This window comes from Gimesia alba (genome assembly GCF_007744675.1).
GTDB lineage: Bacteria > Planctomycetota > Planctomycetia > Planctomycetales > Planctomycetaceae > Gimesia > Gimesia alba.
This window is the reverse complement of the sequence record NZ_CP036269.1, coordinates 6065046-6180388: the sequence shown is the minus strand read 5'-3', so window position 1 is coordinate 6180388 and position 115343 is coordinate 6065046. Positions and strand designations below refer to the sequence as shown.

Annotated in this window: 83 protein-coding genes and 2 tRNA genes (2 of these 85 cut by a window edge); 41 read left to right on the top strand and 44 right to left on the bottom strand. The window is 49.2% G+C overall.

Annotated elements, in window-relative coordinates:
• The 4 genes from mfd to Pan241w_RS22865 form a co-directional block, all read left to right on the top strand.
• On the top strand, positions 1-709 hold the end of the coding sequence (gene mfd, locus Pan241w_RS22880; RefSeq protein ID WP_145220308.1) for a transcription-repair coupling factor. It extends 2633 nt beyond the left edge of the window; the window shows 709 of its 3342 coding nt (coding positions 2634-3342); its start codon lies beyond the left edge, outside the window; its stop codon occupies positions 707-709.
• A gap of 184 nt (positions 710-893) precedes the next feature.
• Entirely contained in the window at positions 894-2147 is a 1254-nt protein-coding gene (locus Pan241w_RS22875; RefSeq protein ID WP_145220306.1) for a peptidylprolyl isomerase, read from the top strand.
• A gap of 398 nt (positions 2148-2545) precedes the next feature.
• The gene (locus tag Pan241w_RS22870) at positions 2546-7537 is read left to right on the top strand and encodes a hypothetical protein (protein WP_145220304.1); all 4992 of its coding nucleotides are present in this window, start codon (positions 2546-2548) and stop codon (positions 7535-7537) included.
• A 282-nt stretch (positions 7538-7819) separates the two neighbouring features.
• On the top strand, positions 7820-8440 hold the full coding sequence (locus Pan241w_RS22865) for a peptidylprolyl isomerase (RefSeq protein WP_145223480.1): 621 nt from the start codon (positions 7820-7822) through the stop codon (positions 8438-8440).
• Between the two features lie 23 nt (positions 8441-8463).
• Here the strand turns inward: Pan241w_RS22865 and Pan241w_RS22860 are convergent, their stop codons facing one another.
• Positions 8464-8886: a GNAT family N-acetyltransferase gene (locus tag Pan241w_RS22860; RefSeq protein WP_145220302.1), complete on the bottom strand. Its 423-nt coding sequence runs from the start codon at positions 8884-8886 to the stop codon at positions 8464-8466.
• 423 nt (positions 8887-9309) lie between these two features.
• On the opposite strand from Pan241w_RS22860, the gene Pan241w_RS22855 reads away from it, so the two are divergent.
• Both Pan241w_RS22855 and Pan241w_RS22850 read left to right on the top strand, forming a co-directional pair.
• Complete coding sequence (locus Pan241w_RS22855; RefSeq protein ID WP_232107244.1) at positions 9310-9666, top strand: FKBP-type peptidyl-prolyl cis-trans isomerase; 357 nt, start codon at positions 9310-9312, stop codon at positions 9664-9666.
• A 61-nt stretch (positions 9667-9727) separates the two neighbouring features.
• Positions 9728-10270 carry an inorganic diphosphatase gene (locus tag Pan241w_RS22850; RefSeq protein ID WP_145220298.1) on the top strand — a complete coding sequence of 181 codons (543 nt, stop codon included), beginning with the start codon at positions 9728-9730 and terminating at the stop codon, positions 10268-10270.
• A 97-nt stretch (positions 10271-10367) separates the two neighbouring features.
• Here the strand turns inward: Pan241w_RS22850 and Pan241w_RS22845 are convergent, their stop codons facing one another.
• The 5 genes from Pan241w_RS22845 to Pan241w_RS22825 form a co-directional block, all read right to left on the bottom strand.
• A complete protein-coding gene (locus Pan241w_RS22845; RefSeq protein WP_145220296.1) occupies positions 10368-11567 on the bottom strand; it encodes a PDZ domain-containing protein in 1200 nt (399 codons plus the stop codon).
• Between the two features lie 152 nt (positions 11568-11719).
• On the bottom strand, positions 11720-12385 hold the full coding sequence (locus tag Pan241w_RS22840) for a hypothetical protein (RefSeq protein WP_145220294.1): 666 nt from the start codon (positions 12383-12385) through the stop codon (positions 11720-11722).
• Entirely contained in the window at positions 12372-12902 is a 531-nt protein-coding gene (locus Pan241w_RS22835) for an RNA polymerase sigma factor (RefSeq protein WP_145220292.1), read from the bottom strand. Before Pan241w_RS22835 ends, Pan241w_RS22840 begins: the two co-directional genes overlap by 14 nt.
• 395 nt (positions 12903-13297) lie before the next feature.
• Positions 13298-14113 (bottom strand): NIPSNAP family protein, encoded by an 816-nt coding sequence (locus Pan241w_RS22830; protein ID WP_198000090.1) that lies wholly within the window; start codon positions 14111-14113, stop codon positions 13298-13300.
• Between the two features lie 229 nt (positions 14114-14342).
• The gene (locus Pan241w_RS22825; protein ID WP_232107243.1) at positions 14343-16013 is read right to left on the bottom strand and encodes a CocE/NonD family hydrolase; all 1671 of its coding nucleotides are present in this window, start codon (positions 16011-16013) and stop codon (positions 14343-14345) included.
• 379 nt (positions 16014-16392) lie between these two features.
• On the opposite strand from Pan241w_RS22825, the gene Pan241w_RS22820 reads away from it, so the two are divergent.
• Positions 16393-16465, top strand: a tRNA-Thr gene (locus tag Pan241w_RS22820).
• Between the two features lie 33 nt (positions 16466-16498).
• Here Pan241w_RS22820 and Pan241w_RS22815 read toward each other — a convergent pair.
• The 5 genes from Pan241w_RS22815 to Pan241w_RS22795 all read right to left on the bottom strand — a co-directional run bounded on the left by Pan241w_RS22815 (position 16499) and on the right by Pan241w_RS22795 (position 23402).
• Positions 16499-19078: a tetratricopeptide repeat protein gene (locus Pan241w_RS22815; RefSeq protein ID WP_198000089.1), complete on the bottom strand. Its 2580-nt coding sequence runs from the start codon at positions 19076-19078 to the stop codon at positions 16499-16501.
• Positions 19079-20419: 1341 nt separating this feature from the next.
• Positions 20420-20854 carry a hypothetical protein gene (locus tag Pan241w_RS22810; RefSeq protein WP_145220286.1) on the bottom strand — a complete coding sequence of 145 codons (435 nt, stop codon included), beginning with the start codon at positions 20852-20854 and terminating at the stop codon, positions 20420-20422.
• A gap of 176 nt (positions 20855-21030) precedes the next feature.
• Positions 21031-22008: a WD40 repeat domain-containing protein gene (locus Pan241w_RS22805; RefSeq protein ID WP_145220284.1), complete on the bottom strand. Its 978-nt coding sequence runs from the start codon at positions 22006-22008 to the stop codon at positions 21031-21033.
• Positions 22009-22153: 145 nt separating this feature from the next.
• The gene (locus Pan241w_RS22800; RefSeq protein ID WP_145220282.1) at positions 22154-22948 is read right to left on the bottom strand and encodes a ZIP family metal transporter; all 795 of its coding nucleotides are present in this window, start codon (positions 22946-22948) and stop codon (positions 22154-22156) included.
• Between the two features lie 127 nt (positions 22949-23075).
• Positions 23076-23402 carry an ankyrin repeat domain-containing protein gene (locus Pan241w_RS22795; RefSeq protein WP_145220280.1) on the bottom strand — a complete coding sequence of 109 codons (327 nt, stop codon included), beginning with the start codon at positions 23400-23402 and terminating at the stop codon, positions 23076-23078.
• Positions 23403-23482: 80 nt separating this feature from the next.
• Here Pan241w_RS22795 and Pan241w_RS22790 point away from each other — a divergent pair, with 80 nt between their 5' ends.
• Positions 23483-23785, top strand: coding sequence for a hypothetical protein (locus Pan241w_RS22790; protein ID WP_145220278.1), 303 nt, complete (start codon positions 23483-23485; stop codon positions 23783-23785).
• Positions 23786-24031: 246 nt separating this feature from the next.
• Here the strand turns inward: Pan241w_RS22790 and Pan241w_RS22785 are convergent, their stop codons facing one another.
• Genes Pan241w_RS22785 through Pan241w_RS22770 form a run of 4 tightly spaced genes read right to left on the bottom strand, consistent with a single transcriptional unit; the run spans position 24032 to position 28594 of the window.
• Positions 24032-24757: a glycosyltransferase gene (locus tag Pan241w_RS22785; protein ID WP_145220276.1), complete on the bottom strand. Its 726-nt coding sequence runs from the start codon at positions 24755-24757 to the stop codon at positions 24032-24034.
• Positions 24757-25779 (bottom strand): NAD-dependent epimerase/dehydratase family protein, encoded by a 1023-nt coding sequence (locus Pan241w_RS22780; RefSeq protein WP_145220274.1) that lies wholly within the window; start codon positions 25777-25779, stop codon positions 24757-24759. Before Pan241w_RS22780 ends, Pan241w_RS22785 begins: the two co-directional genes overlap by 1 nt.
• Complete coding sequence (locus Pan241w_RS22775; RefSeq protein WP_198000088.1) at positions 25776-27005, bottom strand: nucleotide sugar dehydrogenase; 1230 nt, start codon at positions 27003-27005, stop codon at positions 25776-25778. The genes Pan241w_RS22780 and Pan241w_RS22775 overlap by 4 nt, the downstream gene beginning before the upstream one ends.
• Positions 27002-28594 (bottom strand): ArnT family glycosyltransferase, encoded by a 1593-nt coding sequence (locus Pan241w_RS22770; protein WP_198000087.1) that lies wholly within the window; start codon positions 28592-28594, stop codon positions 27002-27004. The genes Pan241w_RS22775 and Pan241w_RS22770 overlap by 4 nt, the downstream gene beginning before the upstream one ends.
• A gap of 391 nt (positions 28595-28985) precedes the next feature.
• Between Pan241w_RS22770 and Pan241w_RS22765 the strand changes: the two genes are divergently transcribed.
• Positions 28986-31562 (top strand): DUF1592 domain-containing protein, encoded by a 2577-nt coding sequence (locus tag Pan241w_RS22765; protein ID WP_145220270.1) that lies wholly within the window; start codon positions 28986-28988, stop codon positions 31560-31562.
• 36 nt (positions 31563-31598) lie between these two features.
• Entirely contained in the window at positions 31599-32942 is a 1344-nt protein-coding gene (locus Pan241w_RS22760; protein ID WP_145220268.1) for a DUF1552 domain-containing protein, read from the top strand.
• Positions 32943-32970: 28 nt separating this feature from the next.
• Here the strand turns inward: Pan241w_RS22760 and mgtE are convergent, their stop codons facing one another.
• From mgtE to Pan241w_RS29815, 4 genes are all read right to left on the bottom strand, one after another.
• On the bottom strand, positions 32971-34362 hold the full coding sequence (gene mgtE / locus Pan241w_RS22755; protein WP_145220266.1) for a magnesium transporter: 1392 nt from the start codon (positions 34360-34362) through the stop codon (positions 32971-32973).
• Positions 34363-34731: 369 nt separating this feature from the next.
• The gene (locus Pan241w_RS22750) at positions 34732-37821 is read right to left on the bottom strand and encodes a redoxin family protein (RefSeq protein WP_145220264.1); all 3090 of its coding nucleotides are present in this window, start codon (positions 37819-37821) and stop codon (positions 34732-34734) included.
• Between the two features lie 203 nt (positions 37822-38024).
• Entirely contained in the window at positions 38025-38252 is a 228-nt protein-coding gene (locus Pan241w_RS29485; RefSeq protein WP_232107242.1) for a DUF1588 domain-containing protein, read from the bottom strand.
• Positions 38186-38494 carry a sigma factor gene (locus tag Pan241w_RS29815; RefSeq protein WP_145220262.1) on the bottom strand — a complete coding sequence of 103 codons (309 nt, stop codon included), beginning with the start codon at positions 38492-38494 and terminating at the stop codon, positions 38186-38188. Before Pan241w_RS29815 ends, Pan241w_RS29485 begins: the two co-directional genes overlap by 67 nt.
• Before the next feature lie 299 nt (positions 38495-38793).
• Here Pan241w_RS29815 and Pan241w_RS22735 point away from each other — a divergent pair, with 299 nt between their 5' ends.
• Positions 38794-40305: a pentapeptide repeat-containing protein gene (locus Pan241w_RS22735; RefSeq protein ID WP_145220260.1), complete on the top strand. Its 1512-nt coding sequence runs from the start codon at positions 38794-38796 to the stop codon at positions 40303-40305.
• Between the two features lie 352 nt (positions 40306-40657).
• Here Pan241w_RS22735 and Pan241w_RS22730 read toward each other — a convergent pair.
• Positions 40658-40731: transfer RNA gene (locus tag Pan241w_RS22730), tRNA-Val, on the bottom strand.
• Between the two features lie 184 nt (positions 40732-40915).
• Here Pan241w_RS22730 and Pan241w_RS22725 point away from each other — a divergent pair.
• The 6 genes from Pan241w_RS22725 to Pan241w_RS22700 all read left to right on the top strand — a co-directional run bounded on the left by Pan241w_RS22725 (position 40916) and on the right by Pan241w_RS22700 (position 50977).
• The gene (locus Pan241w_RS22725; protein ID WP_145220258.1) at positions 40916-41893 is read left to right on the top strand and encodes an NAD-dependent epimerase/dehydratase family protein; all 978 of its coding nucleotides are present in this window, start codon (positions 40916-40918) and stop codon (positions 41891-41893) included.
• Between the two features lie 172 nt (positions 41894-42065).
• Positions 42066-42389, top strand: a complete 324-nt coding sequence (locus Pan241w_RS22720; RefSeq protein WP_145220256.1) for a hypothetical protein — start codon at positions 42066-42068, stop codon at positions 42387-42389.
• A 118-nt stretch (positions 42390-42507) separates the two neighbouring features.
• Complete coding sequence (locus tag Pan241w_RS22715) at positions 42508-44118, top strand: CehA/McbA family metallohydrolase (protein WP_145220254.1); 1611 nt, start codon at positions 42508-42510, stop codon at positions 44116-44118.
• Between the two features lie 118 nt (positions 44119-44236).
• Positions 44237-45985: an amidohydrolase gene (locus Pan241w_RS22710; RefSeq protein ID WP_145220252.1), complete on the top strand. Its 1749-nt coding sequence runs from the start codon at positions 44237-44239 to the stop codon at positions 45983-45985.
• A 264-nt stretch (positions 45986-46249) separates the two neighbouring features.
• Positions 46250-47530 carry a serine--tRNA ligase gene (gene serS / locus Pan241w_RS22705; protein ID WP_145220250.1) on the top strand — a complete coding sequence of 427 codons (1281 nt, stop codon included), beginning with the start codon at positions 46250-46252 and terminating at the stop codon, positions 47528-47530.
• 309 nt (positions 47531-47839) lie between these two features.
• The gene (locus Pan241w_RS22700) at positions 47840-50977 is read left to right on the top strand and encodes a tetratricopeptide repeat protein (RefSeq protein ID WP_145220248.1); all 3138 of its coding nucleotides are present in this window, start codon (positions 47840-47842) and stop codon (positions 50975-50977) included.
• A 22-nt stretch (positions 50978-50999) separates the two neighbouring features.
• Here Pan241w_RS22700 and Pan241w_RS22695 read toward each other — a convergent pair whose 3' ends face one another.
• The 3 genes from Pan241w_RS22695 to Pan241w_RS22685 form a co-directional block, all read right to left on the bottom strand.
• Positions 51000-51308 carry a putative quinol monooxygenase gene (locus tag Pan241w_RS22695; protein WP_145220246.1) on the bottom strand — a complete coding sequence of 103 codons (309 nt, stop codon included), beginning with the start codon at positions 51306-51308 and terminating at the stop codon, positions 51000-51002.
• 115 nt (positions 51309-51423) lie between these two features.
• Positions 51424-51816: a thioesterase family protein gene (locus Pan241w_RS22690; protein ID WP_145220244.1), complete on the bottom strand. Its 393-nt coding sequence runs from the start codon at positions 51814-51816 to the stop codon at positions 51424-51426.
• A gap of 243 nt (positions 51817-52059) precedes the next feature.
• Positions 52060-55791: a S8 family serine peptidase gene (locus tag Pan241w_RS22685; RefSeq protein WP_145220242.1), complete on the bottom strand. Its 3732-nt coding sequence runs from the start codon at positions 55789-55791 to the stop codon at positions 52060-52062.
• Positions 55792-56158: 367 nt separating this feature from the next.
• On the opposite strand from Pan241w_RS22685, the gene Pan241w_RS22680 reads away from it, so the two are divergent.
• From Pan241w_RS22680 to Pan241w_RS22665, 4 genes are all read left to right on the top strand, one after another.
• Complete coding sequence (locus Pan241w_RS22680; RefSeq protein WP_232107241.1) at positions 56159-56464, top strand: hypothetical protein; 306 nt, start codon at positions 56159-56161, stop codon at positions 56462-56464.
• Between the two features lie 213 nt (positions 56465-56677).
• Entirely contained in the window at positions 56678-58417 is a 1740-nt protein-coding gene (locus Pan241w_RS22675) for a SulP family inorganic anion transporter (protein ID WP_145220238.1), read from the top strand.
• A complete protein-coding gene (locus Pan241w_RS22670) occupies positions 58417-59535 on the top strand; it encodes a tRNA-queuosine alpha-mannosyltransferase domain-containing protein (protein ID WP_145220236.1) in 1119 nt (372 codons plus the stop codon). Before Pan241w_RS22675 ends, Pan241w_RS22670 begins: the two co-directional genes overlap by 1 nt.
• 406 nt (positions 59536-59941) lie before the next feature.
• Positions 59942-60586 (top strand): hypothetical protein, encoded by a 645-nt coding sequence (locus Pan241w_RS22665; protein WP_145220234.1) that lies wholly within the window; start codon positions 59942-59944, stop codon positions 60584-60586.
• A 35-nt stretch (positions 60587-60621) separates the two neighbouring features.
• Here Pan241w_RS22665 and Pan241w_RS22660 read toward each other — a convergent pair whose 3' ends face one another.
• Positions 60622-61959: a replication-associated recombination protein A gene (locus tag Pan241w_RS22660; RefSeq protein ID WP_145220232.1), complete on the bottom strand. Its 1338-nt coding sequence runs from the start codon at positions 61957-61959 to the stop codon at positions 60622-60624.
• Positions 61960-62241: 282 nt separating this feature from the next.
• Positions 62242-65586 carry a PVC-type heme-binding CxxCH protein gene (locus Pan241w_RS22655; protein WP_232107240.1) on the bottom strand — a complete coding sequence of 1115 codons (3345 nt, stop codon included), beginning with the start codon at positions 65584-65586 and terminating at the stop codon, positions 62242-62244.
• Positions 65587-65906: 320 nt separating this feature from the next.
• Here Pan241w_RS22655 and Pan241w_RS22650 point away from each other — a divergent pair, with 320 nt between their 5' ends.
• The 4 genes from Pan241w_RS22650 (at position 65907) to Pan241w_RS22635 (ending at position 71311) form a co-directional block, all read left to right on the top strand.
• Positions 65907-67187, top strand: coding sequence for a glucose-1-phosphate adenylyltransferase (locus Pan241w_RS22650; RefSeq protein ID WP_145220230.1), 1281 nt, complete (start codon positions 65907-65909; stop codon positions 67185-67187).
• Positions 67188-67522: 335 nt separating this feature from the next.
• Positions 67523-67972 (top strand): hypothetical protein, encoded by a 450-nt coding sequence (locus tag Pan241w_RS22645; protein WP_145220228.1) that lies wholly within the window; start codon positions 67523-67525, stop codon positions 67970-67972.
• 118 nt (positions 67973-68090) lie between these two features.
• Entirely contained in the window at positions 68091-71033 is a 2943-nt protein-coding gene (locus tag Pan241w_RS22640) for a hypothetical protein (RefSeq protein WP_145220226.1), read from the top strand.
• On the top strand, positions 71027-71311 hold the full coding sequence (locus Pan241w_RS22635) for a response regulator (RefSeq protein ID WP_145220224.1): 285 nt from the start codon (positions 71027-71029) through the stop codon (positions 71309-71311). Before Pan241w_RS22640 ends, Pan241w_RS22635 begins: the two co-directional genes overlap by 7 nt.
• Here Pan241w_RS22635 and Pan241w_RS22630 read toward each other — a convergent pair.
• Together Pan241w_RS22630 and Pan241w_RS22625 are read right to left on the bottom strand one after the other, a co-directional pair.
• Entirely contained in the window at positions 71297-71698 is a 402-nt protein-coding gene (locus tag Pan241w_RS22630; RefSeq protein WP_145209663.1) for a transposase, read from the bottom strand. The genes Pan241w_RS22635 and Pan241w_RS22630 overlap by 15 nt on opposite strands.
• Positions 71695-72141, bottom strand: a complete 447-nt coding sequence (locus Pan241w_RS22625; protein WP_145209666.1) for a transposase — start codon at positions 72139-72141, stop codon at positions 71695-71697. Before Pan241w_RS22625 ends, Pan241w_RS22630 begins: the two co-directional genes overlap by 4 nt.
• Positions 72142-72427: 286 nt before the next feature.
• Here Pan241w_RS22625 and Pan241w_RS22620 point away from each other — a divergent pair, with 286 nt between their 5' ends.
• Together Pan241w_RS22620 and Pan241w_RS22615 are read left to right on the top strand one after the other, a co-directional pair.
• Complete coding sequence (locus tag Pan241w_RS22620) at positions 72428-73648, top strand: phosphorylase family protein (protein WP_145220222.1); 1221 nt, start codon at positions 72428-72430, stop codon at positions 73646-73648.
• 138 nt (positions 73649-73786) lie between these two features.
• Positions 73787-74017 carry a hypothetical protein gene (locus Pan241w_RS22615; RefSeq protein ID WP_145220220.1) on the top strand — a complete coding sequence of 77 codons (231 nt, stop codon included), beginning with the start codon at positions 73787-73789 and terminating at the stop codon, positions 74015-74017.
• 47 nt (positions 74018-74064) lie between these two features.
• Here the strand turns inward: Pan241w_RS22615 and Pan241w_RS22610 are convergent, their stop codons facing one another.
• Both Pan241w_RS22610 and Pan241w_RS22605 read right to left on the bottom strand, forming a co-directional pair.
• The gene (locus tag Pan241w_RS22610) at positions 74065-74868 is read right to left on the bottom strand and encodes a GNAT family N-acetyltransferase (RefSeq protein WP_145220218.1); all 804 of its coding nucleotides are present in this window, start codon (positions 74866-74868) and stop codon (positions 74065-74067) included.
• A 138-nt stretch (positions 74869-75006) separates the two neighbouring features.
• The gene (locus tag Pan241w_RS22605; RefSeq protein ID WP_145220216.1) at positions 75007-76392 is read right to left on the bottom strand and encodes a PDZ domain-containing protein; all 1386 of its coding nucleotides are present in this window, start codon (positions 76390-76392) and stop codon (positions 75007-75009) included.
• Between the two features lie 551 nt (positions 76393-76943).
• Here Pan241w_RS22605 and Pan241w_RS22600 point away from each other — a divergent pair.
• The 4 genes from Pan241w_RS22600 to Pan241w_RS29930 all read left to right on the top strand — a co-directional run bounded on the left by Pan241w_RS22600 (position 76944) and on the right by Pan241w_RS29930 (position 80038).
• On the top strand, positions 76944-77948 hold the full coding sequence (locus tag Pan241w_RS22600) for a 6-bladed beta-propeller (protein WP_145220214.1): 1005 nt from the start codon (positions 76944-76946) through the stop codon (positions 77946-77948).
• Between the two features lie 109 nt (positions 77949-78057).
• Positions 78058-78477 (top strand): hypothetical protein, encoded by a 420-nt coding sequence (locus Pan241w_RS22595; RefSeq protein WP_145220212.1) that lies wholly within the window; start codon positions 78058-78060, stop codon positions 78475-78477.
• A 59-nt stretch (positions 78478-78536) separates the two neighbouring features.
• Positions 78537-79568, top strand: coding sequence for a transglutaminase-like domain-containing protein (locus Pan241w_RS22590; protein WP_145220210.1), 1032 nt, complete (start codon positions 78537-78539; stop codon positions 79566-79568).
• Positions 79569-79765: 197 nt separating this feature from the next.
• Positions 79766-80038, top strand: coding sequence for an acyl carrier protein (locus Pan241w_RS29930; protein WP_390621026.1), 273 nt, complete (start codon positions 79766-79768; stop codon positions 80036-80038).
• Positions 80039-80633: 595 nt separating this feature from the next.
• Here Pan241w_RS29930 and Pan241w_RS22580 read toward each other — a convergent pair.
• Both Pan241w_RS22580 and Pan241w_RS22575 read right to left on the bottom strand, forming a co-directional pair.
• Positions 80634-81410: a BPL-N domain-containing protein gene (locus Pan241w_RS22580; RefSeq protein WP_145220206.1), complete on the bottom strand. Its 777-nt coding sequence runs from the start codon at positions 81408-81410 to the stop codon at positions 80634-80636.
• Between the two features lie 31 nt (positions 81411-81441).
• Positions 81442-82740, bottom strand: a complete 1299-nt coding sequence (locus Pan241w_RS22575) for a C45 family peptidase (protein ID WP_145220204.1) — start codon at positions 82738-82740, stop codon at positions 81442-81444.
• Between the two features lie 304 nt (positions 82741-83044).
• Here Pan241w_RS22575 and Pan241w_RS22570 point away from each other — a divergent pair, with 304 nt between their 5' ends.
• The 3 genes from Pan241w_RS22570 (at position 83045) to Pan241w_RS22560 (ending at position 85476) form a co-directional block, all read left to right on the top strand.
• Positions 83045-83857: a hypothetical protein gene (locus Pan241w_RS22570; RefSeq protein WP_145220202.1), complete on the top strand. Its 813-nt coding sequence runs from the start codon at positions 83045-83047 to the stop codon at positions 83855-83857.
• A 63-nt stretch (positions 83858-83920) separates the two neighbouring features.
• On the top strand, positions 83921-84694 hold the full coding sequence (locus tag Pan241w_RS22565) for a hypothetical protein (RefSeq protein WP_145220200.1): 774 nt from the start codon (positions 83921-83923) through the stop codon (positions 84692-84694).
• Positions 84695-84753: 59 nt separating this feature from the next.
• On the top strand, positions 84754-85476 hold the full coding sequence (locus Pan241w_RS22560; protein ID WP_145220198.1) for an SDR family oxidoreductase: 723 nt from the start codon (positions 84754-84756) through the stop codon (positions 85474-85476).
• A 24-nt stretch (positions 85477-85500) separates the two neighbouring features.
• Here Pan241w_RS22560 and Pan241w_RS22555 read toward each other — a convergent pair whose 3' ends face one another.
• The 8 genes from Pan241w_RS22555 to asnB all read right to left on the bottom strand — a co-directional run bounded on the left by Pan241w_RS22555 (position 85501) and on the right by asnB (position 95034).
• On the bottom strand, positions 85501-86976 hold the full coding sequence (locus Pan241w_RS22555) for a sulfatase family protein (RefSeq protein ID WP_145220196.1): 1476 nt from the start codon (positions 86974-86976) through the stop codon (positions 85501-85503).
• Positions 86977-87042: 66 nt separating this feature from the next.
• Complete coding sequence (locus Pan241w_RS22550; RefSeq protein ID WP_145220194.1) at positions 87043-87657, bottom strand: adenylate kinase family protein; 615 nt, start codon at positions 87655-87657, stop codon at positions 87043-87045.
• Positions 87658-87875: 218 nt separating this feature from the next.
• The gene (gene rpsD / locus Pan241w_RS22545; RefSeq protein WP_145220193.1) at positions 87876-88481 is read right to left on the bottom strand and encodes a 30S ribosomal protein S4; all 606 of its coding nucleotides are present in this window, start codon (positions 88479-88481) and stop codon (positions 87876-87878) included.
• A gap of 350 nt (positions 88482-88831) precedes the next feature.
• Positions 88832-89830, bottom strand: coding sequence for a polysaccharide deacetylase family protein (locus Pan241w_RS22540; RefSeq protein ID WP_145220191.1), 999 nt, complete (start codon positions 89828-89830; stop codon positions 88832-88834).
• Between the two features lie 240 nt (positions 89831-90070).
• Positions 90071-91072: an NAD(+) synthase gene (gene nadE, locus Pan241w_RS22535; RefSeq protein WP_145220189.1), complete on the bottom strand. Its 1002-nt coding sequence runs from the start codon at positions 91070-91072 to the stop codon at positions 90071-90073.
• A gap of 89 nt (positions 91073-91161) precedes the next feature.
• Positions 91162-92718 (bottom strand): class I adenylate-forming enzyme family protein, encoded by a 1557-nt coding sequence (locus Pan241w_RS22530; protein WP_232107239.1) that lies wholly within the window; start codon positions 92716-92718, stop codon positions 91162-91164.
• A 19-nt stretch (positions 92719-92737) separates the two neighbouring features.
• Complete coding sequence (locus tag Pan241w_RS22525; RefSeq protein ID WP_145220187.1) at positions 92738-93004, bottom strand: acyl carrier protein; 267 nt, start codon at positions 93002-93004, stop codon at positions 92738-92740.
• Positions 93005-93060: 56 nt separating this feature from the next.
• A complete protein-coding gene (gene asnB, locus Pan241w_RS22520; protein ID WP_145220185.1) occupies positions 93061-95034 on the bottom strand; it encodes an asparagine synthase (glutamine-hydrolyzing) in 1974 nt (657 codons plus the stop codon).
• Between the two features lie 452 nt (positions 95035-95486).
• Between asnB and Pan241w_RS22515 the strand changes: the two genes are divergently transcribed.
• A complete protein-coding gene (locus Pan241w_RS22515; RefSeq protein WP_145220183.1) occupies positions 95487-97079 on the top strand; it encodes a P-loop NTPase family protein in 1593 nt (530 codons plus the stop codon).
• Between the two features lie 20 nt (positions 97080-97099).
• Here Pan241w_RS22515 and Pan241w_RS22510 read toward each other — a convergent pair whose 3' ends face one another.
• Positions 97100-97417 carry a hypothetical protein gene (locus tag Pan241w_RS22510; RefSeq protein ID WP_145220181.1) on the bottom strand — a complete coding sequence of 106 codons (318 nt, stop codon included), beginning with the start codon at positions 97415-97417 and terminating at the stop codon, positions 97100-97102.
• A 389-nt stretch (positions 97418-97806) separates the two neighbouring features.
• Here Pan241w_RS22510 and Pan241w_RS22505 point away from each other — a divergent pair, with 389 nt between their 5' ends.
• Positions 97807-98850: a lysylphosphatidylglycerol synthase transmembrane domain-containing protein gene (locus tag Pan241w_RS22505; RefSeq protein WP_145220179.1), complete on the top strand. Its 1044-nt coding sequence runs from the start codon at positions 97807-97809 to the stop codon at positions 98848-98850.
• A 4-nt stretch (positions 98851-98854) separates the two neighbouring features.
• On the opposite strand, the gene Pan241w_RS22500 is transcribed toward Pan241w_RS22505, so the two are convergent.
• Together Pan241w_RS22500 and Pan241w_RS22495 are read right to left on the bottom strand one after the other, a co-directional pair.
• Entirely contained in the window at positions 98855-99739 is an 885-nt protein-coding gene (locus tag Pan241w_RS22500) for a right-handed parallel beta-helix repeat-containing protein (protein WP_145220177.1), read from the bottom strand.
• Positions 99740-99865: 126 nt separating this feature from the next.
• Positions 99866-101014, bottom strand: coding sequence for a citrate synthase (locus Pan241w_RS22495; RefSeq protein WP_145220175.1), 1149 nt, complete (start codon positions 101012-101014; stop codon positions 99866-99868).
• A gap of 1062 nt (positions 101015-102076) precedes the next feature.
• Here Pan241w_RS22495 and Pan241w_RS22490 point away from each other — a divergent pair.
• From Pan241w_RS22490 to Pan241w_RS22470, 5 genes are all read left to right on the top strand, one after another.
• Positions 102077-103843 carry a sigma-70 family RNA polymerase sigma factor gene (locus tag Pan241w_RS22490; protein ID WP_145220173.1) on the top strand — a complete coding sequence of 589 codons (1767 nt, stop codon included), beginning with the start codon at positions 102077-102079 and terminating at the stop codon, positions 103841-103843.
• A 199-nt stretch (positions 103844-104042) separates the two neighbouring features.
• On the top strand, positions 104043-104864 hold the full coding sequence (locus tag Pan241w_RS22485; protein ID WP_145220171.1) for an enoyl-ACP reductase FabI: 822 nt from the start codon (positions 104043-104045) through the stop codon (positions 104862-104864).
• A 496-nt stretch (positions 104865-105360) separates the two neighbouring features.
• On the top strand, positions 105361-105879 hold the full coding sequence (locus tag Pan241w_RS22480; RefSeq protein WP_145220169.1) for a hypothetical protein: 519 nt from the start codon (positions 105361-105363) through the stop codon (positions 105877-105879).
• 78 nt (positions 105880-105957) lie between these two features.
• Positions 105958-108036: a flotillin family protein gene (locus Pan241w_RS22475; protein ID WP_390621025.1), complete on the top strand. Its 2079-nt coding sequence runs from the start codon at positions 105958-105960 to the stop codon at positions 108034-108036.
• 151 nt (positions 108037-108187) lie between these two features.
• Positions 108188-113518 carry a DNA repair ATPase gene (locus Pan241w_RS22470; RefSeq protein WP_145220165.1) on the top strand — a complete coding sequence of 1777 codons (5331 nt, stop codon included), beginning with the start codon at positions 108188-108190 and terminating at the stop codon, positions 113516-113518.
• 22 nt (positions 113519-113540) lie between these two features.
• Here the strand turns inward: Pan241w_RS22470 and Pan241w_RS22465 are convergent, their stop codons facing one another.
• Both Pan241w_RS22465 and Pan241w_RS22460 read right to left on the bottom strand, forming a co-directional pair.
• Complete coding sequence (locus Pan241w_RS22465; protein ID WP_145220163.1) at positions 113541-114917, bottom strand: DUF1501 domain-containing protein; 1377 nt, start codon at positions 114915-114917, stop codon at positions 113541-113543.
• Between the two features lie 131 nt (positions 114918-115048).
• Positions 115049-115343 carry the 3' portion of a DSD1 family PLP-dependent enzyme gene (locus tag Pan241w_RS22460; RefSeq protein WP_145220160.1) on the bottom strand. Its footprint extends 806 nt past the window's final position, so only the last 295 of its 1101 coding nucleotides appear in the window; the start codon falls outside the window, past its right edge — the gene reads right to left on this strand; it ends in the stop codon at positions 115049-115051.

The following is a 115343-nucleotide window of genomic DNA, read 5'->3' as shown; positions in this document are numbered from 1 at the left end:
TTATCTACTGTTACGCGACGGACAGATTCTGACACCGGTGGCTGCGAAACGGCTCAAGGCGATTGAGGAATACAGCGAGCTGGGGGCCGGGTTTAAAATCGCGATGCGCGACCTGGAAATTCGAGGAGCCGGAAATATTCTGGGGACCGAGCAGAGTGGTCATATTTCCGCGGTCGGGTATGAACTGTATTGCCAGCTGCTGGAAAATGCCTGCAAAAAACTGAAAAACGAGCCATTGCGGGAACACCATCATGTCGCCATTGATCTCCCTTGTACCGCCTATCTGCCTTCGGATTATATTCCGCCCGGCCGCATCAAAATTGAAATGTATCGGCGGTTATCCGCCATTCATTCTCTCGACGAATTGACGGATCTGGAGGCAGAGTTCGAGGATCGCTTCGGGAATATTCCGCATCCTGCGAGACAATTATTGATTTTGAAAGAATTACAAATCCTGGCGCAGCAGTGGCAGGTGGATAGTATTCGCCTGGAAGAAAACTTCGCTGTTTTAGGCTATCGGGACAAAAATCACATCCTGGCTCTGGCGAAAAGTAATCAGAATCGGATTCCGGTTCGCATTGTCGATCATAAATCGGCGTATATTCCTTTGCCGGTTTCTGCCGTAAATACAGATGCGATCATGTTAGAGCTCAAATCGGTATTGCAACAAAGTTTTGATCCGGCCTATAATCTCGCACCATCATCCTGAAGGGGTGAAAATGAGTTGGTTTTTAATTCGTTTTCTGTCTTGATGGATGGTATTGATAGTGTGTCGGTCAACTTTCCCTTCCTTACAATTCCCTTGTAATACTGACTGATTACAGTATCGCCCCTAGATTGTCTCTCAAATTCCCAAATCGTAAATTCGTTCATCAACTGCAGGATGCATCTTGATGCGCTACGCGCAAGTATATTTTTTGTCCCTTGTTTCGCTTGGCATGATGGGTTGTGAAACTACTCCCAAAGTAGATAACCCTGTGCTGGGACCGCCCCCGCCGCGCCTGGAATCTGCTCTGAAGCAACAAAAGCTGAAACATGCTGAAATTGCCAGTCGGGCGAATGACAGGAAGAGTGTTCTGGAAGGGGATTTCGAGGATTCAGAGAATCCGTTCGAGACACCGGTCATTACGGCTTCGACCACCTCTAGCAACAGCACTGATGAGGAAGCAGACGACTTTCTCTCCGACAGTACTGTAGTTGCCATGGTGAATGGGGCACCTCTGTTTGTCTCAGATGTGATTGGTATCTATGATTTTCAACTCAAACAGGCAGAGCAGCGAATGCCGCCTGAAGAGTATAAGAAATTACGACGTGCTCTGGTGAAACGTGACCTTAAGGGACACATTGAACGCCAACTGTTGATTCATGAGATGAAGAGCACACTGAAGAAAGAACAACTGGACCAGTTGCAGGAAGTTTTGGAAACCGCGTTTGAAGAAGAACGCATTCCTGAACTGCAAAAAGGGCTGGGCGTCAATTCTCCGCAGGAACTGGAAGAAAAGCTCAATCAACAGGGGCGCTCGCTTTATAGTGAACGAGAACTGTTTATCAAACAGCAGTCTGCCATTCAGTTTATGGCTGTGAAAGCGAAAGCAACCAACGACTATAGCCGTGAAGAAGTCTTAGCACGTTATAAAGCGAATATCAAAGACTACGAAGTACCATCCAAAGTTCGCTGGCAGCGAATCCGTATCACCTATGCGAAGCAGGGAGGTAAGGAGAAGGCGGTGGGAGTGTTGGACGAAGTCATTCATAAACTTCAGGCTGGAGAAGATTTCGGCGAACTGGCCAAGAAATATTCCGATGGCACCCGGGCTGAAAGAAATGGTCAATGGGGCTGGACACGGCGAGGTAGCCTGGCAGAACCCGAAATCGAAAAAGCCCTGTTTGAGCTTCCCATCGGACAAACCAGCCAGGTCTATGAAACAGCAAACTCATTTCAAATCATAAAAGTGAACGATCGTAAAGAGGCCGGACATATTCCGTTTGCCGACGTACAGGGCAAACTCGAGCAATCCATGATTAGTGAAGCTCGTATGAAAGCCACCAAAGAAATTTTAGAAGAACTACACGCGAAAGCTGTGATTGAAACGATATTCGATCTGGATGAAGAAGAAGTAAAATCTACAAATTCTGCAGTCCAATAACGTATCCAGATGAAGGTCAGATTAAGATTTCATTCGGAAATTACAGCCTGAAATATTATTTTGAAAACCGTACAAACTTTTTTGAAAATATTGTCAAAGTCATATTGACCTGAAAAGCAGAAATCGATTATTAACCCCACACACTTCTCTCAACTCTCAAAAAATCAAATCAACAATTCATATCACTGACAATCGTCTGTTACTTTTGCCTTACGGCAAACATTCAATTGCATATCGTTTTCTAGAATCCTGATTTCTCATACGAAACTCGTATGGCACTAAATCCGGATTTCGGACTAAAATCCTACCCACTTTTAGATAGCGAGTTGGAAGTCATGATGACTCCTCAAAATAAACATAATCAAAGTTGGTGTTCTGGCTTGAAGGAGGGACCTACATTGGGCAAGGCATTTGGAGTACTAGCCTGTACGACGCTGATCGCAGCGTCAATGTGGCTGGCCAATCTTGGCAACACGACCAGGAAGGTCGCTGCTGATGTCGAGAAGGATGGCCAGTCGATTGCGGGGCGTCAACAACGCTCGGCTCGTTACTATCTGAGTCTGGGGACTCAATATTACGAGAGAGGACAATTCGCTGAAGCGGTAGAAGTGCTTGAAAAAGCTTCTGTCTCTCCAGGTCGTTTGTCATCTGCAGAGTTTCGCAAAATGAACGACTATCTTGGTCGTGCTCGAACGCGAGCTGCAGCACCTCGGGACAAACGGATTGTCAGAGCACAGTCACCCGCGGCTGACTCTAATCCAGTCAACTTATCAAGTGGTGCAGGAAAGTCTCTCGAAGAGCAGAAGCAACTGGCTCGTCAGTTACTTCAATCTGCCCGTGAGGATATTAAGCTCAATGAACTGGCAAAGGCTCGCCAGAAAGCAGGGCAGGTAGCATCGATGAGACTGGAATATGGTCCGTTCGATGTACGACCAGAACAGGTCCTGGCTGCTATCGCTCGCGCAGAGCAACGAAATAATCAGTCTTCTCCGATTCAGCAAGCCGGTGGTTTTTCTAATCGTCAATCGAATGTGATGCAGGTTGCCCACGTAGAAGGATCTCCTGAAAATAATCCATTTTCAAATCCAGGTGCCAATCCATTTGATGGAAGTCAGACGAAAAGACTGACGGAAAAAGAACAGGCTTCTGTTTTATTGAAGCAGGCACGTCAAGCATTGAGTGCCGGCAACTATGATGATGCCCGAACCCTGGCCATTCAGGCACAGGATTATGATGTTGCTTACAAACTGTTCGAAGAACGTCCGCAGCATATTCTGGCTGAAATCGAACGAAAAACCGGCGCTAAGATCTTTGCTGGTAAATCAACTTCTTCTATGCCCATCGCACAATCAGGTGCTCCCTCTTCAGATAATGATCTGTCTGCTAAACTGTTGAAGCAGGCACGTGCCGAATTACAGTCAGGAAATTATGATTCTGCTCGTGAACTGGCACTGCAAGCAAGTCAAATGGATGTGGCTTACCGATTGTTTGATGATCGTCCGGAATTGATTCTTGACGAAATTAAGCGTGCTCAGTCGGGTGGTTCTCTGGCAGCGACTGGCTCCAGCCGTGCTCAGACCGCGCCTGTCGCTGTTCCCCAGGGGTCATCAAAAGCACAGGCATCCGAGTTACTGCGTCTGGCTCGTCTGGATATCAAAAAACGTGATTTCAGCAATGCCCGTCAGAAAGTCAATCAGGTTCAGCAAATGCAGGTTTCTTATGACCTGTTCGATGACCGGCCTGAACTGGTCCTGGCAGCCATCGATCGGATTTCCGACGAAGCAGCCATCATTTCGGGGATCAAAGGGCTGCAGCAAAATCAAGACGCTGTTCGTCCACGGATCAATCGTTTAATGGAACAGGCTCAGCTGGCTTTACAGCAGGGAAATAAAGACGAAGCGTTAATGCTCGCTTCCTCTGCTCAGAAACTGGCTCAAACACTTGATCTTCGCTTTTCCAACCCGAATGAATCGCCAACGGCCTTCATTCAACGTGTGGGAACCAGCTCTGAAACCAGACTGAACCCGGGTACTTCAAAAGCGACTGACGGAAAATCAAATGCAGAATATGCACGGCAATTGCTGGCTTCTGCCCGAAAAGATCTTTCCAACAATCGAATCGAAGAAGCACGACAAAAAGCGGAAGCCGCTCAAAAAGTTGATACCGCTTATACTTTGTTTGAAGATCGTCCTGAACAGGTTCTGGCAGACATTCGTAAAATGGCAGGCCAACCTGGTGGGCTTTCACCTGAAGAACTTTACGCTGCAGAAAATCAGCGTAAGAAACAATTCTCACAAAAACTGGTTGCTCAAGCCCGAACGGATCTGAAAGCCAGACGCTATGAAGCTGCTCGTGCGAATGCAGAGGAAGCATTGCAGGTCGGCGTACAATTCAAGCCGGGTGAAGACAGCCCGCAGGCAATCCTGCGTGATCTGGAAGCTCGAATGGGGACACAACCCACTCAAGTCGCACGTATGAAACAGAACGATGCCAGTGAGATCGCCGTGATCCATCCTGGTGCATCTGCTCTGGAACTGTATAACCTCGGAATGCAACGGCTTTCCGAAGGTAATCGTGGAGCCGCTTATCAGGCATTTTTAGCCGCCTATCAGTCGGGTGAAAAGCTGGATAATCATCGTGCTCAGCAATTGCAGGATGCCGTTCGAGAATTGGCACCTTCACGAGCTGATAAGATCCGCCTGGTGAAAAATCAGAGTGAGTCGAACGGCCCTGTCGCAGACTCTAAAGAACCCAGCACAATTGATCTGGTAGAACAGAAACAGGCGATTGAGTTCAGCCGCCTGCGATCTGATGTGCTGAATGCGATCTTCAAAGCAGAAAGAATGCGTGAGAACGCTCCCACCGAAGCTTTGGAAATTATCGATCAGACCATGTCCAAAGTGGAAAGTTCCAGTCTGAATAAGAAATCGACAGCGACTCTCATCGGGTCACTGCAACGGACTCGTGAATCCATTGATTCCTTCCGCAAACAGGTTGCTCCTCTGGAAGAATTGAAGAGACGCAACCAGGAAGTGGAAGAACATATCTCTCAGGAAATTAAAACCAGAATTCGGGTGGAACAGGAACTTGCCGAACTGGTTCAGAAGTTTAATGAGCTGATTGATCAGCGTCGCTTTGCGGAAGCTGGCGTGGTTGCCAAGCAGGCCAAAGACCTCGACCCGCAGAATCCGGTCGCTGTCACAATGGAATGGAAAGCAAAATTTATTGCACGCGAGTGGTCTAATAATGAGATGCGTGATCGCAAAGAACAGAACGTCTGGAATCAATTGAACGATGTCGAAGAAGCACTGGCAGATGCCTATACGCCTGACATCAAATTCGGTCACGATGCCAAAGAATGGTCAGATCTTAAAAAACGTCGTGAAAAGTATCACGCTAAAAACCATAGCCAGAAGACAGAGAAAGAAATCCAGATTGAAGAAAGCCTGGACCGTCCAGTGAACCTTGAATTTGAAAGTGAATCACTGGCAAACGTGATGCACAGAATTCAGACACTCACCGGGATCAATATCTTCCTGGATGGTCAGGGACTGGAAGAGGAAGGCGTGACAACTGATGCTCCTGTGACGATCAACGTCAACGGAATCAAGCTCAGAAGTGCCTTGAACCTGCTTCTGGAACCGCTGAATCTTTCCTACACGATTGACAACGAAGTATTGAAAATCACGAGCCGCATTCGGCAGCAGGGAACCTTGAGCACAGAAACCTACCCGGTCGCTGACCTGGTGGTACCGATTCCTAACTTTGCAGCCAGCGGCAGTATGGCAAGTAACCCTTACAGCCAGATTGGTGCAGTCAGCTATGGTTCAGGAATTGGTGGAAATCAGGCTGCTCCCGGAAACTTCCAGGTTGCAGATCCTGTAATGGGTGGTGTGCCCGGTTCCAATCCCTGGAGCAGTGGCGGTGCGACAGCACAAGTCGCCGGTGGTGGTTCCAATATCGACTTTGATTCCTTAACCGAACTGATTGTCTCTACCGTGGAACCCGATTCCTGGGAAGAAATCGGCGGTGCCGGAAGTGTGCGTCCTTTTGAAACCACATTGAGTCTGGTGATTCGCCAAACACAAAAAGTGCACGACGAAATTGCTAACCTGCTCGATCAGTTGAGAAGACTACAGGACCTGCAGGTAACGATTGAAGTTCGCTTTGTGACTGTCTCCGATCGATTCTTCGAACGAATTGGTGTCGACTTCGACTTCAATGTCGCAGATACCGTTGGTGGTCCTACTGTTGACAGTAATGGAAACCCCGTGCCCGCCTTTGGTCAGGTCGACCTGCTGAGTGGTGCCAACCAGGGTGGTGGTAACAACCAGGGTGGTCAGCAAGGACAGCAGGGACAAACGACGACGACCGGTCAGACCGGCGGACAGGGAGTCGCTCCCTTTAGTAATCCGCCTACGAGAACGTTGCTCAACTTCGATAACTGGCCAAAAAGTGGTACAGTCGTCGGGATGGCTTCGCCCGAATCGTTTACGCCGGACCTCGACGTTCAGTTCCGCCAGGGATCATTTGAAATCGGTGTTCCTGAATTCGGAAGTTTCAATGCGAACGCCGGTGTGAATGTTGGTCTGGCCATTCTGAGTGACATCGAAGCCTTCTTCTTCATCAATGCTGCTCAGGCAGATGAACGATCAAACCTGATGTTTGCTCCGAAAGTGACGCTCTTCAACGGACAGGTTGCCTTTGTGACCAGTAACGTATCACGACCTTTCGTGATCAGTCTGGTGCCTACTGTGGGTAACTTCGCTGTCGGGTTCACACCAGTCATCGCGAATATCCCTGAAGGGGTCTCACTGACTGTGTCAGCTGTGATCTCTGCAGACCGACGTTATGTACGACTCTCCGTCAATCCGAACTTCACCAACGTGACCGACGTGTTTACCTTCTCCTTCCAGGGGGGCACCACAGGTGGTCAGCAAGGCCAGCAAGGCCAGCAAGGTGGCCAGCTTGGTCAGCAGGGTGGTGGAAACTTTGGTAACGGTGTCGGAACCGGTGTCGGTGGTATTGGTGGTGTCGGCGGCCAAGGTGGCCAAGCCGGCGGCCAGACCGGTCAGCAAGGCCAGCAGGGGCAACAAGGGCAGCAGGGTGGTGGCTTGGGAACAACCACGATTCAGCAGCCTGTTGTAGAACAGGTGACTGTGACAACCACAGTCAGTGTACCCGACGGTGGTACTGTGCTTCTGGGTGGTGTCAAACGACTCCGCGAAGGACGTAGCATGGCCGGTGTTCCGATTTTGAACAAACTGCCGTACATCAGTCGACTCTTTAAGAATACTGGTGTCGGTCGTGAAACCGAAAGTTTGATGATGATGGTTACCCCCAGAATTATCATTCAGGAAGAAGAAGAGGAAGCTCTCCTCGGATACTAAGGAAAGAAAACGAGATCGTCTGAGAAATCAGACGATCTCGGGAAATTGCAGATCGCGGGATCTGCAGAGGGGCTGATCGTCAGCAGCCCCGGGCTCTGGCCGTCGCGAATTCTCCCCCCCTGATTCGCGGCGGCTTTTTTCTTTCTCAGTTTATAGTGGGGCTCAGGGCATTCCAGCTTGCAGAATCCCTCTTGTGATAAGAACCGAAAATCAATTAGACTTTTATTTCTCTACAGGCTTTCGATCCAGATCAATTGAACAAGGGGTATCACCGTGTTATCGATGAAAACGATTCTCATTCTTTCCTTAATGCTCGTCGCAACAGTAGTGCCAGGGATTTCTCAAGAAGCAAATGCTGCCGCCCCGGAAACCTACCGTGTTAAAATGGAAACGACCAAAGGAACGTTTTATATCGACGTGACACGGAGCTGGTCTCCGAATGGAGCCGACCGGTTTTATGAACTGGTGAACTCTGGTTTTTACAATGACTGTGCTTTTTTTCGTGTGATTGAAGGCTTCATGGCCCAGGTGGGTATTAATGGGGCTCCTGCCACACAAGCGAAATGGCGCGATCAAACGATTCAGGATGATCCGGTGGCGAAATCAAATCTCAGAGGCTATGTCTCGTTTGCGAAAACAGGTGCTCCGAATTCGAGGACAACACAGATCTTCATTAATTTCGGCGACAATCGTTTTCTGGATGGACTTGGTTTTGCTCCCTTCGGTGCCATTTCTCAGAAAGGGATGAAGGTCGTCGACGCACTCTATTCCGGATATGGTGAAGGCGCGCCATCCGGCCGTGGCCCATCACAACAGAGAATCCAACAGGAAGGAAATCAATACCTGAAGCAGGACTTTCCCCGACTGGATTATATCACCAAAGCGACCATCGTAAAAAACTGATTCCGAGTCAGAAACGAGAAAGATTACTCATTCAAATGAGGTTGAATAAATAACGCCTTTTTTTCTCCGGGCAAAGTAAAATCAAAACCACAGCTTTGAAAGAAGACATCAGAGGATGTCACCACCATCACTTCAAGAATGTTCCTTTGACGAGCACGATCCACACAGGCCGAAACCAGTTTTTTACCAACCCCAATCCCCTGACGATGCTCGGCGACCACCAGACTGCGAATTTCCGCTAATTTCCGTGAATAAATTTCTAATGAAGCAAATCCCACAATTTCGAGATCCTCTTCTACAGCCACGAACCCTGTTTCGACCAGTTCATCCAGTTCTTCCGAGGTGCGAGGAAGTATTTTCCCCTGCTCTACGAAAGGGACAATAAATTCAGCCAGACGACTGATATCCTCATGTTTTGTGGAACGAATGTGAATTTGGTCTGTCATTTCAGGAAAACTTCATTTCATAAATCAAATCAGAAAAGTGGTCTCACTTTTTGATCAATAAAAATCTGCGACTGATCTCATGTAAGCCCAGGAGGCTCTCTTTCAACACTGAACGAAAAACAGAGTTGCACTCTTTTTCCGAAGTCCGGAAAAGGCAGACATCCTGATGGTGCAACTCAGAGGCCGATTAGTTATGGTATCTTTCAGGTCATTACCAAAACTACGGCCGCAGTATAATTGATTGCGGAAAGATAAGGTAATGAGTCTATGAAAAAATCTCACTTTTTAGTTTTATGTAGCTGCTTCTGTCTGATATTTGCTGGGTGTAAAGGCTATTTCCAAAAGCAAGAACAGACTGAGTCGATGTCCTCTATTTCGAGTACTCCGGCAGCTAAGTCAAGACCAGAAGAAATGGATGTAAACGTGACTGACGAAACCGCACCAGGTTATTTATCGACCGCCTCCGGCCTAAAATACAAAGTGATTCGAGAGGGGAATGATACCAAACCGGGACCCCAGGATGAAGTGACGGTACATTATCGGGGTACACTGGAAGATGGATCGGAATTCGATAGCTCATATAAACGGGGACAAACGATTTCGTTTCCCCTGGGCGGGGTGATCCCCGGCTGGACCGAAGGGCTGCAGCTGATCGGCGAAGGTGGCGAAATCGAATTGATTATCCCGTCTGAACTGGGCTATGGAGCCCAAGGCTCTCCCCCTGTGATTCCTCCCAATGCGACGCTTCACTTTAGAGTGGAATTATTCAAAGTGAATTAGTTGATCAAGCGCAACATCAACTGATTCTTTAATCTATCAGCGAAAATTCAGGAGAGTAACAGTGACTCACTGTTGGCATGATGTGACTCCGGGGCAGAATCTGCCTCGCGATTTCACGGCCGTAATTGAAATCCCCACTTTTTCTAAAGTGAAGTATGAGTTGGATAAAACAACGGGTCTGCTCAGGCTGGACCGCATGCTTTATTCTGCTGTTCATTATCCTGCCAACTATGGGTTCATTCCCCAGACTCTGGCAGAAGACGATGACCCGCTCGATGTATTAGTGCTCTGCCAGGAACCCGTTGATCCGTTGACGATTCTTGATGCCCGCGCCATCGGCGTGATGACCATGATCGACAGCGGTAAGCCGGACCATAAAATTCTGGCCGTTGCCGTCAATGATCCGGAATATAATCCTTTTACAGAAGCATCGGAACTACCGCCACATCGTCTGGCCATGCTGCGACGCTTCTTCCAGGATTATAAAATGCTCGAAGGCAAGACAGTTGAAGTGGAAGAGTTTCAATCTGCTGCCGCTGCATTTCCAATCATTGAAGACTCGTTGCAACGCTACAGCAGCCAGAGACGCCGCGGTTTCCTGTAAGATCGGTCAGTGACGGACTCTGTTCAAATGCAAAAAGCAGCTATTTCCGTTTGAGAAATAGCTGCTTTGATAGTTGTCTGCGTTTCCTGTCGCGTGATTAAATCGGGTTATCCACACGCACCTGAGCGGTCGGAATACGAATTCTTTGCAGTGTCGCCCTGATCTGTTGCTGAATCGTGGGATTCAACTGCTTGAGTTCTTTGGTGAAGATCTGGTTTCCCATGATCTGATTCACATTTAAAGCCGGGCGATTTCCAATATGGTGATCGAGTTCTACCATTCGTACAGATTTATCTTTCGTACCCCGACTCAGGAACACACGCACAAAGCGTGCATTTCCCTGCATGTGCCCTTTCATCTGGAAGCGAAAAGTAGGCTTGCCCCGCAGTGCCATTTTCAGCTCTTTCAAACGCTCGTTGATCATCATTTGCACATGGTCTGGCATGTCAACAATTTGATCACTGATCTCTTTCAGATTCCCTTGAAATTGGTGGGTTTGTAGCGTGTCATTATCATCCTGATAGCTGACTTCCACAGAATACCCCTCCTTCAGACTACCAACATAGAGTAAGGCAAGGTTGTGGGTGGCCGATGCTGAGATCTGGCTTAAGCCTAAAGGAAGCTTGCGTCCCAGTGGGCCTGTCTCAGTAGACCGGGAGGCAATCGGGCCATCCTGCGCCGGTTCTGTCTTGGAAGGCTGTGTTTGATTTGTTTTCTGTGATGGTTTTTGACCAACCGGACTGACTGAAAATTTGTGAAAGCGAAACAGCTTCTGGGTGAGCGTCACCTCAACTACCTGGTGCTTTGAAGCGCGGATGACACCAAATTTAACCCGACTTTCCTTCTCAGATTCCATCACGAATTTACGTAACACATCAGAGGAGGTAATAGCTTTGCCATTGAAGGTGGTCAGAACATCAAACATTTTGATTCCCGCCTGCTCAGCAGGGGAATTGGGAAGTACTATTTTTACACCAACTCCCTGACCGGCTTTCATCATTGAATTCAGCTGAGCAGCCAGCGCAGCGGGGACCGGTTCTGTCACAATGCCGACAAAGTTTCGCTGTTCTGTTTCTCCGGTCGGACGACTGGTGATCCGGAACTTGCCCTTAACGGCTCCCTCGTTCGGATTATTAGCGGGGCGCATCGGTTTGGGTTGCTTCGCGGACCCCTTTTGTTTTGGTTCAACCTGGCCAGGTTTTTGCGCCTGAATCGGTAGCTCATCAGCAAATGACTGTGATGCGACCAACAGGGAAAAAACGATACCGCTGAAAAAGAACCATGGATACTTCTTCATTGTTCTGCCTTGGAAATGTTTCAAAAAAGACAACGCCCCTGCTACAGAAATTTCAAGCAATTCCTGAGTCGGAAGTCTCTTTTTTGTGGCCCGTATTAGAGTTCCTACTTATCCGCTAACTTGTCTCTTTATATTTGCACACTGGATTAACGTTATTGACCATTCCTGTCCGACTCTTCCTTAATCAAGGAAAGGTTGGATTTATTGACAGGAACAAAGTCGATCGTTAATTCCGGCATCGACATCTTCACATTGGCACCGGTTTCAGGGTTCTGAACGGTAAAATTCGTCCAGGAAAGTTCGGTGCGTTGTTCGACAGGGCCGGATTCAGTGTTATAGAGTGTGATATCAATTGATTCTTGTATGGTTTTATCGACCTCCGAAGTCAGCTCAATCGGAGAGTTGCCGTGATCAACGACCGCCAGTGCATCTGATTCGATTGGATGCGATCTCTGAGAATCAGATGCTTGCTCTGATGGCTGAGTCGATGCAGGGGGAGTCGGCGTTTCATTTCTCACAACAGGCACATTGGGCACCGGCTGAAATTTTGTGAACACCATCACACCGACAATCACGCAAGCGCAAACTGCAGTGATCAGATAACCCAGCTTGAACTGGCCCCGACGTTGATTCCCAGACTTTTCAGGTACGCCGTTTCCCAAGTGAGCTGTTTGCTTGAATCGTTTTTCAAACTCTTCATCAGAGACCTCGGGCAGCTCCTGCAGTTCCAGAGGCATTTCCTGTTGAAAATATTCGCGCAGAACACTCTCCAGCTCATCGTCATTCTCGAGCATTCCTGAAGTGTCATACGGTTTCATGATCTATCCCCACTTTTTCCAACTCTTCACAAAGCCGCTTTCTCGCGCGAGAAAGCCTCATGTCAATCGCTGATGTTGAAGTATCCAACGCAATTGACATTCGTTTTGATGACCATCCTAGTGCATAACGAAGTACGAGAACCTCGCGGTCCTCGGCTCGAAGTTGTTGAAGTGATTGCCGGATTCGGCTGTTTCTCTCTTCTTTTTCCAGATCTTCTGACGGATCTGAAGGTTTACCTACAATATTATCCAAAAAATCTGCAGGCCTCGCTGCATGGTTCTGCCTTCGGGCATAATCACGCAGCCAGTTTTGAGCAACAGTCAAAACCCAGGCCCGGATATTTCGTATTGACTTGACTTCTTGAGATTGTAAACGTACGAACGCTTCCTGCAGCGCGTCATAGGCACGATCGGCGTCTGAGCATTGAGCATAAAGTAATGCCCAAATTTCTCGACCTTCACGCAAATATACCGCCTCTATTTCTGCCGACCACCGTTTGGCCTGCTTGTCAGGCATGCAAATTCCAATACGCTAGAAGAGGGAAATCTAAGTCTATTGGAGAGTGTTAATGGCTTTGCTTCATTTGCCAGCTTAACAACACTCGTCTAACTCACATGCACTAGAATAGACGGAACCCCCACCAGAATCTAACGTCGTTTCAGGATATTTCCCGTTTCCGGACAGATTCGACAGGCGCTCACCATCAACCTTTAACAGCAGTCACACAGATCTGCAATTGTTGAAGATTTATATCTTGTTGAAATAGAACAGTTTACGAGAAATTACCCAGCTTATCGACAGGTGTTCCCCGCAAGTCCGGATTTTCCGGGAAGTTCGATTAATCAGGCAGGATCACTATATATGTCAGTTGGGTTATGAGAGCCAGCCTCACATTCACTCACCTGCGCGGACTACTGTATTTCGGAATAAGGCAGTGGCTCCAGATACCACTTTGTGATCTTCGAAACTGTTCCCTTATATTTGTCCATCTTCTTCATCCGGTCCCACTCGGGATGTTTGATGAATCCTTGCCAATGTTCGTCGTGAATTTCACGATTCGGCCCGGACAGCATGTAGGTCAAATTGGGAACGTCATCGCCAATCAGCATCTCGCCAAAGAAAACCGGTCCCAGTTTGACTTCCTTCATAATGTCAATTTCGCCGGAATTGAACATGTCTACTTTCAGACGGGCCAGATTCGCATTGCTGCTCTCATACGTTCGCAACTCAAACAGATGCGGGCCTTTTCCCTCCGGCGTTTCCAGGACCGGCATGCCACTGAAGGCTTTCATCAGCCGGCTTTCAATCCGACTGTAAGCGGCCGACTTGTTCGGCAGCGCGAAAAATGCTTCCCCCGCTTTATGGTAGGCGGCATCTTTTTCCAGCAGATCATTCACAGCGGAAAACTGTTCCAGTGACTGATACGGAATCAACACATACAAGGATTGATCATCTTTGTCTTTCTCCTGGCGGTTGCTTTCCGATAGCTTGAAGACACCAACGTCGTCGATGCCCTGCCGTTTCAATGCAGGCAACAAAGCATTCTTCAGAAAATCGCTCACGAGCTTCTGGTTGGCAGCATTGTCAATCCGATACGTGCGCAGTTCATAAAACTCCTGCTTCTGTTTCGGTGCAGCGGAGTGCGCTGTCTGCCCCAGTCCGAGTGCAACGGCCGCTCCCACGCTGCCTGCCAAAAACTGTCGTCGATCTGTTGTATGCTGAGTCATGATGTTCCTCGTTTCGAGTTCAATTGAATGGATCTTGTTTGCGGTAATTTTCCAGTCGGCGTTCCCCATTAGCCGAAGGGCGTTAGCCCCGGTTCCTCCCCATTTGAAATGACCAGTTCGGATTAAGTAACAATCTACTAGAGCGCATCCCATTTAACCATAGCATCTCTCATTCTAATATACTCGGTCTAAATGGCCTTGGAGACGTTGCAGTAAAACTGGACACAGTCTAGGGATTGACCGGCGCGAGAATACGCGAAGCCTGCTGGGGGCTGTGATGAATTTTGTTCTTCGCCACAACCACTTTGTCCGGAAATTCAATCGTGATCGGCTCTCCCGTATTCGGGTTCGGCTCATAAAAGGGCGCGCCGGTCGAAGCAACCGTCACGCGGATTTTGTGGCCTTTGTTGAAGATCTGGCTCAACCAGCCGATGTTAAATCCCACTTTGTAAACGTGGCCCGGCTCCATTAGTTTCTGTTGTTCAAAGCCATCCCGATAGCGGGCACGGCGGATCATATCGATGATTAGAATCGAACGGCCGTCCGGGTAAACGTCGCTCACACGCACAATAAAATCGGTATCTTTCGCTGAGGAAGAGACCAGCAATTCCGCTTTTACATTGCCGGTCCACTCGACTGCTTCGGTGAGCGTATCCGTCGTGAATGTCAGCACGTTTTCCTGTTCTTCGACCACACGGGCGTCGCGGGCACCGGGAAAGCCGCGGCCTTCAATCTTCGCTGGATTCAGCGGGTCGGCGATTAACTGGGTAAAGGCATCACCGGCAGATGGTTTCCTGGTCGATAATTTTCCACCGGGCTGCAGGTAGTAAGGCGTTTCTGTGACCGGGATTGGCCAGTCATTTGCAGAACGCCAGATGTTTCCCGGCGCTCCGGGTTCACCCACCGCACCCATCACATAGTACCGCACGTTGGGATCTTTTGTGATGCCGTTATCGACGCCTTTCAGATAATGGTCGAACCAGCGGATCATCTCCGCGACCACATCAAAACTTGCATTCTCGGGATACAGCATCTCAGCGACTTTGTTGCCTTTGTTGGTGCGCCCATGCAGCCAGGGGCCGATATAGAGTTTTTGCTGGCCGCGTGAATTCGGGCCTCCTTTGTGCTGGCGACCGATATAACTCTGAATCGAACCGACGCACATGTAGTCGTACCAGCTACCAACGGTAAAGCAGGGGACGTTCATTTTATCGAAATGCAGCGTGCAGTCTTCGTCTTTCCAGTACTCATCGTAATCGGGGTGCGAAAACCATTCTTTCATCAACGCCCGGTTATGAGCGGCCACGCGACAGACACGGTCCATACCCTTAAATCGGTTCGGCTTCGCGGCCCCGCCGATGAAATAACCTTCGTGGTAGAGACTCAGTCCTGTATCAATCATGAATTGACAGACCAGATGCGGCGGCTGAGTGACGGCCAGATAGTTCTGAGCATAGCCCCCCTGAGAACTACCAAACGTTCCAATCTTTCCGGTCGACCAGGGCTGTTTGGCCAACCATTCGACGACGTCGTAGCCGTCCCGTTTCTCGCCCCATTGCAGATCGCGATAGCCGACCCAGGTTCCCTCTGAGATCTGGGAGCCCCGGAAGTTGACCACACATACGACATAATCGTGGCTCGCCATATCGGCAAATCCGAGCCGCGAGCCTTTGCCGCGCAGACTGGCGTACCGCTGTTCCATCAATACCGGCCAGGGACCTTTGCCTTTGGGGAAGTAGAGATAAGCCGACAGTTTGACGCCATCCCGCATGGGGATCATCACATGTTTTTCGGTGACCCCTTTTTCAAATTTGAGCGGCGGGGCTTCCTGTGCCGACAGGGCAGGGCTGAAGAGAAGCAGTAACATCATCATCAGGCAGACATTGGCCAGTTTTCGCATGGGATTGTCTCCGGCTGGTAGTTCAAGGCGGGAAATTATCTCCTTCGATTGTGGCTAACCGTCGCCCATTCAGCAAGTATAAACGCCGCTCGATCTGAAGACCGGGCCGCGATCCAGCAGAATCGTTACAAATGACACACCCGCTGTTTTCATGCGCTCAGTGTGAATTCATCCCGCTGTTTCCGCTGTCTATTCCGGCCGGGAAATCTATTTTTCAGCGATGAAATGGGGGCCGAATCCTTTCGAAAACCGAAAAAAGGGGGTATGCTACCGCCAGAGCGGGGCTCAAATGTTTTTTAGCGAGACCCCTCAAATCGATTCCCGCCAGGCGAACCAAAGTCACGTCTGATGAATCTATCAGGATATCAATCGGGAACACGCCGCCGTAGCTCAGTTGGCAGAGCGACGCATTCGTAATGCGTAGGTCAGGAGTTCGACTCTCCTCGGCGGCTCTTTTTCTTTCAGGCTCCTGTTCACCGAGACTCTCAGAAATGGGGCGTTTTTTTGAGCGTTTCAATTTTTTCCAGTGCAGCCGCGACTTCTTGATCGTCAGGATTCATTTCCTGGAGTGTCAGATAACTGACTTCTGCTTCCGGGACGAGATTATAGAACAGCTGGAACTTCGCCAGTAGTTTCAGAATCTTCTCATTTAAAGGGGTTTTCATGTGGGCCTGTTCAAGTAGTCTGAGGGCCTTGCCCGGAATGCCCTCCGATTCGTAGATTGAGACCAGCTTTTGAATCGCTGCTTGCTGTTTCGGGTCTAAGCCATCGGTGATCTCTGTTTTCTGATGGGGAGGGAGATTGAGCAAGTCGGAAAGCGATTCTTCCAGATGAATCCTGTCTCGTAATTCATTTGCTTCGGCATTCTCTGTTGTTGATACTTGCTTCAGTTCTTCCACCGCTTGTTGAGTTTCTCCCTTGATCAAATGCAGACGTGCTAAGAGCACATGTGCCTGATCAAGCTCTGCTTGACTTGACTTGTTTGCATCAAAAACTTTCTGTGTGAATTTGAGTACCCGATCAAAGTCTGACAGCTTCCAGTATTCTTTTGCGATTTGAAGATTTCTGCCTGGCTCACCTGATTTATCCGGAGACGCGGGTACTGTGTTTTTGGTTAACTGTTTCTGTGCTAAATCCCGCCCGCGGTGAATGGATAAACTGATCGACGATTGCCCCGGCATCCGCAATGCTTTTGAAAATTCTTGCAGGGCTTTTGGGTACTCGCGTTGTCCAATGTAGGCCCATCCCAGGAAATTGACGATACGGACATCACTGACTTCTGGCAGTGCCTCGACGAACGAAATGGCTTCGTGAAAATTTTCGGTCTTCAGTAATAGGCTGAGATAGGTGACCTGTGCCGAGACTCGATTCGGAAATTTTTCAAACGTCTGTCTGGCAACATTCATCATTTCTTCTTTCTGCCAGTATTGATGACGGATGGTGCCTTCGTAGTTCGGTCGTACTTCGATGATCATGATTCCTGATTTTGAATAAACAGGAGTCAGGCGATAGATCAGATCATGATCTAACAAGTGCCACGGGAAGGTGTCTGCTGCATTCTTATCAAAACAGACCAGATAGCGCGAAGAGAATTTTTGAATCAGTTCACGAAGTTGGGCGGGCCTGGTCTGTTCAAAATAAACCAGTTTCTGGAAACGATGGCCAGTGGTAGCAAGATCGTTTTGGCGTGTCAGTATGCGGGCATTTTCGGGCGTATTTTCTTTGATCCAACGACCGGCTTGGACAAAATCACTATAGTGAGTGGAAGGGAGCTGCGTTTGATAAAACTGTTCTCCTTGGAAGATGAGCTGCTGATTGGCATGAATCAGTCTGTAGTCGGTAATCGACTGGGAGCAGAGGATGGCAATGCCGGTAAACATTGCGATTCCCACTAAACTCTTCTTAACGAGGATCTTCGATCCTGTAACATACTTGAGTAGAAATAGAAATCCCACAGGAAAAAAGGCCAGGATAACTGGTAATAGCGGCAAAGTATATCGTGGTTGCATCCAAGGCCATACAGACAGTATTCCGAAGGTAATCAAAATATAAAACAGACTTACGGCACCGCCCTTGTTCCAGAGTTTGAGCATGCCATAAATCGCGATCGAGAGAATCAGAATGCAGGCAAGAAAATAAATGAGTTGCGGTCCGGGTAGTACATGATTGCCGTCCAGCAGAAATCGTTCGTAACGCGGAGCCCTTCCCGGCATATTGGGGAACAATATATTGCACAGACTTTCAAAGTGGTTCAGACTTCGGTTTATCATGGATAATAGCGTGCTGCTGAAACCTGCTTGCCGAATTTCGTCAAATGTCGAGGACGTATAAATGTCTGTTTTTAATGAGTTGTTACGCAGAATCCACAGCCCCGTCGTTGCCAGTGAACAGACAACGCTGATCAGATAAGGCCAGCGTTGTCGTCTGACAACCGCCCAGATCGCAATTGCCAGAATCAATGCAACGCCGATGGTTCGAATGAACGGGAGAAACATCAATAAGCCAGTCAGCAGAATGAGATTCTGTTTGTTGATCGGGGCGGTATCATTGGAAATGAGATATAAAATCGCCACCGTAAATGCCATAAACGGGATCTCACTCATAATGATGGTGGAGAACAGCAGGAAATGGGGATTGGTGGTCAACAGCAGCATGACAAGCAAAGTCAGCCAATGAGCTGTCCCGTTTAATTCAGGTTCGTTTTCGATCGCGCTCTGCGCCAGGCGAGACATCCATCGATACAGCAGCGCCAGCATGATCAGAGCTGTCAGAATCACGGTGACCTTGGCAGCAATTACATTGTAGGGAGCGACTAAGGCAGCCGGGATCAGCAGCACCGACATGCCCGGCGGTCGCTGAGTAAAATAAGGGGCTCCCGGGAAATCGATTTGGCGGTACTCGAAGTCATTTACCAGTCCGCGCGCCATCAAGACATAGTCGGGACTATCGGGAGAAAAGAAATAGATCTGATTTAACCGTGCCACTGACAGGACGCTAAAAAATAACAAGATCGCAATCATCAAATTGCGAGTTCGATGACTCTCAGATCGTATAGAAACACTCATTTTCATTTCGTCAGCCGAGACCTTGGGGTATAAACTTTGCTGAAATAGGCCGGGAAAAATACTATCTTGCGTCAAATTCGCAAGTTTCAATCATACCCGTGGGTTGAGGCGCTGGCGAAGCATTTTTCGGGAATTCTATTCGAATCTACATTTGAGGAATCAGAGAACAGGAGAAGGATGTAACGTCAGCAAAGGCAGTAACTTAAATGAAGGGACAACACATTCGAAATGCGTAGGTCAGGAGTTCGATTCTCCTTGGCGGCTCTTTTTCATTGCCCTGTTTCTTTCCGCCCTTGTCGCTCTGGGGCAGAACAACGGACTCTGATTCCGTAGAGGCCAAGTTCGATGCCTGGATCAGACAGCCGCCCATCACGCTTGCTTCTGCTGTTGACGGAATCAACTCATCAGCTTTACATCTGAACCTTCACAATATCCTGCTGAAGAAATTTGTCTTGACGGCAACCCGCGCATCGGCATGATCATGCGGAGATAACGTCGGGCGCGCGAGTGAGCACTACGGATTCAGTTGAGATTCCTGAACGACTACGAAAATCAGCACCATAAAACCCGCTCGTTTCAGACCGATTTTCTAATCCCCTGCTCACCCGCACCTCAATTATCAAACGACATCACGCCGCTTACCTGTGGCATCATAAAGACGTTTCAGTTGATCGCGAGTCGTTTGCGGGAAAAAGCAGCGACTCCCCCTTGACGTCTCCACGCCCCTGAAGATGATCTGCATCGCAAATATGATATTTTCATTCCCTCCATAGATAATCTCGGATGCACATCCAGGCCGAGCGCAGCGAGCAGGAAATTGACAGATCAACAAACAAAACCAAATCATGAATTCATCATCCAGGCGTAGGGAGCGGCCCTATGTGGCCGCCCGCAGCTCTCGAACTACCTACCAGAAAGGCACGCCAGAATATTCTGAATGCCGCCAACCCTGAGCGGGTCGGCGCTAGGTAGCGTTTGTTTAATCGTTCTGATCCTGATTTTGAGGTCTACTGAGTAAGCTATGTAAGAATTCACCGTAGCCGATAGTGTGTTGTTACCCCTGTTTACTGGACTATGACCGCAGAAAAGGCCCATTAGCCGCAGGGCGTTAGCCCCGGTTGTAAGTCATTGGTAAGGACCAATTCGAATTAAGAAACGCTACCTAGCCGCCGTTTCCAATCAGAGTAAGCAATCCAACGGCAAACAAATCCTATCAGATATCACCGGCAATACTTCAGATGAACATCCAGGAGAGGGGAACGAAATTTCGGTAGTAATGGAAATCAAAGCTCCGGGAACCTTTATCTGTCTGATAGCCCGTTTGGGTTCAGTTCTCCTATTTCATTGATCGACATCCAATACCGATGCCGCTTCGATACCCGCCCCCCGGATCACAATCTCACCTTCAGAAAACGCTGGATTCTGCAAATATGCCTCGTCGTCGGTTGGCTGCGGTTGCTTCCACTTCTGCCCGGGGTTCCAGACACCTTCAATTTTCACCGTTCGTCCTATCATCTTTCTTAATGTTTCCGCTGGGACGGCCTCGGTTGGTCGGATCGGTGTTTCGCCAACCATGAATTCATGCCCCAGCCACGCCTGCACGCTCTTCACATCCTGAGGGTAGTACTCCAGAATTCCTTCAGCAGTTTTGGTTTCCGTTGGTTGAGCAGCAGTTTCCGCCGCTTTCTCGGGTTCGCGCGGGACATCTCCGTCCTCTTTAGAGCATGAAAACAAAAGCCCTGTCGCAAACACAATCAGAATTCGGCACGCGTTCATCGTCGGTTCTTTCGGCTAACTCAATTTAAAAACTCCTGCCCCTTATTCTGTCCTGAACCAACCTTCATAAGACTTGGTACCGGTTTTTAAGGTAGGTTACGACCACCTGACTCGCTGAATCGTAAATCGTAGTGGCGGGCGATTGGCAGATTTATTTTGAATCAGAACAGATGGATTTATTTTTCTGACAGGTTTGACTCAACTTCCCAAAGAAATATTTTACCCTCAGATAGCGCTGCAACGAACTTACCATCTGGAGAGACTTCTAGAGCTTTAGGCATGTCTCCTTTTAATTTCTGCTGAAAAACCAATTGCCCATCTGGGATTCGGTGAATATGAAAAGCAGCAGTGCCCGTCTTGGATCGTATTTTTCTTATACTTCCTACTAAAACATAAATATAATTTCCGTCTTGAGAAACATTAGTATTAAATAAGCGTGGTCTGCAGGAAATTTTCCAGTTCACCTGTGCAAGTTTTGTGTTAATACCCCAACATGATCCGTCAATTTCAGATAAAACTAACAAATCCTTTGTAAGGCCAAAACAGAGACTACAAATTTTTCCGTTTTTATAGTTTTTTGTCCAAATAGGTTTCGATTCGTTAGCTAGCCTGAAGTTTACATTGTTACTCCAGTCAACTGTCGCAAAATTTGCATAATCCTTTGAAAAAGCCACACGTTCAATCCCATTCTTTAAATCAATTCTTGAAATATTTGTTATTTGCTCTCCACGATATCCTAAATATTTGATCGAACCATCGGATCGAATCAGAATCAACTGAGAACTTTTCTGATCAAAAATCATAAACATCCCATCACGGTCATCCATGGGTTGCTTGTATAATTGAGTTAACGTTTTCTTTTTGAGATTGAAATTCCAGACATCTCCTTTCGAATCTGCCATCAAGATTATATTTTCATCTATTGCAATTAGCTGATTCCATTGAACAGGTTGATTGATGCTAATTTGATTCTGGTGTTTGGTACTCATAAGATCCCAAGTATGAATGGCGCCTTGAGATGGATCCAAGGCATATAGTTTTTTTGAATTTACAGAAAAACAAAGACGTGAATAATCACCATCACTATGAGGAAGTTTTACTTGACTTATTTTTTGTATTCGGCTCGCCCCAAGTAAAACGAAATTATAAGCCATCCATCCATAACAGAAGACAAGAATGAACGTAATCTTTGGCGCTTGTATGTTGAATTTCGAGAACATGTTTAAAAAGCCTTTCGTGAACTACGGCTGTTCATTAATTTCTCTTCTCAAAGTCTGCTGACCCCGTTTAGTCAAACGTTTAAAAATGATGTGCTTCGCCCATGACGAGGCGAACCAATGCCGTGATTACCAAGCCGGCAACCATTGTCAGAAAGCAACTTCTTTTGCCACAGTGTTCGATTAACGAGGCGTGTTTCATTTCGTGTAGCGTACCCATATAGAGGAACGTACCGGCTCCCAGTGAGAGTACGATGGCTTTGATTATTGCGGTGGAAGGGGAAAGTTCATTGTGAACGAATCCACCAAAAAGTATTCCCAGCGGAGTAATTAATGCAAAAGCAGTAAACAGGATGATGGTTTGCGAACGAGAGAGCGTGCTGCGAACCATCGTGAGCATCAAGGCAAAGGCGGCTGTTCCTTTATGGAGTATGATTGCGATAAAGATTAACGTCGCGTCGGTATTGTCGCTCATTCCTAAGGCGGTTCCTAAAAAGAATGAGGGAAGTGCGATCATCGTTGTCATGACCAGCGGGATGCGTGCAGGCAGCCGTCCATTTTGTATCTTGATTCGCTCTCTCTCGATGGAATGCATCGTCATGTGCTCCATCGCAAGTAGTCCTAAAAAGGCAATGATGGCAATGACGGAACCGACGGGATAATTAACTTCGGGAAGCTGCTGTTGAAAAATGTGAAAGGAGGCCGGGAGTAACATGGTCAATGAAAGCGCAAGAAAAACGCCGGAAGAAAACGCTTCACCTCGCGGAAATCCCCCATTCGTGCGGACCTGTCCCGGTTTGACAAATGGAAAATACCCCCCCGCAAAAGCAATCAAAAAAATAATGAAGAGATGAACCCATTGGATTACTGAAAGCATAAAGGCGTCGATTCGATGTGTAGTTTGATGGATTTATTAGAAAACAATAAAGGGACTGGTCTCAATTCAAAAATCCTGCCCCCTTTATACCTCGGGTGATAAAGAATTCGTTGACGACCAAAACTGGTTAAGATAGCATCTCAATGATTTCTTTGTTGTCCGTAAGCCTTGCCAAGTCTGCTGGAGTTTCTCCCGATTCTAGTTGAGCAGAAGGGGCAGCACCAAATTCAAGCAGTAACCTAACAATTGCAGCGTGCTCGTTCACAACGGCGGCATGTAATGCAGTATAACCGCTTTCTCCGCGAGCATTGACATTGCATCCAGTTGCGATTGATTCCTGCACTTTGTCTAAATAGCCAAGTGCTGCCCAATACTCAACTTCGTTTGTCTCAATCATCTCTTTCTCCATTATTTGTGTTTTAGAGATATTAAAGGTGGTCTGGACGCGATTCAAAGATTCCTGCTCCCTAATAATTCGCTTGGATGTTGAATTTTGAGTATGTTACCTTAAGCGAGTTATTATTTAGGAGTATTATGATGCACCATTTTGGTAACCTTGATCCTGAATTAATCTATATATTAGATTTAGTACAATACTCTTTGGGGCGGAGAATCATTCATATTCGTCTTGCCGATGAACCATCGCACGAAAATACTGTATTGCAGTCTAATCCATATAAGGGAGCTATTCTTGGAGAATTCGGATCGAGCCTTCAAGTATCGCCAGATGTTAAAACTAGTGATGGCCAACAGTTTGGCATAGATCCTCATAATATTTGGTTCACATTAGATGAAGTGCTGTATATGAAAAAAAACGTGAATCACCAGAAGAAATAGAACATATAGATCCTCCATGGGTAAATGGTATTCCCCCACTTTTGGCCCCTAAGTAATGTATACGGTATTACTATTACTTCTGTTTATCATGATAAAATGAAAGTTTCATAATTGTTACCAGCGAAAAGACCTCTGGAGTCACCACGTACATCTGGACCTACGAAAACCAGATGTCGGGCATCGTTAGTGATTTAGTGCCTGTTTGGTTTTCAGTTGAAGCGACTCTATTGATTGATGATTCTTAGATCAAGCCCCCGGCTTTCTTCGCCGGTTAAACAGCGCATAGCGATACCACCTTAAATACTTCGGTAACCAGCGGAAGAGTTGGAAGCGGGATTCTCCCGCGCTGCGGTCTTTCCAGGTGGTGGGAATCTCGGCGATTGGTTCGCCGCGGATGAAGGCTTTGGCCGTCAGTTCCAGAGCGATCTCGAAGCCGTGTTCGCTTTCGATTTGCAGGTCGTTGACCAGGGCGGCGTCGTACAGACGGAAATTATTCGTGGCGTCGTGCGTGGGGAAGCCGACGAGATAATAGAGGGAGAGGCCCGCCAGGCGGCTCAGCGTTCGCTTTAACAGGGGGCCGCCCAGTTGCTGGCCGCCTTTCATATAGCGGGAGGCACAGACGACGCGATGCCCGGAGTGATACAGGGCTAACATGGGGGCGACATCGCGCAGGTCGTCGGAGAGATCGGCCATGATTACCAGCGCGGGGCCAGTCTCTGCTTCCTGGAAGCCGGCCCGCAATGCATTCGCGGGGCCGCGGCCCAGATTGTTTTTGACAAGCGTCAGGTAAGGCCGCGTCTCTGCCAGTTGACGGGCGACGGGCAGGGTGGTGTCTTCATCGAAGTCGTAGACCACGAGCACGCGAAAGGGGGGCGACAGCCGCGCGTCGATCTCTTCAATCAGACACGGGAAATTCTCGGCCTCGTTATACACGGGCACAATCACCGATAGTGGCACATTTTCCGTTTCCATTAAATCGTTCCACGTGTTACTTGTTCTTGAATCCAGGGAATGACTTCGTCGAGCATCGCGTCGAGCGTGGTGTCGGCTGAAAAACCGAGCAGCCGGCGGGCTTTCTCGACCGAAGGGGATCGGAACTGCACGTCATGCGGAAACGGATCTTCGCTTTGATAACGGAATGGTTTGTCGGGGCCGTGAATTTTGTGCCAGATCGCTTCGGCCAGTTCGAGAACCGTAGTTTCTTCGGCTGTAGAGAGATTGAAGTCTTCGTTCAGCGCCTGGGGATGTTCCACGCACAAACGAATGCCGCGGGCGAGGTCGCCGCCGTAGGTATAGTGGCGGACCTGCGAACCGTCGCCAAGAATCTGTAGTGGGTCCTGTCCTTTGAGCACCTTCTGGACCAGATCGGGAACGACGTGACTCAGCGCGAGCTGAATGTCTCCCGAGAGGACTTCTACGTCAGACACGGCGCGGCGTTCGCCGATGCCGACACAGTTAAAGGGCCGCGCGATGGTATAGGGTAAGCCGTACTGCTGGTGGGCACCGAGGGCATAATATTCGACGGCCAGTTTTTGAAAGCCGTAGGTCGATTCCGGGGGCGGGCACTGGTGCTGGTCTCCCTCCTCGCTGGGAAAACGCGTGGCACTCTCGAAGACCATGGAAGAAGAGATGACCGTGATTTTCTGCAAACGCGATTTCTGATGTGCCTCGATCGCCGCGTCGAAGGCGGCGGCGGTGATGCGTTCGTTTTCCGCCAGCAGGTCGTAGGCGAATTTATGGAAATACGAAATCCCACCGATCATCGCGGCACCGGCGATGAAGTGATCGCAGTCCTTTAGTAATTGTTTCAAGAGTGCGATGTCTTTGGCGTCTCCCTGTTGAAATTCATAACGGGGGTGCCCCTGGTGGGCGGGTTGCAGCGGGCCGTATTTCGAAAAATTATCGAGGCCGACGACATCGTAGCCGGCTTCCAGTAATTCGCCGACGACATAGCTGCCGATGAAGCCGCTGGCGCCGGTAATCAGAACTTTCATGGTTGTTTTCCTGGCAAGAATCCAAATACATCAATCAATGGTTTGTCGGTTTGCAGTTCGCGATATTCATCATGGCAGGCGCCCAGAATGAGGATGTCGGCTTCGGTAAGCATCGTTTCAACCGAAACAAAATCGGGATTATGAACGAAGGGGTCCGTGCATATTACGCGGCGGCAATCGAGCGTGAGCACTTTTCTGAGTTTGTATGATAACGAACTGCGCGGGTCGTCGCAGTTCCCTTTGAAGGCCATACCGAGGATGCCGACGGTGGCGGTCGTCAAGTCGTGATGTTGCTTCAAGCGTTCGACGAGAAAACCGGGCAGGCCTTCATTGACTTCCATCGCCGTTTGTCCCAGCGTGAGCAGATTATGATTGAACGAGGCGAGCTGCATCGTGTCTTTCAATAAACAGGGGCCGCCGGCAAACCCGGCCTTCGCGAAGCCGTTCATGCGTTTGTAGTTGTGCGTGATGGCGCGGTAGATGCGATCAAAGTCGGCATCGTAGCGCTGGGCCAGCATGTAGAATTGATTCGAAATCGCGAAGTTAATATAACGATACGAGTTGGTATACAGCTTGCCGAGCTCGGCTTCAACTGTCGAAAGGGGGATCGTTTCCAGGCCGAGATCGGCGAAGAACTCGGTGGCTCTCTCCAAAGCCTGTGTGGTACAACCGCTGACCAGTTGCGGCAGATGCGTCAATTCTTCCAGCGCCAGCCCTTGTGCGATGCGTTCGGGGCAATAGGAAACGTCGATGTCCAGACCGCGCTCTTTCACAATCCGACCGAGCCGCTCGGTCACGCCGGGAAAGACGGTGCTGCGAACGATCAGTAATTGACCCGGCCGACAATGATTGAATATCTGCTCCAATACTTGATCGAAGGCGCGGAGACTGGGATCGAGGTATTCATCGACGGGAGTGCCAATCGTGACGATGACGATCTCCTGATCGGATAACACATTCATACCGGTCGCACAGTGTAAGCGGCCGGATTCCAGACAGCAGGGGAGCAGGCTGTCGGCCCCCCGTTCTTCAAACGGCATGTTGCCCTGACAAATGCGTTCCAGTTGGGCCGCGTTGGTATCCACGAGCGTTACCCGGTGACCGAAGTCACAGAGGACGAGTCCGAATGGCAGGCCAACGTGGCCGGCACCACCAATGACGGCCACGTTGAAAGGGCATTGAACCTGGGGTTTCTCAGACTTGGGATTGGGGATTGGTTCGATCAAGGCTGGCTCCTGTTGTCATTCTGATTGTGGGGCGTGTTGTCTGATCGGTTTTGTTCCTGAACTGGACGATCTTGGGGAACATAGACTTCTATATAACAACTGAACGGGTCATTCGGGTCGCCATAAGTTTGAATTCGTCGGGCGTTGAGCACTTTGCTGATCTCTCTGTCCTTTGAATCGTGGCTGACGATTAAGTAATCGTACGGAAACGGGCGGGCATCGAACGCAAACTCACGCACATCACTCAGCAGAGTGGGACGGCCCGCTGCGGCAAAATTGAAAACGTAAGCCCGATCCACGGTATAGCGCGCGTCGGGTGGGAGATCATTTAGAATCTGACTGACAAAACGGGGGGCATTGTAATTTGGATTCGACCAGTTTTTCAGATGAGCCAGTCCTGTCCGGATTCCCGAGCCGGGCAGCATGGCGAGTACGAAGAGTGCCAAACCAGCGACGCTGACCATTCGCCCGGCAACGTTGTATGCCCAAAGATTTCTAACGAGGTGGCTTAGTCCCCAGCCCAGACATAAGAAAAGGAGAGCACCGGGATAACACCAGTAGCCTTTGGTCGGATGCGTCCCCTGGCAAGCGATGAGCAGATAGAGGGACGACCAGACGAGTGCCATGAAGATACAGGTGCGTCGGTCGTCAGATCGTGCGGCGAGCCAGGTGCCCCAGAATAAACCGGCAGCCATTAAGACGAGTTGAATGTTCCCGGCGTGTTCCTGGAGCAATTGAAATTGTGTGGTAAAGTAAGGCCAGGGGAAGAACAACCGTGAAATCAGCCCCGGCCCCGAGCGGTTTAATACATTCGTAAAAAACTGAAGCCGGAATGCCTCGGGGTAGGCCAGAATCAAGGGCAGCCAGAGTGCAAACACGGCCAGAGCACAGCCAGTCAACAGAGCACCGCGCGTCAGGCGTTCGCGTAACGTTCCTTGAGCCAGGACCGACCAGAGCCCGATTTGAATGCAAAAGACGAGGGCAAATGGATGCGTCAGCATACCGAGTCCGAGGAAGACGCCGGTGAGTGCCAGGTCGCGCGGTCGTTTCTGTTGATCGTACCAGCGCCACATCATCCACAGTGCCGCCAGTCCCCACATACCACACAGCATATCGGGGCGAGAGATGGTCGCTGGAAAATAGAAGGGGCGCGAGAGGCTGAATAGTCCCGCGCCGATCAGCCCGGCCAGCGGATCTTGAAATACGCGACGTGCCAGCAGATAGATGAAGATTAACAACACCGCGCCAGCCGCGACGGAGACGAGGCGTGTTGTGCTGTAGGTGGGCGGCAGCACGGCGTAAAGTGGTGCGCTCACATAATAGAATAGGGGAGGCAGAGCAAACAGTGCTTCGTCGGCTTTGTAAAACGCGCTTCCTGTTTGGCGTTGCGGCGCATAGGGGACGCGGGGAATGCCTTCCTGCCAGATGGTCCAACCGGGAATCGCAAACCATTCCTCATCCTGTCCGCCCGCCTCGCGCAAGACAATGGGAATGCGCCAGAGCAAAAAGAACAGGATGATTGCTGCCAGTCCCCAGCGGCACCAGTTCCCTTCGGATTTTAAGATTGAATTTAGGTCGCTCTGTACCAACGTTTTGTTTCTGATCTATTTGAAAGGTCTATCGGGGAATTGTACGTGTCAAAGATGAATGTGAGTGATTCAGATACAGCCTTCTTCGTTCCCGCTTCCATTTTGAAACAGCATTCGAAATCCATCTCCGCATTTGATGTTAAGTTGTATTTTCACTAACGTTACAAATATACATTGTTGTTCAGGTGGCTTCAAGCAGATTCTCTTTTTTGATCGCTCAAGAGTTTGACGTGTTCAGTCACGTGGATTGTCTATTTTTCAAAGAATTATGATGAATTTGTCGCAGATCTATTTAGAATGACGAATCCCTGGAGAGCGACTTTGTTCTATGGTCTGCTACCTGGTGTTACCTCATTTCTGATCTTGGTTTGATGATTCTGGAACGTATTTCATGTCCTGGTATTTACAATGCTTGATACTGGCTGGTTGGCTGCTGGCAGGCTGTGACGGAAGATCCGATTTCGCCTGGGGGCAGTCGTCGACAGTGGTCGCGGACCACAGTGGGTTTCGGAAAACGGTGGCGCCGTTTTTGCGGACTTATTGTTTGAAGTGTCACAAATCGGGGAGCAAGGACAATGAGTTTCGCGTGGATGCGAGCCTCGCGAACGATTTTTCTGATCCGGCGAGCAAAGCGAAGTGGGAAGAGATCGTCAATGTACTCAACGGCCACGAGATGCCGCCCGAAGGGGAGCGGGCGCCTCGGGCCGCTGAGGTCGCGCAGGTCGTCGACTGGATCACGGGGCAGATTGTCAAAGCCGAGCTATCCAAACGGGATTCTTCAATTGTGCTGCGGCGGCTGAATCGGTCCGAGTATCGGAATACGATTCGCGACCTCGTTGGCGTGGACTTTGATCCGGCCGGTTTCCCACAGGACTCGCCTGCTGGCGGCTTTGATAATAATGGCGGGGCGCTCACTCTTTCTCCCTTGCATCTGGAACTTTATCTGGAAGCCGCACGGAAGATTCTGGATCTGGCGCTGGTCGAAACGAGTCAGCCACCCGTTTTGAAATGGCGGATTCAACCCGACTCGGGCGATTCGGATCGGAACCGAGTGAACTACGACGGGCAACGCATCATTGTGAACGGCGGCAAGAACCCGGTGGAGAACGGCTTCAAAGTGCTGCATCACAATCGCTGGGATAAAAAACTCAACGCGCGTGATTTCAAGTTGCCGTACGCGGGGACTTATCTGATTCGCATTCGCGCTGCCGGGAAAGTGCCCGACCGGGCGGCGGTCGTCGCGTCTGCGAAAGCGGCGTTACAACACCGGATGGAGCAGCAGAACCGCAAGAATCCCAAGGGCGCCCCATGGACGAAGCAGCAATTTGAGCGGGACCTGAAACATTTTGAAACTGATTCGATGTATGACTACGGTTATCCCCGTCTGAAATTCACGCAGCATCTGGGCGGGCAGCCGAAAGTTCTGGCCGAGCTCGATATCGATGCACCATTGTCGCAGCCGCAGGTGTATGAATTCTCCGGCTATTTCTCGACCGAAAAGGCGGGGGTGACGATCGAGTATGCCTACGACATTCCTCGTGCTCTGGAAAATTTCTGGATGCAGACCGGCGATCAATTCGCCCGCCCGGAATTGTATGTGGACTGGATCGAAATTGAAGGGCCGCACTATGAAACGTGGCCGCCCGCCAGCCATCGGCAGATTATGGGACGTCATGCTAACAAGCCCCGCGATGAGCGGGCGGCGGCGAAAGAGATCATCGGTCGCATGATGCGGCACGCGTATCGTCGGCCTGTGACCGAAGAGGAAATTGACGCGAAATTGAAGTTGTTTGAATCGGTTCGTAAAGAATCTCCCTCGTTCATTGCCGCTCTGAAAACGCCTTTGACGGCGGTTTTGATCTCGCCGCATTTTTTGTATCTGGCCGAGGCACCGCGGGCAACAGGCGGCAGTCAATCGGGATTACGAAAATTAGATGACTACGAACTGGCGTCGCGGCTGTCGTATTTTCTCTGGTCAACGATGCCGGATGAGGAGTTGTTGAGTGCGGCTGCGAATAGCAGATTAACGCAGCCGGCTGAGTTAACCCGACAGGTGGATCGGATGCTGGCTGATCCCAAAGCGAGTGCGTTCACGAAAAACTTTGCCGGCCAGTGGCTGGGACTACGTGAGGTCGGAGCGAATCTGCCGGCCGCCGATTTGTATCCCCGTTATGATCGTCATCTGGAAACATCGATGGTCGCCGAGTCAGAGGCGTTTTTCTCGGAGATCCTGCAGCATGATTTGAACGTGATGAATCTGGTGAGCTCCGACTTTGTGGTGATCAATCAACGCATGGCCCGATTTTATGGGATTCCGGGTGTGAAGGGAGATCACTTTCGCCGCGTGAATGTACCCGCAGGCGTACATCGGGGCGGGATTGTGACGCAGGCGTCCGTATTGACGATTACGTCAAACGGCACGCGAACTTCGCCCGTCAAACGGGGGACGTGGGTCATGAAAAATCTGCTGGGGTTGGACCCGGGGTTACCGGTGGCCAATGTGGGGGACATCGCTCCCAAAGTTCCCGGGATTGATAAAGCCACGGTTCGCAAACGACTGGAGATTCACCGTGAGCTGCCGCAGTGTGCCCGCTGTCATAATAAAATTGATCCACTCGGTTTTGCACTGGAGAATTTCAATGCCGCCGGCGGATGGCGCGAACAGGAAGGCTTCGGATATAAAGGCCGGATTGGTCCGAATGATCCTCGCATTGATGCTTCGGCGAGGATGCCTGACGGAACCACGTTTGTGGGCGTCGATGGTTTGCGTGACGCGTTGACGAAGCAGGAAACGCTGTTTCTGAAATGTTTGAGCGGAAAACTGTTGACGTATGCTTTGGGACGCGAGTTAGGAGTTGCCGACAATCCGACGGTGGATCAGGCGGTAAACGCGATGAAACAAAACGATCGTACTCTGCGGTCGCTGATCAAATTTGTGGTGCTCTCAGAGCCGTTTCGATCAAAATAATCAAGACGCCGCTTGCCGGCGCAGGGAGATACGTTGATGACTGCATTTCCACAAGAGCCCATGTCGCGGCGGCATATGCTGAAAGGGCTGGGGGTCTGCTTAAGCCTGCCGCTGTTAGATGCGATGATTCCCTCTGCGTATGCCCGGCCTTCCACATTCAAGGCCTGGACGCAGTCGGCGGGAAAACATCCGCGGATGATCTGCTGTTATGTGCCGAACGGCGTGAATATTCTGGAGTGGGTGCCTGAGACCTCGGGCAAGTCGTATTCACTTTCGCCGACTTTGTCCGCACTCAAGGAACATCAACGTGATTTCAGCGTGGTTTCCGGAGTCGGTCATCTCGCGTCAAAAGGGGGACACTCGGGCGCGGATACGTGGCTGACTGGCGCCGATCTATCGGCGGTGCCCGGCAGCGATTATGCAAATACGGTTTCGGCCGATCAGATTGTCGCCGAACATCATGGGAAACAGACGCGGTTTCCTTCGCTACAAATTTCCGATGCATCGGGCACGGGCAGCGCGGGGCACAGCCATACGCTGTCATTTGATCGCAGTGGCACGCCGATGCCGGCCGAGAACTCAGCGCAGCGTCTGTTTGAACGACTATTTGTACCAGATACCAAAGCGGGCAAACAGGCGACGCTCAAACGGTACGCCGAGCGGAAATCGATTCTGGACAGTGTGCTCTCGGATGCGAATGCGCTCAATCAAAAACTAGGAAAGAAAGACCAGCAGAAACTGGATGAGTATTTCAACTCGGTCAGAGAAACTGAGCAGCGGGTGACGCGTCTAGAATCCTGGATCGATGTACCCAAGCCCAAGGTCGATCCTGTCGGATTGCAGCTCAACAGTCAATCGGGCAATGCGCATGACCGGCCCATGTGGATCGATGTGATGCTCGAAATTTCCTATCTCGCTTTTGCGACCGATACCACACGCGTGATCACATTTGAATGGTCGCGGGAAGCGGGCGGCTATGGTGGGGGCGGGGAGAATCATCATGAGCTGTCACACCACGGTGGCGATGCAGGGATGTTAAGCAAACTGGCGGTGATTGATCGTTTTCATCTGTCGAAGCTGGCGCGATTCATGACGCTGCTCAAATCGACGCGCGAAGCGGGCGGCAGTATGCTGGACCAGACGATAGTCCTGTATGGTTCCGGGATGAATTCAGGCAAAGGGGGCGAGCACTCTCCCAAGAATTTGCCAACATTGATTGCCGGCGGTCAGCAGTTGGGACTCAAACAGGGGCAGCATCTGGCCTTTGATGTCGAGAAGCATCCGCCGCTGAGTAATCTGTTGCTGTCGATGATTCAGGCGATGGGCGTCGAAACGGACCGTTTCCAGGATTCCACGTCGACGTTGACCGGGTTGGTCTGATTTTTCTTGTCCCTGGTTCTGATCTCGGTCATGTTAACCAGGGCAAGAGTGCCTGGGCGAAGGAGAGGACCAGGAAGAAGCCGCACATGTCGGTGAGTGTCGTCAGGATCGGGCCGGAAGCGAGTGCGGGATCAAGCTTGAAGCCTTTCAGAATCAGGGGGATCAACGCACCCAGGCAGACAGCCATCAGCGTATTCAGGCCGAGTGCACCGCCGATGACCAGACCGAGGTAAGGGTTCCCTTTCCAGAGATAGGCGACGCCACCCAGGAGAATCCCAAGGGTGATTCCATTGACGAGACCGAGTCCGAGTTCTTTACGGAAGACGTGAAACCAGTCGCGGGGACGAATCACGCCGAGCACGAGTTCGCGGGTACTGACGGCGATCGACTGATTACCACTACAGCCGCTCATATCGGAGACGATGGGGAGAAAGACGGCCAGTGCGATCACCGTTTCCAGAGTTTCCTCATACATGGCGATGATACTGGCGGCGACGATATTCAATACAATATTAATACTGAGCCATGACAGTCTTCTCGCACTGCGGATTTTAAGTGGCAGGCTGCGGAGCTCTTCCCCGCCCATAATCCCGGCGAAACGCAGAAACGTTCGTCCCGCCTGTTCTTCGCCCGCTTGTTCGACGTCTTCTCGCCGGACGACGCCCACCAGTTTCTGGTCTGCGTCGATGACAGGCAGGCCAAACAGGTGATGGGAATCGAAGAAGTGCTGTAAGTCCTGCAGGGAGGTGGAATCGGGCACGCTGGTGGGGTTGGCGATCATCATCTTATTCAGTCGCCGCCCGGGCGGTGCCATCAACAGGTCGCGCAGACGGAGCACGCCCACCAGTTGTTCTTCCGCGTTGATGACGTAGATGTATTGGACGTTGTAGGTCGCGTATTCTTCCGCGTTCTGACGCAATTCGGTGACCACGTCGTCCACGGTCTGTGATTCTTCAAACGAGAGCAGTTCCGTAATCATCAATCCGCCGGCCGACTGGCTGTCATACTGTGCGAGGAAACGAACATTCTCGGCCTCCTCCGGGTCCATCTGTTCGATGATCGCTTCGGACTGTGCTTCTGTAAGCTGGTCGAGCAGGTCGACCTGTTCGTCGCTGTGCATTTCATCGAAGATGAGTGCGGCTTTTTCTGGCGGCAGCGCGGAGAGCAATTGACCGGCCTGCAGTTCCGGCAGCGATTCCATCAAGTGGGCCGCGTCTTCATCATTGAGTAATGCGATGAATTCCTGCTGTTCGGTTTCCGTCAATTGCGCCATGATGCGCGCATCTTCGCCCGGTGGGAGTTCTTTCAGATAGCTTCGGGCTGCTTCACTGTCTTTTGCAGCGACGATCTGTTCCAGCTGTTCCCAGGAGTCGGGTTGTTCTACCTCGAGGTTTTCCGTGGTCTCAGCTGGTTCGTTCATTTGCTCTTCTCCAATCCTTGGCCCGATTATCCGATTCCGGTGTGGTCATTGTACACAGGCTTGCCAAGCCGGTGGATGATGCATTTTGTTCTTTGAGGAGCATCATCGGTTCAGCAGGCAGTTTAGATGATTGCCTTTGAAGCAACAAATCTCTAAGCCCGAATTCTTTTCAAGATTTAAAATTGCTGAGCGCGGCAGGCAACCTTCACTTTGTTTTAGGCAGCAACTCGATATTTTAAATGGTGATTCAGAAATATTTTGCGACTTGAGGAATTGAACAGTGGGCGCAATGCCTGTGTTGAGGCGGGAGCCCATCGTCTCAAGACAGGAGCCGCATCGGAACTGAGCGATTTAATCCGGATTTCAAAGCTATTTTTCAGGCGCTGGTTTCAGCAAGCGATCGACGGTGCGTAATGCTTCTTTGAAGTCACCGACAAAGGCGACTTTTCCCTGTTGATCGATGACGGCTGCCTGGGGAATGCCGCGGATGCCGAAGTTCTGCATGGTCTGACCAAACCAGCCTTTCTTGGTCGCAGGCCGGTCGATCGCGAGTTGATATTCCAGGTTCTCCTTCTTCGCAAATTTCTGCAAATTTGAGACGCTGATATGACTGTCGTGCATGCCGATCAATACAAACGGTTGGTCGGCATAATAGCGGGCTGCGGTCCTGACTTCGGGGAGTTGTCCGATGCAGGGACCGCACCGAGTGCCCCAGAATTCGATGAGCACGACTTTGCCCTTCAAATCCGGATGTTCCGATTCCCCTTTGCTCGTGACCCATTTGGCGGGTTTGATCTCGGGAGCCCGTCTGCCGTAGTGAATTTTTTGCTCTACTTGATGGCTGTGGCGGGGATGACGTTGCAGATACGCGGCAAAATCGCTGATCGGGCCACGCATTGTAGTTTGGAAGGGACGGACGGGGCCCGTTCGGGAAGCACGCGCTGGAATGTGGCGGGAGTCGACAATCATGGCACCCGATGGCAACGGAATGGCAAACGCATCCGCGGGTAGTTGCTTGAAGACTTCGACTTGTTTGATCTCGTATATTTTCAGCAGACTTAATTTGTCTTTTCTGAGATTCCAACTGATATAGAGCCTAGGCAGGATCAGGCCGTTTGCGTGTGTTTGCGGGGCGAAAAACAGAGAGACTCGTTGGACTCCATATTTAGAATATTCGGCAAAATTTTCAAAGATAAAACCGGTTTCCCGGTCAATCACACGTCGATGGGAATACTTTTCAGTCTGTCCCTCATAGATGGTTCGTTGTCCTGCCTGGCGAATATTGACTTCTGGCTTCTTGCTTTTGGAAGAAGAGGGACGCCGGGTGGGCAGGGAAGGCCAGTCACTGAATTCGTCCGGTGAAGCAATATGCAGAAACCCTCCGTTTCCACCTCTCCGATACACGGAGGCCTGGTTGTTGGCGGTACTGTAGTTAAGCGTATCCCACTGGTCAGTGAATGTGGCTGAGTCGGGGAGTCGCGAATTATCTTCCCAATCAAATTGACGCTTCTCCGCTTGACTATAACGCATTTCACTGCGCAGCTTACCGGAAGAGGTCAGAATTGTCCTGCTTCGAAAAGGGTTCTCTACCTGATATTTTTTGAGTAGTTGATCAACATCCGGCAGTTGATAAGGATCGAGGGATCTTAAGTCTTTTAGCAGCGCATCTGTATCAACCGGCTGCCGCGAAACTAGAATCATATCCATGTTCACGCGCAGGTGAGAGTGGCGGAGTAGCTCTGACTGCTTGTGCCATTTGAGTTGCAGATCTGTAGGATAGATCGAATTCGGATTTGGTTTAGGATCCTGGTCGGCAAGATGCGAAGGGAGAAACTGGGGCTGCGCCAGTTCAAATACGACTTCCGTCAATTCGCCTGCGGTGAGTTTGACGCGTTCGCCTCGACTGCCGTCTGCCTGCGCCAGTGCGAGCGGTTCCGTCACCACAAACCGGCGCATGCCAGGCACCATGAATGCCTGGATCTCTCCTGCTGCGTTGGTGGCCGGGTAATCCACAAACACCGACTGAGTCGAGACCGGCAGTTGCTCGCTGGAGTCATGCGTTTCATAGTTGAAACGCACGCCGGGAATCGGTTCGCCTGTTTCTGCATTCACCGCTTTCAAAATGACAATCGCCGCTGGTCTCAGTTTGACCGTATGTTGAACTGCCTCCGATTGATCTGAGATAATGAATTGCTCACTCTGAAAGTAAAACGGCTGATCGGGGGCCGGCTCGGCAATTAACCTATATTCGCCGGGCAGTAGTTGCAAATTCGCATTTCCCTGACTGTCCGAACGCGCCTGTATGCCGGCGCGGCGAATCTGTCCTACCGGGTGGGCGGTGAGTTGCACATTCGCGACGGGCTGGTTTGATTTTTCCTGGAGTACATGCACTGACACTCTGCGGGGCGATTCAAACTCGTGATTGAGTTCTCCCTCATAGCCGACGGCGATCATGTCTCTCCGGGCTTTGTTTTTTGTGGTTGTGGCCAGTCTGAATTGCCAGGGATCAAACGTGGGGCCGGGATCGATATTGGACAGATAGCTGGTATCACGACGGAGTTGCGTGAATTCGTATTCGCCATTTTTGTCGGTCCGTGTTTCACGGAATTCCGCGGGCAGTGTGAGAATTCCATCAAAAGGAATGGGCTCGTCAACGGGATGGTTCTCATTTCCCAGAAAACGACAGGACCAGGATCCCCACCGGTTCCGATTGCGCAGATTGTCAACCAGACCAAGTTGCACTTTCGCATTAGCCAGGGGCTGTCCCTGTTTGTCGGTGATACGACCTTTGAGTTTGGCTGGGCGTTCGAAGATCAGATCGACGACGATCGGTTCATTCAGATAGAAAGCCCGCGCAGTGACTTGTTCATTTCTGTCGCCGTTCTCAGTGCCTTGTGGTCGTGTGTCGGGACGATACACGCGGCTTTCATGCCAGGTGAATCCGTAGCCCTTTTGGGTTCCGAAAACAATAAATTTTCCTTCCGCTGGCTTAGGGATGGGGTTGGGCCTTTGGCGTGCGACGATGAGTTGAATGTCCTTGAATTCAAAAAAACCAAATTCGTCGCTCTTCGTATGGCCGCGCAGCCGTTCGAAATCGCCCGGCGTGATCATGGCATAATTGGAAATGTAAATGTCGGCGTCTTTGATCGGATCGCCGGCCGCGTTGCGGGCGATGCCGGTAATCGTCACACGGTGCAACTCTTGTCCATAACCGCCGCCGTCTTCGATAGTACTCAGGATTTTGACTTCGGGCGGGCGGTCTGGTTGAGACTTTCCTTCGTCCAGGTTTGCTGTCTTTGGCTTTGCTTCGTCCGGCGCGAGAGCGAGTTGATTCGCTTCCGCGGCAGTCGTCTGGGAAAATACCGAGTTCGCTGGAATAACGCCGAGCACAAGAAACAGAATCAGAGCTGTGCGATATTGTTTCAAAGACCAGAACCACTGATTGCACGTACCGAGCATCGGATCCTCCCGGGGACTAGATAGGCTGATTTGATTGGGTTTGCCTGGAGTAATGGCATCAGACTGTGAGTAAATTAGTATACACTATGGGAATGTTTAGATGCAAAGGGCGAGTGAAAAAAAACGAAATCGGGGCAGGAGAAGATGTGATCAGAAAAGAAACAACTGTTTTCAGAATAGAAACGGGATCTTTCTCTTTTATATTAAGGGAGAGGTACATTTTTCTGGGTCAGGGCCTCTATCAGTGCTTCGAGACTGGTTTTGGTGGGATCGATCCATGCCGACACCTCACTCGGGGTCGTGCTGCCTCGCGGCGCCCGATCGCCTGCACCAATAGAGCGGTATCGCGAGCGTTGGCCGCCGATCACATCGAATGACTCCAGTGCGAAGCCCGGCGGGTCGAGCTTCGCATGGCACGCCGCGCAGGCCACTGCCGGGACACATTCAAAGCAAACCGACAGGCCCACGGTGCAAACGGTCGAGACCGATCGTACTTGTCGAACTTTTCCCAAAGTAAAATCGCCGTCTGCTGCACAATCTCCTGCGCATCGGCCCGCGCCGGAATGAGCGCAGCCACATACCTCTGGATCTCCCGCTCGTTGGCAAGAAAAACCCGCAAGAATTCCTGCTGATCCGCAGGTTCCGAGGCTGGCTGTGGGGGCAGTTCATTCATGGCTCATAGTATACTTCCCTCGAGACCAGCAAATTGGACACAGAATCTGAAAAGAATTCAGAATTTTTGAAAAACAACTAGAAAAGCGACAATTTCAGGAAAGCGCTGCTTATTTGTGTGCAGTCTGGTTTTGTCAGGGGGCTATCGGTTTTGAGGCGTCCGAGAGTATTGCAAGATTGCTGCGCGACGGGGGAAATTGTTGAAGTTTCAGTGGGTGGGGTGATTTGTGCAATACTGTATATACTGTCAGAATATATCTGAGAAGTTTGTCTTATTGTATTCTGACGTGGAGGTGGGCTGTGGCGAATCCTGAGCATGTTAAAATCGTTAAGCAAGGGGCAGGGGCCATAGAGAAATGGCGGTCTGAGAATCCGGATGTGCAGTTGGATTTGGGTGGTGCCGATTTGAAGTTATCTGAATATCATGAAGCCTTTTTGGCCAATGCGGACCTAACTGGAGTCACACTTTCAGACACTGATGTTTCAGTTGATTTCTTGTACGGAAATGATGGTGTTGTACGAGAATTAAAGAACAAAGTTGATTCTCATTTAGTTCGAAATGAACGGTCAAAAAAAAGAGTAAGGATTTTCTTTGGTTTTTTGAACTGGTCTGTTACGAAACTACTTGGTTCAGACTTAGTCAAAGCTGGATCTGCATTTAAAAATAATGTTGAATCGTGGCAATCTAATCGACGTGAGCAATTTCCTGCTTCAGAGGGGATAGAACTTGCTATAGCTGCATTCATACGCTTTGTACGAGTTGGTTTTGTCTCTTTACTTATAGCTCTGATCCCAATTTCATTTCAGATTTTTCAGACATTCTTAATGAATAATCAAAATCGCTTAATTAGTGATCAGAATCAATATTTTCGCGACCAAAATGATAAGATACAAAAACAACTAGATGATCAATCGGATGAAGATAAGAGAGCTAATAGAAATCGACTGATAGCAATTCTTTATGAAGAGTATGATGTAACAAACTATGAAACAAAGTTTGCTGAACCACCGCTTCAGAATAAATTGCTGACGGACTCTGGCTATAAAACAATTGGGAGGTCAGGTATTCCAAAGGCAAATTTACGATCTCGGCAAGAAGCCGTCATTGAGTTTATTCGATTAGAGCTAGAGGCTAAACGAGAATTAGATTTAAGCTATGCTCTGCTCCAAGGACTTGACTTAAGTAGAAGCAGATTGCAAAAAGCTGGCTTAGAATTGAGTTTATGTAACGCAAATTTATCAGGTGCGCATTTGGTTGATGCAAAGTTTGTTGGAACTCAATTAGAGAATACGAATCTGAGAAAGGCAATCATGTATAAAGCTAGATTGGATGGTGCCATTCTGGTCAATGCCGACTTAACCGAAGCCGATCTATCAGGTGCATATTTAAACTATGCTAATTTTACTAAGGCATCACTTATAGGTGCTACTCTTAGGTATGCTGTTTTGGGAAGTTCAACATATCATCTCGCTGACTTGGAAGGAGCCGATCTGTCGGGAGCAAATATGTACGATGCAAATTTGAATGGAGTAATAGTAAGTAAGGTTCTCAATGAGGAAGGGAAATTTTATAAAGGTACGCTTGATTTAGTTGAAAAGCCCAAACTGGAAATTCCAATAAGATATTACACACGTTCAGATTTGACACAGCAAGGTGAAAACTGGATAGAATCCCTCAGTGAACTACAACCACCAGTAGAAGGATTCGATTTCAATTCCTGGATGATTGAAAAAACAACTGATTCGCTTAATCAGCAGATCTATGTGTTAAGAGGTTCCATTGAAGCAAAAAAGCCCAACCTAGAAAACTAGTCAAGAAAGTATCCTGGTTACTTGGCTCTCAGCTTATTTCATTCTACTCCGATCACAACTACACACAGACCGCGATAAAATCTTCTACACTTTTCAAAAACCTGAGAGGACTTGCTACAGACTTTGACCACCACGAATTCTTCACATCTGATTAATAAATGGCTAGGAGAGCAAGCCTCGTCACGACGCAAAAAAATCTTCTGAATAAAGATGATTACTTCGAAAGGGGCAGTGCAAAAAGCGGGGTTGTATTCAGTTATAACGCGCCGTAAGGCAGTGAACACAGCGCAAAGAAAAACCCCTGAAAATTAGTGAAACACTATTTTTCAGGGGTGAACGGAAACCGTGTAAGTGGGCGATGAGGGACTCGAACCCCCGACCCTCTCGGTGTAAACGAGATGCTCTAGCCAACTGAGCTAATCGCCCGGAATTTTGATTAACATCGGTAATTCCGATATTTTTCTTGCATCATCTTGAATGACACGCACGTATTATGGCAGGTTCGTAGCGAAATGCAACTCTTGCGTGTAAACTGTTTTAAGCCTTCGCTGACTTTGGGCCGAATTTCGCATTTTTGCGGTTTTTTCCTTTCTTGAGAAAGATTTGATTTATGTCTCATTGCCTGGTCACCGGTGGTGCCGGTTTTATTGGCAGCCATCTTTGCGAGCAATTAATTCAACAGGGACAACAGGTTACTGCCGTCGATGACCTCTCGACCGGGTTTATTGAAAATCTGGCGGGGATTATGGATCATCCCCATTTCACCTTTCGGACCGGGTCGATTACCGATCCCGTGTTGATGGCGGAAATGGTGCAGGGCGTCGATACGATTTATCATATGGCGGCGGCGGTCGGCGTGAAGCTGGTTGCGGATAACCCGGTACGAACCATTGAAACCAATATCTATCCGACCGAAGTCTTACTGCGACACGCCGTGCAGGGGGAGCATAAGTTTTTCCTGGCCTCGACCAGTGAAGTCTATGGGAAAAACCCCAAAGAACGCTGGACCGAAGAGGACGACTTGCACTTTGGTCCCACGACCCGGCCTCGTTGGGCCTATGGCGCGTCGAAAGCCATTGATGAATTCCTGGCGCTCGCGTATCACCAGAAATATGGTCTGGATGTCCGCATCGGCCGCTTTTTTAATGTGGTCGGGCCGCGTCAGGTGGGGCAGTATGGAATGGTGATTCCCCGCTTTATTGATCAGGCACTGGACGGCGGTCCGGTTGTGGTGTTTGACGACGGCTCTCAGGTGCGCTGTTTCGGGCACGTGAATGAGATCGTGGACTGCGTGATCGATCTGACGAATCTGGATGCAGCGCAAGGTCAGGTTTATAACATCGGCAGTGATGAGCCGGTTTCAATCCGGGGGCTGGCGGAAAAGATTATCGAGAAGGTGAATCCCGGCGTGAAAATTGAGTATCTGCCTTATAACAAAGCATACAATGAAGACTTCGAGGATGTTCAGCGACGGGTTCCCGATTTAGGGCGTCTGACGGCGACATTGGGACGTAAGCCGCATGTGAAGCTGGATGAGATCCTGGATGACATCATTGCCTTTAAGAAACAGGCCCGCGGGCTGGCCTGAGAGATGCTTACAACTGATAGAGCTGGCATAACCCGTACAATCTGAATTCGATTTGCAGCGGATTCCGGTCAGGGGCATTGGGCTCTCATTTCCGCAGCGGTTCTGATCCGATGAACAATGGTAAGTGTGGTTCTCTTACCTCATCACACAGAACAAGGGAATGGAGAGTACGATGAAGGGATTTCAGATCAAACTGTTTGCACTGACCATCTTATTGGGAATGTTCCAATCCGGCCTGGCTGTCCAGCGGGCAGACGCCGCGAATGGCCGATTTTTTCTTTCCAAATGCGAGTTGTGTGAAGAAGAGTACGAGGGACGCCAGATTAATGGCAGCACGTATCCCTGGCCCCGGTATTCGTACCACATGTATCGCGGCAAACACTGCGATCCACGCATGCGAGCGCCCCGCTATCGACGTTATGAGTACGACCGCTATCAGGTCAAGAGCATGCAACCCTTCCGTGGTGAAATGCTGCCTCTGCCTGAACCTGAATAAGCGACTCCAGACAGCACGCTCAAAAAACGCTGTTTGACTATGGAAATCGTTCTCCTGTGTGTAGGCTAAAGGGTGAGTTTCAAGACTGACCTTTCTACAAACGCAGGAGAATCGTTTCATGTACCGCCTCGCACTGCTGCTTTCTCTGTTTGTTGTCCCTTTTCAGTCGGTGTCTGCTGCCGTTTTGAAAGGGACCATCGTTGATTCTTTGACCGGGAAGATCATTCCCGCGCGCCTGTCGATTCAAGCAGCCGACGGCACTGCCTACTATGCGAAAAGCGCCGACGCAGCTGGCTCGGCGATTCCGTATGATAAGCAGCGCAGCCCCATCAGCATCGAACGGCATGTGACGCTGTCGGCGCATCCGTTTGAAGTCGAGCTGCAGCCAGGAGAGTATCGCCTGACTGCGTTTCGGGGGAAAGAATATATTCCGCGGATGCAGACGGTTGACGTGGGAGATCAGCCGCGCGAAGTACGCCTCAAGCTGAAACGCTGGTCGAATATGGCGGAGGAAGGCTGGTACTCGGGCGACACGCACGTGCATCGACTGGTGAAGGAACTACCGAACGTGATGCAGGCGGAAGACTTGAACGTGGCATTACCACTGACCAATTGGGTTTCGATTGCCGATCAGCCGCCGTCACGCGGGGATTTGAATACCGATCAGGCGGCGGTCAAAGCGGCGCCCGTGTATGTCGATCCGACGCACGTTTATTATCCGTTGAATACCGAGTATGAAATTACGAAGGTGGGCCAACGACGGCATGGACTGGGGGCCTTCTTTGTGTTGAATCAGAAACAGGTGCTGGAGCTGGGAGCACCGCCTGTCGCGCCGATTGCTGAGGCGGCGCACAAACAGGGGGCACTGTTAGATCTGGATAAACATTCGTGGCCGTGGTCGATGATGCTGGTGCCTGTGATGGACGTGGATCTGTTTGAATTAAGCAACAATCATCTCTGGCGAACGGAATTCTTCTTCAAGAATTTCTTTGGGAAAGCACGCCCTGAGTATCTCAATCTTGAGAGGGATGAAAAGGGGCTGACCGAGAATGGCTGGATGCAGTTTGGCTTTGAGATGTATTACACGATGTTGAACTGCGGATATCGCATGCGGCCGACCGCGGGAACGGCGTCGGGCGTGCATCCGGTGCCGCTCGGGTTTGGTCGCGTGTATGTGCATCTGCCGGACGGATTCAGTTATGAAAAATGGATGGCGGGCCTCAATGCAGGACGGAGTTTCGTCACGACGGGGCCGATGTTGACGCTCAAGGTGAATGGGGCTGATGTAGGCAAAACCTATCAGAAATCCGGCGATGCAGAATACGAATGCCATCTGCAAGGGACCGCGCGCTACTGGAAGCCGATTTCCCGAATTGAAGTGATTGTGAACGGCGATGTGGTGGAGACGATTCCGCTGGAAAAACAGAGGGAGGGGACCACGTTTATTTTTCCCATCGATCATAAATTGAAATTGAGTGGTTCCGCATGGGTCGCCGTCCGTTGTTTTACTCAAGCGGAGACCGGACGCACCCGGTTTGCGCATACGGCGCCGGTCTATTTTGATGTGCCGGGGCAACCTGTGAGACCGAAGCGGGCGGCGGTGCAGTATCTGATTCTACGCATGGAAGAAGAAATCGCACGCAATCAGGGCATCTTGAACGATGCGAGCGTGAATGAGTACCGGAAAGCGCTGAAAATCTATCAGCGATTGTTGCCGACGGCCCGGTGAACTGTGTAGACTGAATGGATCAGCGAACGTTGATGGACGTGCGCTTTGTCCATGGAGAAGCCGGTTCTGATTTCGTTTTCCACTTTTAGCCCACCTGAATCATCCCACTGGAGTCAGCATGTTTGTCCCGCTCAATAATCTATTTCGATCTGTGATTGCGTTGCTCGTTTTTTGCTCAATGGTCAGTCTGCTTTCCGCAGAGACGGCAACGACGATTTTTCAAAACGGGAAAGTGATTACGCTGGACGATCAATCGCGGATTGTGGAAGCGATTGCGATTCGCGAGGGCAAGATCCTGGCGGTGGGCAGCAATGCGGAGATGAAGCCGTATCAGGGGGCTCAGACCAAGGTGATTTCTCTGGATGGGAAAACGGTGATTCCGGGATTGATCGAATCTCATGTGCACGCCTTGCGGGCCGCGCGTGGCGAATTGATTCAGCCGCATCAGGAATTGAATTCGGTGGCCGAGATTCAGGCCTGGATTCGTGAGAAGGTGAAAGATGTGCCCGCCGGTCGTTGGATCACGGTGCCGCGCACGGATATTACGCGTTTGAAAGAACGCCGCCGCCCGACGCCCGCTGAGCTGGATGCGGCTTGCACGACACATCCCGTTTATATGAATATCGCTCGCAAGAATGTTTTGAATACACGGGGCTTTGAATTATTGGGAATCAAGAGTGACAAGGATAAGCTGGCGGGCGCCCGGATCATCTTTGATGACAGTGGCAAGCCGCTGATGATGGAAGGGGGGAGCGGCGCGATTCGCAAACTGATTCCGCGGGAAACCGTCCCGGCGGAAGCAACCCGTGAAGCGTTGAAGAAACTGCATGCCATTTATAATTCGGTAGGGATAACCAGTATTCTCGAACGAGGTTCGGGAGTCGAAGAATACCGTGAATACGAGTTGCTAAAAGCGCAGAACGAATTGACGGTGCGGATGACGATGACAATTCGCCAGCAGTTACGCAGTGCGACCGCCGTCAAAGAGTTCACGGAAAAGCTGGGACTGGTGACCGGCGACGGGGACGACTGGGTACGAGTTGGCCCATTGAAAATTTCCGTTGATGGCGGCATTCATTGGGGGAACACGCGGCTTTCCGAACCGTATGGCGAAAAGCGTCGTCAGTTTTATGTATTGCAGCAGGATGCCGACTATCGGGGCGATCTGGCGTACTCGCGCGAGTTGATGGCCGAAATCTTTGAAGCAGGTCAGAAGCTGGGCTGGCAGATGTGTTGTCACGCGACCGGCGATGGGAGTGTGAATGAAATTCTGAGCGCGCTGGAAGATGTGAATCAACGGCTGCCCGTCGATGGACGCCGATTCTGCATCACGCACGCGTACTTCCCGACCGAGGAATCGGTGAAACGTTCGAAGGCGCTCGGTGTCTGTTATGATACGCAGACCTATCTGTTCTATCGCGATGCCGATGCCATCAATCAGATTTACGGCCCCTCCTGGGTGAACCGGTTCATGGGACTCAAGACCTTTGTGGACGGCGGCGTGCCGGTGGCGATCAACAGCGACCATATGAACGGCTTTGATCCCGATCATTCGATGAATGCCTTCAATCCGTTTCTGGCGCTGTATATTGCCGTCAGTCGGCGTGATATTGAGGGGAAGGTTTATGGCCCGCATCAGAAATTGTCCCGCGAGCAGGCACTGCGTTGCATGACGATTGATGCCGCGTATATCAGCTTTGAAGAAAAGGTGAAGGGGACGCTGGAGCCGGGCAAACTGGCCGATCTGGTGGTACTGGACCGGGACTATCTGACGTGTCCCGAGAATGAGATTCTGCAGATCAAGCCTTTGCTGACGGTGTTGGATGGACAAATCGTCTACGAGGCAGCAAAGTCGAGTGATCCTTAATCGCTGTAACAGGCAAATTTGCACTATTCCGGCTGGAATATCCATTTTTTCATCCGAAAAAGCGTTACCCTTGGACATTAAAATTGTCATTGGATATGATGCGGGCTCGGATTGAAGCCGAATTATTGTTTCTAAACCATTTCTGGACTGTGTCCAGTTTTATTGTAGCGTCTCCCAGGCCATTTGGATCGAGTCGATTAGATTGAGGCACGCTATCGTAAAATGTGACGCGCTCTAGACACTGCACGGAGTAGTTGATTTCTTATGTTGGATTTGCAGTTCATTTGCGAGAATCAGGACGCCATCCTTGAAAATTGTCGCAATCGTGGGATTGAAGTAGACCTGGCACGACTGTCAAAACTGGATCAGCGTCGTCGCGAACTGATCGTTCAAGGCGACAAAGTACGGCAGGAACAGAAGTCGGTTTCCTCTCAAATTCCCAAAGCTGCAGACAACGATGCGAAACAGGCGTTGATCGCACAGGGAAAAGAACTACGCGAGCAGGTTTCTGCCCTCGATATTGAGCTGCGTGAAGTCGAAGCCGAATTGAAACAGGAACAGGCCCGTGTGCCGAATCTGGCGCATCCGGATGTGCCTGTCGGGAAAGAAGACAAAGCCAATACCGTCGTGCGGATGTCGGGTGAAAAACCGACGTTTGATTTCGAACCCCTCGATCATGTGGCGCTGGCTGAAAAGCACGACCTGATCGATTTTGAAGCAGGGACCCGCGTTGCCGGGCATGGGTTTTATTATCTGAAGAACGAAGCTGTTCTGCTGGAGATGGCCCTCTGTCAATATGCGATGCAGAAGCTGGTGCAGGAAGGCTTCATTCTGCACAGCACTCCCGACCTGGCCAAGAAAGAAATTCTGGAAGGAATCGGGTTTAATCCCCGCGGAGACGAGACGCAGATTTATTCTGTAGAGAATACGGATTTGAGTCTGGTGGCGACGGCCGAGATTACGCTGGGCGGATCGATGAAAGATCAGATCATGGACCGCGAAACGCTGCCGCTCAAGATTGCCGGTCTGTCACACTGTTTCCGCACCGAAGCGGGCGCGCACGGCAAAGCGACGCGTGGCATCTATCGCGTGCATCAGTTTACCAAAGTCGAAATGTTTGCCTTCACGGAACCAACTAACGCCGCCTCCGATGCGATGCACGAAGAAATCGTGCGGATCGAAGAAGAGATCTTCCAGGGGTTGGGCCTGCATTACCGTGTGGTTGATACCTGCACGGGCGATCTGGGGGCGCCCGCTTATCGGAAATACGATCTGGAAGCCTGGATGCCCGGCCGTGGTGAAGGGGGCGCGTATGGCGAAGTCACGTCTGCTTCGAACTGCACGGATTACCAGTCTCGACGCTTGGGGACTCGTTGTAAGACCAGCGGCCAGAAAGGAACCGAATTCGTGCATACTCTGAATGGAACGGCTGTTTCGATTGCACGGGCCATTATTGCGGTTCTGGAGAATTACCAGCAGGCAGACGGCACAATTCTGGTTCCCGAAGTTCTCCGCCCCTGGATTGGAAAAGACAAGATTGGGTAAAAAAGCCGATTTGGAACAAACGGTGTCTGATCAGATCTCGTAAAAGGGGAAGGGAAAGTTTGTGAAACACAACCATTCCCAGAGGAGAAGAGATCTTAGGGAGATGCTGAAGATTGCTGGTTTTCGCCCGTGTTCGGGCTGATTGTTGCGTTTCCAGAGCGATCTGGACGTAGTATAATCGACTGTTGGCCGCTACGAACTTGCGGAATCCGCGCTTACAGAACTCTCTGAGTGTTGACCCGCCCTAACAAGTCTCGGTGTGCTGTTCACTTTTGTTTTTCAACCCTGTTTCAGATTTTGAGAATTTCCGTGAATGATCATCCAGACAACGATTTGCCTGACGAGAACGCTCCCGATCAAAATGATTCCCAAGCGGATCAAAATCTGACTCCTGATGAGTCGCACAAAAAGCCGGATTCCACTCCCGGTTCAACCGATGCCGAACAGGAGAATCAGGCGAGCGAAGAGGGACTTCCCGAGTGGGAGCCACTCACGCCGGAACTGGTCGAAGATGAAGCGATTCGCGGTGACTTCATGTTACGCTGGGCTGCGATTCTACTGGCCTGTCTGTTTGCTGCGACATTCATTTCAGAAACACAAACACTGGTGCATGTCAAAACGGGCCAGTATCTGAGCAGCCATGGTTTCTGGCCGCCTGCGACGGATGTGTTTTCCTATACCGCCGCCGATCGCCCCTGGCAGAATAATGCGTGGTTGTTCGATTTATCGCTGGCAGCTGTATACGGCGTGCTCGGTGCGATGGGACTGACGTTATTCAAAATTCTGTTACTGGGCATTACGTTTTATGTGATCGTCCATCTTTGTCAGCGAGAGATTTCGACCTGGTGGGGGGCGATTCTGGCGGTACTGGCTTTGATCGCCTGTTTTCCACAACTGACGGTGACACCGGAAATCATCACCATTTTGGGACTTGTACTCACCCTGCGTTGCCTGCAATCCTGGCAGGAAAATAATTCCACCCGCGCCTTGTGGATGCTGGTGCCGCTGTTCTTAGTCTGGGCGAATTTTGATCCGCGGGTTTCGCTGGGAATCGTGTTGCTGCTGTTATATGCGTTAGGTGAGACAGTGGCTGCATTCATGGATCGGTCTGTATTGAATGACGACACCGACTATAAAGAACTGTGGCTGGTGCTGGGAGGCAGTCTGGTTGCGACCTTGCTGAACCCGACCGGCTGGCATTCACTGACCGCCGGTTTGAATTATTACCTGGTTGAATATCCTGTCATGCAGTCCATGTTTGTCGGGAAAGTAGGCCCGGAAGAACTGGGTTATTTCTCGATGACATCGCCTGTGTTCTGGGACTCATTGAATCATTATGCCGTGGCTGCGTTCATTTTGATTTTACTGACCTTTGTCAGTTTTGTGCTTAATCAGGCGAAGATGAGCTGGGGGCAGTTGTTTGTCTTTCTCGGATTTTGCGGTCTCTCCATCATGGCCAGCCATGAACTGGTATTGACCAGCGTTATCTGTGCGATTTTTGCCAATATGAACTTTCAGCTCTGGTATCGCGATAATTTTCGACAGACTTACAGCGTGGAGACGTCTGAGCTTTTGTTCTCTCGTGGCGGCCGGGCGTTGACGGTTTTAACCTTTTTTGCACTGGCTTATCTTGTTGTCTGTGGCCGCTTCCAGGGACAAGGGGCAACGCGGCACGCAGTGGGTATGGGATTCAGTCCCGCATTAACTCGTACGATTGAAGGTTACCAGAGTGCCCTGGCTGATTCTTTGGATGATCGCCCGTTTCATTTTGTTCTGGACCAGGGGGATCTGTTGATTTGGCTCGATCAGAAGTCATTCGTTGATCATCGGCTTTCACTGTTTGCCGGCAATGAAGAAGAGAGCCTGATCGATTTGCATGATAAAACGCGACGGGCTCTGCGGATGCAACGTGAAGATCAACTGGGAAGCGGAATTCCCGATGTCTGGAAAGAAACGTTTAATGAGTACCAGGTCACGCATGTGATCCCACGCTTGTCGGGAATGAATCCGGACTATCGGACGTTTTATGATTTACTGATGACGCCGGACTGGCAAATGACCGATTTGAATGCGGCGACCGCTGTCTTCTATCGAACGGATACGGATGACGCAGAGACAAAGTCCTATCTGACGTCTCATCAACTGGATTTCAGAAAACGCGCCTTTCAAGAACAAAAAGACTTTCCGGAAATCCGGACGGACTGGGCGCGGCCCAAATCATTCTACAGCCTCTATTTTCTGCCTCAAACCGAAACGCTGGAAAACGACGTGCAGACCGCGCGGCATTATCTGGGGCTGATGTCCCAGTCTGGAAATAATCACGAACTGGGCTCCTGCTTTGCGATTCTATCAATTCAACTGGCCAATCGTGGTCTGGTCGAGAATCCGAACAGTGCCGAAGCCTATCGCATTCTGGGGAGTGCCTATGGTTATCTGGCGGCTCTGGAAGCACAGCTAATGATCCCGCCGACGGCGCGAAATCAACAGAGGCAGACGTTACAAATTGACCGGATGCGATACTTTCAAATTCTGCATGCCTATCATCAGGCTTTAATTATCGAACCGGAATACGCGCCGACGCATCTGTTTCTGTTTGATCTTTATTCCAATATGGGGAAGGTGGATCTGGCTCATCGTGAATTGCAAACCTATCTGGCTATGGTTGAAGATCAGGAGCAACTGGAAGACGATGCTCTGGCACGATTGCGGGCTTATACGGATCATCTGGGAAAACTCAAAACGCAAATCGATCAGATCACACAGGAGCTGGATAAGCAGCAGTCCGATGGTGCCGACCTGATGCAGCTGGCAAGTCAGGCTTACCAGAATGGATACGTCCTACTGGCACAACGTTATCTGGATGATCCAGTTTACATTGCAAAAAATCCGTTGGCGCAAAATTTGAAAGCCACCGTTCTGATGGAAGTGGGACTTTCGGAAGAAGCAGACTCTCAGATGGCGCAATTGGAAGCGCTGGCACAAAATGATCCGCGGATTCCCTGGCGTTCGCAGGCTGCGTTTACGAATCTGGGAAATGGCAATTATCGAGGCAGCTTCGATCTGTGGCGTCAGGAACTCAGATCGTATGAAGAAGCACGCATTGCCGGCGTATTGCAGTCACTGCCATTGATTCAGCCACCATCGAACAGTTTCTGGCCCGCGCAACATACGGCCTCCGTCGCCAACTATCTGTATGGATTGTCGCAGCAGCAAACCCCGCTCAAAATGAACCTGGCCCGCTGTGAAATCGAAGCCGGTCAACCCGATCAGGCGATTGCCGTTTTACGAGAGATTATGGATGAACAACCGGAAACACCTTACCGGCCGCTCATCCGCTTTTATCTCTATCAATTAACGGGCGAGGTGATTCCACTTCAGGCAGAAGCACCGACCGGACAGACGGAACCGGAGCAAACCGAAGCCCCGCTGGTAGCTCCCAAGCCATAAGTTGGCATGGGAATCGAGCTGGTTAAGCTGGTTTCAGCACCTTGATGGTTGTGCCTTTGACCAGATCCGCGACCTGTTCCCGGTAGGTTGTCATGTGTGGTGCAACGAGGTGTGTTTTCAGTGCATCGACACTTTCCCATTTTTCCATGACGGTCACGATCTGGCTGCCATTTTTGACTTGTGCGGCGATGTCGGTATCTTCATCGATGGCAGGCCCGTATTCAATACAGCCTTCTTCGGCGAGAACTTGAGGCACCAGCTGGTGAAAGGCTTCCAGAAAAGCGGCCTGTTTTCCTTCGGCTAACTCAATATCTGCGATGACAAAAATCATGTTTCTTCTTTCTACTCAGGTTTCGATGATTGGGCCTGTCTCCAGGTTTACTAAAACGTCTCCGAAGCCCTCCAGCCCGAGTCGCATCGAATGAGAGTCGCTCTGGTTAGATGGATTACGATCCGGCCTGGAGCCGTTTGATTAACTGGCGGGCTTGAATGATGCGGCGGGAGTGTAGGCCTTTCGCGATTTTCTCATCCCCGGTATATGCTTCAACACTGAATCGATACACGGGCCCATCCTGATAGATGAGTCGTGCGGTACAATTCACGGTAGCACCGACGCGAGTGGGAGCCAAGTGCTCCACATCCACATGCGTGCCAACACTCAGGGACTTGTCATCAAGCCACGGTTCCAGGAATTGTAACGCAGCCTGTTCCAGAAACCAAATCAGTGACGGCGTCGAAAGCACAGAAATTTCTGCTTCCTGTGAAAACGTAATCGAGTGGCTTTTCTCCACTTCGAATGAAATCGTATTCGAAGATCCGATGCGTGGTGCCTGATCCATGTTGGGCAATCTCTATTCCAGGTAGCGTTTCTTAATTCGAATTGGTTTTTGTAAATGGGGAGAAACCGGGACTAACGCCCTTCGGCTAATAAGTCATTCCAGTTGGCAAAGTACCCAAAACAAGATCAGCCGCACGGCGTTAGCCGCGGTTAAAATCGACCTGGGTTAGGTTGCGGTCCTGGGAATCTTCTTCAAAACTAATAAATAAACACTACCTAGCCGGTGTCACGGTTGTCCACAGAACTATTGTGAAATTTCAATCGGGATCGATTTGGAAACTCGGGAGTCACTCGTCGAAATACTGAGTGTCGAGCGAATTAACTGTTTGGACAACGTGGATTTCACATCAGGCGTTACCGTCACAGGTAATGTGACTTTGATCTTAGAGACACCGCCGATTTTTGTGGGGATTTCCAGAGTTGCCTGCGACGAACTGGTGTTGTTGGTTTTCGCAGCAGAGGCATCGATCAGTTTCTGAGGCCCTTTGATTTTCAGAATGTAAACATCGGGTCTGCCGACAGACAGAATACTGAGTCCGACGGAACCTTCCATCTTCACGGGGATTCCCGGGAAATAGGCGTCTAATGTGATCGTCCCCTTACTGTGTTTTAAGCCTTCATCATAGGGGACGGTAAAGTAGGTATCGACGGCGGCGTACAGCGTTTCATAAGGTTTACCAGGTTCAGGGCGGGGGATATTGTTGAATGATTTTCCGCGTCCATAGAACGAACCTTTATATGCTTCCACCAGTTTCCCATCCGGACCCTTTTTATACAGGCGATGATCGATACGGCCTCGGAAGCCTTCGTATTTTTTATCATCGGGGGGAAACGTCAGTCGAATACTGGTTTTCTGGCTTTCGCCACTTTCCGGCCTCCATTCGGGAATATCCAGCTTTCGAAATGTGCGGTAGTTGGCCAGGATCGGAAAATTATCCTGTGGCACAACACGCGTGAGACCACCCAGACTGGCCGACATACTTCTGACCTGCCCAGAAGAATTGGAAAATGTAATCAGCTTTTCAGCTTCTTTTCCGGTATCAACGGTTGAGAGTGCCAGTTTATCCGTCGAGGCACGGAAACGCTGTGCTTCGATCAGCAGGTCGTATTTGGATTCATTGAGCCAGTTTCCGCTAAAAGTACTGACGACGACTTCGTGGATACCTTCTTCTTTTGTAGAAACGGTCAGGCTGGCGTTGGAACGGTCACCTCCCAGCTGTGATGTCTGTTGAATGACACGATAACCAATTTCCTCACCATCTGGATTAAACACACTCACCAGCAGACGACCGGAGCTATTGGCGACAAAGCCAAGCATGACCGTCAGGCTGCTGTCACGTCTGGTGACGGCAATCGGGTAACGGTGGTAGGCACCGGCAGAGATCGTTTTTTGTGGTACGACAAACGCGGCGATGCGTTCTGAGTCCTGTAATGCCAGACCGGGCAGGCTGACTTCTGTTTCCAGGTCCGATAATTCGATCGGTTTGTGAACAACGTCCAGAAAGCTGAATTCCCGTTCGCCATGCTGCGTTACGGTGTAATAAGCCAGATACGTTTTACCGGTTTCCATTAAATCGCGTTTGCGCGTGCTGTAGAAGAACGATTTACTGCTGTTGGACAGCACCAGTGAAATTTCATTTCCCTGTGCTTCTTCTTTACCGGGTAACGCAATGGAAAACGGAATTTTTTCTTTATTGCCGTTCACATCGAGAATCGTGACTGATCCATCACTGTCCTGAATTTCGACTTTTTCCAGTTTGATAATGGCAGGCGTATTTTTCAGCAGCAGGCTGCCGCGGTCAGAAACTTCGCCATCGATATTCAGGTCCAGGTCTACTTTTTTATGAGCGGCAATATTATTCGAACGGTCATACAGACGGTTATATTTGGAATAGTTGTTGATGCTGAATTCAGCGGACTGTTTTTTCGGATCCAGCGTTAATTTCGCCAGTCGCATGAACTCAGGGTAGGCTTTGTCGATGTCGATCAGGCCGGCTCCCTGCTGGGCATAAGTAAAGCCTGTCATCCGCATCGCGGAATTTTCCAGCGCGAGCCGCATGCTGAGTGCCAGTGAAGTCAGTGAATAGCGGCTGTCCGACGATTTCTTGCGAATCGCTTCGATTTTCTTCTGTTGCCGTTCCAGTACTTCGGCATAGTCTTTGTCCGCTTTCACCAGTGATAACATGGCGGCGGCGGCACCAGCGGCAATCGGCGACGACATACTGGTTCCGTTGAACATGCTTGACCCGTCGGAATTTAATGGTGTCGAAGAGAGTGCCGAACCGGGGGCGACCACATTGGGACGCATTTCTCCGGTGTAGGAAGGACCGAGTGAGGAAAAGTACAACAGGCCGTGCTCGGGAGCGTGAACTCCTTCGGCGAGACGGTAATGCTCTCTTAAAGTATTAGCTGAGACATGTGCACCGACAAAGACAGCCGGGCTTGATCCTGCCAGACCGTTAATGGTGCGATAGCCGGGCCCGTCGTTCGAAGCAGAGACAAAGAATGTGGTTCCAAACTTCGCCGACAGGTCCTGAATCAGAATGCTTAAAGGACGCTTGAGGTAACCTTCATGGCTGCCCAGTGAAATATTTACGACGTCTGGGACGTATCCTTCGGGGTTGAAGAACGCGGCGATAATGCCGCGCAGAATCGCCTGATCGGTACAGCTGCGTCCCGAACAGACTTTAATGGCCATCAATTCGGCTTTCGGGGCTGCCCCTTCAATTTGCAGTCCGCTTCCCGCAACAATCCCCGCGACGTGGGTTCCGTGCGATTGTTGATCGAAGGCGACCGTAATTTCCTTTACCTGCTTTTTCGCATCCGGACGGAAGAGCAAGGGGTACGCGATGCGTTTGGTGCGTGACGGAAATTCCAGCATGTTTTGATAGGAAACCTTCAGCCCGTCTTTCTGCATCTTGCGAGCGGTATTGAAGTCGATGATTGGTGTGTCCGCTTCTTCTTTGCTGAATTTTCCATCCATGTCCACATCGACGAAAGCCAGTGTATATTCTTTGGGTAAGTCATGGATTTCCAGATTCGGCTTCTGGGCTTCCAGCGGTGCTTCAGGATCTTTTGCTTTTTTCTCGGCGGCCGCTTTTTTCTTGTCTTCTTCTTTTTTCAGTACCGGGTTCGGAATTAAGCCGACGACGACGAGCAGCTTGTCGTCCTTGGTTCCATTGCGGTTGATATCAACACCCTCTTTTCCGAGTGTGGTCCAGATATCGCCTTGTTGAAAGCCGAGTTTTTTCTCGTCGATATAACCAGCGAAGACATATTCGTTTTCTTTAATCGTTTCGGGAAGCGTGATAAACTTACCATGTTCCAGTTCGAATTTCCCGTCCCGTTGTCTGACTTTGGTTAATGGTGTTCGTCCTTCGCGTGTGGCATCGTTCCAGAAAATCACACGATCTTGAAAGACGGGGTGGCTGGTATCGATGCCGGTATCGATAATGGCGACAATGGTACCTTCGCCGAGACCTTTGCCGGCCACTCGTTTTCGGAGTGCGGGAACCTTGATGTCATCCAGAGGAACGTACAGTGAATCAAAGTCAGGTTCAGGGGCTGCTTGAGGTTCGACTACGTTGGCTCCGTCTGCGGCAGGTTCGGGCGCTGCTTGAGGGGTGATTTTACCGGGTTTAATTTCTTCCATCACGCCGGAAGGAAGTTTCAGTGAATCAATGAATTTTTTATCGTTCAGCTTGCTTGGAGGAAGATTTACAACCAGGAAAGGAATGTCGTTGCCAATACCCAGGTTGGGATCGTAGACAATCTTTCCGCCCGCTTTCGTCACCAGCTTGGCAGTCCGTCGGACATCGTTCACTCTCAGTAAGAGTGTCAATTCGGGCGAGCAATCACATAATTCCTCTTTGAGTGATTGGGCAGCAACTCGATCCGTCGATTGGAACATGCTGCAGAGAATCACTGCTACAATCAAAGAACAACGTGTTCGACTTTGACGATTTAAAATATTCATCAGACCCTCAAGCTTTCGGGAATCAGGACGTAGAGCCCTGGTTTAATCTTTTAATGTGATCAGTTTGTTAGTCAGTGAGGCAGGAATCAATGCCGAGCAAAGTTCGACAGCGAGAATGCTATAAGCGGTAATTCTTTCCTATCAGACCATGCTTTAATATAAGACACATTTTGTAGAAGTTGTTTATATTCTCACATGAACATCACTGAATGTGAATACCAGAGAACAAGGAAAATACGATTTAGTAATGACTTGGAAAGTACTTAGGCCTTTCACCACTCAGGTATTTCTCTGGACATTTCCTTATTCTAGGTTAGTTCACAAACGGGTCATTGACAAAGTAAGAAACATAAAATACGATCTATATATGCTTCAGTACTCCCGCCAATCTCTGATGTTCATTTTCTGTACAGTGTTTCTGCTGGACATCGTATTTCTATTGGCCGGACCGGTTCTAGTGGATTCTGCGGAATCCAATCCTGACTGGCTCTATTCTGAATTTGAGCTGGAAGAAACTGAAGAGAGCGGTGAAGAGGAGCCTTTAATTCAGGATGCTTCGTTCCTGAGTGGGGTTTCGATCTCGAATTCGCTGATTCATTTCGTTGAATTCAGTGTCAAAGAATCGGATCACTATGAGATTCATGCTTCACGCGGCCCGCCTCGCGCCTGCTAATTAATGCTCGGTCTTTTTCCGGCATTCTCCTGCTTTTTGTATTCATCTTTTGCTGCGCTCGCAAATCACCGTTATTGATCAATGCTGTGTATTGGTATTGGTGAAACGACTGGTTCACCGTGTGTGATTCGCGTAGCTCTCCCGAGAATGCTGTTTCTCGTTCATTCATCCTGAGAGTTATTATTCAGGCACATTATATAATGGATCTCGTTCATGTCTCAAATTGATTCGAATCAACCCAAGTTTAACCTTAAGAGTTATCTTAACGATTTTAACCCCTGGCATAACATCAAAATTATGCATACCAATGTGCCGAACGATATCCTCGCAGGTATCACGGTTGCGGTCATCGCCATGCCGCTGGCTCTGGCATTTGGTGTCGCTTCCGGGCTGGGGGCAGAAGCAGGGATGTGGGCGGCCATCTGTGGTGGTATTCTGGTGGGGATCTTTGGAGGCTCCAATACCGGGGTGAGTGGTCCGACCGGACCGAAAGTCGTTCAGTTAGCGGCGATTATCGCTGCTACCAAGCTGGCAAGCGGTGAACCGGATATTGTGTTTGCCATGTCGATGGTCTTCTTGAGTGGTCTGGTCTGTATTGTGTTGGCGCTGATGAAAATCGGGCGGTTTATTTATTACACGCCCTATTCAGTGGTGTCAGGATTCATGTGCGGGATCGGCGTGATTATCATTCTGCTCGAAATTCCGCCAATGCTCGGATTCGCGACGCCCAACTCGGTGGTCGGCGCGATCAAGCAAATTCCCTATGACGTGATGCATGAGAAACCCCATGCGTTAATAGTGTCTCTGGCGACATTCTTCACGATTTTGCTCTGGCCCCGTGTGACCAAGAAACAATGGTTGCCTGCACCGCTTTTAGGTCTGATTGTTGGTACCAGTATTGCGCATCTCTTCAGTTTTAAAGATATTGAATATATCGGATCGATGCCTGTTGGCATGCCTCACCTGTACTGGCCTGATTTCACTCGCTTTGGTGAAATGGTCGGGGGTGCCTTCGCTTTGGCCGGGCTTTGTATTTTCGATTCACTGCTGACCTGTCTGGTCGCAGATAATATGACCAACGAGCGACATAACAGTGACCGCGAAATCTTCGGGCAGGGTATTGCCAACCTGGGTTGCGGAATTGTGGGTGGCGTAACAACCGCGACCGCCACCATGCGAACCGTGGCGAATATCAAGTGTGGTGGTAAAACCGGTCTGGCTTCGATTACGCATGGTCTGGTTCTGCTGGCATTGATGCTGGGACTGGCGCCGTACGCGAGCTATATTCCGATGGCCTGTCTGGCCGGGATTCTGCTTAAAGTAGGTATCGATATCATCGATTACCGCGTCTTGCCCGTTTTGCACCGCATGCCTTTTATGGATTCGATCTGTTTCTGGGCCGTGTTGGTTTTGACCATTTCTGTCGACTTGCTGGTGGCGATGGGCGTGGGGATTACGATTGCCTTCGTTCGGATCGTGCAGGAACTGGGACAGGCCTACGAACAGAATGTCGTGAGTCTGAATGAGATGGATCGAAAGTTACCATCCGACGTTTCGATGCCGGAAGAACTGAAAGAAAAAGTTCTTAAATTACGTCTGGAAGGGCCTCTGTTCTTTGGGGTCTCTGATACAATCTATCGTGCTTCATCGGCATTGGTCGATTATAAATATCTGATTATCCGCATGGCCCGTGTGCCGATGGCTGATATGTCGGGAACGTATTTACTCGATGATATTATCGAAAAAGCGCATAAACAGGGGGCCACGGTCTTCTTCACTGGGTTACGACCTCAGGTGGATCGGACTTTGACCCGTTTGCGTGTGATCGAAAAAGTGGGAAGGGAACATTGTCTGGAGACATTTAACGATGCCATCCTGAAAATACAGGAGCTCGAGTCCGATCTGGCTTCAGGCAAAACCAACATTGAAGAGGACAAACTGAGTCAAGTTTAATGCGAATTCTGGCAATCAATGCGTATCACGGCGGAAGTCATCGTGAATTCCTGGAGCAATGGATTTCGCATAGTTGTCACGAATTCAGTGTTTTTTCTCTACCGGCGCGACATTGGAAATGGAGAATGCAGCATGCAGCTGTGACTCTGGCGTCTGATGTCGAGGCTCGTTTTGAAGCGGGCCAGCGCTGGGACGTTTTGTTTGTTACCGATATGTTTGATCTGGCAACCTTTCTGGGGTTCGTGCGAGCAGAAATCGCGGCACTGCCCCGGATTGTTTATTTCCACGAAAATCAGTGGACGTATCCGGTTCCGGAAAATGAAACCCGCGATCTGACGTACGGTTTTATTAATCTGAAAACAGCGATTTCCGCCGATGAAATCTGGTTTAATTCCGACTTTCATCGGCGGGAATTCTTTCAGGCCTCTGTCGACTTCCTGAAACGCATGCCCGATTATTCTCTGCTGGATCTGCTTTCTTCTTGCGAGCAGAAGTCGTCTGTCGTACCGCCGGGGATTCAGCAGACCGAGTTTGAAGTCGAACGCCGGGGCGAACGGCCAATTCAAATTCTGTGGGTGGCTCGCTGGGAGTATGACAAGAACCCTCGCCAGTTCTGTGAAGCGATTGGTGAGTTGGCTCGGAAGGAGATTCCCTTTCGGTTGAGTGTGCTCGGCCAGACATCTCCTGAAATCCCTGACTGTTTTGAAGCGCTACGTGCCGCGTTTCCAGACCGTATCGATCATTGGGGATTTCGGGAGCGACGCTCCGACTACCTGCGGGCGCTGCAACAGGCGGATCTGGTGATTTCAACAGCCTGGCATGAGTTCTTCGGCATCTCCATTCTGGAAGCGGTCGACGCTGGCTGCATTCCCATTCTGCCTTCGCGCCTCGCGTATCCAGAAATATTTTCAAAAGTGACGGATTGTTTTTATGACGGCTCCACTGATTCGCTGGTGTCAAAAATCATCCAGTTTTCAAAATCGTTACAGGCCGACTCACTCGATCCAGTCTTGCGTGATCAATTAGAGCAAATCACGGCTCAATTCCATTGGTCCACTCATGTTATGCAGTTGGATCAGGGAGTGGAAAACTGCCGTCGTCGCTCGGACATTTCGTGATATCTGAACGTGTCGCCACCCTAAATATGAGCGGCCTCTACCTCGCAGAATCCGTACTGATGGTTTCAAAATTGCGATAACGCTTACAACAGGTCTGAATTTTGACGAAATGTAACGGTTGTATCAATCAGAGTCAGACTGACGATTACGTGATCTGCACGAACTATGTTTCGGTGAGTAATTTAGGCCCTGTTTTACAGTGCTGACAGAGAGTCATGCACTTTAATCAATCCACTAATTTTCGAAGTATTTTCAAAACTTTTTTATTGTGTTTGGGATACCTCTCTGGCAAAGTAATACCTGTCACTTACCAAGTGTAACTGATTTCATGACGGTGCCTGAAGGCATTTTTTAAGTACTGCATGAAGCATCTGAGATCTACAACTTTTGCCAAGCGATTATTAACATGCTTACAATTTCCAAAGACATTCTGCCTCAAACGTTTCTCAGTTATATCGCATTCCGGATTGCTTTCATGGATACTCTGGAGCGGATCGCTCTGGCGAAGCAGGTAGGCGACGACCCATTTGATTCATTTGGTTTTCTGACCGAAGTTCCTTTTTTACGCAGCGTGCCTCCGCACGTTCAACTGGATCTGCTGTCAGTGACCTGGGCCAAGCATCTGGCCAGTGAGCACGTCGAAGGCGACCTTGTTGATGAGAGTGTGGTTTATGCTGTCTGTGAAACAGCGGCCCGCATTATCGACGAACAACCGGATGAAGCACGTCGTTACCTGCAGGGGGGGCCGTTGGACGTGCACATCGCCGTTGATCATTTCCTTTCATCGGAAATTCGCAATCTGCATTTGAACCTGTCTAATGAAGGCGACTTTTTACTGATTAGTCAATTTCAGGATATGGCTCCAGAAGAAGCGCTGCCGATGAAAGAAGAATTTGGGATTCAAGAAGAAGCAATTGAGCCCATGTTCGATGTTTTGATGCAATGGTTCATGTCGGTTGATTTCATGCCGAACCTGGAAGGCTTATTGCAGGAACGGGAAGTCGCCAAGGCGATCACAATCGTCGGTTTGAAACAGCAGCCGCTGTGCTAGTAAAGTAAACTGACGACGATGCAACAGAGGGGGGATCAGGAACGGTTGTTATCATCCGTTCCTGTTTTTTTGCGCCGCTGCTTAAAGACTTCCAGCCGCTTGCGAATCGTGGCTTCAAAGCCCCGTTCAACCGGGCGATAGTATTCTTTCTCGACCCCCAGATAATCCTGATCGACCCAGCCCTCTTCGGATGCATGAGCGTACTGGTAACCTTCACCGTGCCCTAATTTCGCAGCACCGGGATAGTGACTGTCTTTCAAATGAATGGGGACGGGCAGCAACGATTTATTTCGCACATCACTGAGCGCCTCATCAATGGCGACGTACGAAGCATTCGATTTTGGTGCGGTGGCGATATAGGTGACCGCTTGTGCCAGTAAAATGCGGCCTTCCGGCATACCGATTTTTTCGACCGCGTCAAAGGCGGACATGGCCAGCATCAGAGCCGTCGGATCAGCGTTGCCAACGTCTTCCGAAGCCGCGATCACAATGCGGCGGGCGAGAAAACGGGGATCTTCGCCTGCTTCGATCATGCGTGCCAACCAGTATAAGGCAGCATCAGGATCACTGCCGCGCATGCTTTTGATCAGCGCACTGGCGGAATCGTAGTGCGAATCGCCGTCCTGATCGTATTGAATCGCTTTTTTCTGGATCGATTCCTGCGCGACTTCGAGATCGAAAACGCGATCACTGCCGTGAATCGAAAGCACGCCGATTTCCAACGCGTTTAACGAACGCCGCGCATCGCCGTCACAGACTTCGATCAGAAAATCAAGGGCTTCCGGCTCCACGGTCACTTTGTAGCGGCCGAGCCCTCGCTTTTCATCGCGGAGTGCCCGTTGCATCAGTGTCAGAATTTCGTCGGCAGTCAGCGGCTGAAATTCAAAGATCTGGCTGCGGCTGATGAGCGCCGAAACGAGTGAGAAAAACGGGTTTGATGTCGTCGCACCAATTAAAGAAACCACTCCCGATTCCACATCGGGCAAGAGGACATCCTGCTGGACCTTGCTGAAATGATGCAGCTCGTCGATGAACAAAATCGTCTGTTTGCCGCCGGTGGCCAATTCGTTGCGTGCCCGGTCGAGGGCGGCTCGGACCTCTTTGATCCCGGCAGATGCCGCGTTCAACGCTTCAAAACGGCGGTGGGACTGGCGAGCGATGAGTTCGGCGAGAGACGTCTTTCCGGTGCCAGGAGAACCGTAGAAAATCAGCGAGCCAATCCGATCTGCGGCCAGGATGCGGCGAAGTAACTTGCCCTCACCCAGAAAATGCTGCTGCCCGGCAAATTCTTCCAGCGAAGCGGGACGCATACGGGCTGCCAGCGGTTTGGCTTTTTCCAGATTACTGGCTTCCTGCTGGTCGAATAAGCCCATGAAAAAAACCTCCACCAAGTGATTCAGACGCGGGTATATTAGAACCCGTGATTGCAAAGTGGGGACCTGATAACCCGGGTTGTGTGAGCCGGATATACCGGATATACACGCAGCCGAATTTCGGGGGTCCCCAGTTTAATATTTGTAGGGTCAACTCACGATTTTGAATCAACAAGGCAGAGGCTTATTTCTCTGTTTCGTTATATCTTCATTTTAGCCAGCAGTCCCACGCAAAACAAGGAGGCGATTTTATAAATATATTTCTGCAGAAACAACCAACGATCAACCTTCATGTTTGTTGGAAGTCGCTTTCTTTTTTTGTTTCTGACGACTCAGAAATTCCACCAGATCGCGCAAATCGTCTTTGCTGAGCTGTTTGACGATCTCTTCGGGCATGGCTGATTTTCCTGATGCCCGTTCGTCGATGTCTTCCTTCAACACGCGACTGATCGTCCCTTTCGCATCCATTAACACGATTACTTTATCATCCTCTTTTCGCACGATGCCTACCAGAACTTTGCCGTCCAGAGTGGCCAGCACTGCTGTTTCGAATCCCTTGGCGATGGCTTTATTCGGCGCTACGATTGCTTCCAGCAGATACCGCCGGTCTTTATCGATGCCGATCCCGGACAAATCGGGGCCAACTTCACCACCGTTATTTTTGATCATATGACAACGGCGGCATGATGTGTCGCTCCGTCCATAAAAGATCTCGCGACCGCGGGCTGCATTGCCGCCGGACAGCGTTTCAATATAACCGCTGATCGCATCATCTTTGGGCCGGCTCTGATCAAAGGCTACGAGCAGTTGATCCAGCTCGGGAGTCTGTTTCTGCCTGGCTGCTTTGAGTAAATCGAGTTGTATCTCGGCTGGCACCTCGCCTTTGGCAAGTCGCTGCATCCAGCGCACTAAAATCTCTGTCACTGCGGGGAGTTTCATTTCGGTCAAGGTCGCGATGGCGCCCTGTTTTTCGGATGTCTGGCCTTTTTCAATGGCCTGTTCCAGCTCTGGGAGGGCCGCTTCCGGCTGATGTCGAGCCAGTACGTTTCTGCCGGTCACTCGCAGGGCTGCTTTTTTGTCTTTGATCGCGGTTTTGGCGACGTCGGTAATACTGGAATATCCCAGTTTATCCAAGGCTTTCAAAGAGGCGACACGCACATCCACCGGGCGTTTGGTATCGGCGACCATTTTTGCCAGCATCGGAGCCGCTGCTTTGATGCCGTATTTCTCAGCCAGTCCCGTGCCCGCGGTTTTGACCTTCTCGGAACTCTGAAACAGATCTGGTACAATGGGGCCGACAATGCCGGTCAGTTCGATGGGTTTTCGGTTTTCAATCGGCTGCCAGCGTCCCAGTACTCGATCGAGTGGGGAAGGCTCGTTCCATTGGCTCAGTTCTTCAATCGCTTCCAGACGGAGTGCTTCCGGAACTTTACTGTCGGCGGCGATTTTTGCGACCGCGGCCGCATTCTCGGCACCACCCAGACGGAAGTTCGCATTCATCACGCGGCGTAATAACGCTTCGGACTGATCGGGGCGAATCGAAACGGCAGCCAAATCAGAAACCGCGCCGGGAATGGGGGCGTCGTTAATCGCACGAGCTGCTTCCAACACAACAAGCGGGTCAGAATCCTGCAGGAACAGACCCACCTCTTTGCGTTTCAGACGACGGAGCGCCACGACGGCTCCCAGTCGTATGGCCGCTGATTCATTATTCGCGGCGGCAATCAACTGTTCGGCGTCTCCGATTCGTGCCAACGCTAGAATCGCCGCGTGTCGCAGCATCGGGTCGTCATTGTTATTTTTCTTGAGCAGATCAAATAACGCGGGAATCGCATCGGCGGCTTCGAGATTTCCCAGTGCCACCGTAGCGAAATATTGCACGCGGGCGTTGGGATCGGAAACCAGTTCGATGAGAGCCGGCACGGCGGCTTTGAAATCTGCTTCGCCGATCACTTTTGCGGTCTGCCCGCGGACTTCGCCGTCGGCGTCTTTCAGCAGGCTTTGAATGCCGGAAACGTCGGATGAGGTTTTGCGACCCAGTTGACCGATGCCCCAGATGGCATGCAGGCGGGCAAGCTGATCTTTCGAATCGAGGGCCACACTCTGTAATGCTTCTAAGGCGCCTTCATCGACGAGAGCAAACTGCGCTTCCATGCGAATGCGTTGATCGGGGTGTGACAGCAGCTTCGTTAATTCTTTGATGGAACGTTGGGAGAAGCCCTCTTTCATCAGTTCGGCGGAATGTGCGGCTTTGGCAGCTTTCGCATGTTCGGTATCGGTGAACTCGTAGATCCGGCCTTTGCCCAGTCCGTTCCAGCCATTCACCCAGTCGCTCACATACAGACTGCCGTCGTAGCCGAAGTCGACATCGGTAGCCAGAATCTGCCAGATGAATTCATGCGAATCGGTCAGTTCGAAGGACGCCCCTTTCGGTTTCACAGCAAAGGATCGAATTCCACTGCGGGAAGGTGTGCCGCGGAAGTCGGCCAGGAAGAAGTGATCTTTGTAGCGATCCGACAAACCGACGCCCGGATAATGCACAAGCCCGGAAGGACCGTCGGCAAGATTGATCACGGGGGGAACCATGTAAGCGGGTTGTCCTTTGTGGGCAGGGTGCCAGATTTTTTCCCGGTTGAAGGGACCACGATCGCTGAGGTATTGATAATACATCCGCCAGCCGGTGTCGCCTCCTTCGACCACATACACCCAGCGGGCTTTGTCGCCGCTATCCGAATTGTTATCGCCGGTGAAGAGATTGCCATAATCGTCAAACGTCAATTCCTGCGGGTTTCGCAAGCCGTAAGCGAATTCTTCCAGCTCGGTGCCATCGAGATTACAACGGAAGACGGCTCCCGTATCGGGTCGGAACAGGTGCTTGCCTTCTTTGGTTTTGATGTTGTATCCGCGGTCGCCGATGCTGAAATAGAGGCGTCCGTCAGGGCCGAGCTTCAAGCCGTGCAGGTCATGACCGCGAAAGGCAACACGGATACCGTAACCGCTACTCAACTTTTCCCGCAGCGTCGCTTTGCCTTCGTGGGCGGTGTCGCTGAGTTTCCAGACATGCGGAATGCACGTGTAGTAGACGTATCCGCCGCGGGCCAGAATCCCGGCGCCGGTACCTTCCAGAATGCCGTTGAATCCGTCGGCGAAGACACTCGCATGGTCGGCTTTGCCGTCATGGTCCCGGTCTTCCACCAGGCGGATGCGATCGTGTTCGCGTGCGTATTCTTTGACTCCCTCTTTGAGATGTTTCTTGAAGAAAGCCAGGCGATCTTCAAGCGTTTCGGCAGCCAGATCGTCGTGCAGCCAGTTCATGTGGCCGCGATTGTCTTCCACGCCTTTTCCCTGTCGGAATGTTTCTGCAACATAAAACCGGCCCTGCTCGTCGATACAGAATGCCACCGGATTTGCCAGCAAGGGTTCTGCTGCAAACAGGCTGACCGTCATCCCCTTCGGCACACGAAAACCCTGAATCGCTTGCTCACCTTCTTTGGATGCTTCGGCGATCGCAGGTGTGTAAGGCGTTTCTGCAAAACTGGATTGCATACCGAAAAGCGAGAGCAGACAAACCGTAGCGACAGGGACGCGTATCAACGACGACAATTTCAGACAGTGGACAGGAAACAAGGTAGCACTCCTCGGCGAGACAAATGATGCATCAAAATGAGTATAGATGGAGAATTTATCATATCTTAACGCTGGCGATAAGCAGTTCACAGCCTGGAATTCTCCTAATTTGCCTGATCAATACAGATTTGATTTCGACTGAGAATTTTTCATGAGCCAGTGGAGTACAGGTCTTTATAAACTGGTTTGCATGTTGAAAATTAAGTAACATGAAACAAATACAGAAGAGAATTACCAACGGGCAGGCTGTTCATTAAGTTTGCTTAGAAAAATGTACGAACTCACGTTATCAGTGCGTTGCACTAGAATCAGGTTACTTTATGAAAAATGTCGTCAGCCTCATCCTGGGGGGAGGAAAGGGCACACGTCTGTTTCCGCTTACACAGTTTCGTTCTAAACCCGCGGTTCCTCTGGCGGGAAAATATCGGTTGATTGATATTCCGATTTCGAACTGTATTAATAGCGAACTGAGTCGTATTTACTTGATCACGCAGTTCAACTCGGTCAGTCTGCACCGTCATATTCGCCAGACCTACAAGTTCGATTCCTTTGGTGGCGGCTTTGTGGAAATTCTGGCCGCACAGCAGACGATGGAAGGGACTGACTGGTATCAGGGGACGGCTGACGCGGTCCGCAAAAATATCCGCTGCATCGAACAGTCGGACATTGATTACGTTCTGATCCTATCCGGCGATCAGCTCTATCGCATGGATTATCTGGAAATGCTGCAGACACACATCGACTCGAAGGCCGATGTGACGATCGCCACGGTGCCTCTCTCCAGCGAGCAGGCTTCCGCATTCGGCATTATGAAAGTGAACGATGCAGGACGCGTGGAAAGCTTCCTGGAAAAACCACAGACAGAAGAAGAGCTGGCTATGGTTCGCACACCGTCGGAATGGATCGATCAGCAGGGTATCGAAAGCCGGGGCCGCGACTGTCTGGCCAGTATGGGCATCTACCTGTTTAATCGCGATCTGCTGGTGGATCTGTTGAAGAAAACCGATTACGAAGACTTCGGTAAAGAAATCTTTCCGATGTCGATTCGCACGCACAAGGTCCACGCGCATCTGTTCGATGGCTACTGGGAAGACATCGGGACGATCCGTTCGTTCTTTGATGCGAACCTGGCGCTGACGCATCCCGATCCGCCCTTCGATTTTGTCGTCGAGAAGGCGCCCATCTATTCGCGTCCCCGCTTCCTGCCACCGACGCGCTGCGAAGGCACCAACATCAAACGCAGTCTGATCGCCGATGGTTGTGAAATTGATGAAGGAGCCGTGATTGAAAACAGCGTGATCGGCCTGCGCTGCCGTATCGGCAAGAACGTGACGATTAAAAATTCAATCGTGATGGGAGCCGACTTTTATCAGGACCAGTGTAAAGAAACCGCGGATGACGGTCTGCCTCCCTTTGGCATCGATGAGGGTGCTTATATCGACGGGGCCATTGTCGATAAAAACTGCCGGGTCGGCAAAAACGTCCGCATCGAACTCAACGGCCACACCGAACAGGACTTCGACCACAGCGATGTCCTGATCCGCGACGGAATTATCGTCGTACCGAAAGGGACTGTGCTGGCAGACGGGTGGAAACTGTAATACACCGATCATCAAATATGAACACTCAGAAAGGCAGTCCTTCGGGGCTGCCTTTTTTTTCATAGTTAATGTTAGATGCAAATTCTGACTATATTCAATCTAATTTTCATAAGACGGCTTGAGGCAACGTTTGTAATCTAAATTGAAAATTGTGAATAAATGAAAATAGTAGTACTCAATGTAATATGCGGGCTTGTACTTTAATATTTAAATGATGGATTCTTTTGTTCATATTAGGTATTTTATCTATACCTAATATAGAGAAACTAATTTCTGCATCTCTTTAAAGTCTGTAATTACAATAAAACGCTTATTATTACGAGTTAAAAGATCTTATGGGCAAGAGAAAACAAAATAAAACTCGAAAGTTAAGAACGAAATCGAAAAATAAAAACAAGACTAATTCTCTGAAAAACAAATCTCATCAATATATTGATGGGCTACTTAAAGGTTTTTCTAATAAGGATATTGATACAGAAGATCTGAAAAGCGAATCTCCTCAGGTCATTTCATATGTTTTGAAACGAGCCCCTCGACTGCCACATGTTAGTAAAAAATTATATGGTATTCCTTTTCCCTCTAACTTAAATGAATTCCTTCCAGTTCTACCAACAAATGATGCACTAAGCTTGTCGAATGAGTTAACTTGGACTGCAATAGGACTAAAAGTGTGGCAGAATGAAATTAACTCTTTTCTTCAAGAGAAAAAACAATTTGAGGTAGCAATAGTTTCAGGTGACCTGAACTTAGCTGAGAATTTACTAAAATATCAAACAAAACTTTAAGGCATCTCTTTGGGCTTCTGAATCGGCCATTCTATTAGCAGAATTACATAGTGGAATAAAAAGTAATAGGGTAGAACTTCAGTCAGCATTAAATTCCACTGATGATTATTTTGCGAAGATGTTGTTAGAATTTTCTAGTAGAAGAGCAGAGCATGAGTTTTCAATTGCTGCTTATATTGATTCAATGCATGAATTTTTTAGTGACTACATCCACGAAGGCGACTTGTTTGCAAACGTGGCTTATCTTTGGTTCAAATCTTGTTATTTTTCCTTTCGGAAGTTCACAGAACATAATCTGATTCAAATTCTAAATATTGAAAGTTGCTACGCTGTTGTAGATCGATTTCTATTATTTGTCAAAGTATTAGAGTATTTAACAGTATTCAATTTAGAGAAAAATAGAAAACTTGTAGATCAAGCTCTCAAGTGTCTTGGTACGGGATTTGATGAGTCTCGTATTAACATGATATCCACGGCTTGTTCTGGGTTAATTCAATCTGAGAATATTGAATATTCAAGTAAAGTTAATGGAGTAATAGATACTTATACTCGTGGGGATTACAAAAAAGCACTGGAAGATTCATACATACTTTTAGCAGAGAACCCAATACAACTTGAGTTCTACGAACTGTATTGCAAATCTCTGATTCATTTAGGTGCACAACCTAAAAGAGAAGGAGATAAAGAAACTTATTTGAGTGAAATAATAGAAAATATTTATCATGTATTCGCGAGAACACCCAGTGCCGATGATAGTTTGCTCCGTCTTGAAAAAGCCGCTTATATTTTTTGGAATACAACACTTGGTCCACAGTTATATGCCTTTGTAAGACGTCACCAAACAATTCATGATAATCTTAACCTTCCTCTTTTGAGAGAGATTAATACATCTGTTCCAACTCCTCGATTTCTCGATGTATTTAAAAACTCTAGCGAATCTAAATGTTATTACGAATCATTTAGAGGAATATTTGGTGAAACAGTAACTTTGAAATTATTCAATTACTTGTTGAATAGTGATTCTCAATGTACTGATTTAGATGTACCAAGTGAGCGCCAACTAGCTTATCAAGGGGTAGGCAGAATTAGAAATGGAGAGTATTCTGATGCAGTTTTGGTATTTGAGGATTTGAAGGAAAAGTCTTCAGGAAATCAAATATTCGAATGTCATGCAATTGAAGGATTGTTTAAAGCTTTCCTTGCTACAGAGCAACTCAATAAATGTCTGAAGCTAGTACTTAGTGTTTATTTTACTCGCCGAGAATTTCTATTGTCAGTTCCCGTATGGGATTTGATAGTTCAGCATGACATCCTCGGTGGTTACGAAAAAATGACACATTTTGGTTGGGCAGTATTAAACTCGATTTATTATAAAGAAAATTCATTACCAAATAACAATAAAAAACTGTTTATTCTGTTGGACAAATTTCTTTCAGATAAAGGGGCATCGAGACCAAGTGAGCTTTTATCTCAATGTGAAGAATATTCGCAATCATGGTTTGTTTATTTTCTTCGATACGTATGTGTAACAGAAATTCTAGATTCTTCAATAGCATACGAATCATCTGATGATCTAGAAGAAGAAAGGATTAAGCTATGCCAACATCTTCTGAGGATTGATTCTTCTAATGCCGAAGAGTATTCGAATGAAATTCATCGTTTAACACAAGCAAGAGCGGTAAGAGATGCAGTTCATCAAATAGATTCTAGTAAGGTATATGTCGATACGGTTGGTATAAAAAAATCATTAGATCGTGCGTTTTATGAAGGGTTTGATAGGTATCGGCAATGGTATGGATTAGATGAAAGTATTAGATACTCTGTTTTTGAATTTGATATTAATACAAAAAGAGTGATTAACAAAAGAGATATAATTCAATTGGACGCCGCAGTTGAACTCTTTAATATCCTATTTCATGAAATCAGATATCGATATATATCCAGTAATGAGTATGGACTAGATTCATATTTAAGCTTACGAATAAGGCATGGGACTTTGGCTGGTCAGATGCGTCGAGTTTTCGAAGAAAGGCAAATTATTACCACTCTTGAATCTTCAACTGGTAAATATCATTCCAATCAATACTGGGCTTCAAGATTTCAAAAGATCATTGGATATGAAAAAATTGATGAAAGACTAGGTTCGTTTTCGAAATCAATTGATGAGATCATTGATAATGTAAAAAGGAGTTGGATCCAGATTAGAAACGAAGAAACTCCGGATGGGCTTTTTGACTTTGAGTATGATGATTATCAACTAGCCTCTTTATATTTAAAATATGGAAGTATCGAATTTGTAGGTGACTTTATAGATATGTGTATCGAGGAATTGAATCTTCGGTCGAAAGTTGTTCTCAAAGAAGTTCGAAATGTAATTCGTAACGAACTATGTTCAAAATTAATCAATGCATTAAATGAGTTAGAACAAGACATAATTTATTTGTTACCAAGGCTAAATCAATCTGAGTTTAGTGCCTGTGTAGGAAAATGTCGTACTGACATTCAAGTGGAGTTAGATTTAATTGCCGGATGGTTTGAGACTGTCGGAGATGCCACAATGCCAGATTACGAAGTTCACCATGTGGTTAAAACAAGTATTGAAATGCTTCGAAGAACTTCACCTGATAAAACTCAGCAACTGGTAGTTGAAAAATTAAAGGAATGGCGTCTTCCAGGTGAAACATTTACTTATTTCGTGGATATGATTTATATCCCTTTAGAAAATGCAGTAAAATACTCTTTAGATGGTGCTGAGAATGTATCAATAAAAATATTTGAAAAAGATGAGAGAGCAGCAATCAGTATTGAAAATTCTTTGCCTCAAAACATTGACTTAGAAGAATTGCGTGACCTGTCAAACCAGCTTTCTGAAAGAGTAAAGTCCAGTGTATCAGGACAAGAAGTGCGAAGTGAAGGGGATAGTGGATATTACAAACTAGGTAAACTAATTCAAATTAATTTGAATATGTTAGATATCGAAATTGAGCTTATAGTGAAACCTGAGCCGCGGCAATTTAGTGTTACGTTCGTATTTACAGCAGAAGAAGTAATACCATGCTAACTGTAATAATTGAGGATGATGAAAATAAACGAAAACAATTAGTCAATTTTGTTAAAGAGTTATTACCTAGCTCAGAGATCACAGAGCGTAGATCTTATCAGAGTGGACTAAAAGAAATACTAGGGTCTACTCCCGACCTTGTTCTTCTTGATATGAGCATGCCAACATTTGATGTGACACCGAAAGATAAAGGTGGGCGAACTAGAGCATATGCTGGCAGAGATATTTTAGAAGAAATTGATCGTCGATTACTAGAGGGCATCTCAAAACCTTTTTAATAGTGTAAATAAACACCCAAGAATTACAAAGCTTTCGTAGAGGTAATCGTGATATTCCCAGCGCGTGACAATGCGACGATAGTTGTGGAGCCAGGCAATACTGCGTTCCACAATCCAACGTCGTTTGAAGCGTGGAAGCTTTCGACCATCTTGCGTCGGCGGTTTGACTCTCGATTTTCGATGCGGGCAGATCAGATCGATATTCTTTTCCATCAGCCGTTTGCGCAACGAGTCCGAATCGGCGGCTTTGTCATAAACAAGTCGCTCGGGTTGTCGATTTTGCAATGTGATTTTTTCAAGCAGCGGTTCGATCAGCTTGACTTCGCTACGACGGGCCGATTCTGTGTCGATCGCCACAGGTGTCCCGTGACGATCGACAAAAATCATGACCTTTGTGCCTTTGCCACGACGAGTCGGGCCAACTCTTCTACCCCTTTTTTTGCCGAGGCAAAAGTGCCATCAGCAAAGGTTTCCGAGAAATCAATCTGGCCAGCATCATCCATTCGTTCCAAGATGATTTGCCAGGCAGATAAGAGCCGCCCTTCGATCGTCCATTGCTGGAAACGTCGATGGCACGTCGCTTTTGAGGGATACTCTCTTGGTAAATCTTTCCATCGTGCTCCTGTCACCAAAATCCAGAGAATGCCTTCCAGGCAATCTCGTGGATGGGCTTTTGGACGTCCTCCCTTTTTGGAAGGGGGAGTCCAGGGAAACAGTTTTGCGACTAAAGACCATTGTTTATCGGTCAAAACGACCGGGCGTTCCGTCCTGGACGCTGTTTTTGTGGAAACCCGTTTTCGTTTGGGCCACCAGACCAGCGTCATATACATAAGAAATTCTCCTTTCAGGAGAACACTTCATGCAAAAGACGCGCCAAACCGTTCACTTTTTTTGACGTTATGAGACAACCTCTAGTAATTCCAGTAATCATTGTAACTCAATATGAGACATTTGGTGATTCTGATGATAAAAAAACTTTAGAACAGCTCAAAGCCGAACTTAAACATGACTTTCCAAGTGTATATCGAGATGCTGTCTATTATCATCCGGCACAATCTGATTGGAAAACTGCTCTAACTAAAGTGATTGAAAAATTGATCACCTAGGAGATTCTCTTTGTTAAAAGTAATCATAGTAGAAGACGATAACGTAAAAGCAACGCAAGTAGCGGATGTGTGTAAAGAAACTGTTGATGTTGATTTAACGATTGTTGAAACAGTTTATGATGCAGGGCAAAAGTTAAAATCAAATCAATATGATTTAATGGTTTTGGATGTGAAACTTCCAATGCGTCCTGGAGACTCTGTGCGTGAAGATGCAGGAATAAAATTGTTACAACATTTGAAAACTAGAAAAGAATTTAAGATACCATTTCATGTAATCGGCCTGACTGCTCATGAAGAAAAATTGAATGAATACAAAAAACAATTTGAAGATTTCACTTGGATCTTAATGTATTATGATACAAGTTCTGATCTATGGGTAAAACAACTGACTAACGGTTTAATCCATGTCGCAAATGTAAATAATATTGAAAAACAGAAAGATTATCATACGGATCTGGCTATTGTTACTGCATTGCAATCACCAGAACTCGACCAAGTACTTATGCTTGAAGGCAATTGGCAGCAGACATCTATTTCAGGTGATGATACTTTATATTATCGGGGAGAATTTAAGAGTTGTGGCAAAACTATCTCTGTAATTGCTGCTTCTGCTATTCAAGCTGGGATGACTGCTACTACTGGACTTGCAATGAAAATATGTCAGCACTTTAAACCAAAGTATATTGCTATGACAGGAATTGCAGCCGGTGTAAGAGGTAATTTTGGCGATATCCTAATCGCAGATCAGTCTTGGGATTATGGTAGCGGGAAGATTAAACTCGGAATAGATAATTCAAAAAACGAATCTTCAATTTTTGAACCAGCACCAACCGCAATTAGGCTTTCGCCCAAAATATTAGAGGAAATGCAAGCATTTTTAACAAACGATCATATCTTAAAGCAGATTGAACTCGACTGGGATGGTGTAAGGGCTGCTACGCCTTTAAGCGCGTTAATTGGGCCGATTGCTTCTGGTGCTGCAGTGATTGAAAATCGAAATATTATAGATGCTATCAAAGCCCATGACAGAAAGTTAGTGGGGGTGGAAATGGAGATTTATGGACTGTTTTTGGCATCACTAATTTGTCCTGGTCCACGTCCTACTGCAATGGCCTTCAAGTCAATTTGTGATTTTGGTGACTCAGAAAAATCTGATGATTATCAAAATTATGCAGCTTATACTAGTAGTAAATTTCTTTATTATTTTGCATTATCAGTACTTGCCAAATGAGACACTATCTACCCTCGATAGGGTAATTCCATTTTATATGAGTATGGTATTCTCACACGAATTTCATTGCTTCCCCGGTTCAATCTTCTACACTGAAACGCATCTCATTAATCTTTCTTTCTTCCGGGGGGCAGTGTGATGCGCTGGGGGCTGTTGCTGGTGGCGGGGATTGTCTGGGCCGGGTTGGCTGGTGTGATCTCGGCTGAAGAACACGGTGGTGATGCACACGGCGGGTATTTTGATGAGATGCAGGCGACGACGCTGTTTGCCTTTGATGAGGTTTCGCTGCCGTTTTCGCAGAATCTGAAACTGGTGATGCGAACGCCGGAGCGGTTTCCGGCGAATCCTGTGCTGTGTAGTGTAGTGTAGTGGCGGGCGACTTTTTCAAGAATATGAGGTTCATCCCCGCACCAACATCAAACATACTCAGCCAGTAGAAACTCGTCGATGGGTTGGAAGCCGAGGGTTTCGTAGACTTTGATGGCCGGTGTGTTGTCGTTTTTGACGAAGAGGAGGGGCTGTTTGCCCTGGTCTAGCCAGTGTTGGCAGACTGTGCTGACGGTCTGTTTCGCATAGCCTTGGTTTTGATGTTGGGGGTGTGTTAAGACGCCGCCGATTTGGGCAAAGTGTCTGGAAACGCCGTGGATATTGGCTTTGGAGATGATCTGCCCCTCTTTTCTGAGCACCCATTCGTTGTCCGGCAGAATGCGATCCCGTTCTTTGGGTGTCACTTCCGTCTCTGCGCTTTTGCCTTCCACTTGATATTCGAGCCGCACGATTTCATCTACGTCGGCGGGTGTCGCTTGCGTTGCTGCTCCCGTTGACAGGTTGTGGAATGTTGCGCGCGTCAGGAGATAGACGGTCTCTTCATATGTGGCTTTCGGCTCGATGCCGTGCGATCGCAGGCGTTCTATTGTCTGTAACGTATACCGTTTGAATCCGACGACGTATTCCACGGGTTTGTTTCGCTGCATGAATTCATCGACGAGGGCGTTGTGGACTTCGGGATTCTGCGTGCTGATCTGGATATCACTCCAGAGCCCAAAGTAGGTGCCCAGGCCCAGCAGTTCATTCTCTTTAAAGTAGCCCAGGTAGACGTTGGTCTCAAAGGGATGGGGCAGGAAATCAAAGCTGCCGATGACAAACAGATTTTCCTGCTCGCGCTGGTAGGCGAAATCGAGGATCGCAGGCTGATCGTCTGGAGTGAGTTCCCGAATCATGGCTGGAAATTTCCGAATGAAGATGTGTTGAAAGAGTCGTATCAAGCAACAGTACCAGACAAAAAAACGCCCGACAAGGTTCAGACCTTGCCGGACGTTTAATCGGGGTTGCCTTGCGATTCATTCGCTGATTTCTCCTTAGAAGCTGGCGGCGGGGAGCCGGATCATTTCGACCGTGGTTCCCATCAACGGGCCGTCCAGTTTTTCGTAGAGTTCCATTTCCAGTACGCCGCCGGATTCGGCGATGACCTGGGCTAAGACATCGTTGTCGGTAATCGCGACTCCGTTGCACTTGGTGATCACCATTCCGGGAGCCAGTCCGGCTACTGCGGCAGGAGAGTCTGGTTCGACGGATTCCACGCCGACTCCCTTACCGGGCAGCATCATCCCTTTCATTCCCAGGTACCAGCGGGCATCTTCCACAACCACACCAGCCGGAGTTACATAGTCACACGTCGGGTAGATGTAGTTACAGTACTGGATGTCAACCGGTCGGCAGTTCTGCAGCGGCGTGCAGTAGTTAAACCACCACCAGCAGTAGTTGGGTCGAGCGTGGAACCAGGGTTTGCCGTGGTGTCCATGATGACCGTGACCGTGGTGTCCGCCGTGATGACCACCGCCATGATGACCGTGTCCTGGTTTTCCCGGTTTGGGGTTGTTCGGTTTCGGATGATTTGGCTTTGGTGGCCGTGGCTTCGGAGGTCCGTTGCCAACGGGAGGCTGTGGTTTGGGCCGTGGTTTGGGAGCACCATTCCCGGGACGAGGACGAATGCCGCCCAATCCTGGTCTTCCGTTACCGATACCTGGATCGATGGGTTTGATACCGGGTCGTGGTTTGGGAGCACCGTTCCCCGGACGAGGACGAATGCCGCCTAATCCTGGTCTGCCGTTACCGATACCTGGATCGATGGGTTTGATACCGGGCCGTGGTTTGGGTGCACCATTGCCTGGACGAGGACGAATGCCGCCGAATCCTGGTCTGCCGTTACCGATGCCTGGATCGATGGGTTTGATACCGGGCCGTGGTTTGGGTGCACCATTGCCCGGACGAGGACGCATCCCTGTGAATGGTTTCGTCTGGGGCCGCGTATTGCCAATCGGTTTCATGGTTGGTCTGGGTTTCGGAGCCGAATTGACAACCCGCTTTCGCGTGCTTGTGCCGCGATGATCGCGGACAGTGGTTAATTTACCGCCGCGGTGATCGCGAGTGGTCGGGAACTTACTTGTTGTACGTTGTGGTGATCGCGAACTTGTCGAACGACTCTGAAATCGTTGTGGTGATCGCGAGCTTGTTGACCGGCTTTGAAACCGTTGCGGCGACCGCGAGCTTGTTGACCGGCCTTGATAGCGTTGTGTGGAACGGCTGGAGAAACTCCGACGTGCACCGCTGGAATGACTTGAGCGAGACATACTTGAGCGTCCAGAGCGACCTGACGAGCGGCCCTTTCCTCTGGCGTAAGCGTCCAGAGAAACCGTGCCGAACACCATTGTCATGATTACCATGCAGAGTGTGAAGCGTTTCATTGTTCTATATCCTTTTCTCTCGTACCAGAATGAGGTGAACGACATACGGTTTGATCTGGCCGTTCCCAATTGTGTTGCAGGTCACATGCCTGCCTACCTCACTCAGCGAGAACCGCGGAAATCTGTTACAGGGAAATTGAGAAAAAATCGTAAAGTCTGTGATTTCAGCGGTTTTCAAGGGGAGAAACAGCGGAAACGGGCGTGAGAGACGGGGCTGAATCGTATTGACCGAATGGTTTTGAGTGTGATTCTCAGGACCGCAAACTTACCCAGGTCGGTTTTAACCGCGGCTAACGCCGTGCGGCTGATTTTGTTTTTAGTTAACTTCCCAGCCGGAATGACTTATTAGCCGAAGGGCGTTAGCCCCGGTTCCTCCACCCTTTGAATGGAAGAGTCGAATTAAGAAGCACTACCTGGCCGGCTTTTTCTTCCCGCAGGTTGCAAAGTGTGTCGGGGTGCTGGATACTAGAGTGATTCGCCTTATATTGAATGGGGCGATGCTGAATGGATGACTTTTCAATCTCGATGAATAATAAACAGGAACCCGGATTATGAAGAAGTGCTTGTGTTCGATTGCGGCGGCTGTTGTGTTTTGTCTGGCGGTGCCAGGGTTTGCGGCGGAGAAAGTGGCTCCGGTGCGAATGGGCAGCGGGATCATGACCTTTGATACGGTTCCCGGCTGGGGCTTTGATGAGCAGGGCCGCTCTGTATTAGGGCCGACGCATGGCGGCGTGGTGATCGACAAAGCGGGCAACATTTACACGAGCGCCCGGATTGGCGTGGTGGTGTTTTCGCCTGACGGAAAAGTCGTGCGTCGTTTTCTGGGGCCTGAATATTCCAATATTCATGATATGGAAATTCGCGAAGAAGCGGACGGCGAATTCATTTACGGGGCTCGAAATGCCAATGCCGAAGGCATCAAGTTCAACGCACTGACCGGGGAGATGATTCTCAAGCTGCCGTTCCCGAAAGAATCGGGGCTCGATCTGAAGAAGTTCGCTCCAACGGCAATCACGGTTGCTCCGAACGGGGATATTATTCTGTCGGACGGTTACGCGAGCAACTATATTTTCAAGTTCGACAAGAACGGGAAATATCTGTCGCACTTCGGCAAAAAAGGGAACGGGATGAAGGAATTCAACACCGCCCACGGAATGACGCTGGATACGCGCTACGACCCGCCGCGGCTGTTGATCTGCGACCGGAACCATCAGCCCAAAGGCCGCCTGCTGCATTACGATCTGAATGGCAACTTCATCGAAGAAGTCATCACCGGACTGGGCATGCCGACCTCGGTTTCCATTCAGGGAGACTATGTTTCCGTGCCGGACCTGCATGGTCGTCTGGTGATTCTGGACAAGAGCAACACGATTGTCGCAGTGCTTGGTAATAACGAAGACCCCAAGACCCGCGTCAACTTCAACGTGCCTCAGGACAAATGGCGCGAAGGCATCTTCAGTGGCACACACGGTTCGTACTGGGACAAAGAGGGCAACCTGTATGTGCAGGACTGGAATGTTTCCGGCCGGTTGATGAAGCTGGTGCGCGTGAAGTAAGATTTGGATCTTCTGGCAATGACCAGTGGAAATTGAGATATTGAAAAAATGTCCGGGTAATTAACGTTATCCGGACATTTTCTTGGATAGGGAATCAGGAAGAAATAAGATGAAGCAGCTTCAACCGATAATCATTCTCGCGATTCTGTGTTTGTTATACGGGTGCTCCTCGTCTCATTCCGAAAACGAAAAAAATGATTCATCACCGGAAATTGTCGTTGGCGGACTGTACTATTCGCAGAACAATGAAGGTACTTTTTCTGTTATGAAGGTGCTTGCAGTAGATGACATGAGCGTGCATATTCGTAGCTACGCCAATAAATTCACAGCGAAACCAGCAGACGTTGATCCTGCGGTGCTTACGCTTGGAGGTCTCAATGATCCGGCTGGTATCGGGATTGGACATTTTCCAATCGCAAAGGAAGGTTTTTTACAAGACAACCCTGTGTTCATCAAACAGGTACCCGTGACTGATGAAGAGCTTGAAGGTTATCGAATGTACCTGGAGGCGATGCAGGGGGCTAATTAGACAGTGGCATCAGGACAATAAGCGAGTCTGATTCTTTTCTTGATCAAAGGAGTATTCCGATGTGGCGATCACTGGTCTGTCTGATTCTGTTGAGCTCGACTGCGTTCGCGACCGAGCCGGTCTTTGATGCAATTGACTACGCAACACCTTCAAAGTATCTCGTAGTTCCCGATTCCCTGGGAAATCAGGCAGAGATTGCCGCTCAGGCGTTAAAGCTGAAAGGGAAAAGTGACCGCAAGACTGTCCTGAATGTGTTAGATTGGATGACGGGGACACTCAAGTATAAGGCCGATGAAGCGTACCACTGGAGAAACTATGATACCGTCGTCAAAGAAGGTTGTTATGGCGGGTGTGCCGATTATGCGATTGTGTGTGGCGTGCTTTTGAAGCGTGCCGGCATTCCGACTGTCTGGGTGAAGACGATGGATGTGCTCTGGATCTGGGATTTGAAACAAGGACGGCCATTTCAAACCTGGTCGGGACATGTCTTTCTCGAAGTTTATCTCGACAAACAGTGGGTCTTACTCGATCCGGGGGCACGCAAGCTGTATCCGGGCTACTCTCCCCAGTCTCGAATCTTACCTGGAAATCGTTTTGCTTATCATAAAGGCAATGATCCCAAAGCAATGATCATGTCGCTGCAGTGGGAAGATTGGAAACAGCAAACCAGAGAGTATTTTACGAAACTCGATGCGAGTCTGCTTCCCACCGACGAGGTCGCTGCCGTCAAACTGGAACACAAATGTTACATCATTGGGAATGCCCCTTATTATCAAATGCTGCAGACGATGGCGCAACGCGAGGGGTGGACTGTGAAACTTTCCTTCAACACGGATTACGATAAACACCTGCCGCAGGCCAGAGGGAGTATTCTACTGATTGAAACGCACCAGGGCGTTCCCATCGTGCCACTGTCCAAATTAGAACAGTATTTCTCGGGGGCTTCCCAGGGACTGAAGGCGGGGCATATCACGCTGGGTGATACAAAGATTGTGTTTGTTGATTTCAAGAAGCTGTTGCATCCAGAACTTTCGAGCAGCCCAGATCAAAGCGAATCCAAGCCCGCAACGAGTTCCAGTGAATCTGAATGATTCTAATTGTCAATTATGATTTCTGTTGTAAACAGCAGTTGGTATGGAAGCCGGTTATAAATGGATTGGAAACGCCTATGACAGTTTCTTCCCGCACACCTGAAGGATTTCCCAGTCATTGTCCCGTATGTGGGGCCAGTGTCAGCATTGAGTTTTCAGACCCGGCAAACGATGCGCCTTGTCCTCAATGTGGTTGTCTGCTCTGGTTCTCTACGGAACTTGTCAAATCACTCACAAAATATTCACAAGATGTGCTCGGCACTACGCCATCTTCGATCACAGTAGATTCTCGATTTGCAGAGTTGAATGCCGATTCTCTAGATTCCCTGGACCTGGTTGAACTCGTGATGAAATTAGAGGATGAGTATGATATCGTGATTCCAGATAACGACTATGATAAAATTCAGACGATCAGAGATGTCGTGCGATATGTGAACGTCAAACGAAGAGGCAAAAGCGAGACAGAATAAGTGAGCGCAGGAGATTCATTGAAATCAGGAATGACATCAAACCCACACGCGGCGAACGGATTATTTTTGGTTCCAGAACGCAACCGCGTGTGGCTTTCGATCTGGGATTTCTGAGTCGTGAGTTGTTGCACGCGTTTGATTCTCCCCATCTGCGACAAAGGGGCAACTGTTAGTATGCTGACTTCAGAATGAGTACCAAATCGAACGCTTATGAAGGGGCCATGAAGTCTTGGGATGCCTTGACATCCACTCATGAAGTTCTTTGAAACGCTCTGATAACGCCATTTTAGCGTACTACTCAGAGTGAACTGGGGCGAGGCGTTGATATCGGTTATACTCTGTATTTGTTGGGTGAAACGATTTTCCTATGCGTTAGAAACCAGTTGTTGCTTCAAATGAGGCGCCTGAATGCTGATTTTGCTAAGTCCAGTTAAAAACAGGGAATGCGAGCAAACGAGAAATTCGTGCCTCGCACGCGCGACGTTATCTCCGCATAGTTTCGTTCGATTCGGGAACGTGTCAAGCTGAAGATCGGGAAGGGGATTGGGCAAATCTTAGACAAAGAGTGAAACGATGAGCATGAAACTGACCGTCGTTATTCAGGATTCGCGGCCCAGTAGATGCCGGAGGCGATCAGGGAGTGGGGGCCGTTTTTGACTTCGGCGTGAGGACTGAAACAGATGACGCGACCGGAGCCGAATTGGGAGCGGATGATGGCGTGTGTGCCGATCATCGCTTCAGTGGGAGCGCCGTTTCTGGCGACTTCCGTTTCAAAGCGGGCGAGGACTTCGTAGCCGGGAAGATCGGGTTGATTGTCGGGAACGAGCAAGGGGCCGTTCGCATAATAGATGTTGAATTTCGCTTGGGTTTTGCTGAGGACTTCCTGACCTGCCGGAGTGAGTTGGATGGCAACCTTTTTCTGCCCCCGTTTCCAGTGCGCACGATCCCAGACGCGGGCGTTGATCAGATCGAGCGACCAGTCGTAATGCGAAGAGGCGAGATACGCGCCGGCACAGATGCCGACGTAGCCGCCTCCGTTTTTGACAAAAGTGCGGACCGCTTCGCGGCCCTCTGGTTTCAGGGTCTTAGCCTGTTTTCCGCCACTGCCGCCGGGCATGATGAGGACGTCAAAATCCTTGAGGGAGCCGTTCCGTATTTCCTCAGCAGTGATGACTTGAAAAGAGAAGCCATGCTCGGGTGTCAGGATGCGTTTCAGATTTCGTGGTCCGTTGGATTCTTCTCCGGTATAATCAAACACAGCCACGCGAACCAGTTTCGTCGCAGGTTTGGCTTCCTCGGCATCAGCCGAACAGGGAAGAATCAGGAAACTGAGGACGAAAAACTGGGATGGTCGAAACGTGAAATGGTGCATCAGTACCAAATCCTTGTATGAGAATTCGAGGTCAGGGGATCACGATGGTCTTTTTGACCGGAGCAAATCGAGGCGGGGGCGGAGTTGGCAGAGCGAGTGCCGCCTGTTTCATATCGCGGAGTTCTTTTTGCATCGCCGTCATAGCGAGCAACGCCATTTTCTGATGAAAGCGAGTGATGGCATCCGCAGAATAACCATGCTCACGGCGTCCTTGCTGGAACGATTGTGTGAGTTTCAGAATTTGGTCTTCGACGGGCCAGAGATCGGACCAGATGCCGGGCAGATATTCCGTTTTGATGCCTTTGCCGTCGTCGGTCTTGCTCCAGGCACGCAGGGTAATGGCGATCTCGCCGAGCGCGGCTCCATTGTCGTCGGCAAGCGGATCGGCGATGTCCTGCACTGCAACCCAACAGGGGACGGCGATGGAGAAACTGGGATCGCCGAGGATGGTCCACATCGTGGCGAGGCTTGGATCTTCTCCTGGTTTGACGCCTTGAAAGACGGCTGCGGAAACAGTGGTCGTGCGGCTGATAGTGTTGTTGGTCTTGATAATGGCGGGCAGCTTTTGTTTCGAGCCATTCACGGTGCCGGGCCAGGGGGTACCTGTTTTACTGGAAAGATCGCGCGTCAGATTGCGAATGAGATAGTCGACGGTGATGCCTTTTGCTTTTTGCAGGTCGAGGCGGGAACAGGCCTGGGAATACCGTTCGGCGGAGTAAATTTTTCCCAGCTGTTCGGGCGTCGGATTGGCGGGAAAATCGCGGGCGGTGGTGGCGAAGTTGGAACGGACAATATAACCGTGGGGTGCGGTCGCGGGATCGTTGGCATCGAACATGGTATAGCTGTTGGGGCCGGTCTCAAACAGGGCAGCGCCGCCCTGTGCATCAATCACGCCGAAATTGGAAAGGGTGCGGCGGCCGGTTTTGTTGGTTTCATCAAGCAGCTTTTTGAAGTCGGCTACCGTCTTACAGGTTTGCAGTGCCTGTTTCATGAAGCGGCCATTGGCTGGTCCTGATTTCTTGCCTTTGATACTGAGGTCTTTGCTCAACGAATTTTCGATGCAGAAGCCGGCTTCGTTCATGCCCATCCAGGCCGACTTGCGAGCGCCCGCATTCACAACTGCGACAGCACGGAGCGGTCCTGCAGTGAGCAGGATGACTTCGTTATGACTGGCAGAAGTATCACGGTTTTTCCAGAGCAGAGGACGCCCGTCAGCCGTCGCGTTTCCACTGATGACGGCGGTGGTGCAAGCGAGGAGTTCGAGTGGGGAGCATTTCCAGATCAACAGCAGTATGAGCATCCGAATCAGCGAGGCCCGGTTCGCGTACATAATCGGTGCATCCTTTGGATGGAGTTAAATGGTCTGAATCTTCATATATACAAGGCATCTAAATGGTTGGATCATTGTGAGTATGGTTCACGATTCACTCAAGCGCCTCAGAGCAGGTTCATCAAACCTGCATCAAATCTTCATATTGTGCATCAGGAGAACGAAGAGTGAAATCAAAAAATCCCGATTTTGGGGGATGGAGGAAGATTTTCTATCAACGGCGGGTGATATCTTTTATGATTTGAATTAATGAGATGAAGCTCTTGCGAATCATTTTACTGTCGCTTGTCGAAAGGGGACTTCGATGACAGAGACACAATATTCTGAAAAGCAGATTCTGGCCGGTATCTATGAATGCTGGTGTGATGCGATGGGAACCGAGCGTCCGTTCGATGCTGAGACTCGCATTGATCTGTACATGAAAGAGGAACATTTAAGGGCTCCGGTTGATCCGTTTGATATCATTTTCCGTCTGGAAAAGTTGTTCGACATCAAGATTTCGCTTAAAGAGCTGTATGAAGAGTTGGGGTTTCCAGAAACGCCTAATCTTAAAGTATTGAAAAACGAGATCGCGCCGCAGTTAACGTTTGGTGTACTGGCGCGATTCATTCAGAAGCGGGCCGTGAATACGGTTTCCTTTGAGCCCGTGATGGTGATCAACAAAGAGTGTCGATCTGCGGGTGTGTTTTATGGCATCGAGCAGATTTCAAATCAGCTGGTTTCAGCGAAATGTCAGGTGACGCCGAGTACAAACATCATTGACGCGTTTCGTGGTTATCAGCTGAATTCCTTCTGGAGTCAACTCAGCTGGAGATCAGGAGTACGTCTGCCTCAGCTTTCGAGACACTGGGGATTTCTCACGAATTGGGGCTGCATGATTGCCTTCTGGGGTCTGTTGATCACCTTCCCCATGGTGTTCTTAACAGGGAACTTCTACATCTTGCTTGGCGCAGTTCTGTATGTAATTTCAACCTGGTTTGTTAATTCCCTCTACACTCATCGTTCAGATCCACTGCCACCAGAGCTACAGACATTTCGCGATCTGGCGGTGTGGATTGCAGACCACGGCGGTGATGCAGAGTGGATCCCGGCGAATGTTGCCTCAAATCATTCTTAAGAGGAATTCTCAATGAGTCCGTTACGATATACGGAAAAGCAGATTCTGCGTGGAGTAGAGGAAGTGATTTTTTCTGATACGCCAGACTGGTTAAGTCGCTATCCGGCTTTTGATGCAGATGCTCGCATCGATTATTTCTTGCAGACCCCCATACCTCGTTGGGCACAGGAAGAGATTGAACTCGATGATGTATTCTCATGGTTCCAGATGATGGAGTATTACTTTCATTTTCAATGTTCTGAAAAGGAATGGACCGAGTATTTTGGACTGGAGCTTTTGGAAGATGATCAAGAAGAGTGGGAGCGTCTTTATGCCGCGGATTTTACTTTTCGCAGATTGGCGCAGTTTATCGCAGTACGGGCGACTGCGATTTCTTTTCAGCCGGTAGAGGTGCTCGGTACAGAGTGCGGACCCGCGGGGGCTTTTTATGGTATTCAACAGCTTGTGAGAACGTTGAAAAAACGGTCTCCGACCTTCGGGCCGAGTACGCGAATTGGGGATGTTTTGAAGGGGTATTCGCTGATCAATTTCTGGTCACAACTACGCTGGATGACAGGACAGAGAGTGGCGAAGCTTCCTATCTACTGGTTATGGATGGATGTGATGACCTTTATCGGATGGTGCTTCCTCTGGGGAGCGTTGATGCCGGTGATGAGTTCATACAATATTGGGGAAACTTTCATAATGGGGCTGTTTTTTATGATCTTTCTGGGGACGATTGCAGCGTTCATTGTGAGGCATATAATAAACCCACTACCGCCAGAGCTGCAGACGTTTCGCGATCTGGCTGTATTGATTGCCAATCATGAGTGTGATGCGGTGCGGGAGTTAGATTAAAGGATGTAATGGATCGCGCGGTTCAATCGCGAAAATTTATTCAGGGAAAGAATGATTTGATGACTTATGAAATACGAAATCAGGTCGCTTTGGTGACGGGAGCAAATCGTGGGATTGGTAAGGCGATTCTGGAAGCGTTCATGGAAGCAGGAGCCGCGAAGGTTTATGCGGCTGTGCGAAAGCCTGAATCGGTGACTGCGCTCACTGAAGCGTATGGGGATCGCGTGGTTCCTTTGGAACTGGATTTGACGAAGCCAGAGATCATCAACAAAGCGGCTGAAGTCGCCAGTGATGTTTCACTGGTTGTGAATAACGCGGGAGTGCTCACCAGCACGTCTGCTTTGTCGGCGGATGCGATTGAGGCATTGGAGTACGAGATCAACACGAACGTGTATGGATTGATTCGTGTTGCGCAGGCCTTTGCCCCGGTACTCAAACGCAATGGTGGCGGAGTACTGGTGCAGGTGAATTCGATTGCCTCTTTGAAAAATGTGCCGGAGTTCACAACGTATTGTGCTTCGAAGGCAGCCGCTTATTCTGTGACGCAGGCATTGAAACAAATTCTAGAGGAGCAGGGGACCGCCGTGATCAGCATCCATCCGGGACCTACTGCGACGGATATGGGAGACGATGCCGGCTTCGAAGTGGCTGATCCGCCGGAACTGGTTGCGTCAGCGGTTGTGGCGGCAATAAAATCAGGGCAGTTTCATCAGTTTGCCGGTTCCATGGCTGAGAATCTCGGCGCAGCATATCGCAGCTTTGCCGAGGAGATGATTGAATAAACGCGTGAAAATGAAACGCTGGCTTCAGTCCACGCGGCCTGGTTGGCGTTTATTTTTGCCTTTTCGTTTGGTGCCGGTGTCGCCGAGATCGTCGCGGGCCTGTTCTGCGAGCGCGGTCAGGCGTTTGACGACATCAGGATGCTGGTCGGCCACGTTTTTGCTTTCGCTGATATCGTTTTTGAGATCATACAGAGCGAGGCCGGTTTTCTTTTGAATGTAGGGGCCGGGGGTACCGCCGGAACCGGGTTTGTCTTTCAGGCTGCGATACGGATGAGGGAAATGCAGTTTCCATTTGCCGCTACGGACAGCATTCAAATGACCGCCCCAGTAAAAGAGTAGGGCTTCGTGTGGCGACTTGGCTCCTTTTTCGCCGCTCATCAGAGGCCAGATATTTTTGCCGTCGATGATGCGGTCCTGGGGGACTTTTCCGCCGGAGAGATACGCGATGGTCGGCAGGATATCAATGGTCATGGCCATCTGGTTGCAGACGGTGCCTGCAGGGATCTGTCCAGGCCAGGCCATGATGCAGGGCTCACGCTGTCCGCCGTCCCAGGCTGTTCCCTTCCCTTCGCGGAGCGGTAGAGCCGAGCCGGCGTGATCACCGTAGGAGAGCCAGGGGCCATTGTCAGAGGTGAAGATGACCAGGGTATTGTCTTCGATGCCGTTTTCTTTGAGGGCTTGCCGGATCTGGCCGACAGACCAGTCGATTTCCATGATCACATCGCCGTAGAGCCCCTGTTCCGATTTGCCTTTGAATTTATCGCTGACGAACAGGGGAACGTGAGGCATGGAGTGGGGGACGTAGAGGAAAAACGGTCGGTCATGATTTTTGTTGATGAAGGAGACGGCGTGTTCGGTATACCAGGTGGTGAGCTGGGCCTGTTCTTTGCCGGTGACTTTGGGGTTGATGACGGTTTCATTTTCGATCAGCGGGAGATCGGGAAAACGTTTGCCGGCGGTGGGATGAAAGGGCCACATGTCGTTGGAGTAGGGGAGCCCGAAATATTCATCGAAGCCGTGCCGGGTGGGGAGGAATTCAGGTAGATGACCGAGGTGCCATTTTCCATAGATGGCGGTGGCGTAACCCAATGGCTTGACGACTTCGGCGATGGTGGTTTCTTCAGCGTTGATGCCGATTTTTGATTGTGGGCCGAGTGCGCCCTGGATTCCGATCCGATTCGGATAACAGCCGGTTAACAAAGCCGACCGGGACGCAGAGCAGACAGCCTGGGCGGCGTAAAAGTCGGTAAAGCGAACGCCATCTTTTGCCATCTGGTCGAGATTGGGAGTTTTGATATTGGGAGAGCCGAAGACGCCGACATCCTGGTAGCCTTGATCGTCGGTGAAGATGACCACAAAGTTGGGGTGTTGTTTTGCCGGTCGGGTGGCTGCGGTCGCGGTTTGAATCGAAGCGACTATGATCAAGAGGACGAGAAGACTGAGACAAGAGATCCGTGTTCGATTCAGATACGAGGGGCATCCAAGATTAAAACCGGCCATGAGCGCGCCTTTCTGGTCAATTGATTGTGTTGTTCGCTGTAGTATTCCGTTCTGGTCGTTTGTGTTCTATTCGCCTCGGAAGTGGGCATCCTGAACGGGAACCAACTGTTCCAGACAGGCAAGCAGGACACCCGCCGGTGAGCCAATGGCATCAATATGGGCGATGATCTCTTCGGGATAGCAACTGAGAACCAGGGAAGATTCTTCGCGATAGATCTCGAAGCGGCGTCGGATGACGCTTTCATTCGCATCGTCGGCCCGGTTTTCCCGAATCGCACGATGACGGATGCGGTGAATCATTTCCTCTTCGTCGCTACAAGTTAAGTGCAGAACTTTGAGGACTTCAATATGTTGTTCCAGAATTTTTGACTGTTCGACGTTTCGGGGAATTCCGTCGAGAATCAGAATGTCTTTTCTTGGCTTATACATCGAGAGCGTGGCGCGGGCATCGAGTCCCTGTTTCCAGATCCGGATACTGAGATCATCGGGAACGAGTTCTCCCCGCGAACTGTATTTATAGATTTCCTGACCTTCGGGAGATTCAATGTCGATCGAACGAAAGACGTCGCCACTGGAGAGGTGGAAAAAACCGGGAATTTGACCGAGGATTCTACCCTGAGTTCCTTTACCAACTCCGGGAGCACCAAACAGCAGGACGGCTTTTCGACGTTCCGTCGCCATAACTATGCCTCTATGTTTCAAGGCCGATATTGATTCCAGAAACCACGGCGGTTACTGCGTTCGAATTCAGGCCGTTCTGACCTGAGATCAGTTTATTACAATAACGTTTCACAAATGAATTCTCACCCCAGAGGGGGAGATATTAATGAAGGTAAATAAAAAACACTCCGAAAAACAAATGTGCTTTTCGGAGTGTTGAGTTGTTTTTTGAGATTCCCTTAGCGGGAGATCAGAGCCACAACCTGACCCACGTCTACCGGCAGGCTGACGTCTTCAAAGGTTGGTGCAGTGACCACGTTGGCAGCCAACGCTTTTTTGTCCAGTGTAATCCAGGCACATCCGGGACGGCCAGACTCAACCAACTCACCATAGAGTTTTTTGAGGTTCGGACGATTCCGAACAGTAATGACATCACCGGGTTTAACCCAGATGGAAGGCTTGTTGACAGTCACGCCGTTCAACTGGAAGTGTGAGTGTACGATTCCCTGTCGGGCTTGTGGACGCGTTTGAGCAAATCCGGCACGGCAGACAACGTTATCGAGACGTTGCTCGCAGAGAATCAGCAATGCTTCCCCGGTGTTACCTTTGATGCGGCGGGCTTTGTCGAAGTAGCGACGTAACTGACGCTCACGCAGACCATAATAGAATTTGATCTTCTGCTTTTCGATCAAGGCGAGACCATAGTTAGAGGCCTTGCGACGACGCTGTGACATTCCTGGCGGAAGGTTTCGCTGGTCCAATGCGCGTGTTGCACCTGCGTCTTCGAAAACCAAAGCTCCTAAGCGACGGTTCACCCGTCCTTTTGGTCCTGTGTAACGACCCATTCAGACTTTCTCCCACATTAATCACAAGCTGCCGTACTGTGTACTTGATGAACGGCAAAGAATTATTATTAGAGCCTGATCATAGTAAACTATTCTTACATAATAGTTTACAGTCATTATGCCAAGAGGATCAGACTAGATATAGCAGTCAGGATTATGATATCCGTCACATTGCTGCGCGTACCACAACCTTTAAAGCGGTCCGCTGTTATCGCAAATTCAATCAGAATCGTCAACCAACTGGACTACAGGATCACAAATTCTCGGAAAATATCGGGAAAGGAGAGGCAGGAACGAAAGATTTCTGGCTGGAGAAGAGGAAGCGGGACGTGATTAATGTACACTCTGTTTCAGCAAAAGACTTGTGGAAGTGAAACGGCAGCACGAAAGAGTGTCGCTGGTTCTTCGGATTCCACAGCAATTCGTGGGACATCCCAATTGTCACATGGACCGAACTGGGAATAACCGCCGTAATAACTGAAGCCCCAGCGATAACCGGCCTGCTGCAGGCAGTCTCTGGTTTGTTGATTGAAGCAGTCTTTTCCGCCGACGGGATAGCTGAAGGCGGAAATCGAATCTTTGATTTCCGTTTCAATTCTCTGTTTGCAGTGTTCGATTTCAAATCGTTGTGTTTCTTCAGGATGGTTTGCCAGAATGGGATGGTTAACAGTATGCCCGCCGAAATCCATGCCGGCTGCATGCATTTCTCGAACCATATCCCAGGTCATCCAGACCTGGTCTGCGATTTCCTGCGGGCAGCGTCCGGCGCCGGTTTGCTCTGCCAGGAAGTTCAGATACGTTTCCGTTTCATCCCCCGATAATTTTTTGAAGACACTGAGCAGCCTTTTGATTGATTGATCGCAGTCATCTGATTTCAATGAGACAGCATCACCCGTCCAGGAATTTTCAGGTAATTCTGATTGCGTGGCGCAGCGGACCATCCAGGAGATTTCATCCCACCAGGCTACTTTTCTGTCATCCAGGAAGCCTGTTGTCAGAAAGAATGTGGCGGGCGAATTATAAGATTTCAGAATGGGAAAGGCACATTCATAGTTATCGAGATAGCCGTCGTCGAATGTAATCAGAACGTGGCGCCCTTTCTTCCGATTCCAAAGGTCGTCCAGATCACGAATGCGGATCAGGTCAAAGTTCAGGCTGAGAAAACGCACCTGTTGTTCGAAGTCTTCGACAGAAGCACTCCAGAGATCATGGTCAAAGAGTGACTGATTGGCTTCACCGACCCGGTGGTAATTCAGGACAATCAGTCCATTCCAGAGATGAGTCGAACGAGCCAGTTTATTGAAACCAGACCAGTCCAGCGCTTTTGCCAGGAGTTCTCTTTTACTCACGGTTCTGTTTCCTGTTTGATTTCTTGACGGCCAGATAGCGTTTCTTAATTCGAATAGTCCTTACAAATGAGGATGAACCGGGGCTAACGCCCTTCGGCTAATAAGTCATTCCGGCTGGCAAAGTACCCATAAACAAGATCAGCCGCACGGCGTTAGCCGCGGTTAAAACCGACCTGGGTCAGGTTGCGGACCTGGGAATCACATTCAAATCTAATAAAAAAACACTACACATGAAGTACACTAAGCTTCGGCATGTTTGGATACGGAATCAATCAGCTGTGGCGGCATGTGTAAATAACGAGCCGCTTTGCGTTTGGATTCGATATCGCCGTAAACCAATTCAACCTGTTCTGAGGGCAGCCCAATGCCTGCTGCGACATCTGCGGCTGGAAAGCCGTTATTTAAACCGTAAAGACAGCAGTCCAGTTTGTCATAAGAGACAGCGAAGAAGAATTCTTCTTGAGATTGTTCCAGAGAGTAGGTGTCGGTTGTGGGAGGCCGCATGCGAATGACTTCGGGTACGTCCAGGTAGGCAGCGAGCTGATATACCTGTGATTTATAGAGGTGCGCAATTGGTTTTAAATCGGCTGCACCATCGCCGTTTTTCACAAAGAACCCTTGATCGTATTCAAGCCGATTCGGTGTTCCCGGGACGGCGTAGTTCAAACGGTCTGCATGGTAGTATTCCATCATTTTGCGGCAACGCTGTTTGAAGTTGGTCGCGGCGACAATCGTTTGATAAGCGGATAATGGGAGTCGTTTTTTGATGAATTCTCCCGAGGGAGTTTGCACAACGACAGAGAAGACGCGGTAGCCGCCTTCCTTAAGCAGGTTGGGCAGAACGATTTTTGATTTCCAGTTCGGCTGATATTCCGGGATGACCTGTTTGATGGCGGCATCACGGCGCTCATAGCAGCCTGCTCCCTGCAGCATGGGTGAGATGTTTTCTACGATGGCTTCAACGTTAAAATGATCCGCCAGCAGTTGACCGTAGGTCAGACTTTCATCTTTCGTATCGTGTTCGGGCATCATGATTCCCAGAACACGATCGGCTCCGAAGGCACGGACACACAACGCTGTGACCACGCTACTGTCGATTCCGCCGGACAAACCCAGAACAGCTCCTTTTTTACGCATCGTTTTGCGAACCGTTTCCTGCATCCATTTGACGATGCGGTCGGTTTCTGCTGCACAATCGAGGTTCAATAATTCAGGGCTGAATGCTTTCGTCTGAGTGATCATGTTTCTCTATTCTCCTTATTCGCTGACAGAGTCGTTCAGCAAATCGTTTTATTGTTGGTAGTAACGTTGTTTGTTGTTGTTCTATCACTTCAGGGAAGTGTGAGTTGTTTTTTGTCGATCTTGCCGTTCGGAGATTTGGGGAGTTCATCCCGAAATTCGATTTTTTGTGGCACCATGAAATCTTCCAGATGTTTTCGGCAGTATGCGAGGACTTCTTTTTCGGCCAATTCCTCTCCTGGCATCAAGGTGACGATGGCACGGATAGATTGTCCCAAGACGGGATCGGGATCTCCCACGACGGCTGCTTCTGAAATTTTCTCGTGGGTAAACAGGACATTTTCGACTTCCTTGGGGCTGACTTTTTCACCACGGCTTTTGATGATGTCATCTCGTCTGCCAACAAAGTAGAGAAATCCTTCTCGGTCCATGCGGAATAAATCGCCGGTGTAGAGTAGCATCTCGTTTGGTAAATCGGCTGGTTTTAAACGCTCAGCGGTTTGTTCGGGAGCTTCCCAGTAACCCTTCATGACATTCGCGCCACGGACGACCAGTTCGCCAACATGTTCCGGCGGCAGGTGGTGTCCTGCATCATCCACAATAAAGACTTCGGTATCGGGCATGGCGATGCCTACCGAACCTGTTCTGGTATCAACCTGATCCAGAGGGAGGTACGAGACCCGTTTGCATTCGGTCAAACCGTACATCGAAAAGATCTGCACGTGGGGCAGTCTTTTGCGGAAGGTCAAAATGTGTTCTGTCGGTAAGGCGGCTCCCGTGTTTGTGATAAAACGCAGGTTCGTAAAGTCGTATTTTGAGAGGTCCATTTTCAACAGAATGGCAGACATTGTGGGAACCAGCGGGAAGCCGGTGACACGTTCGCTGATGATTTTCTGCAGGACCGCATGGGGATACGTGAATGATTTTTCGAGGACCAATGTGGCTCCCACGCGAAACGCCATCAGTAGTTGGTACAAGCCATAATCGAAGGAGAGCGGGAGCACATTCAGAATGATGTCCGAAGGCTCGTTCATTAAGTAGGTCGTAATGGAACGTGCCGCCGAGGTCATATTTAAGTGAGTCAGCATGACCCCTTTGGGATTTCCGGTGGAACCGGATGTGTAAACGAGGGCTGCCAGATCGATGCTGATCGTGGGGATTGCCGGCGGTGAAATGTGATCGGCGAATTCTGACTGCAGTTGGTCCCAGGCATCAAACCGGGGCATTTGCAGTTCATTGTCTTCTGGTGATTCAGCAGTTGTTCCGACCGTAATTGCGTTTTTCAAATGTGGTAACAGATCGGAGTTTTCGAAAACCGTTTTGCGTTTCTTCTCCGGAATGATCAGAACGCGGGCACGGCAGTTATTCAGAACGTACGATAATTTATCGATCTTGGTGGTGGGGTTGACCATCACAAACACGCCGCCCGCTTTCAGCACGGCGAAAATCGCGACGGCAGCTTCCAGAGAATTTTCAAGATGGATAGCGACCCGGTCTCCGCGTCCGAGTCCACGCTGCAATAATGCCTGTGCCAGGCGATTGCTTTGCTGTTCGAGTTCCAGATAGGTATAGCGCTGCTGGTCGACAACCAGCGCAACCTTCTGGGGATCATTCTGCTCACTCTGTTCTAAAAATGATTGCAGCAACAACGGCCTGCTCCTTAGGAAATTAAGCTAATTCTTTGAGTTTTGATTCAATGAAGTTAATCAGGCGATCAATCGAATCCAGGTTTTCAGGAACCAGTTCATCGTCATCGACTTCAACGGAATACTTGTCTTCGATGAAGGCTACCAGTTCGAGAACACCCGTTGAGTCGATAATTCCTGTTTCTAGGAATGAATCATCGTTGTTGAGTGATTCCGGATCTTCGCCGAACAGGAAATTCTCAGCGACAAAATTTCGTACGTCAGATTGAATCGATTGGACAGAGCTCATTTTCTTACCTCTAGAATAGTAGTTATTAGTTAAGGATTATTAGTGTCAGTAAATAACTAGGTTTGTAACGCCGCACTTTCAGTGCGTTTGTTTTCGTGAGTCGCTGGTTGCGTCTGAATCATTTGTTCGACCAGCAGTTGGGTGGAAAGGATGCCCACCAGCGCCATATTGTCGCGGGTGCCGATGGCGCGTCCCTGTTCAATTTTCTTGACCAGTCGCTGGACGGCTGTTGGCTGGAACAGGCCATTCTCTTTCAGCTTTTCGGGCGACAATAGCCGTTCGACATATTCGAAGCGGGCTTTCTGTTTGTCGGTATTGACAAAGCTGTGTGCGTCTGGTGCGCGATAGGGTTGTTTGGGGCGTTTTCGAATGCTATCGGGAATCAAGTCGCGCATCGCGTATTTGAGCAGAAATTTCTCGTTGAGTCCGTTCATTTTATATCGCACGGGAATCCGGGCGGCGAATTCGACGACGCGGTAATCCAGAAACGGAAAGCGGCCTTCAATCGAGTTCCCCATCGCCATGCGGTCACCCTGAGAAGACAGAATGTAGCCGGGCATGAGGTTGATGGATTCCAGATATTGTGCCTGGCAGAAGGAAGGCCATTTTGAAAATCGTTCAGGCAGTTGATCGGAAAAATCAGCCAGCGGATCTTGATTCAATAATTCCTGTTTGATGTCGTCACTGAAAAACGTTTTTAGCTTGGCTGTTAAATCCCAGCGAGGCAGGTGTGAAAAGAACGGGCTGTTGATTTCATCCTCACGGATTTTGAAAAACGCTTTGAGATAAGCGGGTGACTGTGCCTGCAGATTTTTCATGTAGGGGTAGAGTCGCTTCAACAACAGCGGTCGAATTTTTGAATCGGGCTGACGACTCCAGAAACGTCGAATCTTAGTTTCTTTGAAGATGTCGTAACCGCCAAGCACTTCGTCTGCTCCTTCGCCGGTCATCACAACCTTGAACTGATTTTCTCTGACCAGTCGCGATAGAAGGTACATCGGCGCGGGAGCCGTTCGTAAAACCGGTTTCTCGGTGTGCTGTATTACTGTGGGAAAGATGCGACCAATGTCTTCGTATGAACAACAGACAGTCTGGTGATCGGTTCCCAGTTCCTGGATCATTTCCTGCTGGAACTGACTTTCATCGTAGTCTTTATCGTTGAAGTTCACGGAGAACGTATTCAGCGGCGCATTGGTGAAATTGCGAATGATGGCGGCTGTAACTGATGAGTCGAGCCCACCGCTCAAGTAGGCACCAACAGAGACATCTGCCCGTAGACGAAGCTGGGTGGCATTGATCAGCAACGCTCGCAGTTCTTCGGCCCAATCGTCCAGAGTTCTGTGTTCTTCGTTCGGGCTGTAATCCAGATTCCAGTATTGCCAGATCTTGATTTGACCGTTTTTGACAATCATGGAGTGTGCGGGAGGGAGTTCGGAGACTCCCTCAAAAAATGTACGTGGCGGCAGAGGCGACCAGAATGTAAACAGCTGGTTCATCGCGGTCAGGTCGACCTTGCGTTCGACATCGGACAGCGCAAACAGCGCTTTGACTTCGGAAGCGAACAGGAAACGACCTGGTGTCTGTGTATAAACAAGCGGACGGATTCCCATGCGATCACGGGAGAGAAACACCTGTTGTTGTTTCTGATCATAAATGGCAAAGGCCCATTGGCCATTGAATTGTTGAACGCATTCGGGCCCATATTCGGCATACATATGCAGAATGACTTCCGTATCGGAGTGCGTGCGGAACTGATAGCCTTTGCTCGAGAGCAGGGCACGGAGTTCAATATGATTATAAATTTCACCGTTGAAGGTAACGGTCAGCATGCCGTCAGCGGATTGCATTGGCTGTAAACCACCGGCGAGGTCGACAATACTTAGTCGGCTGTGTGCAAATCCCACGGAACCCATTGCTGAGACGCCTGAAGCATCCGGGCCACGATGATTGAGCGTCTCAATCATGCTCTGCAATTCTGCCTGTTGGACTGGTTGCCGGACAGACTGAATGATTCCCGCAATTCCGCACATAATAAATCCGATACGTAGGTGAAGACAGACCTTGCCCATTCGAGAATGGGACCTCTTACAGAAGGAATCTAGGTCGCCGCGATATCAAGTCAAATCGTAAGTCTTTGATCGCACAGTCGTTCATAAAAATAAACGGTCGTATCTTCTTTGCGATGCTTAATCGGGATGAATGGAATAATCGCACTGATCGATACACGGGCGGCAATTCGGTATTCACAGGATCATCTGAGAGGACTGCATTCAAAGATTGGAGAGGCAGGTTCTTTCTGGTGTCGGTCAGAATCGATTTGACTTGTGAGTTATATGACCTAAGGTTTCCTTGCATCTAAGAAAATGAAATGTCACTGCATTTTATCTGGATCATTCCTGACAGGCTCTGATTGTCAGTGCGATATCATTCAGGTGATGTAAACTGTTTATTTCAGTGCAAATTGATTGATTGTGAACCGACCATGGCAGCGAACGACTCTGAATCCGATCTTTCAAGTTTGTTAGACAAAAACAGTGATCCTGAGAAACAGGGCAAAACTGCTTCGAATGCTGTTAACACGGAAGAATTGCTTGCTTCGCTCAGCATGCTGAATCTGACCGGTGATGGTGATTCGGACGATTCGAGTAGTGAAGCTGCACTAGAAGAGCTGGCGGTCAAAACCGCGGAACAGCTTTCCGGCGAAACGGATGTCTCTGAGCCTATGCGTGTGATCGGTAAAGATCAACACCTGAGCCAGTTATTTAATCGTGTGCAGTCTCTGTTGAAGGGGGATGCTGATGAGCAACAACACGGAAGCTTTATTCCTCAATGCCCTGAAACATTAGAAGACACCGGCTTAACCCAGGACGAAATTGAACGCCTGATCTTAAAATACCTGCTCGCCAAGGGAACGCAGACCGGTCGTCAGATCAGTCAGCAGGTCAAACTTCCATTCGGCATTATCGACCCCATCTTGAAACGTGCTAAGCAGGACCAGCTGGTCGCCTATGGTGGCACGGCCGAAATGGGCGACTATGAATTTACAATTACCGAGCTGGGACGTGAGCGTGCCCGTCGCTATACACAAGAGTGTACCTATTTCGGTGCGGCCCCCGTTTGTTTCAAAGATTATCTGAAGGCAATGGAAGCCCAGAGTATTGCCAAGCAGGAAGCGACAGAAGCAGATTTGAAAGAAGCATTTTCCGATTTGATTATTAATCCGAAGATGCTGGATCGTCTGGGCCCTGCCGTCAATTCAGGACGGGGTATGTTTCTGTTTGGTGAAGCCGGTAATGGGAAAACCAGTATTGCCGAGCGGATTACCAAAGCCTTTGGCTCAACGATCTGGATTCCCCGTTGTATGGGAATTGATGGCGATATTATCCGGATCTTTGATCCCGGTCTGCATGAAGAGGTGATTCAGGAAAATAATTCAGAGGGGCTGTTTGATTTATCAGGCGTCGACCCACGCTGGGTTCAGATCGTGCGTCCGACCGTGATTGCGGGGGGCGAATTGACCATGAAAGAACTGGAGATCACCCAGAACCCGCAAACCAAAATTTGTGAAGCACCGCTGCAGTTGAAAAGCAATTGTGGCACCTTCGTGATTGACGACTTTGGTCGACAGAGAATGCCCGTTGACGAATTGCTGAATCGCTGGATTGTGCCTCTGGAAAAACGATACGACTTTCTGAATCTTCCCAGTGGAAAGAAAATACAGGTCCCGTTTGACCAGCTGATTATCTTTTCCACGAACCTGGAGCCGAAAGATCTGGTTGATGCTGCGTTTTTGCGGCGGATTCCATACAAGATCGAAGCCCTTGATCCCTCGGAAGAGGAATTTCGGGCGTTGTTTGAATTGATGGCACCGTTGATGGGTTTCCAATTCGACGAAAAGTCGTACCAGTATCTGGTCGACACGCATTACAAAGCCGTCAATCGGCCGTTCCGTGCCTGTCAGCCACGTGACCTGTTACTGCAGGTGAAAAATTTCTGCGTTTACAAAGAAATGCCTAAGAAACTTTCACCAGACGCATTTGACTTTGCTGTCGAAAATTACTTCTCAGTAATGTGATTTGCTCGATTCCCGCGAAGTCAGGCGGGCCATTCTGTATCACAAGATTCACACCGGAAGCCAACAACCGTTGAAGTACCGGGAATCAGGCGATTCTTCCGATTGAGTAAACCATCTCGTAATTCCAGTTTGTCGATGGAAGAGCTGTTGCAAGCGGGGCACTGTTGGTTCTGAAACAGAATGCGTGCTCGCTTTAATACCCAGTCCTCCTGTTTAAGAAAATGAGGTTTCTTAGGGTATCTTCTCTGAAACGGAAGAATCATTGAAGCAGATTCTTCCTGCGAGGTGACTGGCTCGCTGTGTGTATCTTCGGGGTAATAAATCTTTAAAATGCTCATCCATGAGCTCCTTGCGTTCAATCCCTTGATAAAATATTCCTGTAAATCCAAACGGGAATCTTTAGTGGGGTAGAGTCCCTGATGCTCATCGAAGAAAAAAAGTTCGACAAAACATACGAAGAGGGAAGAAGGATAAAATTCTCGTATTAAGTTGGCAAGAGGTTTTACTGCAAAGCTGTAAACATTGTAAAAAATTCATGTTAGAAGTGCATTGAATTTGAGAAAATGGGAGGTTTCAGAGGTCTGGCGGTTTTAGTTTCTGTAGCTGGACTCACTGAGTTGCTGTATGATAGCCGCAGTGGAAGCAACAAAAAACATACGATACCGCTCTGAGATTTCATTAATCTTGCTGCATTATTTCAGGAGAGATTCAAATCAATAAATCGAAAATGATCAAGCTGGTGATTGGAATCATCATCACAGTCGCCTGCCTGCTGGCAGCTGTCTGGGGAATTGATCTTGAGCAGATCAAGGAAAGTTTTCAACGTGCGAATTACTGGACTTTACCAGGAATGTTCGCATTGCTCTATGTTTTCTTCTGGCTCAAAGCATTGCGGTGGAGGATGCTGCTGGAACCGGTCAAAAACCTTTCAGTATCGCAAGTTACCCCGGCGATGATGATTGGATTTATGGGAAACAATATTCTGCCTGCGCATCTGGGTGAGTTTTTGCGTGTCTATGTACTGAGCCGCCAGTTTCAGATTCCCAAGACAACCGTCCTTTCGACCGTTGTTCTGGAGCGGTTGTTTGATATTGTAGCGATACTGTGTTTCCTGGGTGTCGGCATTTACTTTACCCCGAATATTCCTGAAGACTATCGCTCTTATAGCCTGGTTACGGCAGTTGTCATTTGTGTGGCTATCCTGGTAGTAGCTGCCTATCTAATCTGGACCGAAGCTGTGATCGGCCTGTTCCGTAAAATCTTCAGTTACCTGCGATTTTTGCCTGAAAAATTGACGCATCTTGTTTTGGAAATGATGCAATCGGGGGCTGTCGGAATGGCATCGATGAAAAGCAAACGGCTCAGTTTTGGGATCATCTGGACCTCCTTTGCACAATGGGCCATCAATGGGCTGAGTATTTTCGTTGCGCTCTGGAGTTTTGATATTCAAGTCACGCCATTAGCAGCGCTTGTGGTGCTGGGAGTGACCGCGATTGGAGTGACGGTACCTTCCACGCCGGGATTCTTTGGTATCATTCAGCTTTGCTTCTGGGTCAGCCTACAAGGGTTTGGTGTTTCCAAGTCGGATGTTTTCGCGGCTTCCATTTACTATCAGCTTTCTCAGTATATTCCAGTGACTCTGATTGGATTATATTTTTCCAATCGTGAAGGCCTGAAACTCAGTCAGGCAGAACGGGAAGCGGAGAATGAGCTTGAGGAACTGGAAGGAATCGATGGCACAGAAGCAACACTACCAGAAACCAATGGCTGAAACATCAGGGAGTAACTGTGCCTTTTTTGCTGAGCTCTGTCTGCTTGAGATCGGCGACTCCCTGTTCTGTCACCAGCAGGTCTTCTAAGCGATTGTTGACGAGTTTGGAGTCAATCACTTCCACTTGCGAAGTCCCATTGACCGAAAGTCCGCTGCGTCCGTTCCCTGAGCAGGTTACATTTTCCAACACAATATTTTTACAGCGGTCGTGGATGTTGATGCCATCGATTCGGAAATTTTCGATGTTTAAGTCTGAAATAGAGACTCCCTCTACATCAATCAGTGAGACGCCGACTGACTTTCCTGCGAGAGAAAAGGCTTCGGTGGGTGGTAGTTGATTTTTTGAGCCACGATAATAGATGGCTCCCTGGTAGACGGCCCATTTACCAGTGGGGATGTCATCCAGTTTGACAGGTTGCTTTTTCTCTGGTTTGTATTCGGGAAGAATTTTTCCATCCAGATATAGATTGAAATAACCTTTTCGATAGGGAGTCACCTTCCAAAGGTCGTTGGCCAGTTGTTTCCAGCCGTTCATGGGGATCTTAATGCTTCCATTGAGAGTCGCACCGTTTCCGAGGATCGTGAAATTTTCCTTTCCGATACCACTGAACCGTTTTCCGGAGAGGCTGATCGATTCGTAATACGGTATCTTGTTGTTGATGAGAATGATTTTGTCGCCTCTTCGAGCATAGTCCAGTGCTCGTTGAATCGTTTTGACAGGGCCGTTTTTGCCGTCGACAATTTTGGGTGAGAATCCGTTTAAGGCGTTGTTCCCAGCGCGGTTGTCCACGTAGATAACACGGGCATCAACAGACTTGAAGCCACAGAGCAGGAGCATCAGGCAGAGTAACCCGGACTTGAATTTCACAAAACGGACCGCGTTTCGCATTGTTGGCTCCCTGTCTCATTTAAATACATGCGTCGTGAATCAATCAGTGTTTGATCCTGTGAATTCAATCGTAGAAAAAACCCCGGTATTGAGCCGGGGTTCGAGTTTTCAATGACGATCTTTCGCTTAACGCTCACTAACGGAAACGTAAGGTCGTTCTTCATAGCCGATGTAATTGGCCTTGGGACGGATAATTTTGTTTCCGTCGAGTTGTTCCAGGATATGGGCACACCAACCTGCGATGCGGCTGGCAGCAAAGATACATGTAAACAAATCGCCTGGGATTCCCATGTAGTGCTGCAGGCTAGCAGAATAGAAGTCGACATTGCAGTTGCGTTTGATTTCTGCGTAAACGAGCTTTTCCATCTCGATCGACATTTCGTACCATTTCGGTTCGCCGGTTTCTTCCCCCAGGCGTCGTGAGAGTTCTTTTAAGTGCTTGGCACGAGGATCTTCTACCTGATAGACCGCATGACCAAAGCCCATGAATTTCCCTTTGGCTTCTCGCACTTTTTTCACATACGGTGCGATGTTGTCCACGGAACCGATTTCAAATAGTGTCTTGAGGACTTCGGTATTTGCTCCGCCATGCAGCTTCCCTTTGAGAGCACCGATGGCGCCCGTGATTGCGGAATAAATATCAGGTAGCGTTGCAATGATCACGCGACTGGTGAATGTGCTTGCATTGAGTCCGTGCTCTGCATGCAGTGTCAGGATCAGGTCCATCGCACGTGTGGCGTCTTCACTCGGTTTTTCTCCATTGAGCATGTACATGAAGTTCCCGGCATGGCACAGGCTCGGGTCTGGATCGACTGGATCCAATCCTTTTCGCACTCGATGGATGGCGGCTACAATTGTGGGGATTTGTGAAATTAACTTGATAGAGATCTGCAGTCGTTTGTCACTCGATTCCGATTCTGCATCAGGATCGTAAACCCCTGCCATTGATGTGAGAGTTCGCAACAATGCCATTGGTGGTGCTGATGTGGGAAGCGTTTTGAGGGCGTCGATCAGTTCACTTGGGATGCTGCGATATTGCTTCAGGCTTTCCTGATACTCTGCCAGTTGCCCTGCATTGGGAAGCTCTCCGTTCAATAACAGATAAGAGACTTCTTCAAATGTTGCATGTTCTGCCAGATCGTCGATGTTGTAACCACGATACAGCAGTTTCCCCTCGGTTCCGTTGACTAGACAGATGGAACTGTCAGCCGCAATGATTCCTTTAAGCCCTTTGACAGCTTCGCTTGATGTTTTCTCTACGTCGTCTGCGCTCATTTGAACTGATTCCACTTTCTCAACTACAGCCAATAAATTTACAGTAAGGTTTGCGATCACGAACCAGGGCTCTGGTTTAGACAGTAATCCTCGACCGACTTTTATTAAACAAACTATTGAAAATTCGCAGTCTCCCAGTATATCAAGCCCTGTCATAAGTTCAATCTAGCGAAATTGTTTCCTCAAGAGAGCATGGCGGGTTTCTGCTATAATCCAGAGAGACTGGATAAACGGCCTGTTTGATAAATGTTCATATATGCTTCACGAGGTTTAGAATCAGGGGATTGACTATTTGCCTGAGGGTGTGAAAATAGAGGTATGAGGCAGAAGTATGCTGGTTTTAAGTGGGGGCAGATTTGCTTCTTAAGCTACTGTCGCCTTGTGGTTTAACCAGATTAATTGGGTTCGCAATCAATACTGCTTTTAAGAATGAAGGGAAAACCATCAGCTTTCGTAAGTTGTTAGCTGGTAACGTTGCAGAGGTTTTTTAGAATTTTTTAAATCGTCGTTGTGGATTTCCGTAGACGTTACGAAAAGTTGTGGTAGGATGGGGCTATATGAGCTGGAGGCTTATTGGCTTTTTCAGGTTCTCGGGAGAAGTAAGGATGCCTTGGGAGAGAACCCTCTTGATTAATTATGTTGGCGAACCGGATGCTCCGACTAAGAGCGTGAAAGCGTATTTGAGCAACTTAGTTTTTCAGATGCTCTACGCGACGCCCATTTTACCGCTAACGATCAGGTTGTATTTTAGATCGCTCTTCTTCCATTTTCGGTTAGGGGAGAAGGAATCTGAAGTCGGTTTGAAATCAACTGACAGGTTTTGGGGTTTTTGCAATTATTTCACTGCTCTATCGCTATAGGAATTGATAGGTGCAGAGTAGAGTGACACTTAATAGATAACGAGTGAAATCAGTAACAAAAATTTGGAAAAGGATAGTGAGAGGAGCAAACTTGATGTCTTCTGTAAATACGATCCTTTTATTCTCATAAACTGAACCGCCGTGGTTACACACGGACGTGTGGCCGTAATTTTTTTGACAATACATATTAAGGGAGTGACCCGTGCACCGTTTCGATGCAAATCTGAATTCACTATTTCAGGAAGCGGAAAAACAAGGTTTTTTAACATTTCAACAGGTTCATACATTTCTCCCTGACGAAGGAGGCGATCCTGCCCTGATCGAGTATATCGTGGTGGGGCTGGAAGAACGCGATCTCGATCTGATTGATGACCCCAATGCTGATATTGATGAAGAGGAAGTAGCAGCCGTTGGCGGAGCGGCTGGTGCCGAAGCTGGTGCGGCCCAGGAATCAGACGAAGATTCAGATGAAGCTTCGGCATCGATTGTTGAGCCGGAAACCTCTCTTTCTTCTCGTGATCCAATTCGCATGTATCTGAGCCAGATGGGAAACATCCCTCTGTTAAGTCGTTCGCGTGAAATTTTTCTCGCCAAGAAAATTGAAATCACACGCAAACGATTCCGACGGACCGTGTTGGAGTCCGACTTTGCTCTAAAGATTGCCATTGATACACTTGAAAAAGTTTATGCAGGCGAACTTCCCTTCGAACGAACTTTGAGAACTTCGGATACGGAGGATGCGACCAAAGATCAGATTATGGGGCGCATGCCTTTTAATATCGCGACTTTGAAAGCCTTGCTTGAGAAAAGCACAAATGATTTTCAACTGCTTTCTTCTGGCGAACTAACCAAGCCTCAGCAACGCGAAGTACAGAAGCGGATCAAAGTTCGCCGTCAAAAAATGGCCACACTCTGTGAAGAACTTTGCCTGCGGACCCAGCGTCTCCAACCGGTGCTGAAGCGAATTCATCAGATCGCCGGACGTATTCGGGAAGTCGAAGAACAGCTTAATGATTTTAAATCACTGCGACATAAGTCGACCGACACCCGTCTGCTGGAACGTGAACTGTCTGAATTGACCAGTATGGTTGCCGAGTCTTCAGAGGATTTCCAGACACGTTCTCGTGAAATCAAACGACGCTTTGATGACTGGACAGAAGCCAAACAGCAACTTTCCGGCGGTAACCTGCGACTGGTTGTCTCAATTGCCAAAAAATACCGAAATCGTGGTTTGAGCTTCCTGGATCTGATTCAGGAAGGAAACGCCGGTTTGATGCGTGGCGTTGAAAAATATGAATATCGTCGCGGTTATAAGTTCTCCACATACGCCACCTGGTGGATTCGTCAGGCGATCACCCGCGCTGTTGCTGACCATGCCCGGACCATTCGAATTCCCGTGCACATGTTCCAGAGCATTTCCACTCTCAAGGCACGCAGTGAGCAGATCCGTCAGGAGACGGGTCGCGAACCAACGATGGAAGAACTCGCTGATTCAGTTGGTCTCGGAGTCGAAGAGACTGAGCGGATTATGAAGACCTGGAAGCATCCGATCAGCCTGGATACTCCCGTCGGAGAAAGTGAAGACAGTAGCTTTGGCGATTTTCTGGAAGATGGCCACGAGTCGTCTCCCGCTGACGCCGCCATGCGTGAAATGCTGAAAGACAAAATCGAGCATGTTCTCAAGAGCCTGACTTACCGTGAGCGGGAAATCATTCGTCTACGTTACGGTTTAGGCGATGGCTACAGCTATACGCTGGAAGAAACAGGCCGGATTTTCAAGGTGACGCGCGAGCGTATTCGCCAGATTGAGTCGAAAGCCCTGCGTAAATTACAGCATCAGACTCGTAGTGCTCACCTCAGAGGCTTCGTCGACGCCATCTTCCCGAATAAGGAAGATGAGGAAAATGGAACTGAAGAGGAAGTTCAGTCTGAGCAGGAGTCTTCTACCATGGTGGGAGCACTTGAATAGTCTCGAACAAGCTATTTAATCAATTCTCGAATCAAGGCGGTTTGCTGTTTTCACGAACAACAAGCCGCCTTTGCCTTTTCTATTTCGCACAATTCGAATAGTTTATACGCAATCAGCGAAAACTGACATCAACAACTGATTGAACGTTCCGAGAACTTCAATCATCTTAGATCTCATAATATTTACGGAGTAGCACAGCATGGGGCTTTTTGAAGGCAAAAAAGGTCTGGTTTTTGGCATCGCGAACGATCATTCAATCGCCTGGGCCATTACGGAAAAACTTTATGACGAAGGGGCCGAGATCGCATTCACGCACCTTCCCGATAAAGATCCCGAACGACCACGCATGGAACGTCGTTTGAGAAAGCTGGTTGAGCCCAAGGGCGCAAAAATTATGCTTCCCTGTGATGTGACCAAAGATGAAGACTTGGATCGCGTCTTTGAAACGGTCAAGCAAGAGTACGGCGAAATTGACTTTGTGTTGCACTCCATTGCTTATGCTCCGATGGACGACCTGAAGGGGCCTGTTTACAACGTGAGTCGCGATGGTTTCAAGCTGTCGATGGAAATCAGTGTCTACAGTCTGCTGGCGATTGCCAATCGGTCCAAAGACATTCTGAAACCAGGCGGAAGTATTTTGACTCTGAGTTACCTGGGCGGCGAAAAAGTGATTCCCGGTTACAATGTGATGGGAATCTGCAAATCCGCCCTTGAGAATTCCGTGATGTATCTGGCGAATGAACTCGGCCCGGAAGGCATTCGTATTAACAGTCTGAGTGCAGGACCTTTGAAGACTCTCAGTTCCTCTGCCGTGGGTGAGTTTGATATGATGATGAAGTTGTATCAGACCATGTCGCCGCTTCGCAAAAATATTACTCCGGAAGATGTAGGCAAGGCTGGCATGTACCTGTTAAGTGATCTGTCGAGTGGTGTCTCCGGCGAAAATCATCACGTCGATTCAGGCTACCATATTATGGGGGCCCCGCCGATCGAATTACAGCAACAGCAGGCTGAAGCTTAGCCGCACCTGCAATACTGATAATGCTTTCAAGCCACCAGTTGAACATAACCGTTACAACAGGTGGCTTTTTTCACGCCTTGACCTCCCTGACTTCGTGACAGACTCAAATAAAATCTTGAGCAAATCTTGCCTCACTGGAACAAATTTTCCATTTTGCTCATTCGCTTGTCTTACATTGAATGTTCTCTGAACAACTCGCTTTTTGCTAACGATTCCGACATCAAGAAAAAATCTGCCGGTTTCGCAGGTTTTCGTGATCCAATCAAAGAAAATTACGTTCTCAATGCGATAGACCCGTTTTTAGGGTTCATACTGGAGTAACCATACTCGTTGGATTCTATCCAGAACGAGCTCGTAGGATTTTTTCACATCCCCTTACTATCCGGTGAAAATCGTGAGCGAATTGATACACGCTGCAATTAACTGGCCCACATTGCCGGCAACGGTGTTGGTCGGGCTATGTCTGTTGTATTGGGTGAGCGTCATATTGGGGGTCTTGGATTTTGATTTGCTGGATTTTGATCTCGATTTCGAAATCGGTACAGACAGTCCATCAATACTTGATTTTGGTTTTATCGGTTTACGGTTTCTGAATTTAGGCGAAGTGCCGGTGATGTTATGGCTAAGCATCTTTTCACTCAGCATGTGGATGCTTTCAATCAACTTTGATTCCAAGATCGAGATTAATACGGTAATGGATTATTTGCCGTTAGCATTGCGAAATATGGGAATCAGTTTGGTGGTGACGAAACTGATTACTCAACCATTTAAAGGGTATTTTCAGTTTACTCCCCCAAATGAAATCGAAACATTACTGGGGAAGTCCTGCCAAGTCACGAGTAGTTCAGTATCCGAACGATATGGGCAGGCAGAAATGGAAGCAGAAGGAGCCCCCTTGAAACTACATATTCGTTCTGAAGACAGTTCGATCCAGAAGGGGGATTGGGTTCGTTTATCAGACTATAACTCGGAAAAACAAGTATTTTACGTAGTGAAAATTAATCAGGAGTCTTAAGCCATGTCCATCTCAGCCATTTATTTTTCTAGTTCCTACCTGCTGGGATTGGAGCTGTTCGGTTCATCCTTTATCACCATGGTGATTATTGGTGGGGCTATCCTATTCGGGTTAGCTGTAGCGATATCTCGCTTTTATCGAAAAGTTGGACCAGAGGAAGCATTGGTGTTAACGGGAGCAGGTGGTCTTCGCGTTGCCACAGGTGAAGGAATTATTGTAATTCCTGTTCTGCATCGAGCTGATCAGATGGACCTTTCGGTTAAGCGAATCGAAATTGCCCGAAAAGGGGAAGTTGGTCTGATTTGCCGGGATAATATCCGGGCAGATATTGAGGTGGCTTTCTTCGTACGAGTAAATAATACCGTTGGTGACATTCGCAATGTAGCACAGTCGTTGGGTTGTGATAGAGCCTCCAGTCGCGAAGCTTTGGTGGAATTGTTTGATGCCAAGTTTTCGGAGGCATTGAAGACCGTCGGGAAGCACTTCGATTTTGTAGAACTCTATAATGAACGGGATAAGTTCAAGGAAGAGATTCTGAAGATTATCGGAACAGACCTGAATGGTTATGTTTTGGATGACTGTGCGATTGACTATCTGGAACAGACTCCTCTGGAAAAACTAAGCCCGACGAATATTCTCGATGCGGAGGGGATCAAAAAGATCACCGACCTCACGGCTCGTGAGCATGTCTTGTCGAATAATATTACGCGTGAAAAAGAAAAGACCATTAAGAAGCAGGACGTCGAAGCCCAGGAAACGATTCTGGAACTGGAACGCCAGCGTGTGGAAGCGGTTGAGAAACAAACGCGGGAAATTGCCGCATTAACGGCTCGTGAGCAGGCGGAAGCCCGCCGTGTCGAGCATGAAGAACGCCTGAAGGCAGAATCAGCCCGCATTCGCACAGATGAAGAACTGGCGATTGCTGAGGAAAATAAACTGCGACAAGTGATCGTTGCTGAAAAGAGTAAACAGCGGACTGACGCAGTCGAAACGGAACGTGTTGAAAAAGATCGGTTGCTGGAAGTCAAGGAACGCGAACGTGTCGTGGGTGTCGCCGACATCGAGAAAGATAAAGCGATTGAAGTTGAAAAACGCAATATTCAGGAAGTAATCCGCGAGCGTGTGATTGTAGAACGCGCGGTTGTGGAAGAGCAGGAACGAATCAAGGATACCGAAGAGTTCGCCGGCGCAGATCGACTCAAGCAGGTCACCGTGACCAAGGCGGAAATGGAAGCAGAAGAGAATCTGGTCAAGGAAGTCAAAGCCGCAGAAGCTCAGAAAACCTCAGCCGAACTGCTGGCTGAAAAAGTGGTCATCGAAGCCGAGGCTGAGAAAACGGCCACCGAAAAGAAATCGGACGCGATCAAAGTCATGGCGGAAGCCAAGACAGCAGACGGTGCTGCGATCGGACTGGCAGATGCCCAGGTCATGATTGCCAAGGCCACCGCGACCGAAAAGGCTGGTCAGGCAGAAGCCAATGTCATGATCGCCAAAGCGGAAGGCGTACAGAAAACTGGCGAAGCCGAGGCCAACGTCATGATTGCCAAAGCCGACGGAACCGAGAAGGCCGGAACCGCGGAGGCGACTGTCATGAAACTCAAGTTCAGTTCTGAAGCGACTGGTATTGTAGAAAAAGCCAAGGCGATGAAGCTGTTCGATGGTGTTGGTCGAGAGCACGAAGAGTTCAAGATTAAGATTAATAAAGATAAGGATATCGAACTGGCGGCCATCGCTGCTCAACAGGAAATTGCAGAAGCGCAGGCAGGTATTGTTGGGGAAGCACTCAAGTCGGCCCGCATCGATATTGTCGGCGGCGAAACCACCTTCTTCGACAAGATTGTCGATTCGATCAAGAGTGGTAAATCCATCGACCGCTTTGTGCATAACAGCGAAACACTGACCGATATTAAAAATACGTTCTTTAATGGAAACCCTGATTACTTCGAAGATCAACTCCAGACTTTTATTTCCCGGTTTGGTATGTCCTTTGAAGATGTGAAGAATCTTTCCGTGGCAGCTTTGATTTCTCAACTGCTCGTCCAGGCAGACAGCGATGAAGACAAGTCCGTCTTAAATCGTCTGTTGGAGACTGTGAAAAACCTCGGAATTTCAGACAAAAAAGTTTCTTCATTTATCAATGCAAAAGTCAAAAAGTAGAAAAGTGTAAACCTCAACTTTCGACTTTTTATAGTTGTTCTGTCGGCTTGCTCTCCATCTGAAGTGTGAACTTCAGTGGAGAGAGCCGATTGAATTCAGGGCAATGGCTTGTAAGAATTAACGATATCAGGTGCCACGGGAAATAAGATCAATGGCCGATTTGGAAAATAATTCAGAAGAGACTGCCGGCGGCAATGCAGATGCGATTGCCCTCGAAAGCAGTACATATGAAATTATTCAAAATCGCTTACAGAGCCATGGAAAAGAGCTGAAGGCGCGTCTCGGAAAACTCAATGAGTTGCGTAAAGAGGTCTTCGGTTCCATTGAAACCCAGCTGCTGGGCAGTGACCGCATCACAACCGAGCATAATTGCATCCCCCGTGATATGCTGGCGGTGGGGAACCGGTTTCTGTTTGGTTACAACGTGCACTTTGGCCTGAAATCAGAAACACATCTGAGTGACGTGTTCTCGGTCTACGAATTCAAAGAGGGCACGTATCATGCGTTGCCACTCGATCTGATTCAGAATGTCGAGTTCGAAAAAGACTTCAAGGACATCTACCGCTATTACAAAAATGCCACCTTTGCCAAGTTTTTTGTCAAAGGTCCTTTTTTGTATATGTTGTTTAAGGTCGGGGATGGCCCCAAGGATTTCAAGTCGTTCAAGTGGGCGATTCAGGGTAGCGAACTCGTTTATGTAGATAACCGGAGTGACCACGAGGTCCAGTATCCGTCTCAGCAGGAATTTGAATGGACGCGTACTCATCGCGATCTGCATTACACAGGAGCACATCCTCATATTTCGATCGATGATCGGCTGTTTGTCGAAACCATCGGCGGCGACCTGACGATCAAGATTGAAAACAATACCGAAACGGGTGAGGGGATCTACTCCGAACCCGTTGACGATCCCGATCAGGTCCTGGACGATGCCGAGATTTTCTATGCACTCATCGGCTCACTGATATTGTTGAAAATTCGTCCGTATAAAGAAACGAAATTTCGGTATTTCATTTATAACGAAAAATTGCAGAAAGCTCAGCGGCTGGATTCAATCCAGGATGCCTGCATTTTGCTTCCCGATGATCATGGCCTGGTGTTTTCAAACGGCTATTATCTGCAAAACGGAGAATCAAAAACCTTCGACACCGAACTGCAGGACATGCTCTATCAGGAACGCATTGCGTCTCCAAACGGTGAAGACTTTCTGTATGTGTTCTATCAGCCGGATCAGGGAGCCTACGTTCTACTCCAGTACAATGTGATCGAACAAAAGCTCGATACTCCTTTAATCTGCCACGGTTTCACCCGCTTCGAAGGGGGAGAGTTGATCTGTTTTTCCGGCCAGGATGAGCCGCAAAAACATCACATGATTCAGCTTTGGAAGACCCCTTACATCAGTGAATCATTTCAGGTTCCACACAAAACTGATTCTTATCTCGATAAAATTGGTAATAAAGACATCGTACGCGGCATGGCCGAATGCCATGAGCTTCTCGGGTTGATCTACCGAAAAGATGCTTACGAAAATCTGTATGTTGATCTGGTGAAACAGACCAGTGTCGTGCTCGATTCCTATTTCTGGATCAATCACCAGGAAACGTTTGTCTTAGGCGAGGTCGTACTTGAGATCAAAAAGGCTGCGGAAGCGGCCGTCTCTGAGTATGAAAAAGTTCTGCAGCTCAGGCAGAATACGAAAAAAACAACAGCCGAGATTGAGACAAAGACAAAGAACACTTTCACTGACATTGATCATCGACGGTTTGATAAGATTGATGACTTTGTCCAGAGTCTGGCAAGTTTACGAGGTTTGCGCGGCGATGTGATTTCGTTACGCGATCTGCGGTATGTCGATCAGGGACTGGTCGATCGGCTGGAACAAAGTGTCGGCAAGCGAACCGAAAAACTGGCAACCCGCTGTGTTTCATTCCTGCTGAGAGAGGATGCACTCAAGCCGTACGCAGATCGAATCACTGCTGCGACCGAACAGATTCAAACTGTGGAGAAGGTTGCCGACGCACGGAAGGTCGAACAGGAGATCGAAGCCAGCTCGAACGAACTCGAAATGTTGATCGATATTGTCAGTAATCTGAAAGTTGAAGATACAACACAGCGCACCGCGATCATTGATAATATTTCGACGAACTTTTCCCGTATCAATCAATCCCGAGCCGCTCTAAAACGACGCATCAAAGAGTTGATGTCCGTGGAAGGAGTGGCGGAATTCAATGCCCAGATCAAGCTGCTGAATCAAGGGGTGGTCAATTATCTGGATGTTTCCGATTCACCTGAAAAGTGTGATGATTTTCTCACCAAACTGATGATTCAGGTTGAGGAACTCGAAGGCCGATTTTCGGAATTTGATGAATTCGTTGAGCAGTTGACCGAAAAGCGGGAAGAGATCTACGCCGCCTTTGAGACGCGCAAACTGGCGATTGTCGAAAGTCGCAATAAGCGGGCAAATTCGCTGGCGAAGTCGGCAGACCGGATTCTGACTGGGATCCGCAGTCGTGCAGAGCAGTTAGAAACGATAAACGAGATCAATGGTTATTTTGCTGCTGACCTGATGATCGACAAGGTCCGGGACATCGTTCGACAACTGGGCGAGCTGGAAGATACGGTCAAAGTCGATGACATTCAGAGCCGTCTGAAAAGTATTCGCGAAGATGCCGTCCGGCAGCTAAAAGACAAGCAGGAATTGTTTGTTGATGGCGAAAATATCATCAAGCTCGGCAATCGCCAATTCACGGTCAATCGTCAGCCGCTCGATTTAACAACCGTCTATCGTGATGATGCCCTGCAGTTGCATTTGACGGGAACCAACTTCTTTGAAGTGATCGAAGACGAACGTCTGTTAGCAACCAGAGAAGTCTGGGATCAGGAAGTCGTTTCGGAAAACCGTGATGTGTATCGGGTGGAATATTTAACGTACTGCCTGTTAAAATCTTTGGAGACGGATCCGGAACACTCCGTTGAATCGCTTGCCAAACTATCGGATGAAGAGCTACTGGCATTCATTCAGAAATTCATGGGTCCGCGTTACAGTGAAGGTTATATCAAAGGGGTCCACGATCAGGATACCTTGTTGCTGTTACGGTCACTGCTGAAAGTGAAACCGGCACTCGGGCTTTTGCGATATCAGTCGGGAGCACGCGCTTTAGCGTCACTCTATTGGGAGTATTTTTGCGACCCGGAAACAAAAGATCTCTTTGCCACCAAGTTAGCCGGATTTGGTCGGATCATGCAGGTCTTTCCTCAGACCGGCCAACAACAGTATTACATCAACGAACTACAACAGCAGCTTTCGCAATTCGTACAGCGAATTTCCTGTTGTGATCAGGCATTGATTCCGGAAGCTGCCGAATACCTGTTTCTGGAGTTGGTACGTGGAGAGGCGTTTGTGGTCAGTAAGCGGGCCGCTGATCTCTATCTGGAGTTTGAAAAATATTTAAAACACAATAACGCGTTGGAACGACTGCAGGAAAGTCTGGCTGCTACGAATGAAAATCCGGCGAACTGGTTTCTCCTGGCGCGCGACTGGGTTCAGGCGTATCTGGATCATCTGGATTCAGACGAAGATTATGATTATCTGGATGAAGTATCGCTACTGTTGCTTCAGGACAAACTCGATCGCAGCCGACTGATTGATGCGACCGTGACCGCACAGATATCCGGTCTGTCAGGCTCACATGCACGCATTCAAAATGGAGAATATCATTTGCACTTCAATCGCTATATGAAGCGGTTAACCGAATTTGAATCGGTCAACGTTCCCCGGTATGAATCGTATCTGGCATTGAAAAAAGAGATCGTAGATCGATCCCGTAATTCCATGCGGCTCGATGAATTCCGACCGCGCGTACTGACTTCATTTGTTCGAAACAGGCTACTCGACGAAGTCTATTTACCAGTCATTGGTGATAACCTGGCCAAGCAGATGGGGGAAGCAGGCGAACAGAAACGGACTGACCGCATGGGATTGCTGATGCTGGTCTCGCCCCCCGGTTACGGGAAAACGACGTTGATGGAATATATTGCCAATCGGTTGGGAATCATCTTCATGAAAATCAACGGACCGGCTCTCGGGCATCAGGTGACTTCACTCGATCCGGCGGCTGCCCCCAATGCCGGCGCTCGAGAAGAGGTCAAGAAGCTCAACCTGTCTCTGGAGATGGGCGACAATGTTATGATCTATCTGGATGACATTCAGCACTGTAATCCCGAGTTCCTACAGAAATTCATTTCGCTCTGTGATGCCCAGCGCAAAATCGAAGGCGTTTATCAAGGCGAGACCCGTACCTATGACTTACGCGGCAGAAAAGTCGCCGTTGTGATGGCGGGTAATCCTTATACGGAAAGCGGCGAGAAATTCCAGATTCCCGACATGCTCTCCAACCGGGCCGACATTTATAACCTGGGAGAAGTGATCGGCGAACACGCGGATGCCTTTGAAATGAGTTATCTGGAAAACTGTATTACGTCCAATCCAGTGCTGAATCCACTCTCTTCGCGGAGCCAGAAGGATGTTTATACCATCATTCAGATGGCACAGGATGGAACCGGAGAACGCGGCGATCTGGAAGGCAATTACTCGGTGGAAGAACTCAACGAGATGGTTTCCACCATGAAGAAACTGATCCGCGTACGTGATGTGATCTTGAGTGTCAACCGGGAATACATCCGCTCGGCAGCCCAGTCTGATGAATATCGCACCGAACCGGCATTCAAGTTACAGGGTTCCTACCGAAATATGAACCGCATCGCCGAAAAAGTGTTTGCGGTCATGAACGAGAAAGAACTCGAAACGCTGATCGTTTCCAATTATGAAAACGACGCCCAGACTCTGACATCGGATACGGAAGCCAACCTGTTGAAGTTCAAGGAATTGATGGGAATTTTAACCGAAGCCGAGCTTCAGCGCTGGAATGACATCAAGAAATCATTCCGCAAAAATCTACAGCTAAAAGGTGTGGGAGGCGAAGATCGTCTGGCCCAGGCAGTGCTGCAGCTCAGTAATGTCGGCGAGGGGCTTCAGGACATCCGCGAGACGATGGACGCTGGTATGAATCGTTTGACGGAAAAGAAAGAAACCAATCTCGATCTCTATGCCAAAGATTTCTCGGAGCGATTTCAACATCTGGCTGAGAGTCTGAATGCGATTCAGGCAGCACTTTCCTCGGGCACCCAAAATGTAACCACTCTGTTTGAGCAGTCACTACAATCACGTTCGGCACCATCAACTCCTGCTCCTCAAACTGAGGAACGAGCACACACTCCTGACGATAAAATCACGGTTGTCAATAAAATCCCTCGCTCGCTTCTAAACGTTCTGGAAACGCAGTTTGATCTAATGCAGGGCTGGATGCAGCCATTATTGTTATCCACACACGCGAATCAGACGGAGTTCCAGGAACTCCGCGAATTGATCACACGCTGTCTGAATGATTACAACGCTCTGTTAAAACGGATGGATGACGAGTAGAACTGGTATTGTTGCATCAATGCTACATCAACTCGTGTAATGGTTCTCCGTAGGGGAGCGTAATGATCGGGCGGCCCGAATGATCCAGATAATGCTTCTCGGTGTCGACTCCCAGGTGTTGGTAGACCGTGGCGAGCACATCCTGCGGCGTTTTCGGATTATCTTTGGGGAACGCGCCTTTGGCATCGGACGAACCGACGACACGGCCCCCTTTGACGGGCCCTCCGGCGATCGCGGCGCTGAATACATTCGGGTAATGATCGCGGCCAGAATTCTTATTCACGCGTGGTGTGCGACCGAATTCTCCCCAGGCGACGACTAGCGTGGTTTCCAGCAGGCCGCGTTGGTCCAGGTCTTCGATCAGAGCCGAGTAGGCCTGATCCCAGCGGGGCAGAAAACCATTTCGCATCGAGTCGAATCCTTTAACGTGCGTGTCCCACCAGCGGCAATCGACTGTCACAAGTCTCACGCCTGCTTCGACCAGACGGCGAGCTAAGAGCATCCGCTGTGAAAAGGCACTCGCGCTGCAACGGGTCGGGTCCATGGGATCATAGCGGGGAATAAAACCGTAGCGTTCTCGTGTACTGCTGCGTTCTGCATCCAGGTCGAACGCTTTCCGGGCTTTGTCGGAACTTAAGATGCCGAACGCCTGTTGCTGGAATTCGTTAATGGCTTTGAGTTGCCCGGAGCGGTCCAAGTCAGTGCGAAACTGGTCAAAGCCTTTGAGCAGGTCTTTACGACGCGTAAAACGATTGTCGCTGATGCCTTCGACCAGCGAGAAGTTTTGTAAGGTAAACGGGGCGTCATTGGCCGGGTCGGCTAATGTTTCAAACGGCTTGTGCGCCACGCCCAGGTAAGCCGAATCGGTTCCCGGCACCTGGCGGGGAATCATGACGTATGGGGGCAGTTCAGGAGTCAGGTGTCCCAGTTGTTCTGAGGCAATCGAACCGCAACTGGGATGCACGTTGAGAGTGGGGTCTGTTCCAGGCGGGTATCCGGTGAACAGAATCTGGTCTCCGGCGGAGTGTCCCGCATTGGTGTGATGCAGGCTGCGAATAATCGACCACTTATCCATGATCTTCGCGCAACGGGGCATCAGATCGACGATTTCAATGCCGGGAACAGAACTTTTGATAGCACCGAAATCCCCGCGAAATTCAGCAGGGGCCAACGGTTTCGGATCCCATGTTTCGTGCTGAGACGGGCCGCCCCGCATCCAGAGGATGATAACCGAATTCTCTTTTTGGGCAGCAGGACCGGCGTGCGCTTCGTGTTGCAGAAGATTAGCCAGCGTCAAGCCAGCTATCCCCAAACCGCCGGCTTTCAGAAAGCCGCGACGGTTCAGGTGGAGTGAACTTCGAAATTCAGCGCAGCCATCGCTCAAGTGACCTCTCACCATCTGGGATACTCCTTGAACCAAACGAACATGTCATATAAGTGTCGGTTTATATTAACGGTTTTTCAGAGAATGTCCAAATACCTTTCGAGATTTCTGATGTCTATTTGATCTGACTTCCGTTCAGAGTGGGCTTACTGAATCTTCCCGCGCCCCTGGATTGGCCAGACGACTTCGAGGCGATCGTTGCGGAAGCCGTAGAAGTTTTCGTGCAGGATCGTGGTGAAGTCGGCGTAGCCGGGGATCAATTCGATTTTGTCGCCGATCTTGAGGTCCTGTGATTCGGGTCCCAGGTCGACGGCACAGTGTTCTGCACTAAGGGCTGTCACCTTCGCATCGGGCCAGGCTTTGACCAGGGGAAGCTGGAAGTCAGGGTGCATTGTCTTGCGACCACAGTCGAGCACCATGCGTCCTTTTTCGGGACGGCTG

Coding starts and splice junctions, on each gene's coding strand:
- Pan241w_RS22845 (WP_145220296.1), bottom strand. CDS start 11,567: ATGAAGAAGTATCCATGGTTCTTTTTCAGCGGTATCGTTTTTTCCCTG.
- Pan241w_RS29815 (WP_145220262.1), bottom strand. CDS start 38,494: ATGAATGAACTGCCCCCACAGCCAGCCTCGGAACCTGCGGATCAGCAG.
- Pan241w_RS22550 (WP_145220194.1), bottom strand. CDS start 87,657: ATGGCGACGGAACGTCGAAAAGCCGTCCTGCTGTTTGGTGCTCCCGGA.
- Pan241w_RS22750 (WP_145220264.1), bottom strand. CDS start 37,821: ATGCTCGGTACGTGCAATCAGTGGTTCTGGTCTTTGAAACAATATCGC.
- Pan241w_RS22605 (WP_145220216.1), bottom strand. CDS start 76,392: ATGAAACGCTTCACACTCTGCATGGTAATCATGACAATGGTGTTCGGC.
- Pan241w_RS22835 (WP_145220292.1), bottom strand. CDS start 12,902: ATGCCTGACAAGCAGGCCAAACGGTGGTCGGCAGAAATAGAGGCGGTA.
- Pan241w_RS22660 (WP_145220232.1), bottom strand. CDS start 61,959: ATGGGCTTATTCGACCAGCAGGAAGCCAGTAATCTGGAAAAAGCCAAA.
- Pan241w_RS22860 (WP_145220302.1), bottom strand. CDS start 8,886: ATGACAGACCAAATTCACATTCGTTCCACAAAACATGAGGATATCAGT.
- Pan241w_RS22675 (WP_145220238.1), top strand. CDS start 56,678: ATGTCTCAAATTGATTCGAATCAACCCAAGTTTAACCTTAAGAGTTAT.
- Pan241w_RS22710 (WP_145220252.1), top strand. CDS start 44,237: ATGTTTGTCCCGCTCAATAATCTATTTCGATCTGTGATTGCGTTGCTC.
- Pan241w_RS22505 (WP_145220179.1), top strand. CDS start 97,807: ATGATCAAGCTGGTGATTGGAATCATCATCACAGTCGCCTGCCTGCTG.
- Pan241w_RS22765 (WP_145220270.1), top strand. CDS start 28,986: ATGTCCTGGTATTTACAATGCTTGATACTGGCTGGTTGGCTGCTGGCA.
- Pan241w_RS22600 (WP_145220214.1), top strand. CDS start 76,944: ATGAAGAAGTGCTTGTGTTCGATTGCGGCGGCTGTTGTGTTTTGTCTG.
- Pan241w_RS22615 (WP_145220220.1), top strand. CDS start 73,787: ATGCGCTGGGGGCTGTTGCTGGTGGCGGGGATTGTCTGGGCCGGGTTG.
- Pan241w_RS22625 (WP_145209666.1), bottom strand. CDS start 72,141: ATGTATATGACGCTGGTCTGGTGGCCCAAACGAAAACGGGTTTCCACA.
- Pan241w_RS22630 (WP_145209663.1), bottom strand. CDS start 71,698: ATGATTTTTGTCGATCGTCACGGGACACCTGTGGCGATCGACACAGAA.
- Pan241w_RS22690 (WP_145220244.1), bottom strand. CDS start 51,816: ATGGATCAGGCACCACGCATCGGATCTTCGAATACGATTTCATTCGAA.
- Pan241w_RS22715 (WP_145220254.1), top strand. CDS start 42,508: ATGTACCGCCTCGCACTGCTGCTTTCTCTGTTTGTTGTCCCTTTTCAG.
- Pan241w_RS22580 (WP_145220206.1), bottom strand. CDS start 81,410: ATGCACCATTTCACGTTTCGACCATCCCAGTTTTTCGTCCTCAGTTTC.
- Pan241w_RS22590 (WP_145220210.1), top strand. CDS start 78,537: ATGTGGCGATCACTGGTCTGTCTGATTCTGTTGAGCTCGACTGCGTTC.
- Pan241w_RS22645 (WP_145220228.1), top strand. CDS start 67,523: ATGGGCAAGAGAAAACAAAATAAAACTCGAAAGTTAAGAACGAAATCG.
- Pan241w_RS22780 (WP_145220274.1), bottom strand. CDS start 25,779: ATGAAAGTTCTGATTACCGGCGCCAGCGGCTTCATCGGCAGCTATGTC.
- Pan241w_RS22495 (WP_145220175.1), bottom strand. CDS start 101,014: ATGAGCGCAGACGACGTAGAGAAAACATCAAGCGAAGCTGTCAAAGGG.
- Pan241w_RS22570 (WP_145220202.1), top strand. CDS start 83,045: ATGACAGAGACACAATATTCTGAAAAGCAGATTCTGGCCGGTATCTAT.
- Pan241w_RS22595 (WP_145220212.1), top strand. CDS start 78,058: ATGAAGCAGCTTCAACCGATAATCATTCTCGCGATTCTGTGTTTGTTA.
- Pan241w_RS22685 (WP_145220242.1), bottom strand. CDS start 55,791: ATGAATATTTTAAATCGTCAAAGTCGAACACGTTGTTCTTTGATTGTA.
- nadE (WP_145220189.1), bottom strand. CDS start 91,072: ATGATCACTCAGACGAAAGCATTCAGCCCTGAATTATTGAACCTCGAT.
- Pan241w_RS22760 (WP_145220268.1), top strand. CDS start 31,599: ATGACTGCATTTCCACAAGAGCCCATGTCGCGGCGGCATATGCTGAAA.
- Pan241w_RS22465 (WP_145220163.1), bottom strand. CDS start 114,917: ATGGTGAGAGGTCACTTGAGCGATGGCTGCGCTGAATTTCGAAGTTCA.
- Pan241w_RS22720 (WP_145220256.1), top strand. CDS start 42,066: ATGAAGGGATTTCAGATCAAACTGTTTGCACTGACCATCTTATTGGGA.
- Pan241w_RS22875 (WP_145220306.1), top strand. CDS start 894: ATGCGCTACGCGCAAGTATATTTTTTGTCCCTTGTTTCGCTTGGCATG.
- Pan241w_RS22680 (WP_232107241.1), top strand. CDS start 56,159: ATGCTTCAGTACTCCCGCCAATCTCTGATGTTCATTTTCTGTACAGTG.
- Pan241w_RS22515 (WP_145220183.1), top strand. CDS start 95,487: ATGGCAGCGAACGACTCTGAATCCGATCTTTCAAGTTTGTTAGACAAA.
- Pan241w_RS22650 (WP_145220230.1), top strand. CDS start 65,907: ATGAAAAATGTCGTCAGCCTCATCCTGGGGGGAGGAAAGGGCACACGT.
- Pan241w_RS22785 (WP_145220276.1), bottom strand. CDS start 24,757: ATGGAAACGGAAAATGTGCCACTATCGGTGATTGTGCCCGTGTATAAC.
- Pan241w_RS22805 (WP_145220284.1), bottom strand. CDS start 22,008: ATGGCTTATAATTTCGTTTTACTTGGGGCGAGCCGAATACAAAAAATA.
- Pan241w_RS22500 (WP_145220177.1), bottom strand. CDS start 99,739: ATGCGAAACGCGGTCCGTTTTGTGAAATTCAAGTCCGGGTTACTCTGC.
- Pan241w_RS22470 (WP_145220165.1), top strand. CDS start 108,188: ATGGCCGATTTGGAAAATAATTCAGAAGAGACTGCCGGCGGCAATGCA.
- Pan241w_RS22485 (WP_145220171.1), top strand. CDS start 104,043: ATGGGGCTTTTTGAAGGCAAAAAAGGTCTGGTTTTTGGCATCGCGAAC.
- Pan241w_RS22800 (WP_145220282.1), bottom strand. CDS start 22,948: ATGCTTTCAGTAATCCAATGGGTTCATCTCTTCATTATTTTTTTGATT.
- Pan241w_RS22635 (WP_145220224.1), top strand. CDS start 71,027: ATGCTAACTGTAATAATTGAGGATGATGAAAATAAACGAAAACAATTA.
- Pan241w_RS22575 (WP_145220204.1), bottom strand. CDS start 82,740: ATGTACGCGAACCGGGCCTCGCTGATTCGGATGCTCATACTGCTGTTG.
- Pan241w_RS22790 (WP_145220278.1), top strand. CDS start 23,483: ATGATGCACCATTTTGGTAACCTTGATCCTGAATTAATCTATATATTA.
- Pan241w_RS22475 (WP_390621025.1), top strand. CDS start 105,958: ATGGTGATTATTGGTGGGGCTATCCTATTCGGGTTAGCTGTAGCGATA.
- Pan241w_RS22560 (WP_145220198.1), top strand. CDS start 84,754: ATGACTTATGAAATACGAAATCAGGTCGCTTTGGTGACGGGAGCAAAT.
- mgtE (WP_145220266.1), bottom strand. CDS start 34,362: ATGAACGAACCAGCTGAGACCACGGAAAACCTCGAGGTAGAACAACCC.
- Pan241w_RS22865 (WP_145223480.1), top strand. CDS start 7,820: ATGAAAACGATTCTCATTCTTTCCTTAATGCTCGTCGCAACAGTAGTG.
- Pan241w_RS22665 (WP_145220234.1), top strand. CDS start 59,942: ATGCTTACAATTTCCAAAGACATTCTGCCTCAAACGTTTCTCAGTTAT.
- Pan241w_RS22670 (WP_145220236.1), top strand. CDS start 58,417: ATGCGAATTCTGGCAATCAATGCGTATCACGGCGGAAGTCATCGTGAA.
- Pan241w_RS22815 (WP_198000089.1), bottom strand. CDS start 19,078: ATGAGTGTTTCTATACGATCTGAGAGTCATCGAACTCGCAATTTGATG.
- Pan241w_RS22830 (WP_198000090.1), bottom strand. CDS start 14,113: ATGACTCAGCATACAACAGATCGACGACAGTTTTTGGCAGGCAGCGTG.
- Pan241w_RS22555 (WP_145220196.1), bottom strand. CDS start 86,976: ATGGCCGGTTTTAATCTTGGATGCCCCTCGTATCTGAATCGAACACGG.
- Pan241w_RS22725 (WP_145220258.1), top strand. CDS start 40,916: ATGTCTCATTGCCTGGTCACCGGTGGTGCCGGTTTTATTGGCAGCCAT.
- Pan241w_RS22610 (WP_145220218.1), bottom strand. CDS start 74,868: ATGATTCGGGAACTCACTCCAGACGATCAGCCTGCGATCCTCGATTTC.
- Pan241w_RS22840 (WP_145220294.1), bottom strand. CDS start 12,385: ATGAAACCGTATGACACTTCAGGAATGCTCGAGAATGACGATGAGCTG.
- serS (WP_145220250.1), top strand. CDS start 46,250: ATGTTGGATTTGCAGTTCATTTGCGAGAATCAGGACGCCATCCTTGAA.
- Pan241w_RS22640 (WP_145220226.1), top strand. CDS start 68,091: ATGTTGTTAGAATTTTCTAGTAGAAGAGCAGAGCATGAGTTTTCAATT.
- Pan241w_RS22525 (WP_145220187.1), bottom strand. CDS start 93,004: ATGAGCTCTGTCCAATCGATTCAATCTGACGTACGAAATTTTGTCGCT.
- rpsD (WP_145220193.1), bottom strand. CDS start 88,481: ATGGGTCGTTACACAGGACCAAAAGGACGGGTGAACCGTCGCTTAGGA.
- Pan241w_RS22810 (WP_145220286.1), bottom strand. CDS start 20,854: ATGAACGCGTGCCGAATTCTGATTGTGTTTGCGACAGGGCTTTTGTTT.
- asnB (WP_145220185.1), bottom strand. CDS start 95,034: ATGTGCGGAATTGCGGGAATCATTCAGTCTGTCCGGCAACCAGTCCAA.
- Pan241w_RS22510 (WP_145220181.1), bottom strand. CDS start 97,417: ATGAGCATTTTAAAGATTTATTACCCCGAAGATACACACAGCGAGCCA.
- Pan241w_RS22695 (WP_145220246.1), bottom strand. CDS start 51,308: ATGATTTTTGTCATCGCAGATATTGAGTTAGCCGAAGGAAAACAGGCC.
- Pan241w_RS22825 (WP_232107243.1), bottom strand. CDS start 16,013: ATGCGAAAACTGGCCAATGTCTGCCTGATGATGATGTTACTGCTTCTC.